This window comes from Shinella sp. 1A1, from assembly GCF_055379515.1.
This window is the reverse complement of record NZ_AP039671.1, coordinates 2215525-2326142: the sequence shown is the minus strand read 5'-3', so window position 1 is coordinate 2326142 and position 110618 is coordinate 2215525. Positions and strand designations below refer to the sequence as shown.

Genomic DNA, 110618 nt, shown 5'->3' with positions numbered 1-110618 from the left:
AGGCGCTGGGCGCGGTCGCGGGCGCGCACGGCCTCGTCCGCATTGGCCTTCGCCTCGACGAGCTGGGCCTTGATCTGCGCGAGGGCGGCGTTTGCTTTCGCCAGCGAGGCCTCGGTCTGGCTCTTCTGCAGGACGAGCGCGTCGTCGTTGAGCGTCGCCAGCGTGCCGTTCGCCTCCACGCGGTCGCCGACATCGGCGGCAAGCGTGCGGATGGAAAGGCCATCGACGAGCGGCGTCACATAGACCTCCTCCACCGCCTGGACGGTGCCGGTGGCGATCACGCGGTCGACGACGGGGCGCTTTTCAGCGGCGGTGACGACGATTGCCGGAAGATTTTGCGTCTGTTCCTGCCCGGAGGCATCGCCCGTCGACGCATCGGCGGCAAAGGCGAGGGCAGGCGCGGCCGTCATGAATGCAGCGACGGAAAAAGAGAGAACTGTCCTGTGTCCAGAAGCCATAGGCCGAACTTTCCCAAAAGCATGACTTTATGATCTTGGTCCGGGCGCTCTTCTTTTGATTATGCCGGACTTATTCCTGCCAGTATGGCGGACGCGGAACGGCTTCCGGCCTCTCCAGGTTCCAACTGCGCGGTCTATGTAATCGGCGTTTCCAGCGCTTACAAGGGGTAACGAAATGGTGCCTCATTATTTTAGGTGTTTGGCATTTCCATGGCGGCGGAAGGATGCCGGGACGATACCTCAAAACGAAACGTGCGGGGCGCAGGGCCCCGCACGTCGCAAATATCCGGCAAGTCACTGATTACTTGAGCGCTTCGTCGGTGATCTCGTGCGTCCAGGCGCCCTGCGGCTCCTTGGAGATGACCGGATCGGAGCCGCCGGCGAGCAGCGATTCGACGGTGCGCTTGTAGTCGGCCTCGTCGAGCGCGCCGTTGGAGCCGGCGGTCAGCTTGGCGACCTCGCCCATCATGAACTTCTGATGTGCCTCGGTCTGCGCACCGGTCGAGTCGTTCTCCAGAACGATCTCGGCGGCCTCGTCCGGATGCTCCTCGGCATATTTCCAGCCCTTCATGGAGGCGCGCACGAACTTGACCATCTTCTCCTTGAAGGCCGGATCCTTGAGCTTGTCCTCCAGCACGTAGAGGCCATCTTCCAGCGTCGCGACGCCCTGGTCCTCATATTTGAAGGTGACGAGGTCTTCCGGCTTGATGCCGGCATCGAGGACCTGGCCGTATTCGTTATAGGTCATGGTCGAGATGCAGGCGGCCTGCTTCTGGATCAGCGGATCGACATTGAAGCCCTGCTTGAGGACGGTCACGCCGTCCGGCCCGCCCTCGGTCGGGATCTTCAGGTGGCTCATCCAGGAGAGGAAGGGATATTCGTTGCCGAAGAACCAGACGCCGAGCGTCTTGCCCTTGAAGTCGTCCGGGCCCTTGACGCCGGATTCCTTCAGACAGGTCAGCATCATGCCCGAGGACTTGAAGGGCTGGGCGATGTTGACGAGCGGCACGCCCTTCTCGCGCGTTGCCAGCGCCGAGGGCATCCAGTCGACGATGACATCGGCGCCGCCGCCGGCGATCACCTGCGCGGGGGCGATGTCCGGGCCGCCCGGCTTGATCTCGACGTCGAGGCCCTCTTCCTCGTAGAAGCCCTTGTCTTTCGCGACATAGTAGCCGCCGAACTGGGCCTGGGTCACCCATTTGAGCTGGAGCGTCACCTTGTCGGCGGCCCCGGCCTGGAACGCGGCAAGCGAGAAGGCGCTTGCCACAAGCAGCGATGCGATCTTCGTTTTCATGTCAGTTCCCTCTTTCTTCTTGTTAAGCCTGTCCACCGCGGACAGACGGATGCCAGAACGTGACGACCCGCTCGACAAGCGCGACGATCCCGTAGAAGACGGAGCCAGCCACCGCGGCGACCGCGATTTCGGCCCAGACCATGTCGACATTCATGCGGCCCACTTCCGTGGAGATCCGGAAACCCATGCCGACGATGGGCGTTCCGAAGAACTCGGCCACGATGGCGCCGATGAGGGCCAGCGTGGAATTAATCTTGAGGGCATTGAAGATGAAGGGCCAGGCGGCCGGCAGGCGCAGTTTCACCAGCGTCTGGAACCAGTCGGCGGCATAGGTGCGCATCAGGTCGCGCTCCATGTGGCTGGTGGCGGCAAGGCCGGAAACGGTGTTCACCAGCATGGGGAAGAAGGTCATGATGACGACGACGGCGACCTTGGACTGCCAGTCGAAGCCGAACCACATGACCATGATCGGTGCGACGCCGATGACCGGCAAAGCCGACACGAAATTGCCGAGCGGCAGAAGGCCCTTCTGCAGGAAGGGCGAGCGGTCGATGAGGATGGCGACGAGGAAACCGAGGCCGCAGCCGAGTGCATAGCCGACCAGCACGGATTTCAGGAAGGTCTGGCGGAAATCCGCCCAGAGCGTCGGCACGGAGCCGATGAGCCGCGTCCAGATCATGCTCGGCGGCGGCAGCAGGACGGAGGGGACGTTGAAGCCCCGGACGATGCCTTCCCAGAGCACGAGGATGGTGGCGCCGAAGATCAGCGGCACGGCAAGGCGTGCGGCGCGGTCGGCGGCGGGGTTCAGGAATTTCCGGCGCACCAGCCATTCGTTGAACGCCCAGGCGGCGAGCCAGAAGACGACGGCGGCGATCAGGATCGATGCATTCATGCCCGTGCCCCCATGCGCTTGAGGACGAGATTGTGCGCGATGCCGACGATGATGACGAGCAGCGCCGCAACGCCCGCCGCCATGAAGAGCGCCGCCCAGATCTGCACCGTCTGGCCGTAATAGGAGCCGGCGAGGAGGCGCGCGCCGAGGCCGGCGACGGCGCCCGTCGGCAGCTCCCCGACGATGGCGCCGACCAGCGAGATCGCGACCGCCACCTTCAGCGAGGTGAAGAGATAGGGCATGGAGGCGGGCCAGCGCAGCTTCCAGAAGGTCTGCGCCGGGGAGGCGTTGTAGGTGTGCATCAGGTCGAGCTGGATCTGCTCGGGGCTGCGCAGGCCCTTCACCATGCCGACGACGATGGGGAAAAAGGACAGGTAGGTCGAGATCAGCGCCTTCGGCATCAGGCCGGAAATGCCCACCGCGTTCAGCACGACGATGATCATCGGCGCGATGGCGAGGATGGGGATCGTCTGGCTGGCGATGACCCAGGGCATCAGCGAGCGGTCCATGGCGCGGTTGTGCACGATGGCGATGGCGAGCAGGATGCCGAGCAGGGCCCCCATGGCAAAGCCGAGCAGCGTCGCCGACAGCGTGACCCAGGCATGATAGACGAGGCTGCGCTTGGAGGTGATCGCCTTGTTGACGGTGGTGTCCCAGAGCTCGGCGAAGACCTGGTGCGGCGCCGGCAGCACCGGCCGCTCCTGCGCCATGGTCTTCGGCAGCAGCTCCATGAAGCCGATCGTCCCGCCGGCCCGCGCCGCGGTGTCGCGCTCGAAGGGCGCATTGAGCACGGCGGCGAAGACATACCAGAGAGCGGTGAGGGCGATAAGGACGGTGCCTATCGGAAGCAGGCGGTCGCGAAGGAAACTTGCCTGTTCCATGGGTCAGCTCCGCGACGGGGAAGGGACGGAGGAGAACGTCATCAGGCGTGCTCCTCGTAGCTGTGTCCGGCACGCAGGCCCTCGCGAACGCGATGCGCGATCTCGAGGAATTCCGGCGTCTCACGGATGCCGAGGGGGCGGTCCTTGGGCAGCGGGGATTCGATCACGTCGGTGACGCGGCCGGGGCGGGGGCTCATGACGACGATCTTCGTCGAGAGATAGACGGCCTCGGGGATCGAGTGCGTGACAAAGCAGATGGTCTTCCGCGTCGCGGCCCAGAGTTTCAGCAGCTGTTCGTTGAGGTGGTCGCGGACGATCTCGTCGAGCGCGCCGAAGGGTTCGTCCATCAGGAGGAGATCGGCGTCGAAGGCGAGCGCACGGGCGATGGAGGCGCGCTGCTGCATACCGCCCGAAAGCTGCCAGGGGTATTTCTTGCCGAAGCCCGAAAGGTTGACGAGATCGAGGGTGCGCTCGATGCGCGCCTTCCGATCCTCCTTGGAATAGCCCATGATTTCGAGCGGCAGGGCGACGTTGTTCTCGATGGTGCGCCAGGGATAGAGCGCGGCGGCCTGGAAGACATAGCCATAGGCGCGGTGCCGCCGGGCTTCCTCCGGCGTCATGCCGTTGACGGTGATCGCGCCCGATGTCGGCTTTTCGAGATCGGCGATGACGCGCAGGAACGTCGTCTTGCCGCAGCCGGACGGGCCGATGAAGGAGACGAAATCGCCCTTCTCGACGGAAAGGTTGACGTCGGAAAGCGCCGTGACGGGGCCGTCGGCCGTCTGGAAGGTCAGGCCGAGATCTTTCGCGGAGACGACGGTATCGGACGAGGACATACGGGTCATCTTTCGGCACCTGCAAGGGCGCGGTTTTCGGCAGACTGCATGTCCGTTCCCGGCATTGCAATCGGCATTGTCTGCGGTATCACTTTAGGCACGGAATTCTCACGCTGGGATCGGTGGAGGAGGCGATGGCGGTGGAAACGACGGCCGAATGCCGGGTGGTGCGCCCGGGCGGAACCTATGACGGAAAGCAGGGGTTCAGCTATTTCGAGGGCATTGCCCGTGAGACGGTGGGCGCCTCCGGCATCTGCATGCATCTCCTGACGATCCCGCCGGGCGGGCGGGCGAAGGCGCATCTGCACGAGAGCCACGAAACCGCGATCTACGTGCTCTCCGGCGAGGCGCATACCTGGTACGGCGCGCGGCTGGAGAACCATGTGATCGTCAGGGCGGGCGAGATGTTCTACATTCCCGCCGGCGTGCCGCATCTTCCCGCCAATCTCTCCGACGCGCCGGTCTGCGCCGTCGTCGCCCGGACAGATCCCCACGAGCAGGAGAGCGTGGTGCTTCTGCCGCATCTCGATGCGCTGGTTCCCGCGTAGGCGTCTATATGCCGGATGCCCACCCGTCACTTCTTGCACCGCATCAGCGGCCCCCAGCGCGTGCCGTCGGCAAAGCCGACCGTGTAGCCGCCATGGTCCGGCGTCAGCGTCATCTCGTAGGGCGTGGCCTCGGTCGCGCCCTCTTCGTGGCATTCGGCGGATATCACCGTCGCGCCGCCCACCTTCCGGCCGGCACCCTTGAACGCGCAGTAGGAAACGGCGGTGGTCACGCCTTCCCTGTTGAGAAGGAAGAAGATGTCGCTGCCCGAGGATTCGCCGGTTTCGGAATAGAGGCAGCCTTCCTTGTCGCCATAGCTGCCGTCGACCACGGCCGCCGCCCCCGCCGGACCGGCGAGGACGATGCCGAACAGAAGAGCGGGAAGCGAACGGCCGGCGCCCATCAGACGCCGCTCGCCGGAATGCCGGTACGCTCCACCTTGCGCGGCGCGGTGATCTCCTTCCAGGTGGAGAGCGCCTTGTTGACCGCCGTGAAGGGCTCGCGCCTGACGAACTGGCCGTGGCCCTCGCGGGTCTTGACCGTGCTCTCCTCGACGGCGACGACGCCGCGCGTTAGCGTGTAGCGCGGCAGGCCGGTCACGTCCTTGCCCTCGAAGACATTGTATTCGATGGAGGATTGCTGGTTCTTCGCCGAGATGGTCTTGCTGCGCTTCGGGTCCCAGACGACGATATCGGCATCGGCGCCGACGAGGATCGCGCCCTTGCGCGGATACACGTTGAGGATCTTGGCGATATTGGTGGAGGTGACGGCCACGAACTCGTTCATGGTGAGGCGGCCGGTGTTGACGCCGTGCGTCCAGAGCATCGGCATGCGGTCTTCCAGGCCCCCGGTGCCGTTCGGGATCTTGCGGAAATCGCCGATGCCGGTGCGCTTCTGCTCGGTCGTGAAGGCGCAGTGGTCGGTCGCCACCACCTGGAGCGAGCCGCTGGCAAGGCCGGCCCAGAGCGAATCCTGGTGCTGCCTGTTGCGGAAGGGCGGGCTCATGACGCGGCGGGCGGCGTGGTCCCAGTCCTTGTCGAAATATTCGCTCTCGTCCAGCGTCAGGTGCTGGATCAGCGGCTCGCCATAGACGCGCATGCCGTTCTGTCGGGCGCGGCGGATCGCCTCGTGCGACTGTTCGCAGGAGGTGTGCACGACATAGAGCGGGGCGCCCGCCATGTCGGCGATGATGATGGCGCGGTTCGTCGCCTCGCCCTCGACGGAGGGCGGTCGGGAATAGGCATGGCCCTCCGGCCCGTTGTTGCCCTCGTCCATCAGCTTCTGCTGCATGGCGGCGACGACGTCACCGTTCTCCGCATGGACGAGCGGCAGCGCGCCGAGCGCGGCGCAGCGCTGGAACGAGGCGAACATCTCGTCGTCGTTCACCATCAGCGCGCCCTTGTAGGCCATGAAGTGCTTGAAGGTGTTGATGCCCTTTTCCTCGACGACGGTCTTCATCTCGTCGAAGACCTGCTCGCCCCACCAGGTCACGGACATGTGGAAGGAATAGTCGCAATTGGCGCGGGTCGACTTGTTGTCCCAGCGCTTCAAGGCGTCGAGCAGCGACTGGCCGGGATCGGGCAGGCAGAAATCGACCACCATGGTCGTGCCGCCGGCAAGGCCGGCCCGCGTGCCGCTCTCGAAATCGTCGGCCGAATAGGTGCCCATGAAGGGCATTTCGAGATGCACATGCGGATCGATGCCGCCCGGCATGACATAACAGCCCGCCGCATCCAGCACCTCGTCGCCGGAAAGGTCCGGCCCGATCTCGACGATCTTCCCGCCCTCGATCTTGACGTCCGCCTTGTAGGTCAGGTCGGCGGTGACAATGGTTCCGCCCTTGATGACTGTGCTCATGTTGGTCCGTTCCCTGTCTTGATTTTCGTGCACGCAACGCGTGGAACCGCCCGGCTGGCCGGGCGGCTGAGGATCACTCGGCGATGCCCGCCGTCTCGATCACCGCATGGAGCAGCACGTCCGCGCCGGCGGCGGCCCATTCCTTCGAGATGTCCTCCGCCTCGTTGTGCGAGAGGCCGCCGACGCAGGGGCACATGATCATCGTGGCGGGGGCGACCTTTGCGGCCCAGCAGGCGTCGTGGCCCGCGCCGGAGATGAGGTTCATGTGGCTGTAGCCGAGGTCCTCGGCGGCCTTGCGGACGGTGGCGACGAGGGTCGGGTCGAAGGTGACGGGGTCGAAATGGCCGACCGCCTCGACGGAGCAGCCGACGCCGAGCGCCTCGCAGATCTTCGGGGCTTCCGCCTCGATGCGGGCGCGCATGCCGTCGAGCTTCTTCTGGTCGGGCGAGCGGATATCGACGGTGAAGACGACCTTGCCGGGCAGCACGTTGCGTGAGTTCGGCGAGAAGAACACCTGGCCGACGCCGCCGACGGCGCCCGGCTGGTTCTCCATGGCGACCGTCTGCACCATTTCGAGGATGCGCGCCATGGCAAGGCCGGCATTGACGCGCATCGCCATCGGCGTCGAGCCGGTATGCGCCTCGCGGCCGGTCAGCGTGAATTCCAGCCACCACAGGCCCTGACAGTGGGTGACGACGCCGATTTCCTTCTTCTCGGCTTCGAGGATCGGTCCCTGCTCGATGTGGTATTCGAAATAGGCGTGCATTTTTCGCGCGCCGACCGCCTCGTCGCCGACCCAGCCGATGCGCTTCAGCTCGTCGCCGAAGGTCTTTCCTTCCGGGTCCTTGCGGCCATAGGCGTAGTCCTGCGTGTGCACGCCGGCGAAGACGCCGGAGGCGAGCATGGCGGGGGCGAAGCGGGCGCCTTCCTCGTTCGTCCAGTTGGTGACGACGATCGGGTGCTTCGTTTCGATGCCGAGATCGTTCAGCGAGCGCACGACCTCCAGGCCCGCGAGCACGCCGAGCACGCCGTCATACTTGCCGCCGGTCGGCTGGGTATCGAGATGCGAGCCGACATAGACGGGCAGGGCGTCCGGATCGGTGCCGGCGCGCGTCATGAACATGTTGCCCATCGTGTCGACGCCCATGGTCAGGCCCGCGTCATCGCACCATGTCTGGAAGAGGCGCCGGCCCTCGGCGTCTGAATCGGTCAGCGTCTGGCGATTGTTGCCGCCGGCGATGCCAGGGCCGATCTTCGCCATGTCCATGAGGGAATCCCACAGGCGGTCCGCGTTGACACGCATGTTCTCGCCGGGTGCGGCCATGTCGTATGCTCCCACGTCTTCGGGCTCTTTGAGGCCCCATTTTGTTCCCACCGGCCGGCAGCGCGATTGTTGTTTTTGCGCCGTCCGTTCAGAGCAGTTGCCTTTACTTGATAACTGTCTGATAATTTGACCGGTTGGTAAACATTACAGCTTCCGTTGCGGCACTCAAGCCGAAAAACCAAAAACCTTTGGTGAGCGCCAAGAAAATGGCGGCTGGTTAAACTGGTGAATTTGACGGCACTTTTCCGCGCGGCGGAGGACGCCGAGGGGGCACGATGGCACTACCGAGGGCGGCGAGGACACAGCGGCGCACGCGCATCCAGGAAGCCAAGGAAGAGCAGATACTCGAAGCGGCGCTGGAGGTCTTTTCGCTGCACGGCTTCCGCGGCGCGACGGTGGACCAGATCGCCGAGGTCGCCGGCATGTCCAAGCCGAACCTCCTCTATTATTTCCGCACCAAGGAGGCGATGCACCGGGCGCTGATCACCCGCGTCCTCGACACGTGGCTCGATCCGTTGCGCGAGTTCGACGCGGGCGGCAATCCGGTCTCGGAGATCCGCAGCTATATCCGCCGCAAGCTGGAGATGGCGCGGGATTTCCCACGTGAAAGCCGGCTCTTCGCCAACGAGATCCTGCAGGGCGCGCCCAATATCGAGGATGAGCTGAAGGGGCCGCTGAAGGCGCTGGTGGACGAGAAGGCGGAGGTCATCCGCAGCTGGGCGAAGGCCGGCAAGATCGCCAAATGCGATCCCTACCACCTCATCTTCTCCATCTGGTCGACCACGCAGCACTATGCCGACTTCGACGTGCAGGTGCGCGCAGTGCTCGGGCAGGGGCAGTCCGGCGAGGGGCGGTTCGAGGATGCGGCGCGCTTCCTCGAACAGCTTTTCGTCGCCGGGCTCAATATCAGCGAGCAGCAGATCTAGACTTCGTTTCCACCGGTTCGGCCTTCGGCTGGCCGAAGAGGCTGGCGGCGATCTGCTCGCGTTCGCGCCAGAGCGCGGGCAGGGGAAGCAGCGCGATGCACACCAGCGCGATCGTCGTCTTGGTGAGCTGCGAAAGCGCGGGCGTGCGGCCATCCGCGTAATAGACCGCATAGACGATGGCGACGTGCCAGACATAGACCTGCAGCGAATGGCGGCCGAGCAGGCGCAGGAAGCGCAGCGTGAAGACCGCCGTCACGCCGCGGGCAAGCGAGCGGACGAAGGCATTGTGATGCTTCGGGCCGGCGATCAGCAGCCAGGCGAGGCCCGTCGCGACGGCGGCGAAGTTGAGGAGGTAGACCGGGCCAAAATCGGCGCGGATCTCCATCGTCGCGAACTTGTCGAGCACGGCTTGCGGCAACAGGTCCCAGGCCGTGACGATGCGCAGCGGCAGGAAGAACAGGCAGATGGCGAGCGCGGCCTTGGGCAGCAATGTCTTCTCCGGCGAGAAGATGGCCTGCCAGTCGATCTTCTTCTGCGCGGTGAGGACGCCGATCACCATGGCGGAGAAGAAGACGATCTGCCAGCCGAGCATGTTGAAGCTGGCGCGGATGCCCTGGCCGTCGGCGCCGGTGACGAGGGCGTTCAGCGGCTCGGTGGCGAAGCGCTGCAGGCCGAGCTGCGCGGCCATCCAGGCGATCAGCGAGCCGGCGAGCACATGCGCCCACTTGCCCTGCAGGCACAGCCAGACGAGCGGCGGCGCGAAGATCATGTAGACGATATATTGCGGCAGGATATCCATGAAGGTCGGCTGGAAGAGGAAGGTGGCGATGGCCGCCAGCCGCAGCGGCACGTCGAAATTGGTGGTGCCGAGCCAGTTGTACCAGAGCCGGTAGGCATCGGGCAGGAACATCTGCACGACGAGCACCGCCATCACCGTTCCCATGGCATAGCGGTAGAGCTCGAAGGCGCGGTTGCGGATGAGCTGGCGCCCGGTGTCGTAGCCGTATTTCAGCATCTTGCGGGCATAGACCATGCCGATCAGCAGGCCCGAGAGGAAGACGAAGCCCTGCGCGTCCTCCACGAAGGCGAACTGACGGTGGTTCACCTCCATCATCCAGTAGCCGCCGACGAATATCAGGTGGTTGATGAGCATGAAGACGAGGAAATAGCCCCGCATGCCATCGATGATCTCAAATCGCTTCAAAATGCGCACTCCGTCGCTGCTCAAGGTGCGCCCCAACAGGGCGGCAACGCGCGAGGCGGCGGATCGTTCCGAAAAAAATTCAGTCGGGCAGGAAAGCCATCAGCGCGAGGCCGCAGGCCGTGACCAGCGCGCCGGCCAGCACCGGCAGGCTCGCCCAGCCATGGCCGAGCAGGCCTTCCAGCAGGATGATGAAGCTCGGCGTCAGGTAGCCGTAGCCGAGCAGCTTGGAGGCCGGCAGGCGCATCGAGGCATATTGCAGCAGCAGGAAGGTGAGGGCCGTGGTGACGACCGCGAGATAGGCGACGGCAGCGTAGACGGTGAGGGGGAGGGCCGAGAAGTCGGTCTGGACGAGGCCTTTTATGCCGGGCGGTATCAGCCAGAGCGTCGCGCCCACCGTGACCCAGAAGCCGAAGGCGACGGCATGCTCGCCCCGGTCGAAGCGGCGGATCAGCGGCACATAGAGCGCATGGCAGATGACGCCGACGAAGAAGATCATCTCGCCGGTGCCGACATCGAAGGAGAGGATCGCATCGACATTGCCGCGGAAGATCACCCAGACCGCGCCCGCGGCGGCGATGATGAGGCCAGCCAGCACGCCCGGTCTGGTGCGCTGGCCGAGCACCGGCAGCGCGAAGGCGGCGCTCAGCAGCGGCATCAGGGTGAAGACCGCGCCGGTGGCGACGGGGCTGGTGAATTCCAGCGCCATGAACATGGTCAGCATATAGGCCGCGATGAGGCCGCCGAGCAGCAGGAAGCGCCACGCCTGTTTCGGCAGGGCCGTGGGCACGCGGAAGACGCCGAAGGCGAGCACGGCCATGACGACGATGGTCAGGATATAGCGCCAGAGCATCAGCGGCTCGGCCTTCATGTAGCGGGCCGCGAGCCCGCCGAAGGAGAAGGAGCCGGCGATCAGCACGGCGAAGAGCAGCATGGCGAGATGGCCCTTCAGCTTCTCATGGCCCCTGGCGTGGGTGGAAAGGCCCGCCGGGGCCGGCATACGCTTCGTCAAGAAAATCATCCTATCGTCTGCGGCGCGGCTTGCCCGCCTCCCGCCCCGTTGCTCATAGCCTTGGGCGAGAGGATGCGCCAGAGCCCATAGGAAAGCCGCATTCCCCGCCCACAGACACGCGGCACGGCAAAGGACAGTTCATGACGGCAGCCATCGGCTTCAAGGATACCGACCGCAAGACGAGCGAGCTGCTCGAGGACATCCTCCATTCGATCCGGGGCGAGCACATCACGCTGCGCGACCTTCTCACGATGATGGGGGAAAGCGGTCTCCTTCTGCTCTGCGCCTTCCTGTCGCTGCCCTTCCTCTTTCCCGTGTCGATCCCCGGCGTCTCCACCGTCTTCGGCGCGGGCATCGTGCTGATCAGCGCGGCGATCACGCTGAACCGGCTGCCCTGGCTGCCGGAAAAGGTCGCCGACCGGCGGTTGGAAAGCGGCCGGCTGCGGCCGGTGCTCCAGCGCGGCGTGACGTTCCTGCGCCGGATCGACCGCTTCTTCAAGCCGCGCTTCGCCTCGGTGACGACGGGCGCCGTGATGAACCGGATCAACGGGCTGGCGCTGATGGGGGCGGGGCTGCTGCTGATGGCGCCGCTCGGGCTCATTCCCTTTTCCAACACGCTGCCGGGCGTCGCCATCCTGCTGCTCGCCGCCGGCATCTCGCAGCGCGACGGGCTGGTGGTGCTCGCCGGCTACGCAATGGTGGCGCTGACCATCGTCTATTTCACGGCGCTCGCCTTCCTCGCCTATAGCGCGGGGCAGAGCTTCAACATCTTCGGGTAAGGGGCATCAGGCCGGCTGCCGGTTCCAGGGCATGCGCGCCAGCAACATCGCCATGCCACACCAGCCCGTGGTGCCGGCGAAGACCAACATGATGCCGATGACGCCGGCAAGGGCGAAGGCGGCGGTCAGGCCGGAAAAGCCCAGTGCCACCAGAGCGACGATCAGGATGCCGACCGCGATCTGGACCTGCCGGAAGAGCGGGATCGCCGCCGACCGGGCACCGCCGACGACGGGCAGGCCGGCTTCCTTCCATGCGGCAATACCGCCTTCGAGATTGTAAACCGCATGGCCTGCGCCGGCCGCTTCGGCCGTCCGGCAGGCCGCTTCGCCGCGCGCGCCTTTCAGGCACTGGAAGATCATCTTGCGGTCGGCAGGTATCTGCGCGTCGGCAAGCGTGCGGCCGAGCGAAGAAAGCGGGATCGAGGCGGCGCAGGCGATGTGCTCGGCACGGAACTCGTCCGGTTCGCGCACGTCGACCAGCACGGCCTCGCCGGAGGCGAGCCACAGGGCGGCGTCTTTCGGGGACATGGATGCGGTCATGGTCAGTCCTTTGCGCAGAAGCGGGCGTAGAGCACGGCCATGATCTCCATCACGGCCGGATGGTCGATGGTGTAGAAAAGAGTGCGGTGATCGCGCCGGAAGCGCACGATCCCTTCCTCCTTCAATTTGGCGAGGTGCTGCGACATCGAGGTCTGGGCGATGCCCGTCTCCTCGATCAGCTCGGTCACGTTGCGCTCGCCATTCGCCAGCGCACACAGGATCAGGAGGCGGTGGGAACTGGCGAGTCCCTTCAGGAAATTCGCCACCGTCTCGGCCTTCGCCGGCATCTCTTCGGTAATCGTCACGGGCATCTCTTTATAATTCATATTTTTATGATATCAAGAAAATATGAAATGTAAAGCCGCAAGGAGCGAGCCATGACGAAGGACTACAAGGCGATCACAAGGGATATTTCGGTCTATATGGGCGAGCTGCGCAAGCTTGCGCCGGAAGCGATGCAGGGCTTCTCGGCGCTCGCGAAGGGCGCGGGCGCCGAAGGCGCGCTGGACAAGAAGACGAAGGAATTGATTGCGCTCGCCATTGGCGTGACGCAGCGCTGCGACGGCTGCATCGGCTTCCATGCCAAGGCGCTGCACGAGCTGGGCGCCAGCCGACAGGAGGTCGCAGAGGTGATGGTGATGTGCGTCTATATGGGGGGCGGGCCGGCACTGATGTATGCGGCCGATGCCATGCGCGCCTACGACCAGTTCGCCGGGGCCTGAGGCCCCGGCGGGTTGGCTTACTCCGCTGCCTGGCGGGCCGCCGGGTTGTTCGGATGGGTCGTCCAGTTGGCGTAGTTCGGGTCGACCGGCTTGCCGGTGCGCTGGTCGAGCGTGCCGGGTTCAAGGCCGACCATGGTGATGCAGTTCTCGACCGGGCAGACGTTGACGCAGAGATTGCAGCCGACGCACTCGTCCTCCATCACCTCGAAATGCCGGACCCCGTCGACGAACTGGGTGATCGCCTGATGCGAGGTGTCCTCGCAGGCGATGTGGCAGCGGCCGCACTTGATGCAGGCATCCTGGTCGATATGGGCTTTGGCGATGTAGTTGAGGTTGAGGTACTGCCAGTCCGTAACGTTCGGCACGGCGCGGCCGCAGATGTCGTCGAGGCTGCGGTGGCCCTTGGCGTCCATCCAGTCGGAAAGGCCTGAGATCATCTCTTGGACGATCTTGAAGCCGTAGGTCATGGCTGCCGTGCAGACCTGCACGTTGCCTGCGCCGAGCGCCAGGAACTCGGCGGCGTCGCGCCAGGTCGTCACGCCGCCGATGCCGGAGATCGGCAGGCCGTAGGTTTCCGGGTCGCGGGCGATCTCGGCCACCATGTTGAGCGCGATGGGCTTGACCGCCGGGCCGCAATAGCCGCCATGCGTGCCCTTGCCGCCGACCGTCGGGTTCGGGGCGAAGCTGTCGAGGTCGACGGAGACGATGGAGTTGATCGTGTTGATCAGCGACACGGCGTCGGTGCCGCCGGCCTTGGCCGCGCGGGCGGGCTTGCGGATATCGGTGATGTTGGGCGTCAGCTTGGTGATGACGGGCATGCGCGTGTACTGCTTGCACCAGCGCACGACCATCTCGATATATTCCGGCACCTGCCCGACCGCCGCGCCCATGCCGCGCTCGGACATGCCGTGCGGACAGCCGAAGTTGAGCTCGATGCCGTCGGCGCCGGTCTCTTCGACGAGGGGGAGGATCGCCTTCCAGCTCTCCTCCTCGCAGGGCACCATGATCGAGGCGACCAGCGCCCGGTCCGGCCAGTTCATCTTGACCTGCTTCATCTCGATCAGGTTCGTGTAGAGATCGCGGTCGGTGATGAGCTCGATATTGTTGAGGCCGAGGAGACGGCGGTCGGCGCCCCAGATCGCACCGTAGCGCGGGCCGTTGACGTTGACGACCGGCGGGCCTTCCTCGCCGAGCGTCTTCCAGACCACGCCGCCCCAGCCCGCCTTGAAGGCGCGCTCGACATTGTAGGCCTTGTCGGTCGGCGGCGCGGAGGCCAGCCAGAATGGGTTGGGCGACTTGATGCCGACGAAGTTGTTGCGAAGATCAGCCATGTCTCATCTCCCTCAAGCGACGGCAACGGAAGGCTGCGCGCCGGCAGCCAGCATGCGGTTGATCGAATCGGCCGCGTCGCGCCCTTGCGCGACAGAGGTGACCGTCAGGTCCTCGCCGGCCTTCACGCAGTCGCCGCCGGCCCAGACATTGGGAACGGAGGTGCGGCCTTCGGCATCGACGGCGACGCGGTTGCCAGCCATGGCGAGCAGGCCGAGACCTGCCGCCTCGAAGGTCTGGCCGATGGCCTTGAAGATCTGGTCGGCGGCGAGCGCCCCGGTCTCGCCGGTGCCGACGAGCCTGCCGTCGCGCATCTCGGTATATTCCACCTCGATGCCGGCGACATGGCCGTCGCGGGCGATGACGCGCTTCGGCTGGAGCCAGTGGCGGATCATCACGCCCTTGGAGGCGGCGAGGTCCTGCTCGAAGGGCGAAGCGTTCATGTGTTCCTTGCCGCGGCGGTAGCAGATCGTCACCTCTTCCGCGCCGAGGAGCTTTGCCTGCACGGCGGCGTCGATGGCCGTCATGCCGCCGCCGATGACGACGACGCGCCGGCCGACCGGCACGCTCGCCTTGTCTTCGGCCTGCCGCAGCTCGGCGATGAAATCGACGGCATCCACGACGCCGGGCAGGGTCTCGCCTTCCGCGCCGAGCGCGTTGACGCCGGCAAGGCCCATGCCGAGGAAGACGGCGTCGAAATTGGCGGTGAGGTCGGCAAGCGTGAAGTCACGGCCGAGCTTCAGGCCGTTCTTCACCTCGATGCCGCCGATGGCAAGCACGTAGTCGACCTCGCGCCGGGCGAAATCGTCGACGGCCTTGTAGGTGGCGATGCCGTATTCGTTGAGGCCGCCGGCCTTCTCGCGCGCCTCGAAAATCACGACGTCATGACCGTTCATGGCGAGGCGGTGGGCGCAGGCAAGGCCCGCCGGCCCGGCGCCGACGACGGCCACGGCCTTGCCCGTGTGGGCCGCGCGCTCGTAGAAATGCTGGTTCTCCGTCATCGCGACGTCGGTCGCGTAGCGCTGGAGACGGCCGATCTCGACGGGGCGATGCTCGGCGGTGTTGCGCACGCAGGCCTGCTCGCAGAGCGTCTCGGTGGGACAGACGCGGGCGCACATGCCGCCGAGGATGTTCTGGTCAAAGATGGTCTTCGCCGAGCCGATGGGATTGCCCGTCGAGATCTGGCGGATGAACAGCGGAATGTCGATGGAGGTGGGACAGGCCGTCATGCACGGCGCGTCGTAGCAGAAGTAGCAGCGGTCGGCTGCGACCAGCGCCTCATGGTCGTCGAGGCGCGGGTGGAGGTCGGAAAAGTTCGTCTCGTATTCGGCCGGCGCAAGACGCCCCCGATGAATCCCAGATTGCGTCGTTCCCATAGTTATCTCCCATTCGAGTGGGCTTTTTGAATAGAAGAACGGTAACCCAGCTTTATTTTTTTATCAAACGGTAAAACTTCAAAAGAAATGCTGGTTTTTCAATGGTTGCAGCGAAAATAAACATGAGTAATCCGGTTATCTTTTTGCGGCGTCAATAAAGCCGTGCGGCCTTGCCTGTCTTTCCTGCGCCATCACGCGGCGTTTGACAGGCCGGGGGAAAAGATGCAGCAAATCTTATGAAACGAACGGGGTAGACGATGGCGAAGCGGACGGAAACAGCCGGGCGGCTGGACGATGCGGCAAGGGCCGGCTGGCTCTACTATGTCGCCGGCCGCACGCAGGACGAGATCGCCTCGGCCATGGGCATTTCCCGCCAGTCGGCGCAACGCCTCGTGTCGCTTGCCGTCGCCGAGCGGCTGATCAAGGTGCGCCTCGACCATCCCATCGCCGAATGCCTGGAGCTGGGCGAAGCGCTCAAGCGGAAATTCGGCCTCGTGCATGTCGATATCGTGCCGAGCGATCCGGGTTCCACCTCCACGACGATCGGCATCGCCGAGGCGGGGGCGGCGGAGATCGAGCGCTGGCTGAAGAAGAGCGAGCCCATCGTGCTCGCCGTCGGTACGGGGCGCACGCTGAAAGCGGCGATCGACCAGCTTCCGGCGATGGAGTGCCCGCAGCACCGTATCCTGTCTCTCACCGGCAATATCGGGCCGGACGGCTCGGCCGCCTATTACAACGTCATCTTCTCCATGGCCGACGCGGTGAAGGCCCGGCACTATCCGATGCCGCTGCCCGTCCTCGTCTCCTCGACGGAGGAGCGCGATCTCCTGCACCGGCAGAGCCTCGTGCAGTCGACGCTTCAGCTCGGCCGCGAGGCGGATGTCGCCTTCGTCGGCATCGGCGAGCTCGGCGCCGACGCGCCGCTCTGCCTCGACGGCTTCCTCGATCCGGAAGAGATGGCGCGGCTGATGGAGGAGGGCGCGGCCGGGGAGATCTGCGGCTGGATGTTCGACAGCAACGGCAGGCTGCTCGACGGCAGCATCAACGAGCGCGTCGCCTCCGTGCCGCTGCCGCCGCGCGAGACGACCACGGTCATCGGCCTTGCCAAGGGCAAGCGCAAGTATGCCGCCCTTCTCGCCGCCCTCAGGGGCCGCATGATCAATGGCGTGATCACCGACGAAGCGACGGCGCGCGACCTGCTTTCGGCCTGACGGCGTTTTCGCCCGGCAGAAATTTTCCATGAGATTCAAGGCATGGCTGCGTGCATTGTGCATTGCAGCAACGAATGGTCGTTGACTTCCTGCGGCATTGTGTGAGTAATTGCCCATGAGCGAAGCAAATGCTCATAACCCTTCTGGGAGGAAGATGATGAATTTGAGAACCCTTCTGCTGGGCACCTGCTCGGCTGCTCTTCTTGCCGGTTTCGCCAATGCCGAAACCCTCACGATCGCTACCGTCAACAACGGCGACATGATCCGCATGCAGGGGCTGACGGAAGACTTCACCACCAAGAATCCGGACATTCAGCTCGAGTGGGTGACGCTCGAGGAAAACGTGCTGCGCGAGCGCGTCACGACCGACATCGCGACGAAGGGCGGCCAGTACGACATCGTCACGATCGGCAACTACGAAGTTCCGATCTGGGCGAAGCAGGGCTGGCTGGTCGCGCTCGACGGCCTCGGCGACGACTACGACGTCGACGACCTCCTGCCGGCGATCCGCGGCGGCCTTTCCGTCGACGGCAAGCTCTATGCCGCGCCGTTCTATGGCGAATCCGCCATGATCATGTACCGCAAGGACCTGTTCGAGAAGGCCGGCCTCAAGATGCCCGATTCCCCGACCTGGGAATTCATCGGCGATGCCGCCCGCAAGATCACCGACCGCAGCGCCGACATCAACGGCATCTGCCTTCGCGGCAAGGCGGGCTGGGGCGAGAACATGGCGTTCCTCTCCGCGCTCAACAACTCCTTCGGCGGTCGCTGGTTCGACGAGAAGTGGCAGCCGCAGTTCGACCAGCCGGAGTGGAAGGCCTCCCTCCAGTTCTATGTCGACCTGATGAAGGATGCCGGCCCGCAGGGCGCTTCGTCCAACGGCTTCAACGAGAACCTGACGCTCTTCCAGCAGGGCAAGTGCGGCATGTGGATCGATGCGACGGTCGCCGCTTCCTTCGTTTCCAACCCGAAGGACTCGACGGTCGCCGACAAGGTCGGCTACGCGATCTTCCCGGATACGGGCAACGGCAACCATGGCCATTGGCTGTGGTCGTGGAACCTCGCCATTCCGGCAAGCTCGACCAAGGCGGAAGCCGCGCAGAAGTTCATCGCCTGGGCGACCGGCAAGGGTTACACCGAGCTCGTCGCCAGCAAGGAAGGCTGGGCGAACGTTCCTCCGGGCACGCGCACCTCGCTCTACAAGAACGCCGAATACGAGAAGGCAGCGCCCTTCGCGGCTCCGACCCTTGCGGCGATGGATGCGGCGGACATCACCAAGCCCTCGGTCAAGCCGGTGCCCTATACGGGTGGCCAGTTCGTCGCGATCCCGGAATTCCAGGGTCTCGGCACGACGGTCGGCCAGCTCTTCTCGGCCGTGCTCGCAGGCCAGTCCTCCGTGGACGACGCGCTGGCACAGGCCCAGACGACGGCCGTGCGCGAAATGACCCGCGCCGGCTACATCAAGTAAGCCTCCTCCCCAAGGACGGGCTGCCCGGAATGCGTTCCGGGCAGCCGAGGACGCGGGGTTTCGTGCTTGGCGTTTGCCCCTCATCCCCCTGCCGGGACCTTCTCCCCGCAGGCGGGGAGAAGGAGGAAAACGGCGCGCCCATCGTTCCTCTCCCCGCCTGCGGGGAGAGGATGCCGGCAGGCAGGTGAGGGGCCGCTGGCGGCATATATGATCTGACAGCATCGGCCGGCCGCACCGGCCCTCGGGAGGAAATCATGGCGACGGAAAATACGCGCGGGCTTGCGCGGCTGATGTTGGCGCCCTCTGTGGGCTTGCTTCTGATCTGGATGATCGTGCCGCTGGCGATGACGCTGTGGTTCTCGTTCCAGAACTACAACCTGCTGAATCCGGCGAATGTCAGCTGGACGGGGCTCTTCAACTACCAGTTCTTCTATACCGATCCGGCCTTCTTCCAGTCGATCTGGAACACGCTGATGATCGTCGGCGGGGTGCTGCTCATCACCGTGGTCGGCGGGATCGCCATCGCACTGCTGCTCGACCAGCCCGTCTGGGGGCAGGGGATCGTGCGCATCATGATCATCTCGCCCTTCTTCGTCATGCCGCCGGTGGCGGCGCTCGTCTGGAAGAACATGATCATGCATCCGGGCTACGGGGTGCTTGCGGATATCAACCGCGCCTTCGGCTTCCAGCCTATCGACTGGTTTGCCCAGTTCCCGCTGCTCTCCATCATCATCATCGTCGCCTGGCAATGGCTGCCGTTTGCGACGCTCATCCTGCTGACCGCCCTGCAGTCGCTCGACGGCGAGCAGAAGGAAGCGGCCGAGATGGACGGCGCGGGCTTCGTGTCGCGCTTCATCTACCTGACGCTGCCGCATCTCGCGCGCGCCATCACGGTCGTCATCCTCATCCAGACGATCTTCCTGCTCGGCGTCTATGCGGAAATCCTCGTCACCACCAATGGCGGGCCGGGCTATGCCTCGACGAACCTCGCCTTCCTGATCTACCGCACCGCGCTTCTCGGCTACGACGTGGGCGGCGCTTCCGCCGGCGGCATCATCGCCGTCATCCTCGCCAATATCGTCGCCATCTTCCTGATGCGCGCCGTCGGCAAGAACCTGGACAAGTAGGGAGAGAAGCCATGGCAAGAGCCGTTTCGACCCGCCACAAGGTTGTGGCCACGATCGCCGCCTGGATCGTCGCGCTGATCATCTTCTTCCCGATCCTCTATACCGTCATCACCTCGCTGAAGACGGAGCCGGAGGCGATCAAGGGCTTCAGCCTCATCCCGTCCTTCACGCTGGAAAGCTACGTGACGGTGCAGACCCAGCGCGACTATCTCAAGCCCTTCATGAACTCGGTGGTCATCTCCGTCGGTTCCACGCTGCTGGCGCTGATCGTCGCCATCCCCGCCGCCTGGTCGATGGCCTTCGCGCCGACGCGCCGGACCAAGGACATCCTGATGTGGATGCTCTCGACCAAGATGATGCCGGCCGTCGCCGTCCTGGTGCCGATCTACCTGATCTTCCGCGACACGGGCCTTCTCGACACGCGCTTCGGCCTCACCGTCATGCTGACGCTGATCAACCTGCCGATCGTCGTGTGGATGCTCTACACCTACTTCCGCGAGATCCCCGGGGAGATCCTGGAGGCGGCCCGCATGGACGGGGCGACGCTCTGGGGCGAGATCGTGCATGTGCTGACGCCGATGGCGGTGCCGGGCATCGCCTCGACGCTGCTGCTCAACATCATCCTCGCCTGGAACGAATCCTTCTGGACGATCCGCCTGACGACGACCAACGCCGCGCCGCTCACGGCCTTCATCGCCTCGTTCTCAAGTCCGCAAGGGTTGTTCTGGGCGAAGCTTTCGGCCGCCTCGACGCTCGCCATCGCTCCCATCCTGATCATGGGATGGTTCAGCCAGAAACAGCTTGTCCGCGGCCTGACCTTCGGCGCCGTGAAGTAAGGGGAGGGAACTCATGGGCAAGATTATCCTGAAGAAAGTCAACAAGTCCTTCGGCGCCACGCAGGTCATTCCGGGCATCGACCTCACCATCGAGGACGGCGAGTTCGTGGTCTTCGTCGGCCCGTCGGGCTGCGGCAAGTCCACGCTCTTGCGCCTCATCGCGGGACTGGAGGACACGACGAGCGGCGCAATCGAGATCGACGGCAAGGACGTCACCGCCGCCGCCCCCGCCAAGCGCGGGCTCGCCATGGTGTTCCAGTCCTATGCGCTCTATCCGCATATGAGCGTCGCCAAGAACATCGCCTTCCCGCTGAAAATGGCGAAAATGGATCAGGCGGCGATCGACAGGAAGGTGACGGAAGCAGCCCGCGTGCTGAACCTCACCAACTACCTGGAGCGGCGGCCGGGTCAACTTTCCGGCGGTCAGCGCCAGCGCGTGGCCATCGGCCGCGCCATCGTGCGCGAACCGTCGGCCTTTTTATTCGACGAGCCGCTGTCCAACCTCGACGCGGCGCTGCGCGGTACGATGCGGCTCGAAATCAGCGAGCTTCATCACCAGCTCAAGACCACGATGATCTACGTCACCCACGACCAGGTGGAGGCCATGACCATGGCCGACAAGATCGTGGTGCTGAATGCCGGCAATATCGAGCAGGTCGGCTCGCCGCTCGATCTCTACAACAAGCCGGACAACCTCTTCGTCGCCGGCTTCATCGGCTCCCCGCGCATGAACTTCGTCACGGGCGAGGCGGCAAGGCCCTGGAACGCGCCGACCGCCGGCATCCGTCCGGAGCACCTGAAGCTCTCCAAGGAGAGCGGTACCTGGAAGGGTGTCGTCGGCGTCGCCGAGCATCTCGGCTCGGATACGTTCCTGCATGTCAATGTCGACGGCGTCGGCACGATGACGGTGCGCGCGGACGGCGGCTTCCCCGTCACCCATGGCGACACCGTCTACCTGACGCCGGACGAGACCCGCATCCACCGCTTCGACGACAAGGGAATGGCGATCCGATGAACAGACTGGAAGGCAAGAGCGCGCTGATCACCGGGTCGGCGCGGGGTATCGGCCGCGCCTTCGCGGAGGCCTATGTCCGGGAGGGCGCGCGCGTCGCCATCGCGGACATCAATATCGAGCGGGCCGAGGCGACCGCGAAGGAGATCGGCCCCGCGGCCTATGCGATCCAGATGGACGTGACGTGGCAGGAGTCCATCGACGCGGCCATCGGGACCTGCGTGAAGGAGGCCGGCGGGCTCGACATCCTCGTCAACAACGCCGCCCTCTTCGATCTCGCGCCGATCGTCGAGATCACGCGGGAGAGCTACGACAGGCTGTTCTCGATCAATGTCGCCGGCACGCTCTTCACAATGCAGGCGGCGGCGAAACAGATGATCGCGCAGGGCCGCGGCGGCAAGATCGTCAACATGGCGAGCCAGGCCGGCCGGCGCGGCGAGGCGCTCGTCGCCATCTACTGCGCCACCAAGGCGGCGGTCATCAGCCTGACCCAGTCGGCCGGGCTGAACCTCATCAGGCACGGCATCAATGTCAACGCCATCGCCCCCGGCGTGGTCGACGGCGAGCACTGGGACGGCGTCGACGCGCTCTTTGCGAAATACGAGAACCGGCCGCTCGGCGAGAAGAAGCGCCTCGTCGGCGCCGAAGTGCCCTTCGGCCGCATGGGAACGGCGGACGACCTCACCGGCATGGCGATCTTCCTCGCTTCGCAGGAGAGCAACTACGTCGTCGCCCAGACCTACAATGTCGACGGCGGCAACTGGATGAGCTGAGCCCGCGCCGAACGCGGGCCCGGCAAGAGAGATGACCGGACAGACCGGAAGGAATGGACCATGACCACGAAACTGTCGCTCGCCAATCTCAAGGAAATCGCCAGGACGGCAAGCGTGCCCGCCTATGAGCGCGGCAGCCTTGCGGCCGGCATCGTCCATTTCGGCGTCGGCAATTTCCACCGGGCGCATCAGGCGGTCTATCTCGACGACCTATTCAATCTCGGCCTCGACCATGACTGGGCGATCATCGGCGCGGGCGTCCTGCCCTCCGATGCGGCGATGCGCGACAAGCTCGCGGGCCAGGATTTCCTGACGACCGTGGTCGAGCAGGACAACAACCGCTCCGGCGCGCGTGTCACCGGCGCGATGATCGGCTACCTCGCCCCCGGCAATGCCACGGCGACCATCGCTCAGCTCTCGGACCCGGCGATCCGCATCGTCTCGCTGACTATCACCGAGGGCGGCTATTTCATCGATCCGGCCTCCGGCGTCTTCGACCCCACCCATCCGGCGATTGCCGCCGACGCTGCCAATCCCGGCGATCCGAAGACCGTCTTCGGCCTCATCCTTGCAGGGCTCAAGGCGCGCCGGGAGAAGGGCATTGCGCCCTACACCGTCATGTCCTGCGACAACATTCCCGGCAATGGCGAGGTCACGCACGCCGCCGTCTCCGGCCTCGCCCGCCTTTCCGATCCGGCGCTCGCCGACTGGATCGACGCCAATGTCGCCTTCCCGAACGGCATGGTGGACCGCATCACGCCCGCCACCGGGCCGCGCGAGATCGGCATCGCGGCCGACGACTACGGCATCGACGATGCCTGGCCGGTCTTCTGCGAGGAATTCAAGCAATGGGTGCTGGAGGATCATTTCCCGCAAGGCCGCCCGGCGCTGGAGAAGGCCGGCGTCCAGTTCGTGCCGGATGTCGCGCCCTACGAGCACATGAAGATCCGTATCCTCAATGGCGGCCATGCGGCCATCGCCTATCCGGCGGCGCTGCTCGACATCCATTTCGTGCATGAGGCAATGGAGGATGCGGATATCCGCGCGTTCCTCGCCAAGCTGGAGCGGGACGAGATCATCCCCGTCATCCCGCCCGTGCCGGATACCGACCTCAACGACTATTATGCGCTCATCGAGCGGCGTTTCTCCAATCCGAAGATCGCCGATACGATCCCGCGCCTTGCGCAGGACGGGTCCAACCGCCAGCCGAAGTTCATCCTGCCGTCCACCGCCGACCGGCTGTCGCGCGGCGAGGACGTCGTCGGCCTCTCGCTGGTCTCGGCGCTCTGGTGCCATTATCTCGCCGGCACGGCCGACAGCGGCAAGGATATCGTCTTCAACGATCCCAATATCGACCGCATCCGCGCCGCCGCGACGGCCGCCAGGGACGAGCCGCTCGCCTTCCTCGACATGAAGGACATCTTCGGCGCCGTCGGCACGTCGGAGCTCTTCCGCCGGCGCTTTGCCGATGCGCTCCGCTCTCTTCAGAAAGAAGGAACGCGTGCGACGCTGAAGCGCTATCTGGAAGGCCGTCTCGCAAAGTGAGGAGATCGGCAATCGGGGCTTTTCATCGCGCGGGGCAGACAGTACCAACGGGGGCCTGAAAACGGAACGGAACACCATGGCCGCCAAAGCGACAGAACTGGTCATCTTCGATTGCGACGGGGTGCTCGTCGACAGCGAACCCATCTCGATCACCGTTCTGGTCGAAGCGCTCGCCGCCGCGGGCGTCGCGATGAGCGAGGCGGAGGCGCACGAACGCTTTCTCGGCCGCAGCCTCAAGAGCATGTCGGAAATCCTGCATGACGAATACGGCCTTGCGGTAGACGCGGCCTTCCTCGAGGCCATGCGCAAGGTGCTCTACGAGCGCTTCCGTTCGGAACTCCAGCCGATACCCGGCGTCGCCGAGACCGTCGATGCGCTCGGCGTCGCCCATTGCGTGGCCTCGTCCAGCCAGCCGGAGCGCATCCGACTGTCGCTTTCCGTGACCGGTCTCCTCGACCGCTTCGAGCCGAACATCTTCAGCGCCAGCATGGTCACCCACGGCAAGCCGGCGCCGGATCTCTTCCTGCATGCCAGCGCCGAGATGGGTGTGGACCCCGCGCGCTGCGTGGTGGTGGAGGACAGCCCCGCCGGCATCATGGCCGCCAAGGCCGCCGGCATGCGGGTCGTCGCCTTCACCGGCGGCTCCCATGCGCGCACGCCCCGTCATCGCGACGCCCTGCTCGACCTTCGCCCCGACGCGCTGTTTGACGACATGCGGGAATTGTTACAGTTTGTCCGCGAGGAAGAGGACGTCGGGAAAGAGCATTGATGCGCGATCTGATCGTTGCGGTGGACATCGGCACGGGCAGTGCCCGCGCCGGTGTGTTCGACCGGAGCGGTGCGCTGCTCGGGCGTTCCGAGCATCCGATCGCCATGCGCCGCCCGGCGGCCGACCATGCCGAACACGATTCTGAGGATATCTGGCGCGCCGTCTGCGGCGCGGTCCGGGGCGCCTGCGCGGCGGCGGATGCGCGCCCGTCGCGGGTCGCCGCGCTCGGCGTGGATGCGACCTGCTCGCTGGTCGTCCGCGACGGGGCGGGAAAGCCGCTCGCCGTTTCCGGCGATGACGCGCGCTGGGATACGATCGTCTGGCTCGACCACCGGGCGCTGGAGGAGGCCGATGCCTGCACGGCGACGGCGCATCCGGTGCTTGATCATTCCGGGCGCGTGATGTCGCCGGAAATGGAAATGCCGAAGCTCATGTGGCTGAAGCGCCACCGGCCGGAGCAATGGGCGAGGGCCGGCTATTTCTTCGATCTCGCCGATTTCGTCACCTGGCGGGCGACGGGCTCGAATGCCCGCTCACGCTGCACGATGACGGCCAAGTGGAACTACCTTTCCCATGCGGAAGAGCCCTGGAGCGAGGATTTCCTCGCCGCGATCGGGCTTGAGGACGTGCGCGAGCGCGGGTCGCTGCCGCAAACGACCCTGCCCGTCGGGCAGGCGGTCGGGCGGCTCGCCGCCGGGGCGGCGGAAGACCTCGGGCTGGACACGGACTGCGTGGTCGCGAGCGGCCTCATCGATGCCTATGCCGGCGCCTTCGGCGTGCTCGGCCCGTTTGCCGGCGCGCCGGAAAAGCTGGAGCGGCAGCTTGCGCTGATCGGCGGGACGTCGAGCTGCATCGTCGCCTTCGCGCGGGAAAAGAAATTCGGCTACGGCATGTGGGGACCCTATTACGAGGCGGTCCTTCCGGGCCTCTGGCTGCTGGAGGGCGGCCAGTCGGCGGCGGGCGCGCTGCTCGATTACATCGTCGGCACGCACAGCGCCGGCGGCGAGCCCACGGCGGCAACGCATGCCCGGATCGTCGAGCGTATCGGAGAACTGCGGGCCGAAGAGGGCGAGGCCTTTGCAGAGCGGCTGCATGTCCTGCCCGATTTTCACGGCAACCGCTCGCCGCTCGCCGATCCCCATGCCCTCGGCGTGATCAGCGGGCTGGCGCTCGATGCCTCCTTCGACGGGCTCTGCCGGCTCTACTGGCGGACCTCGGTCGCCATCGCGCTCGGCATCCGCCATATCCTCGAAAAGCTTGCCGACGGCGGCTATCCGCTCGATACGCTCCATGTCGCGGGCGGCCATGTGCGCAATCCGCTGCTGATGGAACTCTACCGGGACGTGACCGGCTGCCGCCTCGTCGTGCCGCAGACGCAGGATGCGGTGCTGCTCGGCACGGCGATGGCCGCGGCGGTTGCCGGCGGCCTCTATCCGGACCTGCCGGCGGCGGGCTCCGGCATGTATCCGGGTGGGCGGGAATACCTGCCGGATACGACCCGAAAGGCCCGCTACGACCGGGATTTCCGGCGCTTCCTGGCGCTCTATCGCCATCGCGCCGAGCTCGACGCGATCGACTGAAAAAATCTCGAAAAATTTGCAACCGGGCGGAACCAAATCGTGCGTCGCGTGTTTCTAGGTCGTCACCGGTCTGCGCATATCCCCCAAATGCGAGGCCCTCGACCGGTGAACGACCACGACACCGTGTCCCCCTCCGGTCCGTGGATACTCAAGCAGCCAGTGCCTCCCCGGCGCTGGCTGTTTTCTCTTTGGGGCCTGCCCATGTCCGTACGGTCGTCATGGCAAAAAGGCGGCGGTGGGCGTGCCGTCCCACCGCCGCCAGCCGCGCCGCCGCTGCGGCTATCCGGGAGCGAGATCAGGCCGCTGCGCGGGTCTGCGGCGTAAAGAGGAGAGCCTGGTTGATCAGCACCTTCACCTGTTCGGGATTGAAGGGCTTGGAGACGAGGAAGGCCGGTTCGGGCCGCTCGCCGGTCAGGAGCTTCTCCGGGTAGGCGGTGATGAAGATCACCGGGATATCCGTGCGCGAGAGGATGGTGTTGACGGCGTCGATGCCGGAGGAACCGTCGGCCAGCTTCACGTCGGCGAGCACGAGGCCGGGGCGGCTGTCGCTCCACAGCGTCTCGGCCTCGGCCTGGGTGCGGGCGATGCCGGTCACGCGGTGGCCCATGCCGGCGACCATATGGGCAAGGTCGAGCGCGATCAGCGGCTCGTCCTCGATGATCATGATGCCCGTTTCCGCCTGCGCGGCGATTTCCGCGAAGGCGGCGTCGAGGAGGTCGCGGATGTCCGAGGCGTCCGCCTCGAGGATATCGGCGGTTTTTTCGACCGAGAAGCCCTCGACGGTCGCGAGCAGCAGGGCCTGCCGGCCGAGCGGCGGCACGCCGGAAAGATCGAAGGGCGCCTCCTTGCCCGGTGCGATGGCGCCGGCGGCCCGACTCATGGAAACCGGCAGCGATGCGATGATGCGGCTGAGGAGCCCGAAGAGCCTTGCCTTGTCGTCTCCGCCTTCCGGCATGGTCGAGGGATCGATGAGGATGGTTTCCAGAGTGGCGGCCACATAGGCATCGCCGGAAGACTGGGTGCCCGTAAGGGCGCGGGCGTAGCGGCGAAGCGCCGGAAGATGAGGTCCGATGCGGTCGGAAATCGGCATATTCTGTCCCCTGTTCTCGAATTGCTGCACTGGCAGTTGACGGTTTGAACGCGGCAATCAAATTTAGGTTCCGGGGAAGGGAACTTTTTTCGCCTGGCGGCATTTTCACGCCGAAATCTTCACCGGGGCGTGGAGCGTCAAAGATGAAAGTGGCCAAGAGTGAATAGTGTTGAAAAGCAGACGAGGGCGGGGACGTCCTCCAGAAAACCCGACGATCCGAACGGGCAGATCGCGATGAAGCTTCGCGCCTTCTACCATTCGGTTCAAGATGAGGCGCTTCCCCAGAGGTTCCTGGATCTTCTCGAAAAATTGGATGCTGTCGAAAACAGCGTGCAAAGGGCCGAGTGAGGAAGCAATGGACAGGGACCAGACCAATTTCAAACGAGAACTGCTGGCCGTTCTGCCGAGCCTGCGTGCCTTCGCCATTTCGCTGATCGGCCGCCACGACCAGGCGGACGATCTCGTGCAGGACACGATCATGAAAGCCTGGGCGAAGCAGGAACAGTTCGAGATGGGCACGAACATGAAGGCCTGGCTCTTCACAATCCTGCGCAACGAACTCTACAGCAAGCTGCGCAAGCGCGGTCGTGAGGTGCAGGATTCCGACGGCATCTTCACCGAAAACCTCGCCCAGCACCCCTCCCAGTACGGCTCGCTGGACATGCAGGATTTCAAGAAGGCGCTGGAAAAGCTGCCGGACGAACAGCGCGAGGCCATCATCCTCGTCGGCGCTTCGGGCTTTTCCTACGAGGAGGCGGCGGAGATCTGCGGCTGCGCCCTCGGCACGATCAAGAGCCGGGTCAACCGTGCCCGCCAGCGTCTGCAGGAGCTTCTGCAGGTCAGCGGCGAAAGCGACTATGGTCCGGACGCCGTGTCCGCGCCGATCACCTCTCGTGCATTCGCATCCTGATGGCAAAAGCCGCCCGTCATCGTGGCGGGCGGCGGAAAGATTGAGGGGGAACGGCGAAAATACATCCATTTGCTCGCATGGCGGGTGAAATCGGACGTGGAATCGCCTACCAAAGGGCATGAAGGACAACGTTCAGCCATTGCCGACCGGTGTAGCTGCGGTTCTCGGCGCGCCGGAACGGCTTGCGGCGCTGCAAGCCGCCATGCCGGTCTTTCTTGGCCCCGATCCCGATTTCGACGACATCGCCGGCCTGGCCGCCGGTCTTGCCGACACTCCCATGGCCTTCGTCACCATTCTCGGCCAGACGGACCAATGGTTCCTGGCGCGCCGCGGCACGCCGGAAATCCGCTTTCCCTCCCAGGAGACCTTTTGCGCACGGATGCTGGCGGAGAAGGGGGCGCCGCCGCTCATGGTGGCCGATGCATCCAGGGATTCCCGCTTTTCCGGCCTGCCGAGCGTCAGCGGCGAGGCGCATGTCCGCTTCTATGCGGGCGCGCCGATCGTGATGGACGGCCAGCCCATCGGCACGGTCGCCGTCGCCGACAGGAAGGCCCGCACGGCTGCTGCCGACACCCTTCTGCCGCAGCTCGCAAGGCTCGCCTCGCTCGCCGGCGTCCTGATCCGTCAGAAGGAAGAGGCGCGGCGGCGCATGCTGGCCGCCGAGGTCCTGTCGCGTGACGAGAAGCGCCATGCGCTGGCGCTCGACGCCGCCAATGTGGCGAGCTGGATGTGGGACCTCTCGACGGGCATCGTGTCGGGTAACGAGACCTTCCACCGCATGCTGGGCTTCCGTTCGACGCGGCCGATGAGCGCGCGCACCTTCTTCGGTGCGGTCCACCCCGCCGACCGCAAGACGACCATCGACCGCCTGCGCAATGCGCTCGCCACCGGCAAGGAATATGACGGCCTGTTCCGTGCGTCCAAGTCGGGCCGCTGGCTGCTCGGCCGCGGCCGGGTGCATGAATGGGACGCGGAGGGCAAGCCGACCCTCTTCCTCGGCATCAATGTCGACGTCACCGACGGGCAGCTCGCCTCCGAGCGCACGCGGCTCCTGCTGCGCGAATTGAACCATCGCGTCAAGAACACGCTTGCCATGCTGCAGTCGCTCGCCCGCCAGACCCTGCGCCAGACGAGCGATCCGGTGGAGTTCATGGATGCCTTCGCCGGCCGCCTGCAATCGCTTTCCGAGGCGCATGGGCTGCTCAGCGATCACGAATGGGGCGTCATCCACCTCAAGATGCTGCTGCAGAAGCAGATCATGCCCTATGCGCTCGATTACGAGAGCCAGGTCGAGATCCACAAGGACGAGGTGGAGCTGGGGCCGGACGAGGCCGTCGGCCTCGGCCTCGTGCTGCACGAGCTTGCCACCAATGCCCGCAAATACGGGGCGCTCTCGGTCGCCACCGGCAAGGTGGTGATCACGGCGCGCATCGTCAACGAAGAGGGCCGCCGCGTGCTCAACATGACCTGGCACGAGGTCGGCGGGCCGCCGGTCAATCCGAACGGGCGGCGTGGCTTCGGCTCCGTGCTGATCGAGCGCAGCCTCGACAAGATCCTCGGCAGCAGCGTGCATGTCGAATATCTGCCGAAGGGCGTTACCGCCGTCGTGCGGATGCCGCTGTAAGCTTCAAGGAAACGGACGTCCTTGTGCGCCCGTTCGGGCGCACGGCTCTCTTTTCGAGCAAATCCCAGGATTGTCAGTCGTCGCGGCGCGATTTCGGCGCGAGCAGGAAGCCGAGGGCAAGCGCCACGGCTGTCGCGGCGAAGGGCTTTTGCGTGGCGACGGTGGCGGCCGCGGCCATCAGGTCGCGGCGCGCGGCAAGCTGCTGCCGGCGGATGCGGCGCAGTTCCCGCTCCCGCCTGTTGCGGGCGGCGACGACGACGAGCACGATGATGGCCAGCAGGAGGAAGCCGCCGGCAAGGCCGAAGAGGGCCGGCGCCGTGCCGTAGCGCTCGGCCAGCAGCACCGCGCCGCCGACGACGGCCAGCACATAGGCGGTGACGAGCAGCACGCCGGCGACCAGGCCGCCGATCGCGTTGCGCCGGGCGCTGTCGACCGTTTCCTCCACCCGGTCCGTGACGCGGGTGACGAGATTTTGCACGAGAATGGCCCCCAGTGACAGCATGCCTTGTGTGCTCCGCGGAAGTGAGGGGACGCCGGGGCGTCCCGGGATCGTGAAGGGATGGATCAGCGCCGCAGGAGCGCGGCCAGAAGGAAGCCGGCGGCGGCGGCAACGCCGAGCGTCGTCAGCGGATGTTCCTTGACGGCCTTGCGGGCCATGCGGCCGGAATCCTGGTAGCGGGACTGGAGTTCGGAGAGGATGTCCTCGCCGGCGGCGATCATGTCGCGGAAGTCGCCTTCCGCGCGGTCCTTCAGGCCGTGCGCGGCGTCGCTCATCTCGGCCTTGGCCGCCCGGGCCCTCTTGCGGATGTTTCCCGCCCCCTTCGAGGCGTCGGTGGCGAGCAGGCGGGCGAGCGAGGCGATTTCCTCGCGCAGTTCCGTGATCTGGTCCTCGACGGCCTGGGCTTCGTCCTTGAGCCCGTTTTTGAGGGTCTTGCTGCGGGATGAAAACATTCCGGTGGCCATGCCGTTTCTCCTTTGCGGTCGCCCGCTTGCACGCGGGCCGAACTGCGCTCCACCCCCTTGGCGGAACGGTCTTCCGGGGCAGAAAACGTGCAATGTCGCAAAAGGTTCCCTGGAACTGCTCCAGGACGCTGGAACGTCAGGCCGAAGCGGTGTGGGGCAGCACGAAGGGCACGCCCGCTTCGGGCACGCCGTTGATGCGCATGCGGCAGCCGAAGACGGCTTCCATCGCATCGTCCGTCATGACATCGGCCGGGCGTCCCGCCCGCTCGATGCGGCCGGCCTTCATCATCACCATGTGGTCGGCGAACATGGCGGTGAGGTTGAGGTCGTGCATGACGGCGATCACCCCGCCGCCGTTTTCGCAATAGCGGCGGGCGAGCTGCATGATGGTGAGCTGGTGGCGGATGTCGAGCGCCGAGACCGGCTCGTCGAGCATCAGGAAGCAGGGCTCGCCGTCGAGGATTGGCTCCCAGATCTGGGAGAGCACGCGGGCAAGCTGCACGCGCTGCTGCTCGCCGCCGGAAAGCTCCTGATAGAGCCGCCCGGCAAAGCCCGAGAGGTCGACGGCGCGAAGCGCCTCGGCGGTGATGGCGTCGATGCGGTCGGCATGGCGGTTCGGGCCGACGGTCAGGCCGAGGCGGACGATCTCGCGCACGGTGAAGGGAAAGGCGATGGTCGCCGCCTGCGGCAGCACCGCGCGCTTGATGGCGAGCTGCCAGGGTTCGAGCGCGCGGATGTCGTGGCCGTTGAGGGTGATGTCGCCCTTGCTCGAAAGCTCGCCCGCGACGGCCTTCAGCATCGTCGTCTTGCCCGAGCCGTTGGGGCCGACGATCGCGGTCAGCTCGCCAGCCTTCGCCTGCAGCGATACGCCTTGGACGATGGTCTTGCCGGACAGGCTGACCGTGAGGTTCCTTGCAGCGATCATTTCCGTCCTACCAGCCGTTCCGCGTGCGGTCGCGCAGCAGCACCCAGAGGAAGAAGGGCGCGCCGGCCAGCGCCGTGATGATGCCGATGGGCAGCTCCGCGGGGGCGACGATGGTGCGCGCCAGCATGTCCGCCCCGAGCATCAGCACGCCGCCGAGCAGCGCGGAGGCCGGCAGCAGGTAGCGATGGTCCGGGCCGATGACGATGCGCAGCAGGTGCGGCACCACGATGCCGACGAAGCCGATGCCGCCGCTGACGGCGACCGAGGCGCCGACGGCGCCCGCCACGGCCACGACCGCGGTGTATTTCAGCCGCTGCACCTTCACGCCCATGTGGAAGGCGGCGGCCTCGCCGAGGGTGATGGCGTTGAGCCCGCGCGACAGGAAGGGCACGACGAGGAGAGCGATCAAGATGATCGGGCCGGCGGCGAGAAGCTTCGTCCAGGTCATGCCCGAGAGCGAGCCGAGGCTCCAGAAGGTGACGTCGCGAAGCTGCTTGTCGTCGGCCATGTAGATGAGGATGCCGGTGACGGCGCCGGCAAGGGCCGCGATGGCGATGCCGGCGAGCAGCATGGTGGCGACGGAGGTCTGCCCGCCGCGCGTGGCGATCTGGTAGAGCAGCAGCGTCGTCAGAAGCCCGCCGAGGAAGGCGGCAAGCGGCAGCGCATAGGCGCCGAGCGCCAGCATGAGGCCAGCCGGCAGGCTGCCGCCGAGCACGATCATCAACACCGCGCCGAGCGCCGAGCCCGAGGAGATGCCGACGAGGCCGGGATCGGCGAGCGGGTTGCGGAAGAGGCCCTGCATGACGGCCCCCGACATGGCGAGCGCTGCGCCGATCAGGAAGCCGAGCAGGGCGCGCGGCATGCGGATGTCGAAGACGATGATGCGGTCCCGCATGCTGAGCGCGGTGTCTTCCGCGCCGGTGAGGAGCGCGCCGATGACATTGACCGCGGATGCGTCCGATGCGCCGGTGGCGATGGACAGTGCGATCGCGGCGACCGACAGGATGACGAGGAGACAGAGGGTGAGGCGGGCGATCGCGGTGCGGTCGCCGGCCGCCTGCCCGCCGGCGGCGCGCATCAGGAAGGACCTGCGTGCGACCGGGCCGCGCATGGCGTCATTGAGAGACATTACCGGGCTTGCCGTAGAGTTCTTTGTTGAGGTCGCTGACGGCCGAGGCGGTGCGCGGGCCGAAGCCGAGCAGGTGCAGGCTGTTCATGCGCAGGACCGTCTTGTTCTTGCCGGCCGGCGTCACGGCGATGGCGGGATGGGCGAGCACTTCCTCGTCCGTGCTGCCGGCGCCCGGGCGCGTCATGACCATGACGACGTCGGGCTTGGCGTTGATGACCGCCTCGTCGGTGAGCGGCTTGTAGCCGTCGAAGGTGCCTTCGGTGGCGTTGATCGCGCCGGCAAGGCCGATGATGCCGTCGGCGGCCGTGTGGTTGCCGGCGGCCATGATGCGGCCGTTCTGGAAGCTCAGGATGAAGAGCACGCGCTTGCGCTCGCTTTCCGGCCGCTTGGCGGCATCGGCGATGGCGCCGTCGAGTTCGGCGCCGACCTTCTCTTCCAGCGCCTTCGCCTTTTCCGGCACGCCGAGGAAATTGCCGACGACATCGATCTTCCTGAGGATCGCGGCGCGGTCATAGCCTTCCGGCACGGTTTCGAAGGGAATGCCGGCGCTCTTCAGCACGGCTAGCGCATCGGCCGGACCGCTGCCCTCCACCGCGAGGATCGCGGTGGGATTGACGGCGATGACGCCTTCCGGCGAGAGGGCGCGCATATAGCCGACATCCGGCAGCTTCAGCGCCTCCTCGGGATACATGCTGGTGGAATCGCGCGCGACGATCCGCTCGCCTTCGCCGAGCGCATAGACGATTTCGGTCACCGCGCCGCCGATCGTCACCAGCTTCGACGTATCGACCTTCTGCATGTCCTGCGCGGCCGCCTTGCGGACGAAGCCGCCGTCGACGGGCAGGGTGAGGGTCGCCAGCAGCGGGGCGGAAAGCGCGAAGACGGTGAGGGCCACTTCCCACGGGCGGGCGCGGCGCAGATCGAAGCTCTTGCTCATGATCGTAATCCTTGGGTCGTGGTCCCTGATGGTGCTCGTCTTCAGGCGGCGGCGCTGTCGGGGCGCGGCAGGCCGTCGAGGATCTCGCGCCAGTCGGCGCGCTCGCTCATGCCTTCCTTCCGCTTGCCGAAGAACTGGACGATCATCTCGCCGCTCGCGTCATAGGCTTCGAGCGAGGTGACGTGGCCGTCGCTGGTCGGCTTGCGGACGACCCAGCACTCGACGATGTGGTCGGTGCGCAGGTGCATGTGGAAGGTGGGATCCATCACGTTGAGCCAGGGACCCATCGGCTGGATGTTCTTCACCGGGCCGGTGTGGATCTGGATCGTGCCGTGATTGCCGGCGAAGCACATGATCTCGGCGTCGCGCTCGGCCGAGGCGCGCAGCAGTTCGCTGACGGCATCGGCGCGCACCTGGCGGGCGAAATCCTCGCCGACGCTGCGCACGGCGTCCTGACGGGCGATCTTCAGCTTGCGCAGCATGCCGAAGAACTGGTGCGTATCCGTCATGGCGCTCCAGTTCTCGCGCAGTGCCGCCACATCGACCGGGCCGGTCTCGACGGTCTTCGCCGAGACGACTTCGACGAATTCCTGCGACTGGTCCTCCAGGCGGAAGTCGGCGACGATGGCCTCGTAGGCTTCGAGGTTGGAGGCCGGGCGAAGGTGGACCTTGTGCACGGCGTCGCCAGCCTTGTCGAAGAACTGCAGGCTGCGGCGGACCTGCTCGCCGTCGGTCTTCGTCACGGCGAAGCCATGGGCCCAGGTGCCGGGGAAGATGCGAAGGTCGATATTCTCGCCGAGCACGATCGAGGCGTGCTTGCCGGTGGTGACCTTCTCGAACACGCCGATCTTCTCGTGCACGACGCTCTCGTTGCGGGTCAGCGCCATGATCTCGCCGAGGGCTTCGGCACGCTCGAGGAAGCGATTGGCGCTGCCGTCGATGCGGATCGCGGTGAGCCCGACCTCGGCCGCGACGAGCGCAGCCTCCGAAATACCGAGCTGGGCGGCGATGTCACGCTCGCGCATCTTGGGGTTTTCCGCACGGAAGGCGCGGATTTCGGCGGGTGTCGGTCGGGTCGTGTCGGTCATGGTCGCGGCCTTCATTCAAATGTTCATGGCCATTTCCTGCCACTCCCGCTGGTCCGTTTTTCTCGGCGGAACAGGGAGTTGCGGGGGAATTTGGCGTTTACTATCTTGACTTGCTTACTCATATTTATCTATAGGCGCAATACAGGACTGGCAAACTCATGTTAATTTTGTGAGACGCCGGAACCGACGTCCGGACCGAAAACACGAACAGGCAAGCCATGATCGTACGCACCCTTCTTCTCTCGTCGATGCTCGCAGCCGCCGCCGTCTCCGGCGCGGCCGCACAGGAAGCCGCGCCCAAGGGGCTGGATGTCGAGCTCAATGCGCTTGCCGCCTCGCAGAAGGGCTGCCTCTTCACCTTCGTCGCGGCGAACGGCTTTCAGCAGAACGTTTCGAAGGTCTCCTTCGAATTCGTGATCTTCAACGACAAGGGCACGGTCGAGCGGCTGGCGCTGCTCGATTTCCGCGACCTGCCGGCCGGCAAGTCGAAGGTGCGCCAGTTCGACGTGCCGGGCATCAAGTGCGAAGGGGTGAAGAACCTGCTGATCAACGATGCGCCGGTCTGCGAAGGCGAGGGGCTCGACAAGGCCCGCTGCATGGACGGCATCGTCACGCGCAGCAAGGTTTCGGCCGGTCTCGAAGGTTGAGTTGAGTGGCGGCCCGCATGAGGCGGGATCGCGATGAATGGAACGGTGGATAAGACGATGGCTGGAAGCAAGTGGCTCTGGATCGGTGCGGGGGTGTTTTCTCTGCTGGCCCATGCCGGGGCGGCCGCGATCCTCACCATGACGCCGGCGGCGCCGGAAGACGAGGCGCTGATCGCCGGCGGCGTCGTCGCGGAAGTGGCCATGCTCGGCAACGGCGCCTTCGAGGCGGTCGAGTCTGGCAATCCCGAAGAGGCGATCACGCCGGAAGCGATCCAGCCCGATATCACCGAGCCGCAACCGCAGGAGGTTGCGGAAATCAAGCCCACCGAGATCCAGCCCGAGACGACCGAGATCGCGCCCGTCGATCCGGTGGTGTCGGAGCCGGTGCAGGAGCTGATCGTTCCCTCCGCCGAGGTGGAGATCGCCGCGATCCCGATCCCGGAAATCAAGCCCGAGGTCGAGCCGGAACGGGAGATCAAGCCGGTTCCCGAGGTGAAGAAGCAAGAGCCGGTCAAGAAGGTCGAGCGCAAGAAGCCGAAGCAGAAGGTCGTCCGCAAGGCCGGCGAGAAGGGCACGGCGAAGGCGAATGCCACGAAGGGCGAGGTGGATGGCTCGGCCGACGTGAAGACCGCCTCCGTCGGCGGCCAGAAGAAGGGCAATTCGTCCACGGCCGGCAATGCCGCCGTCAGCAATTATCCGGGCAAGGTCCGCAACAAGATCAACCGCGCCAAGCGGCGCGCGCCGGGCGGCGAGAGCGGCAGCGTCGTGGTAAGCTTCGTCGTCGGCTCGGGCGGGCAGGCGAGCGGCATCCGCGTCGCGCGCAGCTCCGGCAGCGCGGCGCTCGACAGGGCGGCGGTCGATTCGGTGCAGCGCGCCGCGCCTTTCGCCAAGATTCCCGAGGCCGCGGGGCGCGCGTCCTGGGCATTCAACGTGCCGATCGTTTTCAACTGAGGCGATCTTTCCCGCTGCCTTCCGGTCGGCGGGATTTTTTTGTCGGAAAATATGACTTTAATAGTCATGTTTATACTTTACTATGAAAATCAAGTTTTGTAGGTTGACCCGGAACTGAGGCTCCGCCCACGCGGAGTGCCAAAGGGGATGCTGCATGAATACGATGACTGCGGGCCGCATGGAGTCGGTCCTGAAGGCAATGATCGCCGAGCGGGACCGGCGCATCGCCGATCTGGAGCGCCAGCTTGCCGCGCTCCGCAAGCAGATGGCCGAAGGCTCGCAGGAGGGAGCGGCCGCCGCGCCGGCCGCCCCGCGGATGGAGGTACGGGCGCCGCAGGCGCAGGCCCCCCGCAGCGTAGAAGTCACCAAAGTGAAGCGCCGGACCGGCGAAGCGGAGAGGAAGGCGATGCGCGAGAAAAGGCAACAGCAGCAGGCCCGCCAGCGGCAGGACAATGACGAGAAGGCCGACAAGGCTGGCCTCGAGGGCCGCAGCTTCCTCTATGTCGGCGGCCGCGACTGCCAGGTGGCGCATCTGCGCCAGATCGCCAGCTCCTACGGCGCAAACCTCATCCATCACGACGGCGGTCTTCGCGAGGCGGTGTCCCGCATCGACAACGTGCTGCCCTCCGTGGACTGCGTCTTCTGCCCCATCGACTGTATCAGCCATGATGCCTGCATCCGCGTGAAAACGGGCTGCAAGAAGTGGGAGAAGGCCTTCGTGCCGCTGCGCAACGGCAGCAAGTCCTCCTTCGAGCGGGCCCTGCAGAGCATGAGCCAGGGAGACAGTACCCAGTGAATGACGAAAGACCCGAGGCCTTCGCGATGATCGGCCTACACAAGCTGGCCGCCCAGAACGGCGACGGCCTCGTACCGGAGCTCTATGCCCTCCTGACGCGCCGCGCTTGCCTGCTGGACAGCGCCAATGTCGTGGAATTTCCCGTGAACGACGCTCGCCCGCCGGCGCGACGGGCAGCTTTCGAGGACGACACCGCCCTCGATGCGCGCAACGACAATGTCGTCGCGTTCTCCTCGCTGCGTCGCGCGCCCTCCGGGCGCTGACGTCAGGCTTGATTCTTAGAGCATTTCCGCTTTTCTTCGAATCGCGAAAACGCTCTAACTCTTTATTTTAACGCAATTCCGGACGCAAAACCGCTTCACACTTTTGCTGGAATTGCTCTAGGCAGGAACGCGCCGAGCGCGACTGCCAGCCATCCCGCCATCATCACGACGCCGCCGGTCGGCGCGGACATGGGGAAAAGCCCGTGTCCCGCCGAATGGCGGAAGACGAGGTCGCCGGCAAAGAGCGCCGTGCCGAGGGCCAGCAGCAGCGCGGCCAGCGGCGCGGTCCGCACCATTGGCCAGGCCGCGTGGAGCGCGACCAGCGCCGGGGCATGGGCAAGGCACATGGCGGAAGCGCCGGCCATCAGGCGCGGATCGCTGCCATGTGAGGCGGCCGCCGCTGTTGCGACGCCGGCAAGGCCCATCAGGCCGGCGACGAGAAGGCTTGCCGAGCGGAGCGAAAAGGACATGGATGACTCCCGGGACTATTCCTGGTTCTGCATATGGTGGGCAAGCCGGGTGACCGGCTCGAGGATGATCGTCCGCAGGCCCTCGCCGGGCACCGTCTCTTCCAGCGCGCGCACGAAGCAGAGCAGCCATTCGTCCCGTTCGGCCGGGCCGATCGGCGCGACGAAATGGCGGCGGCGCAGCATGGGGTGGCCGCGCTTCTGCGTATAGAGCGGCGGGCCGCCGAGCCAGCCGGTCAGGTATTCGTAGAGCTTTTCCTCGCTGCCGGTGAGGTCCGGCGGATGGATGGCGCGGCAGCGGGCCGCTTCCGGCAGGGTGTCCATCAGCGCGTAGAAGCGGCGCGTCAGGGCGCGCACGCCCGCCTCGCCGCCCACCGCCTGGTAGAGGGTGATCGTCTCGCCCTGCCGTTCCTGCTCTTGCGTCGCGTCGGTCATGGTTCTTCCCGTTGCCTTGGGTCTTAGCGCCGCCGCATCCGCCGCGCAATCCCGGCCGCAGAGCTGCGGCAATGCGCCCGGCAGCGCCGCCTCGGGCGGATTGACAAGAAACCGTCTAGACGGTATGTTTTATCATGAGCAAAGCCCACCATCGCAAAAAGCATCCCGAGGCCGTCCGCCAGCAATTGCTGGAAGTCGCGGCGAAGCTGTCGCTGGAGAAGGGGCCGGCGAGCGTGACGCTCGATGCCGTTTCCCAGGCGGCCGGGGTCAGCAAGGGCGGCCTGCTGCACCATTTCCCCAACAAACTGTCGCTGCTCGACGGCCTGTTCGACGACCTGACGGAAAAGTTCGACCGGGCGCTTGCCGAGCGCATGCGCGACGATCCTGAGCCGAAGGGCCGCTTCACGCGGGCCTATGCGGCGATCTGGTTCCTGCCGGAGGGCCTTTCCGACGGCGAGCAATGGAAGGTGCTCACCGTCGCGCTCATCTCCGAGCCGCACCTGCGCGAGCGCTGGCGACAATGGGTCGACCGGCACCTCGCGGAAAATGTCGGCACGGATTCGACGCTCGACGCCATGCTCGTCCGCTATGCGGTGGACGGGCTTTGGCTGGCCGACCTGCTCGGGGCGCCCGTCATGGATGCCGCACCGCGCGCGGCCATGCTGGAGCGCCTGATGGCCCTGTCGCGCACCTGACCGTCTTTTGCAATCCGCGCCGGAAGGCGCCCGTTGGCGCGGCCTGCGCCGGAGACCTCACATGAACATCACCGCCGTCTATGCCGTCCTGGTGGCCGCCATCGTCTTCGAGGTGCTCGGCACCTCCGCCATGCAGGCCGCGCAGCACTTCTCCCGCCTCGGGCCGACCCTCGTCATGGTGGTCTGCTATGCCGTGGCATTCTACTTCCTCTCGTGGAGCCTGCGCTACGTTCCGGTCGGCATCGCCTATGCGATCTGGAGCGGCCTCGGCATCGTGCTGATCTCGCTCGTCGGCTACTTCGCCTTCGGCCAGAAGCTCGACTTTGCCGCCATTGCCGGCCTCGGCCTGATCATTGCCGGCGTTCTTGTGCTGAACCTTTTCTCCAAATCGACATTCCACTGAAAGGGAGCCGGAATGTTGAGAGGACCCCGCTTGCCAAGACGCGGGACTGCCTCTATCGGTTTCGACGAATTGAAAGCGGTTTCAATTCCCGGCCTTGAAGGAATGGCACATGGCGATACGCACCATCGTATGGGGTGAAAACATCCACGAGCAGACGAACGAAATCGTCCGCTCGATCTATCCGAACGGCATGCACAACACGATCGCCGAGGCGCTGAACAGGGATCCCGCGATCCGCGCCACGACGGCGACGCTGCAGGAGCCGGAACACGGGCTCACCGAGGCCCGCCTTGCCGAGACGGACGTCCTCGTCTGGTGGGGCCACAAGGATCACGGCGCGGTCGACGATGCGGTGGTAGAGCGCGTGGCGCGGCGCGTGTGGGCGGGCATGGGCCTCCTCGTGCTGCATTCCGGCCATTTCTCCAAGATCTTCAAGCGCCTGATGGGCACGCCCTGCGCGCTGAAATGGCGCGAGGCGGGCGAGCGCGAGCGGGTCTGGGTGATCAATCCCCGCCACCCCATCGCCGAAGGGCTCGGCGAGAATTTCGTGCTTGAGAACGAGGAGATGTATGGCGAGCAGTTCTCCGTGCCGGAGCCGCTGGAGACCGTCTTCATCTCGTGGTTTGCGGGCGGCGAGGTTTTCCGCTCGGGTCTCACCTGGCGCCGCGGCGCCGGCAACATCTTCTATTTCCGCCCGGGCCACGAGACCTACCCGACCTATCACGACGCCACGGTCCAGAAGGTCCTGGTCAACGGCGTGAAATGGGCCTTCAACCCGCAGGGCACCTATGCGGCGATCCACGATGCGCCCAACGTGCCGGTCGACAAGGCCCTGGAGCCGATCGAGGAGCGCGGTCCGAAACTGCATGAGGCCGGCGAAGCCGGTTACCGCTGAGGCGAACGATGCGTCTTCTCGTTGTTGGAACAGGCGGCATGGCCAATACCCATGCCAGATATTTTGCCGCGATAGACGGCGTCGAGCTGGTCGGCGCGGTCGATGTCGACCCCTCGCGGGCCAAGGCCTTCGCCGACCAGCATGGCATCGCGAATGTCTTCACCTCGCTGGAGGACGCCATCGCCTGGAATGGCTTCGACGCGGCGACCAATGTCACGCCCGACCGTGCGCACCATCCGACGACGCTGGCGCTGCTGGCGGCGGGCAAGCATGTGATGTGCGAGAAGCCGCTGGCGGAAAACTACGCCAAGGCCGACGAGATGGCCCGCGCCGCCGAGGCCTCCGGCCTCGTGACCATGGTGAACCTCACCTATCGCAACGTGGCGCCGCTGCAGAAGGCGCGCGCGATGGTGCTGGCGGGCGAAATCGGCCGCGTGCGCCATGTCGAGGCGTCCTACCTGCAAAGCTGGCTCGTCTCGAAGGCCTGGGGCAACTGGGCCACGGAAAGCCAGTGGCTCTGGCGCCTTTCCACCCGGCACGGCTCGAACGGCGTGCTGGGCGATGTCGGCATCCACATCCTCGATTTCGCCAGCTACGGCGCGGCGAGCGATGTGGACCACGTCTTCGCGCGGCTGAAGGCTTTCGACAAGGCGCCGGACAACCGGATCGGCGAATACGACCTTGACGCCAATGACAGCTTCACGATGACGGTGGATTTCGACAACGGCGCGCTCGGCGTCATCCATGCCAGCCGCTGGGCGACCGGCCATCTCAACGAGTTGCGCCTGCGCATGCATGGCGACAAGGGTGCCCTCGAGGTCATCCATTCGACCGAGGGATCGAAGCTGCGCGGCTGCCTCGGCGAGGATGTCGAGCAGGCCGTCTGGCGGGAGATCGACGCCGGCACGGTGCCGACCAATTACGAGCGCTTCGCCGCGGCCGTCGCGGCGGGCGAAAGGATCGAGCCGGGCTTCCGTCATGCCGCCGAGCTCCAGAAGGTGCTCGATCTTGCCATCGAAACCGAGAAGGGGCGCTGCGAGCTGGCGGTCTGACCTTAACTCCGGACCGGGCCTGTCGAGCCGCGGATGACGAACTCGACCGGCCAGACCTCCTGAAGCGCTTCCGGCGCTTCCCCCTGCAAAAGCCGCAAGGCCATGTCGCCGATCCGCTCGCCCGCCGCGCGGATCGGCGACTGCGTCGTGGTGACGGCCGGAACGAGATTGTCGGGGCTGAGGTAAAGAAAGACGTCGTCATGGGCGATGAGCGAGACATCCTCGCCCACGGCAAGCCCCGCGATGCGGATCGCCCGCATCGCGCCGAGCGCCGACATCATCGACCCCGCGATGACCGCCGTCGGCGGGGCGGGGAGGGCGAGGAAGCCCTGCATGAGCCGGAAGCCGGTCTCGTCGGTGAATTCGCCGTGGCCGGTCAGCGCCGGATCCACTGCTATGCCTTCTGCCGCGAGCGTCCTGCGGTAACCTTCGTCCCGGTCGCGGGCATAGGTGCTGGCCGTGTCGCCGTTGATGAGGGCGATGCGGCGATGGCCGAGCGCGGCAAGATGCTTCGTCGCGGCGGCGATGGCCCCGAAATTGTCGATGTCGAGGAAAGCGAAGGGCTTTTCCGCCTCGCTCCGCCCATGCACGATGAAGGGCAGGCCGAGCGCCTGCAACAGCGCGATGCGCTCGTCGGTGCAGGCGGGCGTATGGACGATCACGGCGTCCACCCGCTTGCTCGCCGCGAGCCGGCGATAGGCGGCCGCCTCGTCCTGCGCGCTCTCGACGGTCGAGACGAGGATGTCGATGCCTTCCTGCTGCAGGCGCGTCGAAAGACCGCCCATGAACTCGCTGGAATGGGGCCCGAAGCGCCCGCCGCCCTGGAAGACAATGCCGATGGCGCCGGCCCGGCCGGTCGCCAGCCGCTGGGCGATGCTGTTCGGGCGGTAGCCCAGCCGCTCCGCGGCCTCCAGCACGCGCGCACGCGTCTCCGCCTTCACCTCCGGATAGCCGCTCATCGCCCGGCTCACCGTCGTCTGGGAGAGGCCGATGCGCGCGGCAAATTCCTTGAGGTTCATTCTCTTCCCCTCGAAAGCAGTCTTTCGATTGCGGCCTTTATGAACTCTCCCGCCCATCGCCGCAAGCAAGGGCAGGGGCGTGGCTGTCCGCTTCCGGTAAAGCCGTTCGCGCGAAGGCATCATTCAGGTTGCAGAATCCCGCTTGATAAATGTTAACGACACGTTAAGGTCCGGATTTGAACGACATGGTTGTGGCGGAGGCGAATTTCGCTTCTGCTAATATGTCGATGGGGTGAGGGCCGGAGGGAACGCGGCCGTTCATCCGGGCCTTTCGGGCAGGGACGGCTTCGAGGGCTATTCGCGACGATTTGGGGGAAGATCATGCAGGCGGGCAGCGTGTTGCCGGCCGCGATGGGTCCGTCTGTTCGATCGGACCTGCAGCCGGAAAATCTCGACGCGAGGGCAGGTGGGCGGTCACGCGAAGCCTTGGCAGGGCAGGGCCGGCCGGGCGCGCCGCTCGTCTATAGCCGGAGCGAGACCGGCCGGCGGCCCGCCTATTTCCGCGTGCTGGAGCGAGTGTTCGGCGCGCGGCGGGCGCGGCTTCGCAGCCTCCTTTTCGCGCGGGCGCCGGTGCTTTTCCTCATGGTGGAGGAGGTGTTCCTTCTTTATGTGCTGGTCGGGCTTTTCCGTGCCCTGCTGGGACGGCGGACCGTGGGGCTCCTGCTCAAGCCGGGGCCGCTCGCCGTTTCGCCCCGCTGGGGAAACCGCTGGCGGCGCGCGGTGCTGCAAAGGCTGAAGCGCTGCCGCGCGGTGCGCACGCTCTCCATCGTGCCCTTCAGCGTCCTTCCGCCCGCCGTCGCCATTGCCGATGGCTATATCTACGATTTCCAGCTCTGGGACCTGAGCGAAGAGGAGCGCAAGGCGGTGAACGCGCTGCGTGCCGAGCGCCGGCCGGGCGACCGCCTTGTGCTGACGGCCATCGGCAGCCAGTGCGGCCGGAAAGGTTTTGACCTCTTCGCCGATATCTATGCCCGGTCCGCGCGGCTGCGGGCGTGCTACCAGTTCATCGCCTGCGGCAAGGTTGCCGTGGCCGACGCCGAGCATGCCGAGGTCCTGCGCGAGGGCGGCGGCGTCACGGTCGACCGGTTCATCTCCGATGCCGAGCTGCTGGGCGCCTATGCGGCGAGCGATGCGATCTGGTGCTTCTACCCGAGGACGGGCGATCAGGCCTTCGGCATTCTCGGGCGGGCGGCGCAGCTCGGCCTTCCGGTGGTGGTGCGCGAGGGCTCGCTCGCCCATCGCCTGTGCGCCATTGAGGACGTGCCGCATCTTGCCGCCCCGATGGAGGGGCTTTCCGTCCGTCTTGCCGGCCCGCTGCCGCCGCGGGACGAGCTGCGCGGCCGTCATGCGGCCGAGCGCTTTGCTATGGAAAGCGAGGCGACACTGCGCGCCGCCCTCGGCCTTGCCGCAACGCACCCGGTTATGGAGGCATAGCCCTCAGGCGAGCCGCTTGCCGTCCTCGCCGATCACCTTCTCGCCATCCTCCTTGGCGAAAGGCCCCTTGTGCGTGTCGGGAAGGATATCCAGCACGGCTTCCGACGGCCGGCAGAGCCGCGTTCCGAGCGGCGTCATCACGAAGGGGCGGTTGATGAGGATCGGCTCGGCCACCATGTGGTCGAGCAGCTCATCGTCCGACAGCGCGGGATCGGCAAGGCCGAGGGCGGCGTAGGATGCTTCCTTCTCGCGAATGGCAGCGCGCACCGCAAGGCCGGCGGTGGCGATCAGGGCCCGCAGTTCCTCCCGGGTCGGCGGTGCGGCGAGATAGTCCACGATCCTCGGCTCGATGCCGGCATTGCGGATTAGGGCCAGCGTGTTGCGCGAGGTGCCGCATCGCGGATTGTGATAGATGATCGCTTCCATGGCCGGCCTTTTGAAGAGGTGTCCGGCAAGGGATACGCGATCTCGGCGCAGCGTCAAGCCGTAAGGCGAGGCGACGCCGTCCCCACCCTTTCGCAGCCGGCGTTCAGCGCCCTGTCAGCCGCAAGGCTTTTTCTGTCGCCCAAATCGGCAGGAAAGGCGATCATGAAGCGGTTCTTGAAATGGACAGGGCTTGCGTCCGGCGCGGCGGGCCTCGGGCTCGGCCTCTATCTCGTGGCAATACAGCTGACAGGAAATTTCGCCGCCGTCGTGCCGGGGGAAGCCTACCGCTCCAACCAGCCCACGCCAGCCGATCTCGCGACCTATGCCGAGCGCTACAAGATCCGCACCGTCATCAATCTGAGAGGCCGGGATGAAAACGCCGCCTGGTACAAAAACGAAGCCGCCGCCGCGAAACAGCTCGGCCTTACCCTGATAGATTTCCCCCTGAGATCCAGCCAGCGCCTCGATGCAAAGACGGCGGACGAACTTGTCACGATCCTGCGCGATGCGCCGCGTCCCATCCTCATCCATTGCCACTCGGGCGCCGACCGAACAGGCCTCGCCTCCGTCGTCTATCTCGCCCGCATAGCGCATGCGGATGAGGAAACCGCGGAACGCCAGCTCTCCATCCGCTACGGCCATTTCGGCGTGCCCTTCTTCTCCCCCACCTATGCCATGGACGAAAGCTGGGAGGATATGGAAGCTGCGGAGCGTTCGGCCAGCTGAGCGCCCTCACTGTAGGGCATGGGCTCGGAAAAATGCGAGGTAGGAGATCAGGCCGTAGTCATTGAATAATGCAAGTCCCCGGCCAATCGCTGCATTGGCGGCCGGCGCAGTTCGCGAGAGACAAGCCAACGATCAGGATACAGGTGATGGTGATGATCTTCCTCAACGGATGGTCCCCTTACGGCTGGTGATGCGTGCGGCATTCAGCCATTCCATGGCATCGGCGGCAACCTGCCATCCTTCGAAAAATCCACAAAGTACCGACATTACTTGCATTCGCAGCTATCGAGCATGATAGGGGGAACGGCCACGCACGTCGTTCCCGTTGTTCCTGCGACCCTGGCAAATACCGAAAGCAGATCTTCGGCATTGGTCGCCGATGCAGGTGGGAAGCCCTCTGAGGGGTGCTCTCAACCAGCGGCCTTTCGGCTGATTTTTTCCTCACCGATCACTGAATATCCACGCAGTCAAAAGCTCCCGTGCGGCAGCAAGAAACCAAAGATTAACCATAATATCCGATGGTCTGCGCATGGCGGCGTCCTAGTGGCTGTTCATCTCGAACGGTGCCGCTCGGCGTCACGTCTGAGCGGCGAATTGCGGTAGGGAGCTCTCCACGCATTCGTAAGTGACGAAAGAATGCCGGATGGCGAAACCTATTAATTTAGCGGGCTCCGCAGAGCGCCGAACATATTTTTTACTGACGACGGCGCTTGTTACGCTTGTCTCCATGATGGCTGGCATACGGCCGGTATGCGCCCAGTCAGTCACCGGAAACGGCGTGACCTCCTCTGGCGGCCCTGGCGGCATCGTGTCGCCAAACTGGACAGTGGCCGGCGACCTTGACGTTGGCGCTTCCGGCCCCACCCCCGGCTTCCTGAAAATCGAGAATGGCGGCACTGTCACCAACAACAACGGTGTTGTCGGCAACGGTGCTTCCGATCAGGGCGAGGTCACCGTCTCCGGTCGTGACGGGACTGGAAACGCCTCGACCTGGACCAACAATGGCGATCTTACGATCGGCCAAGACGGCAAAGGCATGCTCTCCGTCATCAATGGCGGCGTTGTAAACAGCGCGTGGAGCTATATCGGTGCCGGGGCCAACGGCCAGGGCGACGTCACGATTTCGGGCAGCGATGTCGATGGCAATGCCTCGATATGGACCATTACCGGGCAGTTTTACATCGGCGAAAGCGGAGCGGGCACCCTCAACATTTCAGATGGAGGAACGGTAAGCAGCTCGGTGACCACGATCGGTAACAGCAGCGGCGGCGTAGGTACCGTCACTGTTTCCGGTCATGACGGCAATGGAAACGTGTCGACCTGGAACAATGCCAACCAGCTTCATATCGGCGACGGCGGCGTAGGAACGTTGAACATTCTGAACGGGGGCGTGGTGAACAGCGGGCAGGGCCTGATAGGGTCCAACGCCGGCGCCAATTCAGTCACCGTCTCCGGCCATGATGGCAACGGCCACGCGTCAACCTGGAATGCCGCCAACAACATCTATGTCGGGTATTATGGCAATGGGGCGCTCTTTGTTGACGATGGCGCGCAGGTCGCGACAAGTGCGACCGGCGGCGGCGCTGCTTCCATTTATGTCGGCCACGGGGCTGGCAGTACCGGTTCGGTAGTCGTTTCGAGCAGCAACGGCGCCCTGTCCAGCTTGAGCGCGTCCGATCGCATCGAGTTGGGGTACGGCGGCACTGGTGAGATGACTGTCAGCAAGGGCGGCTTCGTCAGTGCCGGCAGCGCCGTCTATCTCGCCAACAGTGCTACAGGCAGCGCGACACTTCATCTCGATGGTGACCCCAGCGGCCGCGGCATTCTTGAAACCGGCGCGGTGATCAAGGGCTCCGGCTCCAGCGCCGTGCTGGACCTCGATGGCGGCATCCTGCGCGCCAATCGGGATCAGGCCAATTTCCTCAACGGGTTCTCATCGGTGGCGGTGGCAGCCGGAGGCGCCTGGTTCGACACGAATGGCTACGACATTGCCATCGGCACGGATTTCTCCGGCTCCTCGAGCTTCGACAAGTTTGGCCTTGGACAACTGACGCTGACTGGCGACAGCTCCGGCTTTTATGGTGACTCGACCGTCTCGGCGGGCACATTGGCGGTCAATGGTATTCTGGGCGGCAACATGCTGGTCGATACATCCGGCCGGCTGGCGGGCACAGGGCATGTTGGACCCGTCGTGAATACCGGGGTCGTCGCCCCAGGTTACGGCGGGATGATGGGCACGCTCACCATTGACGGCGACTATACCAGCAATGGCGGTCGTCTCGAAATTGCAGCCGTTCTCGGTGACGACAGTTCCCAGACCAGCCTCCTCGTCGTCGATGGTTCGACCTCCGGGCTCACGCTGATCAATGTCATCAATCAGGGCGGCCTTGGCGCACAGACGGTGGAAGGCATTAAGATCGTCGATGTCGCCGGAGCGTCCAACGGCAGCTTCGTGCTCGACGGCAACTATCTGTTCGAGGGCGATCCGTCGGTAATCGCGGGCGCCTACGCCTATCGCCTCTACCAAGGCGGGGTATCCGACCCGACGGACGGCGACTGGTATTTGCGCTCCGTGCTTGTCAACACGCCCCTATATCAGCCCGGCGTGCCAATCTACGAAGCCTACGGTGCCAATCTACAATCGATCAACACCTTGCCGACCCTCCAGCAACGCGTGGGAAGCCGCTTCCAGCTGGCTGGCGTCGATAGTGACGGTAGCGGCTTCTGGGGCAGGATGGAAGGCACATACGGCCGCTTCGATGATGCTCGGATATCGACGACAGGTATGGATCACCGCATCGATACCTGGAAGATACAGCTCGGAGCGGATGGTTTGCTTGCTGAAGACCACAATGGTGGAAGTCTGATCGCGGGCATCAACCTGAGCTATGGCGAGGCCAACAGCCGGATAAAATCCGTTTTTGGCAACGGAGCGCTGAAATCCGAAGGCTATGGTATCGGCGCGACGCTGACATGGTATGACGGTGCCGGCTTCTATGCAGATGCCCAGGCTCAAATAGGCCGCTATGGCAGCGACCTCAGATCAGAGCTTCTCGGCATTCTTGCCAATAACAACGGTGGCCAGGCTGAAGCATTCAGTGTGGAGGTCGGCAAGAGGCTGTCGATCGATGAAAATCTTGGCATCACACCGCAATTCCAGATGATCTATTCGAATGTCCGGTTTGATCGTTTTGTCGACCCGGCAGGCGCTGTCGTGACGGCGGACGGCAACGACAGTCTGATGACACGCTGGGGGTTGGCTTTTGATTACCAGAGCACCTGGGAGGGCAGGAACAGCCGAGCCTATGGCATAGCCAACCTCAGCTACGAGTGGCTGGACGGGACGCAGGCCTCGGTTGCGGGCACAGCCATCCGACACGCCAGCGAACGCCTCACGGGTGAAATCGGCCTTGGTGCGAGCATGGATTGGCAGAGCAATATCGCTCTCTACGGCGAAGTGCTGGCAGGTACTCCGATAAGCAGCTTTGGCAAAAGCTATGCCCTAAAAGGCAATCTTGGTCTTCGGATGCAATTCTGATTGGGGCCGTAGCACAACAGCCGACGGTTCTGACTTTTGTTCAAGAATGGCGCACCCGACAGGATTCGAACCTGTGACCTTTGGAATCGGAATCCAACACTCTATCCAACTGAGCTACGGGTGCATCCAAGGCGATGACTCGCCTGTCCGATGAGAGGGTTCTTAACCCAGGTGGGGGCGGGCTTCAATGCGGAAATTGCGGAAATGGCAAACTGTCATAGGTTTGCCCGGGATGAAATGAAAGGCCGCCCCTTGGGGCGGCCTTTCTGGTAGGGGATCAGGCGGTCTGCATGGCGCCGGGGCCGGGGATGGCTTTTTCGGGGACCTTGCCGAGGATGATCATGCCGAGCACCTCGTCCTTGGTGACGTCCTCGGTGCGGGCGTGGCCCACCACCTGGCCGTTCTTCATCACCGAGACGCGGTCGGCGAGGTCGAAGACGTCGTGGATGTCGTGGCTGATCAGGAAGATGCCGATGCCTTCCTTCTTGAGCTGCTTGATCAGCTCGCCGACCTGCGCCGTTTCCTGGGGGCCGAGTGCCGCCGTCGGTTCGTCCATGATGAGGATGCGGGCGTTGAAGAGGATGGCCCTTGCGATCGCCACCGACTGCCGCTGGCCGCCGGAAAGCGCCTTCACCGGCTCCTTGAAGCGCTGGAAGTTGGGGTTGAGGCGGCCCATCACCTCGCGGGTCTTGGCCTCCATCGCCACGTCGTCGAGCGTGCCCCAGGGGGTGCGCAGCTCGCGGCCGAGATAGAGGTTGGCGGCGGCGTCGACATTGTCGGCGACGGCCAGCGTCTGGTAGATCGTCTCGATGCCGTATTTCTTGGCGTCGCGCGGGTTGGCGATGTCGGCGGGCTCGCCGTTGATCAGGATCTCGCCGCTGTCGCGCCGGTAGGCGCCAGAAAGGATCTTGATCAGCGTCGACTTGCCGGCGCCGTTGTGGCCGAGCAGGGCGACGACCTCGCCGGGATAGAGATCGACCGAGGCGTTGTCCACGGCATGGATGCCGCCGAAGGAGATGGAGATGTTCTTCATCTCCACGAGGGGCGTACGGGTGTCCGTCATTGGGTGGGCTCCTCTTACTTGGCGCGGGCGCGGTAGATCGTGTCGAGCCAGACGGCGACCACGAGGACCACACCGACAACGATGCGCTGGAACGGGGTGTCGATGCCGACCAGCACCATGCCCGATTGCAGTGATTGCATGACGAGAGCGCCGAGCATGGCGCCCGCGATGGTGCCCATGCCGCCGCCGAGCGAGGTGCCGCCGATGACGGCGGCCGCGATGGTGTAGAGCTCGTCGAGCTCGCCCTGCGCATTGGTCGCGGCGTTGAGGCGGGCGGTCGAGATGGCGGCGGCGATGGCGCAGAGCATGCCCATCAGCGCGAAGATCTTGACCGTGACCCAGCGCGTCTTGATGCCGGCGAGCTCGGCGGCTTCCTGGTTGCCGCCGATGGCGAAGACATAGCGGCCGAAGCGCAGGCGTGTCGAGATGAAGGTCATGACGATGCCGACGACGATGGCGATCAACACGGGAATGGCGATGCCGTGCGGGATGAAGAGGCCGCCGTCCGGCCAGGCGATGCCGTTGGCATCGGCATATCTGCGGGCGATGGCGACGGGCCAGGGATAGCTGTTGACGACCCCAACGGCGCCGAGCACCAGCGCGCAGCCGATGGCGACGAGGAAATATTCGGCCCACATGGGGCGCAGCGGAAAGCCGAAGCGCTTGCGCTGCTTGCGGGAGTTGGCGATCGTCGCGACGATGGCGACGCAGGCGAGGGCGCCGACGATCCAGCTCGCCGTCGCGCCGATCGAGCCCTCGGTGCCGCCGCCCATCAGGCGGAAGGTGGCGTCCATCGGGGCGACGGTGCGCCCGCTCGTGACGAACCAGGTAGCGCCGCGCCAGACGAGCAGGCCGCCGAGCGTGACGATGAAGGATGGCACGTTCATGAAGGCGATGATCGAGCCTTGCAGCGCGCCGATGGCGGCGCCGAGCAGAAGGCCGGCGAGCAGCGTGACGATCCAGGTGGCCGGATGGTTGAAGCCGAGAAGCTGCGGCAGCAGTTCGGCCTGCAGCACGCCCATGATCATGCCGACGAAGCCGAGGATCGAGCCGACGGAAAGGTCGATGTTGCGCGTGACGATGACCAGCACCATGCCGGTCGCCATCACCGCGACGGAGGCGGTCTGGACGGAGAGGTTCCAGAGGTTTCGCGGCGTCAGGAAGAGGCCGCCGGACAGGAAGTTGAAGCCGATCCAGATGATCAGCAGCGCGCCGACCATGCCGAGCAGGCGCGTGTCGATCTCGGTCGCGCGGAAGAAGCGCTTTACCGGATTCTCGCTTGCCGAGCGCGCACGGTTGGCATGTGCGGTATTCGTGATGTCGGCCATGGTCTTGCCGTCCCCCTCACTTCTGTTGAACGTTCGTTTCGGGCGCGCAGTTCGGGTGCTGCTTCTTGAAAGGATGGATCCGCGTCATCCTCCGCCCGCTGCCCATCTTGCGCAAGCGCCGCAACGATGTCGTTGCGGCGCCTGGCGATGGTCAGGTCGTTACCGGATGATCGGGCTCAGTCGCAGGCCGCGACCGAACCGGCCTTCACGCCCTGGCAGGCCGCATCCTTGGAGATCCAGCCGGCGTCGATGACGACGTTCAGGTTGTCCTTGGTGACGGGCAGGGGAGCGAGGAAGACGGACTTCATCTCGACGCCCTTCGGGCCGCCGTTGAAGGTGGTGACGCCTTCGATCTCGTCCATGGTCTTGCCGCCGGCGAGCTCGGCGGCGATTTCCGCGGCGCGCTTGCCGAGTTCACGCGAGTCCTTCCAGACCGAGACGGTCTGCGTGCCGAGCGCGACGCGGTTGAGCGCGGCGTGGTCGGCGTCCTGGCCGGAGACCGGAACGGAGCCGGCAAGGCCCTGGGCTGCAAGCGCCGCGATCGCGCCGCCGGCGGTGCCGTCGTTCGAGGCGACGACCGCGTCGACCTTGTTGTCGTTCGCCGTCAGGAACTGCTCCATGTTCTTCTGGGCATTTTCCGGCTTCCAGCCGTCGGTATAGGCTTCGCCGACATTCTTGATCTTGCCGGCGTCGATCGCTTCCTTCAGCACTTCCTGCTGGCCAGCGAAGAGGAAGTCGGCGTTCGGGTCGGCCGAGTTGCCCTTGATGAAGACATAGTTGCCTTCCGGCTTCACCTTGAACACTTCGCGGGCCTGCATGCGGCCGACTTCCTTGTTGTCGAAGGTGATGTAGAAGGCGGCCGGGTTTTCGATCAGGCGGTCGTAGCCGACGACCGGGATGCCTTCCGCCGCGGCCTTCTCGATGGCCGGGCCGATGGCGTCCGAATCCTGCGCCAGGACGATGATGGCGTTGGCGCCCTGTGCGATCAGCGATTCGATGTCGGTGAGCTGCTTGGCGGCGGACGACTGGGCGTCAGCGGAAATGTACTTGTCGCCGGAAGCCTCGAGCGCTGTCTTGATGGCGGCTTCGTCGGTTTTCCAGCGCTCTTCCTGGAAGTTGGACCAGGAGACGCCGACGACGAGGTCCTTGGCGTGAACGGCGGAATGCATGGAAACGATGATGGCAGCCCCTGCCATCAGCTTCAAAACGGATTTCATCTTATCTCCTCCCAAGTGAACACCGGCCGCCTGGACGAATCCCGTCCTTTCAACGACCGGCCACGATAACACTGTCTCGATAACCCCTCCCGACACGCCGGGACTTTTTTCTCGACAGTCGAGAAAATAAATGTCAGATGTTTCGAAGGCTGTCAACAAGGCTTTGACGGCTCTTGAACGGCGGCGTGACAGGTGCTTTGGAGGGGCATGTGTTGCATCTCATGAAAGCGGGCGGAAACAGGCGATGCTGGTGAAGTCGAGCACGGAGCTTGTGCGTCAGCAGAACAGTGCGCTCGTGCTCGCCTCCCTGCGCCGGCATGGGCCGCTCGCCCATACCGATATTTCCCAGCATACCGGTCTTGCCTCGGCGACCGTCTCGGCTATCACGGCGGAGCTTGAAAAGGCCGATGTGCTGGAGCGGCGCGAGCAGCAGGCGACCGCAATGCGCGGGCGGCCTCGCGTCATCTTCGGCCAGCGGCGCGCGGCCGGCTATCTCATCGCGGTGCGCATTTCCTCCGACGTCGTGCAATATTCGCTGGCTGACTATGGCGGCACGCTGATCGACCGGTTCGAGGAAGCGCGTAACCATGCGGACAGCTCGACGGAGCCCTTTGCGGCAGCCTTCGTGGCGGCGCTGGAGAAGCTTGCGAGCCGGTCGCGGATCGCGCGGGAAGACGTGCTCGTCGTTTCGATCAGCAGCAAGGGGCTCGTCGATCCGGCGCTTGCGCGGCTCGTCTGGTCGCCGATCTTCGGTTCGCGGCAGGTGGATTTCGCCGCGCTGCTCCAGCCGCACTGGCGGGCGAAGATCCTGCTCAGCAACGAGACGCTGCTCGTCGCGCATGCCATGGCGCTACGCATGGAGCGGGCCGGCATGGAAAACCTGCATTCCGTCGCTGCGCTGTCGCTCGGCCACAGCATCGGCCTCGGCATCGCGCGGTTCGACCGCTCCGGCGAACTGTCGGTGACCGCGCCGAATTTCGGGCACATGCTGAATTCGTCGGACGGCAAGCTGTGCCGCTGCGGCTCGCAGGGATGCATCGAGGCTTCCGCCGGCTTCTACGGCATCCTGCGCACGGCCTTCGAGGTGCCGCCGGATACGATTCCCGCCAAGTTCGTGCCGCTGGCCGAGATGGACAAGATCGCGCTTCGGGCCCGGCAGGGGCATCGCATGTCGGAATATGCCTTCCGCCAGGCCGGCCTTGCGCTGGGGCAGGGGCTGTCGCGCATGGTCAGCCTCCACGAGAGTATGCCCATCGCCATCACCGGCCCCGGCACGCGCTATTTCGATCTCATGCGGCGTGGCCTCGAGGAGGGGCTGGCGCAGTCGCAGCAAGTCCGCCTCTTCGGCGCGCCGCCGATCACCGTCGTGCCGGAGGAGGCGACGCTGGTGCTGGAGGGCCATCTCGACCGGGCATTGGCGGAGATGGATCACGATATCATCGCGGCCCGGACGAGCGGGGATTAAGGGCGCGCCCGCCGGACGCAAAAAGACCGGGCGATGGAACCGCCCGGTCAGGTGTCCTGGGAGTCGTCTTCCGTCAGGCGACGGAGATCTGGCGCTTTTCTTCCACCGACTTCACGGCTGCATCGGCCAACGCGAGGGCGGCGAGGCCGTCGGCGCCGGAGGGCGAGATGGCGGCGCCCTTCTCGATGGCGGCGATGAAGGCCGCGATCTCGTTGGCATAGGCCTCGGTGTAGCGGGTCATGAAGAAATCGTGCAGCGGCGGGCGGGTGTAGCCATCGCCATTGGCGATCTCGATGGAGACCGGGCGCTGGTTCTCGGCGGAGACGACGCCCTTGGAGCCGTGCACCTCGATGCGCTGGTCGTAGCCGTAGGTGGCGCGGCGGGAGTTGGAGATGATCGCCTGCTTGCCGGACTTCGTCTGCAGGATGACGGAGACGCTGTCATAGTCGCCGGCCTTGCCGATTTCCGGATCGACCAGCACGGCAGCCGTTGCCGAGACCGAGGCGACCTCTTCGCCCAGCAGGAAGCGGGCCATGTCGAAGTCGTGGATGGTCATGTCGCGGAAGATGCCGCCGGAGCGCTTGATATAGTCGACCGGCGGGGCGCCGGGGTCGCGCGAGGTGATCGTCACCATCTCGACATCGCCGATCTTGCCGTCGTCGATGGCCTTGCGGACGGCCATGAAATGCGGGTCGAAGCGGCGGTTGAAGCCGACCATCAGCTTGCCCTTGGTCTCGTCCACGACCTTCATGCAGGCGCGGACGCGATCGACGTCGAGGTCGATCGGCTTTTCGCAGAAGATGGCCTTGCCGGCGCGGGAGAAGCGCTCGATGAGATCGGCATGGGTGTCGGTCGGCGTGCAGATCACGACGGCGTCGATGTCCTTGGCGGCTTCGATCGCCTCGATGGTGCGGACCTCGCAGCCATACTGCTTGGCGATGGCGTCGGCAGCGGCGGGAAAGGCATCGGCGACGGCGACGAGCACGGCATCGGGATTGCCGGTCACGGCCTTGGCGTGGACCTTGCCGATACGGCCTGCGCCGAGAAGACCAAATCTCACAGTCATCTTCATTCTCTCTGGTGTACTGCCGGCCGCGCCGGCGGGGAGGGACGGGGCGATGCGCTCGCCCCGCGAAGGCGCCCCGCGGCCGGGGCCGCGGAGATTGGGATCAGACCTTGCGCTTCTTCTGGCGGTAGACGTCGACGACGACGGCGGCCACGATGATCACGCCCTTGACGATCTCCTGGTAGAAAGCATCGACGCGCAGGAAGGTAAAGCCCGATGTCATGACGCCGAGGATGACGGTGCCGATGACCGTGCCGGTGATGCGGCCGACGCCGCCGGCAAGCGAAGTACCGCCGATGACAGTCGCGGCGATGGCGTCGAGTTCGTACATCACGCCCATGCCGGCCTGCGCGGTCTGGGCTCTTGCCGCGGTGACGACGCCGGCAAGACCGGCAAGCGCCCCGGCGATGGCATAGACCTTCACCAGATGGGATTCGACGTTGATACCGGAGACGCGGGCGGCCTGCACGTTCGCGCCGATGGCATAGGTGAACTTGCCGTAGCGGGTGTAGCGCAGCGCGATGTGGAAGATCACCGCGACGACGAGGAAGATCACGACGGGCCAGATGCCGGTGCCGATGAAGTTGAACTGCTCGGTGAGGCCGGAGACCGGCTGGCCCTTGGTGTACCACTTGGAAATGCCGCGGGCGGACACCATCATGCCGAGTGTGGCGATGAAGGGCGGGATCTTGGTCTTGGCGATGAGCTGGCCGTTGACGATGCCGGCCAGCAGGCCGACGCCGATGCCGACGGCAACCGGCACGATGACCGGAAGGTCGGTCAGCGAGGGATAGAGCGCGCGCGGCCATGTCGAGGCCTGGGCGAGCGAGGCGGTGAACATCGCCGTCATGCCGACCACCGAGCCGGACGACAGGTCGATGCCGCCCGTGATGATGACCTGCGTCACCCCGACGGCGATGATGCCGATGACCGAGACCTGCAGGATGATGATCGTCAGGCGCTGCGAGTTCATCAGGAAGCTCTGGCCGACGAAGATCCAGCCGAGGATCTCGTAGACCAGCGCGATGCCGACGAGGACGAGAAAGATGTTGAGTTCCGGCGGCAGCCGGCGGGCAGATTTCTGCGCGGCGACCTGGGCCTGTGCTGCGGAATTCGTGCTCATGATTACCTCCCTTGCGGCCGCTCGGCGGCCCTGAACTTATTGGGCCGCCAGTTCCATCACCCTGACCTGCGTCGCCTCGGCGCGGTCGAGGATGCCGGTGACGCGGCCCTCGTGCATGACCATGACGCGGTCGCTCATGCCGAGCACTTCCGGCATTTCCGACGAGATCATGACGACGGCGACGCCGTCGCGAGCGAGTTCCGTGACGAAGCGGTGGATTTCCGCCTTCGCGCCGACATCGATGCCGCGCGTCGGCTCGTCGAGGATGAGGATGCGCGGATTGGTGAGCAGCCAGCGGCCGATCAGCACCTTCTGCTGGTTGCCGCCCGAAAGGTTCTCGATCCTTTCGGAAAGGTTCGGCGTCTTGACGCGCAGCTTCCGGCTCATCTCCTCGCAGACCTTGCTCAGCGCGCCTTCCTGAACGAAGCCGTTCTTGACGAACTTGTCCTGCAGCACGGCGATCTGCATGTTTTCCAGGATATCGAGGATCAGGAGACAGCCGGTGTCCTTGCGGTCTTCCGTCAGGAACGCCATGCGGTGGCGGATCGCCGTGTTCGGGCTGTCGATCGCGACTTCCTTGCCATTGATCGAGATCGTGCCGGAGGTGGCGGGCGTCACGCCGAAGATCGTCTCTGCGACATTCGAGCGGCCCGAGCCGACGAGGCCGGCAAGGCCGAGGATTTCACCGGCGCGCACGTCGAAGGAAACGTCGTGGAAGACGCCCTTGAGGGTGAGGTTCTTCACCGACAGGACGACGTCGCCGATCGGCACTTCCTCCTTCGGGAACATCTGGGTGATCTCGCGGCCGACCATCATGCGGATGATGTCGTCGCGCGTCACGTCGGTCGAGGCGTGGGTGCCGATATACTTGCCGTCGCGGAACACCGAGAATTCGTCGGCGATCTCGAACAGCTCGTTCATCTTGTGGGTGATGTAGACGATGCCGATGCCCTGCGAGCGCAGGTCGCGGATGATGGTGAAGAGATGCTCCACCTCGCGTTCCGTCAGGGCCGAGGTCGGCTCGTCCATGATGAGGACGTCGCTCTCGTAGGAGACGGCTTTCGCGATCTCGACCATCTGGCGGTTGGCGACGGAGAGGTCGCGCACCTGCGTTTCCGGGTCCATCGCGATGTTGAGGCGCTTGAAGAGCTCGGCCGTCTTGCGATGCATCTCGCCGTGATCGACGAAGCCGAAGCGGTTCTTCGGCTCGCGGCGGATCCAGATGTTCTCGGCGACCGTCATGAAGGGCATCAGGTTCAGTTCCTGATGGATCATGGCGATGCCGTTCTCCAGCGCGTCGAGCGGCGATGCGAGCCGGATCTTCTGGCCCTTCAGCAGCACCTCGCCCTGGTCGGGCGTGTAGATACCGGCGAGGATCTTCATCAGGGTGGACTTGCCGGCTCCGTTCTCGCCCATCAGGGCATGCACGGTGCCGCGCTTCAGCTTGAACTGGACATCGTCGAGCGCGACGACGCCGGGGAATTCCTTGCGGATGCCTTCCGCGGACAGAAGATAGTCTGCATTCGGAATGGCGCCGCTTGCACGAACCGCGGCCATGGTGGTCGGACTGACCATCGTGTTCCTCCCTCCCGGAGCACCTGAAACGGGTCGGACGCGCGCACGCAGGCGTGCGCGCGTCCATGGCAGTCTAATCGGTTTTCGTTTGCCGGCGAGCCGGTCAGTTCTTCGCCTGGAAGTCGGCGATGTTCGCCGGGGTCACCAGCTGGAAGGGGATATAGACCTTGGTATCCACCTTCTCGCCCTTGGCGAGCTTCAGCGCGGCGTCGACCGAGCCCTTGCCCTGGCCGGCGGCATCCTGGAACACGGTGGCGTCGAGGTCGCCGGCAGCCATGGCGGCGAGCGCGTCCTGCGTGGCGTCGACACCGGCGACGACGACGCTGTCCATCGAGCGGCCGGCGGCCTTCAGGGCCTGGATCGCGCCGATGGCCATTTCGTCATTGTTGGAGATGACGGCATCGAATTCCACGCCGGCGGAGAGCCAGTTGGTCATCAGGTCCGAGCCCTGCGTGCGCGACCAGTTGGCGGTCTGCTCCTCGACGATCTCGAGGCCCTTGCATTCGTCGGTGGCGATGACGTCCTTGACGTCCTGCGTGCGCATGCGGGCGGCCTGGTTGGAAAGCTCGCCCATCATGACGACGACCTTGCCCTTGCCGTTCAGCAGGCGGCAGACTTCCTTGGTTTCCAGCGTGCCGGATTCCTGCTCGTTGGAGGCGACGAAGGCCTGCTTTTCCGGCAGTTCGTTGATGTTGGCCGGCTCGCGGTTGACATAGACCAGCGGAATGCCGGCATCGGCGGCGGCCTTGGAGAGTGCGGCGGTCGCGTCGGTATCGACCGGGTTCACGATGATGGCGCTGACGCCCGAGGCGATGAAGTTCTGGACCTGGCTCTGCTGCTTGGCGACGTCGTTCTGGGCGTCCTCGATCTGCAGTTCGACGCCGTCAAGCGTCTTGGCATAGTCGGACATGCCGTTGCGCAGGACGGTCAGGAAGTTGTCGTCGAACAGCGCCATGGAAACGCCGATCGTTTCGGCATGGGCGGCCGTGGACATCATGACGGCGAGCGCCGAACCAAGAATGAATTTTTTCATGTTGTTCTCCTCCTCAACATGGTGTCCGGCGGCACCACAGATCAACCGGATGACCGCCCTTGCGGGACGGCTCGCCCCTTGCTCCTCCCGGGATGCAAAAGGCCAAAACAGAATAAACAAACCGCGAATTCCGTATTGCGGAATGTTTATTCCATTTTCTGCCCGGGACGTCAAGCCCGTTCCATTTTTGCGATAAGGCAAGGCCCGGGTCCTGGGGAAAATGCCGGCGGCAGGGGCCACCGGCATGAGGCTTTTCAGATATTTGCGCGTAGGAAAGCGACGCTTTCGGCAACGGCGGCCTTCGGGTCCACGACGTCGTGAACGGAAGGCGAGAAGGGCTCGAAGGAGAGCGGCCCGGCATAGCCGGCGGCCAGCAGAGCCTTGATCTGGCCGGCATTGTCGAGGCGATCCTTCGGGCCGACGAGGACGCGGTGGCCGTCGCGCATGTCGGAAACGGAGACCGCAGGGTCCTCGACGCCGGAAATGTGCACGAGGCCGGTGAGGCCGGCGAAGAGATCGGGCTCGCCGGCAAGGTGGTGGTGGAACGTGTCGTGCACCAGGCGGAACGTCGCTTCGCCGCCGACGGCGCGGATCGCCTCGGCCGCCTCGCGCTTGGAGCGCAGCGAGCAGATCTCGAAGCCGAGCGGCTCGACGAGGCCGACGATGCCGGCGGCGTCGAGCAGGGGCTTCAGGGCCGTCAGCGCTGTGCGCAGGTTTTCCTGCCGCTCGCCGTCGGCTTGGCCGGTGCCGTCGTTCTTCGGCACGAGCACCAGCGCGCGGGCGCCGCAGGCGCTGGCATAGTCGATGAGGTCCTTCGCCTCGGCGGCGCGGGCGGGCGTCCATTCGTTGAAGCGCTGAAGCGCGTTGATCGAGATGATCGTGACGCCGTGGCGCTCGGCGAGGGCCTTCACCTCGGCCGGCGTCGTGCCGTCGAGGATGGCGTTGCCGTCGAGGTCGTTGCGAATCTCCACCGCCTTCATGCCGAGGGAGACGGCAAGGGCGAAGAAGGCGTCCAGCTTGAGGCCGGGGGCCGTCATGTGGTTGAGGGCGAAATCAAGGGGCGGCATGGAATGGGTGTCCTCCGGTCTTCGAGGTCGCCGACAGGGCGGCCTCGCATGCACGCATGAGGATCGGGACGCACTTGACGGGCGTCAAAGCCCAAGGCGCGGCGAGCGCCTTCATCGCTGAGAGATTTGGCCGAGGGCGTGATGGAAAACCATCATCCCAGCTCAGATATTTTCCGGCAGGAGGATGTCGAAGGGCAGGAAGGTCTGCCCCGGAACGGCGTTTCCGCCCTTCTCGATGGCCGTGACCATCAGCGAGACGAGCTCGCGGCAGAGGGCCGGTAGCGGGGTGTTGATCGCCATGGTGACGACGTCGTCGGCAAGGCCGGCCTTCGATTCGGGCGTCAGCTCGTTGACGATGAGCTGGATCCGTCCGGCGTAACCTTCCTCGCGGATCGCCGAGATCGCGCCCTCCATGCCGCCGCCGGCGACATAGAGGCCGACGAGGTCGGGGTGCTGGGCGAGAAGGTTCGCCGTCGCCTCGTGGGTGATCTCGCTGGTATCGAGATTGACCAGCGTGTCCAGCACCTCGAAATCCTGGCCCTTCTCGCGGAAGAAGGAGCGGAAGCCCATCTCGCGCAGCTCGTGGCCGTGGAAGCGGTGGCTGCCGACGAAGATCGCCACCTTGCCCGGCCGTTTCGCGCCCCTGGCGATCATCCAGGCCGCCGTGCGCCCGACCTTCATGTTGTTGAGGCCGATATAGCCCTGCCGCACGTCCATGGCGAAGTCGGAGAGCAGGCAGAACAGCGGAAGGCCGCGGTCTTTCAGTTCCTCCACCATGGCGGTCGTCGCCGGATAGTCCGGCGCGACGACGGCGAGCGCCTGGTTGCGCGCGGAAAGCTGGCGCAGCATCTCCGTCATCGCCGCCGGGGTCTGCGCGTTGATGAAGTCGACCTGCGGGACGATGCGGGCGGTCGTGCAGGCATTGCAGGCGATTTCGATCTCGCGGGCGAAGTTCTGGTAGAAGGCCTGGCTCGGGCGCTGCAGGCTGAAGCCGAGCCGGTATTGCGGCAGGTCCTCGAAGACGCGCTGCCGGATGAGGCCGATGGCATGGTAGCCGATCGCATTGGCCGCCTCGTAGACCCGGCGCGCCGTCTCCTCGCGGACCTTGTGGCGGCCGTTGAGCACCCGGTCGACCGTCGCGACGCTGACGCCGGCGGCCCGGGCGAGATCCGAGATGGTGGGTCTCGATGCCATTTTCCCCTCCCTGAAATCTTTCCATCAAGGACGAATGATAGCGGATGATGGAATTTGATGCATTCTATCATGGCAGGATTGAGAGACGCAAGGAGCGGCGCTATCGTTCGATCACTGGAGAGGCGTGGAGCGGAAACGCCCCCTCAAGGAGGAGACGAGCGATGAAGCCGACGAAGCGGGACTACAGCCTTCTTGGCCGCGATGCCGAGGCCGCCGTTGCCAACGGTCTGGCCGCGGCCGAATGGTACCACACCGAAATCCCCCGCAAGGAGATGAAGGCGCTGATGCAGCGCAGCGATGCCCCGGCGATCCGCGACACCGCGATCTGGCTCGGCTGTCTCGTCGTTTCGGGCGGGCTGGGCGCATGGTTCTGGGGAACCTGGGCCTGCGTGCCGTTCTTCCTCGTCTATGGCGTGCTCTACGGCTCGGCCTCCGACAGCCGCTGGCACGAATGCGGCCACGGCACGGCCTTCAAGACGATGTGGATGAACAATGCGGTCTACCAGATCGCCTGCTTCATGATCATGCGCAACCCGGTGACCTGGCGCTGGAGCCATACGCGCCACCATACGGATACGGTGATCGTCGGTCGCGACCCGGAAATCGCCGTCATGCGCCCGCCGGATCTTGCGCGCCTCGTGCTGAACTTCTTCGGCCTGCTCGATGCCTGGTATGCCGTCATCGACATGCTGCGCAATGCGGCAGGCAGGATGAGCGCCGCCGAAAAGACCTTCATCCCCGAATCCGAGCAGCCGAAGGCGATCCGCATCGCCCGCATCTGGCTTGCGATCTATGTCGCCACCATCGCCGCCTGCTTTGCCTTCGGCTCGATCCTGCCGGCCATGCTGATCGGCCTGCCGCGGCTCTACGGCGCCTGGCACCATGTGCTGACGGGCCTGCTGCAGCACGGCGGCCTTGCCGACAATGTCATCGACCACCGGCTCAACAGCCGCACGGTCTACATGAACCCGGTCAGCCGCTTCATCTACTGGAACATGAACTACCATGTGGAGCATCACATGTTCCCGATGGTGCCCTACCATGCGCTGCCGAGGCTGCACGCCATGATCAGGCACGACCTGCCGGAACCGAACCCGTCGATGTGGCACGGCTACAGGGAGATGATCCCGGCCTTCCTGCGCCAGCTTCGCAACGAGGACTACTTCCTGAAGCGCGAGCTGCCGCCGACGGCGCGGCCCTACAAGGAAGAATTCCACGCGGAACCCGCCATCGCGGCCGCCGAATAACCAACAGTCACTGGAGGAGAGACCATGAGCGACACCTGGATCGAGGTCTGCGCGGCGGACGAGATCGACGAGGAGGACGTCATCCGCTTCGACCATGCGGGCCGGACCTTCGCGATCTACCGCAGCCCGGAAGACACCTATCACGCGACGGACGGGCTCTGCACGCACGAGAAGATCCACCTCGCCGACGGCCTCGTGATGGACCACGTCATCGAATGTCCCAAGCACAACGGCCGCTTCAATTACAAGAGCGGCGAGGCGCTGGGCGCGCCGGTCTGCATCGACCTCAAGACCTATCCGGTCAAGGTCGAGGGCGGCACCGTCTTTATCGGTCTCTAGCAGCGGTTTTGCGTCCGGAATTGCGTAAAAACAAAGAGATAGAGGATATCGCCATGATGAGCTTCGTCATCGTCGGTGCCGGCGAATGCGGCGCACGCGCCGCCTTCGCGCTGCGCGAAAAGGGCTTCGACGGCGCGATCACCCTGATCGGCAGCGAAACCCATCTGCCTTATGAGCGCCCGCCGCTCTCCAAGGAGGCGCTGGTCGCGGGCGCCGCCCCGAAGCTTGTCGCGCAGGCGGAACGCTATGTCGAGGCCGGCATCGACCTTCTGCTCGGCCGCACGGTGTCCAAGATCGACCGCACCGCACGGCACGTCGTGCTGGGGGACGGCACCGTCGTTCCCTATGACAGGCTGCTGCTTGCCACTGGCGCGCGCCCGCGCGCCCTGCCGGGCACGAACCACGGCGGCCGCATCGCGGCGCTGCGCAGCCATGACGATGCGGCCCGCATCCGCACGCATCTGGTGGAGGGCAGCCACGTCGCCATTCTCGGCGGCGGCTTCATCGGGCTGGAGCTTGCCGCGAGCGCCCGCAAGCTCGGCGCCTCGGTCACGCTGGTCGAGGGCCTGCCGCGCGTGCTGACGCGGGGCGTGCCGCCAGAGATCGCCGAGATCGTCGCCAACCGGCACATGGCCGAAGGCGTGGAGATCCTCTGCGGCGCGAAGGTCACGGGGATCGAGGACCTGCCGGGCGAGGTGCGTATCGCGCTGGAGGATGGCCGCGTCGTTTCGGCAAGCCTCCTCGTTGTCGGCATCGGCGCGGTGCCGAACACGGAATTGGCGGAGGCCTCCGGCCTCGCTGTCGACAACGGCATTGCCGTCGACGGCCATCTGCGCACCTCCGATCCCGACATTTTTGCTGCGGGAGACTGCACGTCTTATCCGCTTCCCCTTTACGGTGATCGCCGCATCCGCCTCGAATCCTGGCGCAACGCGCAGGAGCAGGGTCAGCTTGCCGCCGCCAACATGCTGGGCGGCGCGGAGGTCCATTCGGCCGTGCCGTGGTTCTGGTCGGACCAGTACGACATGACGCTCCAGATCGCCGGCCTTGCCGACGGGACGGTGACGACGGTGCGGCGCGAGATGGGCGAGGGGGCTTTCATCCTCTTCCATCTCGACGGCGAGGGCCGGCTGATCGCGGCGAGCGGCATCGGGCCGGGCAATGCGGTCGCCCGCGACATCCGCCTTGCTGAAATGCTGATCGCCGCCCGCATCCATCCCGACCCGGCGGAGCTCGCCGCGCCGGAAACCAAGCTCAAGAAACTGCTCGCCGCCTGAGGAGACCACCCCGTGAAGACCAAGAGACCGACCGTCGCCGACCTCCAGGCCATGAAGGGCAAGCGCCAGCTCACCATGCTGCGCGTCGTGACGCTGGAGGAGGCGGAGGCCGCCGAGCAGGCGGGCATCGACCTCGTCTCCGTGCCGCCCGCCCTGCTGGGCCCGGCCTTCCGCGAGGCCGCGCCGACGGTCTTTGCCTTTCCGGGCCTCGAATATGGCGACTTCGTCACCGCCGACGATTACCTACGCGGCGCCTTCCAGGCGATGAAGGCGGGCGGCGATGCCGTCTATTGCGCGGCCGGCCTTTCGACCGTGCGGCGGTTGCGCGAGGAGGGCATCCCGGTCTGCGGCCATGTCGGCCTCATCCCCTCCAAGGCGACGTGGACGGGCGGTTTCCGCGCCGTCGGCAAGACGGCGGAGAGCGCACTGGAGATCTTCCGGCAGGTCAAGGCGCTGGAGGAGGCGGGGGCCTTCGCGGCCGAGATCGAGGTCGTGCCGGGCGAGGTCGCCGCCGCGATCAGCGCGAAGACGTCGCTCGTCATGCTCTCCATGGGCGCGGGCACCGGCTGCGACGCGCAATATCTCTTCGCCGAGGACGTGCTCGGCCAGAACCGCGGCCACTATCCGCGCCATGCCAAGGTCTACCGCAACTTCGCCGCCGAATACGACCGGCTGCAGCAGGAGCGCATCGCCGCCTTCCGCGAATATGCCGACGACGTGCGCTCCGGCGCCTATCCTGAGAAGGGCCATCTCGTCGGCATCGAGGCGGCGGAGCTTGCCGCCTTCCTCGAACGGCTGGATGGTTGAAAGCCGGTTTCCTCGCGGCTGAAAACCGCCTATGTACACGGGCAAAGGCGTGAGGAGACGTTCATGAAATTCATCGATCCCGACCATCCGTTCTACCGTCCGCTCTGGCGGCGGCTGCTTCTGGTCGGGGTCTGCGCCGCATGGACCGGCGTGGAATTCTACAATGGCGAGCAGACCTGGGGCACGGTCTTCCTCATCGTGACCGCCTATGCCTTCGCCAACCTCATCCTCTTCTTCAAGCCCTCCGATCCGGCCGCCAAGCCGCCGGCCGAGGGCGGCGAAACGAAGAACGAAGGCTAGAGGCCGAGGCTCTTTTCCACATTGATCCGCCGGATCGTCTCGTCGATCAGCATGTTGGCGATCTTCATGCGGAGCGTCGCATTGGCGCGAAGCTCGGCCGGCGCACGGTCGGGGTGGTTTTCGCGCGCGAAGCTGCGGCGGCGCGCGGCGAGGTCGTCGATGCTCTCGCGGCCGGTAAGGGCAAGGTCTTCCGCGACCGCCTCCGGCGTGATGCGCAGGAGATGCTCCGGCACGGGGGCGGGTTCTTCCGGCGGACTTTCCGGCTCCGGCTCCGACTCCGGCGGGGCAGGCTCCTCGTAGAGGTCGAGATAGGCGGCGGCGGCCTGCGAGCCGGACATGAAGGCACCCGTCGCGCCGAGGCCGGCAAAGCCGGACGTCAGCCCACGGACAGGGCCGGGGCCTTGTTCTTCCGCTATCTCCTCTTCCGCCTCGCGCGCCTCGGCGCGCAGCCGCTCCAGCACGGATTCGAAAACGGTCATGCCGAACATGGTCTCTCCGATCGATCAGTCCGGCGAAAGCATCCGGCTGCGTTGCAGGATGAGATCATAGAGCAGTTTGGCGCTCGGCGGGAGCGCCCGGCCTTTGACGGAGATGAGGCTGTAGGGCTTGATGTCGATCTCGAAATCCGTGTCGAGGATCCTGATCTCGCCGGCCTGCGCGCCGACATCGGCGACGAAGTCGGCCATGTCGCGGGCTACCGGCGCAATGGCGTTGGAGCCGCAGACGATGGCGGTGGTAAGCAGGATGGACGAAGTGTTGACCACGGTGGAGGGAAGCGGCACGCCGGCGGCGAGGAACAGCTCCTCGATGCGCCGCCGCAGCAGCGTGCCCGAGGGCTGGAACACCCAGTCGTAATGCGGCAGGTCGGCAAGGCCGACGACCGGCTTGTCCGCAAGGGGGTGTCCCTTGCGGACGATGAGACAGGCTTTCTCGATGCCGATCTCCGTGACGTTGAAGAGGCGCGGATTGAGGTCGTCCGGCACGCGGGCGATGATGAAATCCTGCTGGGCGGCCAGCAGCTCGCGGGCGAGCACGTTGCTGGTCTCCACGCGCACATTCACCTCGATGCCGGGATAGGCGGCGCTGACCTGCTGGATCGCCGGCACGGCAAGGCTGATGGCCGGCGCCGTCACGGAGCCGAGGAAGACCGAGCCGCCCGTGCCGGATTTCAGCGCCGAAAGCTCGCGGTCGACCTCGCGCAGTTCGAGCAGGATGGTGCGGGCGCGGCGCGCGAAGGCCCGGCCGAAGGCGGTGAGGGCGACGCCCCGCGAGACGCGCTCGCAGAGCTGCGCCTTGAGGATCATCTCCATTTCCGTCAGCATGCGGGAGGCGGCGGGCTGCGAGATGTTGAGCGCATCGGCCGCCGCGCTCACCTGCTTGTGCTCCTCGATGGCGACGATCATGCGCAGGTGGCTGAGCTTCAGGCCGCTGCGCAGCAGCGCCACGCCCTGCAGGTTGTCGAAGCTCTCGCCGGCAAAAAACTGATCCTCGCTCTCGCCGTGCAAACGCATGGTTTCTCCGATCGGTAAAAAGTAATATATTTCGCTCACTGCATATCAAATTTGATATCGATTTAGAAGCTCATTGCATTTGACAGTTATGGCAATTCGGTAGACCTTGCGCCAATGTGCGCTGGGGTCCTTGGGAGTGGGGATCGGCGGGCTCTTGCCCGGCCGTTTCCAGGCGTCGCCTGAATGCGACCCCGCCGCGCATGGAACAATGCCTGGCTGCAATTACGGCCAGTGCGCACAAGGGAGAGACCTTTCAATGAAAATGATCACTTCGCTTCTCGCCGCCGCTGCCATCAGCGTTGCGTCGTTCGTGGCGCCGTCCTTCGCCCAGGACAAGGGCATGGTCGGCATCTCCATGCCCACCAAGACCTCGACCCGCTGGATCTCGGACGGCGAGACGATGGAAAAGCTGTTCAAGGAAGCCGGCTACACGCCGGACCTGCAGTTCGCCGACGACGACATTCCGAACCAGCTCGCCCAGATCGAGAACATGGTCACCAAGGGCGCCAAGGTCCTCGTCATCGGCGCCATCGACGGCACGACGCTTTCCGACATCCTGCAGAAGGCTGCCGATGCCGGCGTCAAGGTCATCGCCTATGACCGCCTGATCCGCGATTCGGGCAATGTCGACTACTACGCCACCTTCGACAACTTCCAGGTCGGCGTCCTGCAGGCCACCAGCCTCGTCGACGGCCTGAAGGCGAAGTTCCCGGACACCAAGCCGTGGAACGTCGAGCTCTTCGGCGGTTCGCCGGACGACAACAACGCCTTCTTCTTCTATGACGGCGCGATGTCGGTCATCCAGCCGCTCGTCGACAAGGGCGACATCGTCATCAAGTCGGGCCAGACCGGCATGGAAACCGTCGGCACGCTGCGCTGGGACGGTGCGGTCGCACAGGCCCGCATGGAGAACCTGCTCTCCTCGACCTACACCGATGGCCGCGTCGATGGCGTTCTTTCGCCCTATGACGGTCTTTCCATCGGCATCATCTCGGCCCTGAAGGGCGTCGGCTACGGCTCGGGCGACCAGCCGATGGCCATCGTCACCGGCCAGGACGCCGAACTTCCCTCCGTCAAGTCGATCCTCGCCGACGAGCAGTACTCGACGATCTTCAAGGACACGCGCGAACTCGCCAAGGTTACCGTCGGCATGGTCAACGCGATCCTGGAAGGCAAGGAGCCGGAAGTGAACGACACCAAGACCTATGACAACGGCGTCAAGGTCGTTCCGTCCTATCTGCTGAAGCCGGTCGCCGTCGACAAGTCCAATGCCGAGAAGATCCTCGTCACGGACTCGGCCTACTACACGGCCGACCAGCTCAAGAACTGATCGCTTCCTACATTCTCCGGGGTTCGCGCGTTTCGCGCGAACCCTCTTTTATCCGGATCGCAGAGCGAATAGGCTCGCTTTCGCCGCCGCGAGGTGGCGAACGGCCGCTGGAAACTGGTAAATGAGCAAGACCCTTCTGGAAATGCGTGGCATCACGAAGACGTTCCCGGGCGTGAAAGCGCTCGACAACGTCAACCTGAAGGTCCGCGAAGGCGAAATCCATGCCCTCGTGGGCGAGAATGGCGCCGGCAAGTCCACCCTCATGAAAGTGTTGAGCGGCGTCTATCCCGCCGGCTCCTACGAGGGCGAAATCCATTTCGACGGCGAGGTTCGCCGCTTCTCCACGATCTCCGACAGCGAGCATCTGGGCATCATCATCATCCACCAGGAGCTGGCGCTGGTGCCGCTCCTGTCGATCGCGGAAAACATCTTCCTCGGCAACGAGGTCGCGACCAACGGCATCATCGACTGGAAGCAGGCGTTCCGCCGCACGCAGGAACTGCTCGACAAGGTCGGCCTCAGGGAGCCGCCGGGCACGCTGATCACCGATATCGGCGTCGGCAAGCAGCAACTCGTCGAGATCGCCAAGGCGCTGTCGAAGAAGGTGCGCCTGCTCATTCTCGACGAGCCGACGGCCTCGCTCAACGAGAAGGACTCCGACGCGCTCCTCAAGCTGCTCATGGAATTCCGCACGCAGGGCCTCACCTCGATCATCATCTCGCACAAGCTGAACGAGATCAAAAAGGTCGCCGACCAGATCACCATCCTGCGCGACGGCGGCACGGTGGAAACGCTGGACTGCCACAACGAGGACATTTCGGAAGACCGCATCATCAAGGGCATGGTCGGCCGCGAGATGGAAGACCGCTACCCGCCGCGCGAGCCGAAGATCGGCGAGACGCTGCTGGAGGTGAAGAACTGGAACGTCTTCCACCAGCACCATCGCGACCGGCAGTTCCTGCACGACGTGAGCTTCACGGTGCGCGCCGGCGAGGTGGTCGGCATTGCCGGCCTCATGGGGGCAGGGCGCACCGAAACGGCGATGAGCCTCTTCGGCAGGAGCTGGGGCCACAAGATCACCGGCGACGTCGCCATGCGCGGCAAGGCCGTGGATGTGAGCACGATCCCGAAGGCCATCGACGCCGGCCTTGCCTATGTCACGGAAGACCGCAAGCAGCTCGGCCTCGTGCTGATCGACAACATCATGCACAACACGACGCTCGCCAACCTCAAGGGCGTTTCCAAGGGGACGGTGATCGATACGCACCAGGAGGCCAAGGTCGCCTCCGGCTATCGCCAGAAGCTGCGCATCCGCTCGCATTCGATCTATCAGGAAGCAGTCAACCTTTCGGGCGGCAACCAGCAGAAGGTGGTGCTGTCGAAATGGCTCTTCACCGATCCTGACGTGCTGATCCTCGACGAGCCGACGCGCGGCATCGATGTCGGTGCGAAGTTCGAAATCTATACCATCATCAACCAGCTTGCCGCCGAGGGCAAGGGCATCCTGATGATCTCGTCGGAGATGCCGGAACTGCTCGGGACCTGCGATCGCATCTATGTCATGAACGAAGGACGCATCGTGGCCGAGCTTTCCAAGGCGGAAGCAAGCCAGGAATCCATCATGCGCGCCATCATGCGCTCCGGGGAGAAACACTAATGGCCACCGACACCGCGACCCAGAGAACCCAGCCTTCGGTGGGGGACTATCTCAGGAAGAACATCCGCGAATACGGCCTGCTCGTCGCGCTGGTCGTGATCATGATCTTCTTCCAGGTCATCACCAACGGCGTACTCTTCCGCCCGGTCAACATCACCAACCTGGTGCTGCAGAACTCGTTCATCGTCATCATGGCGCTGGGCATGCTGCTGATCATCGTGGCGGGGCATATCGACCTGTCGGTCGGCTCCATCGTCGCCTTCATCGGCGCCATATCGGCGATCATGCTGGTGAAATGGGGGCTGCCGGCCATCGTCGTCGTGCCGCTTTGCATCCTCGTCGGCGCGGTCATGGGCGCGGCGCAGGGCTATTGGGTCGCCTATCAGAAGATCCCGTCCTTCATCGTGACGCTGGCCGGCATGCTCGTCTTCCGCGGCATGACCTATGTCGTGCTCGGCGGCCGCCCGGTCGGCCCGTTCCCGAAGGAGTTCCAGATCCTCTCCACGGGCTTCGTGCCGGACTTCCTGTCGATCACCGATCCGGCGACTAGCCTCGTCAAGAACTATGTCGCGCTCATCGCGGTGCTGGCGCTCGTCGCCTATGCCGTCTATGCGGGCCTGCGCGAGCGGCGCATGAACGCCCTGCACGAGACGGAGAACGAGCCCTTCGCCTTCTTCGCGATCCAGATGCTCGTCATCGGGGCCGTGGCGATCTTCCTCGGCTTCCAGCTCTCGACCTATCGCGGCCTGCCGAACGTGCTGGTCGTCATGGGCCTCCTGATTGCGCTCTATACGTTCGTGACGACGCGCACGACGATCGGCCGGCGCATCTATGCGATGGGCGGCAACGAGAAGGCGGCCAAGCTCTCCGGCATCAATACCGAACGGCTGACCTTCTACACCTTCGTCAACATGGGCGCGCTCGCCGCGCTGGCCGGCATGATCATCGCGGCCCGCCTCAATTCGGCGACGCCGAAGGCCGGCGTCGGCTTCGAGCTCGACGTCATCGCGGCCTGCTTCATCGGCGGCGCCTCGGCCTCGGGCGGCGTCGGCAAGATCACCGGCGCGGTGATCGGCGCCTTCATCATGGGTGTGATGAACAACGGCATGTCGATCATGGGCATCGGCATCGACTACCAGCAGCTCATCAAGGGCCTGGTGCTGCTCGCCGCCGTGTTCTTCGACGTCTACAACAAGAACAAGGGCTGACCGGGAAACCGGCCAGCCGCCCCATCGCAAGCTTATTTGACCGGCCGCCGGCGCGGCCAGAGCGGGGACGTTCGTCCGCCGCGCGTGCGGAGCGCGGCGTGCTGCCGGCTTCAGGAAGGAAACGAAGATGCTTATATCGCAGGTTGGAAATGCCGATGGCTCGATCACCGTGGTCGTGCGCGAGGAGGGCGGCAAGGGCCGCGCGGTGAAGGGCGCGGCGAGCGTGCATGCGCTGGCCATGGAAGCTGCCAATGGCGGCAAGTCGCTGAAGGCCGTCATCGACGCCAAGGGCCTCGGTGAGGAGGTCGATCTCGAAGCGGCCTATGCCGAAGGCCGGCTGCTGCCGCCGATCACCCATCCCGACGCCGCGCATCTCCACCTGACCGGCACGGGCCTTACCCATCTCGGCTCCGCCGCCACGCGCGATTCCATGCACAAGAAGACGGCGGAAGCCGCCGAGGAGACGCTGACGGACTCGATGAAGATGTTCCGCATGGGCCTCGAGAACGGCAAGCCGAAGGCCGGCGAAAAGGGCGTGCAGCCCGAATGGTTCTACAAGGGCAACGGCACGCAGGCCATTGCCCCCGGCGCGGCGCTTACCTCGCCCTCCTTCGCGCTCGACGGCGGCGAGGAGCCGGAAATGGCCGGCATCTACGTCATTGCCGCGGACGGTTCGCCCTTCCGCATCGGTTTTGCCGTGTCGAACGAATTCTCCGACCATGTGACGGAGCGGATCAACTATCTCTACCTCGCCCATTCCAAGCTGCGGCAGGCGAGCTTCGGCCCGGAAATCCGCGTCGGCGCGGCGCCGGACGATATCCGCGGCTTCTCGCGCATCCTGCGCGGCGGCAAGGTGCTGTGGGAAAAGCCGTTCGTGTCTGGCGAGGCGAACATGTCGCATACTTTCGCCAATCTCGAATACCATCATTTCAAGTATGGCCTGTTCCGTTCGCCGGGCGACGTGCATGTGCACATGTTCGGCACGGCGACGCTGTCCTTCGGCGACGGCATCCGCACGGAAGAGGGCGACGTGTTCGAGATCGGCGCGGAAGGCTTCGGCCTGCCGCTGCGTAATCCGCTGGCGGTCGCCGCGGAAGAAGAAATCGTCATTCGCCAATTGTAATTCCGGTCGCGGCCCGGTTTTATCGGGCCGCATCATGACAGACAGGAGGCTTGTCGAGCCCATGACCATCCATCAGAACCTGATTGCCGGCGAATGGGTCGGCTCCGAGGCGATCAAGAACGTCAATCCGTCCAATACCGACGACGTGGTCGGCGAATATGCCCGCGCCTCCGCCGACGATACGAAGGCGGCGATCGCCGCCGCCAAGGCGGCCTTCCCGGCCTGGTCGCGCTCCGGCATCCTGGAGCGCCACGCGATCCTGAGGAAGACCGCCGACGAGATCATCGCCCGCAAGGACGAGCTCGGCCGGCTGCTCTCGCGCGAGGAGGGCAAGACGCTGGCCGAGGGCATCGGCGAGACGGTGCGTGCCGGCCAGATCTTCGATTTCTTCGCGGGCGAGTGCCTTCGCCTTGCCGGTGAGACGTTGCCGTCCGTTCGCCCGAATATCGGCGTCGAGATCACCCGCGAGCCGGTCGGTGTCGTCGGCATCATCACGCCGTGGAACTTCCCCATCGCCATTCCCGCCTGGAAGATCGCGCCGGCGCTCTGCTACGGCAACACGGTCGTCTTCAAGCCGGCCGAGCTGGTGCCGGGCTGCTCCTGGGCCATCGTCGACATCCTCGTGCGCGCCGGCCTGCCGAAGGGCGTGCTCAACCTCGTCATGGGCAAGGGCTCCGTCGTCGGCCAGACGATGCTCGACAGCCCCGACGTCCACGCCATCACCTTCACCGGCTCCACCGGCACGGGCAAGCGCGTCGCTAGCGCTTCCGTCGAGCATAACCGCAAGTACCAGCTCGAAATGGGCGGCAAGAACCCCTTCGTCGTGCTCGACGATGCGGACCTTTCCGTTGCGGTGGAAGCCGCCGTCAATTCGGCCTTCTTCTCCACCGGCCAGCGCTGCACGGCCTCCTCGCGCGTCATCGTGACGGAAGGCATCCATGACCGCTTCGTCGCGGCCGTCGGCGAGCGGCTGAAGAGCGTGGTGGTGGACGATGCGCTGAAGGCCGGCACCCATATCGGCCCGGTCGTCGACCAGAGCCAGCTGAAGCAGGACACCGACTATATCGAGATCGGTCAAAAGGAAGGCGCGAAGCTCGCCTTCGGCGGCGAACTCCTCAAGCGGGACACGCCCGGCTTCTATCTTTCCCCCGCGCTCTTCACCGAGGCGACGAACGACATGCGCATCTCGCGCGAGGAGATCTTCGGCCCGGTCGCCGCGGTCATCCGCGTCAAGGACTACGAGGAAGCGCTGGCCGTCGCCAACGATACCCCGTTCGGCCTTTCCTCGGGCATCGCGACGACGAGCCTCAAGCACGCCACCCACTTCAAGCGCAATGCCGAGGCCGGCATGGTCATGGTCAACCTGCCGACGGCGGGCGTCGATTTCCATGTGCCTTTCGGCGGCCGCAAGGGCTCGTCCTACGGCTCGCGCGAGCAGGGCAAATACGCCAACGAGTTCTACACGACCGTGAAGACGGCCTATACGCTCGCCTGAGCCGTCGGACGATCGTCGTTTTTCCCCGGGCGCGGTCTTCGGATCGCGCCCGAACTGTTTCGATACGATACCCTGCGAAACTCTTCATTTGCCTTGATGAAGGCCTGCTGCCGCGATGCGGGAACAATCGGCAAACGCTCAACCTTCCGTTTCGAGATGCCGGCCCAATCCCGGGCCGGGCGCTGATTGGAGGTTCCCATGTTCACAGCATCATCACGTGCAATGTCGTTCCCCAAGCTGTCGATCGCGCTTGCCGCGATGGTTCTTGCGGCGCCGCTCGACGGGCTCGCGCAGGACGGGAGGGGGAGAGGCCTTGGGGTCGGCGTCAGCGTCGGCGGCATAAGTGCCGGCCTCGGCGCCTCCCTCGGCGGCAGCAAGGGATTGGCGAGCGCGAATGTCGGCGCAAGCGTCGGCGGGTCGAAAGGTGTCAATGCCGGCGTCAATGCTTCGGTGGGTGGTTCCCGCGGCTTGGTCGATGCCACGACGACCGCATCCGTCGGCGGCCGCGGCGGCGTGAACGCCCGCACGACGGCGACGGTTGGCGGAACGAAAGGTCTGGTCGACGCGAATGTCCGCGCCGGGGTCGGCACGCTCGGGGCGAAGGTCGATGCGAACGTCCTCGGCGGCAGCCTGCTCGATGCGAATATCGGCATCGGCACGGGCGGCAGCCTGACCCCGGGCGACCGGAGCGTCATGCGCGAATTCGCGCGAATGCCCGAGAGCGAACGCATGCAACTCGTCAAGCGTTGCCGCGGCGTCACCAGCGGCGGCTACGACGCGGCGCTGGTCAAGCTCTGCCGCCTGCTCCAGACGGCATCCCGCTAGAGTTTGTCAGGAAAAGTGGAACCCGGTTTTCCCGACAAGACAAACTCCAAGCCGAAAGGAGGCGGTGGCCATGCGGCCGCCGCCTCAGCTCTGGCTTTGCGACTGGCTCTGGCTTGCCACCGGCGCCACGGTGATGGAAACGTCCATCGTTTCCGTCGCCTTGCCGAGGACCATGCCGGAAACCGGGGCGGCGTCCTTGTAGTCGAGGCCCGTCGAAAGGCGGACATAGCGCGCGTCTGGGCAGACCTTGTTCGCCGCGTCGAAGCCCACCCAGCCGAGGCCCGGCAGATGCACCTCCGCCCAGGCGTGGCTTGCCGTCTGGTCGGGCTCGTCCATCAGGAGATAGCCGGAGACGTAGCGTGCCGGAAGCCCGAGATGGCGGGCCGCCGAGAGGAAGATGTGGGCGTGATCCTGGCAGACGCCCTGCTTCTTTTCCAGCGCCTGCTCGGCCGTGGTGTCCGGCGCGGTCTCGCCGGGCCTGTAGGCGACGGCCTCGTGCAGCATCGCCATCAGGTCGTGCATGCGCGCCAGTTCGTTCTCGCCGCTCGAGGCCCTGGCCATGTCGCGGATCAGCTTGCCGGGCCGGGTGAGCGGCGTTTCGCGCAGATAGAGCCAGAGCGGCACGAAGCCCTGATGCGGGCCGAAGACGCCCGCGCGGTCCTCGGTCTCCACCTCGCCCTCGGCGACGATGCGGATCATCACCTGTTCGGCATTGGTGCTGACGAGATCGACATGGTTGCCGAAATGGTCGGTATAGCCCGCCTCGACATGGGCGCCGTCGACGGTGGTCTTCCATTCGCGCACGATCTGGCCCGGCTGGCTCTTCGGCGTCAGCCGCAGGCGCTGCAGGGAATATTGTACCGGATCGTCGTAGCGGTATTCGGTCGTATGGCTGATCTTCAGTCGCATCCGCGTCCCCAGCCCTAGCGATAGAAACGGTAGGCCTCGGAGATTTCCTCTCCGAGGCGGTTGTTGTGCACGATGAATTCCTCGATGAATTCGTGCAGGCCCTGTTCCATGATGTCGTCCATGCTGCGGCTTCTCAGCAGCATGAGCGTCGAGGATGCCGTCTCGTGCGCCGCATGGTTCTCGCCGTAGAGCTTGGCCAGATAGCCGAGATTGCTGACGATCTTGTCATAGTTATAGGCGAGCGAGCGCGGCATGCGGTCGTTGAGGATCAGGTAGTCGGCGATATTGGCGGGTGAATAGTCCCCGTCATAGACCCAGCTATAGGAGCGATGCGCCGAGACGGAGCGCAGGATCGATTCCCACTGCTTGTTGTCGAGCGAGGAGCCGACCTTGGCGATGGCCGGCAACAGCACGTAGTATTTGACGTCGAGAATGCGCGCCGTGTTGTCGGCGCGTTCGATGAAGGCGCCGATGCGCGAGAAGTTGTAGATGTCGTCGCGCAGCATCGTGCCGTGGAAGGCGCCGCGGATGAGGCCGGTGCTGCGCTTGATCGTGTCGATGATCGACGGCATGTCGGCCGGCTTGGCGCGCTTGGCGAGAACCTGCTTCAGCTCGATCCAGCACTCGTTGGTCGCTTCCCAGGTCTCGCGGGTCAGCGCCGTGCGCACCATGCGGGCATTGTTGCGCGCCGCCTCGATGCAGGACATCACGCTCGACGGGTTCGTCCGGTCGCGCAGCAGGTAGTCGATGGCGTCGGCGCTCGTCAGCTTGTCGTGCGCGGCGTCGAAATCCTCGCGCACCCCGGCGCTTTGCAGGACGCCGTCCCAGTCCTCGTCGGAGGAGCCGGAGCGCGTCAGCGCCATGCGCAGGCCCGCGTCTATGAGGCGGGCGATGTTCTCGCCCCGCTCGATATAGCGGAACATCCAGTAGAGGCCGTTTGCAGTTCTTCCCAGCATCGGCTCAGTCCTCCAGAACCCAGGTGTCCTTCGTGCCGCCGCCCTGGCTGGAATTGACCACCAGCGAGCCTTCCTTCAGCGCCACGCGGGTCAACCCGCCGGGAATGATCTGCACCTTGTCGGAAACGAGCACATAGGGCCGAAGGTCGACATGCCGGGGCGCGATGCCCTTGTTGACGAGGATCGGGACCGTGGAGAGGGAGAGCGTCGGCTGGGCGATGTAGTTCGCCGGCCGGGCCTTCAGTTTCTCGGCGAAGGCCGCGCATTCCTTCTTCGTGGCGGTCGGGCCGACGAGCATGCCGTAGCCGCCCGAGCCGTGCACCTCCTTGACGACGAGTTCGCTGAGGTGCTCCAGCACGTATTTCAGGCTGTCTTCCTCCGAGCAGCGCCAGGTCGGCACGTTCTCCAGGATCGCCTTGCGGCCCGTATAGAACTCGACGATCTCGGGCATGTAGGAATAGATCGCCTTGTCGTCGGAAATACCGGTGCCCGGGGCGTTGGCGATGGTGATGTTGCCGGCCTTGTAGACGTCCATGATGCCGGGGATGCCGAGCGCGGAATCCGGACGGAAAGTCATGGGATCGAGGAAGTCGTCGTCGACGCGGCGGTAGAGGACGTCGATGGCCTCGTAGCCGCGGGTGGTGCGCATCTTCACCTTGCCGTCGACGACGCGCAGGTCCGAGCCCTCCACCAGCTCCACGCCCATCATGTCGGCGAGGAAGGCGTGCTCGTAATAGGCGGAGTTGAAGATGCCGGGCGTCAGCACCGCGACACGCGGCTTGCCGGAACAGCCGGGCGGGGCGAGGGAAGCAAGGCTCTGGCGCAGCAGTTTCGGATAGTCCTCGACCGGGCGCACCTTGTTGAGGTGGAACAGCTCCGGGAACATCTGCATCATGGTTTCCCGGTTCTCCAGCATGTAGCTGACGCCGGACGGGGTGCGGGCATTGTCCTCCAGCACGTAGAACTGGTCCTCGCCGGTGCGCACGATGTCGGTGCCGACGATATGGGTATAGACGCCGCCCGGCGGCTTGAAGCCGATCATCTGCGGCAGGAACGCCTCGTTGCGCTCGATCAGCTCGCGCGGGATGCGGCCCGCCTTGATGATCTCCTGCTTGTGGTAGATGTCGTCGAGGAAGGCGTTGAGGGCGATGACCCGCTGCTCGATGCCCTGGGCGAGCTTGCGCCATTCCCGGCCGGAGATGATGCGCGGTATGATGTCGAAGGGGATGAGCTTTTCGGAACTGTCGGCGTGCCCGTAGACCGCGAAGGTGATGCCGGTTTTTCGGAAGAGGTTCTCGGCGTCCCTCGATTTGGCGATCAGGCGGGCCCGATCCTGTGCTTCGTACCATTCATGGTAGTTCTGGTATGGCTGCCGCGCACCGGAGTCCGCGTTCATCATTTCATCAAATGCCAAAGGCGTGTTCCCCATTTTTTGTCATTTGAGTACAACATTCCCGGCAATGCAAGAACCATGCTCAATTAGCGATCAAGAATTCTCATACCGCTTTGAGGCGTATAAAACCGGCCATCGCGACGGTTTCTACCGGTAAGCCGTCCGGTGAAGCGCATCCGGGGGATCCATGCCTGCCGAAAACATGGGCAGGTGCCGAAAGACTGTTCGCTCCGCTTTTCCCTGAACCTAAGCATCAAGGAAATTCCTTTGACCATCACCGGCGCGATGCCTATCGCTCGCGCACCGATTGTCCCCTTCGCGGAAAGCCCATGTCCCTCGACCGCCTGGCTCCGGCCATCTTCGTCCTGCTCTGGTCCACCGGCTGGGTCGTCGCCAAGTTCGGCGCCATCGTCTCCGAGCCGCTGACCTTCCTCAGCATCCGCTATGTGACGGCAGCCGTCCTGTTTACCGTACTCTGTCTCGTTTCGGGGGCCGCATGGCCGCGCGACATGCGCACCGTCCTGCACGCCATCGTCTCGGGCGCCTTCCTGCACGGCATCTATCTCGGCACGGTCTGGTGGGCGATCGGCCAGGGCGTGCCGGCGGCGCTCTCCTCGATCATCGCCGCCCTCCAGCCGCTGATGACGGCGCTGGCGGCGCCCTTCTTCATCGGGGAAAGGCTGGGCACGATGCAGAAGCTCGGAATCTGTCTCGGTTTTCTCGGGGTGCTGATCGCCGTCCTGCCGAAGTTCTTCGGCCAAAGCGCGGCGGAGATCCCGGCCTTCGCCATCGTCGTCAACATGCTGGGCATGGCGGCCGTCACCTATGGCACGATCTACCAGAAGCAGCACCTGCATACCGGTGACATCCGCACCATCGCGACGCTGCAATATGTCGGCGCGCTGATCGTCACCGTCCCCTTCGCGCTCGCCCTGGAAAACCTGCATGTCGATTTCGGCTTGGCCTTCGTCGCGCTGCTCGCCTGGTCGGTGCTCGGCATTTCCGTGGGGGCGATCCTGCTGCTGCTCTATCTGCTGCGCCGCGGCCAGGTCTCCCGTGCCGCCTCGCTCATCTACCTCGTCCCGCCCATCGCCGCCCTGCAGGCCGCCGCCGTCTTCGGCGAGGAGCTGACGGTTCCGATGATCCTCGGGACGGCCATCGTGGTGGTGGGGGTCTATCTCACGAACCGCAAGGACGTCGCGCCGGCGGAGTGAGAGGGCGGTTCCCGCAACCTTCCCCACAAACAAAAACGGCGGGCTGAAGCCCGCCGTTTCCGCATTCGATACCGTGACCGGCTCACGCCTGTTCGCGGCGCTGGCCTTCCGGGCGGCGCGGCTTGCCGCTGCGCTGCGGGCGGCCGGGCTGGCCGTTGCCGCCGTGGTTGCGGTTCTGGCGGTCACCCTGCTTCTGGGCCGGGCGGCCGTGCTGCGGGCGCTTGGCGCCAGCGGGGGCACCGGCTTCCGCCTGCGCGCCGTCACCGAAGGGCTGGCGTGCCGGGCGGTTCGCGGCGCGGCCGTTGCCGTTGCCCGAGCGCTGGCCGCCGCCGCGGCTGTTGCGGCCCTTGCGGGACTTGCCGCCGGGGCCTGCCGTGCTGACTTCGGCCGGGGCCTCGCCGCTGGCGACGGCGATCTTGATGCCCATCAGCCGCTCGATATCGCGCAGGAGATGCGCCTCGTCCGGAGCGCAGAAGGCGATGGCGATGCCGTCGCGGCCGTTGCGGGCCGTGCGGCCGATGCGGTGGACGTAGGCGTCCGGCACTTCCGGCAGGTCGTAGTTGTAGACATGGGTGACACCCGGAATGTCGATGCCGCGGGCGGCGACGTCGGTGGCGACCAGCACGCGGATCTCGCCGTCACGGAAGGCCTTGAGGGCGCGCTCGCGCTGGCCCTGGCTCTTGTTGCCGTGGATCGAGGCAGCCTTGAAGCCGACATGGTCGAGATGCTTCATCAGCTTTTCCGCGCCGTGCTTGGTGCGCGAGAAGACGAGCGACAGGCCGTCCGGATTGTCGGTGAGCGTCTGCTTGAGGATCTGCGTCTTCTGGTCCTTGCCGGGCACGAAGTGCACGTACTGCTCCACCTTGTCGGCGGCCTTGCCGGGCGGGGTGACCTCGACCTTCTTCGGGTTCGACAGATATTCGCCGGCAAGCTCGGCGATCAGCTTGGGCATGGTGGCCGAGAAGAGCAGCGTCTGGCGGTTCTTCGGCACCATTTTGGAGATCTTGCGCAAGTCGTGGATGAAGCCGAGGTCGAGCATCTGGTCGGCCTCGTCGAGCACGAGGTAGCGGGCCTGCGTTAGCGTCACGGACTTGCGGGCGACGAGGTCGAGCAGGCGGCCGGGCGTGGCGACGAGGATGTCGGTGCCGCGGTTCAGCATTTCCGACTGCTTGTTGATGGAAGCGCCGCCGACGACGGTGACGACGCGCAGCGGCGTCTTCTTGACGAAGTCACGCAGGTTGTCGGCGATCTGGTTCACCAGTTCGCGGGTCGGAGCAAGGATGAGGGCGCGGATGTTGCGCGGGTCGGGACGGCGGGCGTCAGCGAGAAGCTTCTCGATCATCGGCAGGCCGAAGGCGGCCGTCTTGCCGGTGCCGGTCTGGGCGAGACCGATGAGGTCCGAGCCTTCGAGGACCAGCGGAATGGCCTTTTCCTGGATCGGGGTCGCCTTTTCGAAGCCGAGCGCGGAGAGGGTGGCGACGATGGTCTTCGAGAGACCGAGGTCGTGGAAAGTTGTCAAAGCAATACCTTTCGGGGCGCCAGGCGACTTTCCGAATCCGGTTCCGGGCGCAATGCGCCATGTCTTGCGGAACCGCCTCGGGCCGGAACGCACCATGCGATCCGGTTTCGTCTGGCGTCAAGAACCCCGCGTGAATTGGGAACTTGTGGGTTGGATTTGCGTCTGCGCAGTCTTCCGCCGCTATCCGGCGGACCATTCTCCTGCGCTTCTCCTTCTCGCGTCCCGTGCTCGGGAAATCGCTGGGCTCGCTCACGCGGCGGCCGAAGGGCGACGCTCGGGGTCTCATGTCGTTGTTTCGCGGTGAAAAGTCAAGCGCTACTTTCGCATGTGCGAAATGCCGGACGCGCGTTCCTCGCCCGAACCGGCATACCCGGCGGCGGGAATACTTGCCCGTCGCGGATGGCGGAACATGCCCGCGCGCGTTGCGTTGGACCAATACGCATCCTGCCACAATCCTGTCGGATGCTCCCTCGCGCAGTACCATCTGCGTTTCCGTGAACCTTGCTAGGGGAGTGAGAAATGACCGCTACGACCTGGATCCTCGCCGCAGACGGCAATCAGGCCCGCCTGCTCAAGGGCGTGAACCTGCTGAAGGAGGGCCAGCAGAGCCCGGAGCAGGAGGTCTTTCGCTGGGAACCGAAGAAGGCTCAGGACATCATGGCCGACAAGCCGGGCCGCAGCCATTCCTCGGTCGGCCCCGGCCGGTCCTCCATGGAATATTCGAGCGACCCGGTGCGCGAGGAGCAGCAGAAATTCACCGCCGAGATCGCCGGGCGGATCGACGACTATGCCGCCGAAGGCGCGTTCGACCGGCTCGTGCTCTGCGCCGCGCCGCAGACGCTCGGCGACCTGCGCGGCAGGCTTTCCGACAAGGCGCGCGCGCTGACGGTCGTGGAGATCGACAAGAACTTCTCCAACCTGCCGACGGAAAAGCTGATCGCCAGCGTCCGCTCGATCATGTTCGAGACCTGACGGAAACCGGGACGCCCCGGCAATTCCGGCAACGAAGGGTTAACCATCCGTTCAAGGATTGGTGATACTCCCCGGGAGGTATGAATCCCTCCTTCCGTGCCGCTTCGGGGAGTTCTTGGCGTGGCTGAATCTCAAGACGAATTGCTGGTGGCGGCCTGTGCGCGCGTTCGCGCGCACCCGCATCCCGCATATGTCAAGAGCAGCGAACTGCGCTATCTCGCGGTGAACGACGCCTATGCCCGCCTTTTCGGCCGTCTGCCGGAGGAGATGATCGGCCTTCGCACCGATGAGATCGGCGATGCGCCGGGACATGACGACCGCGACGACCCGGAACGGCGCTGCCTGATCTTCGGCAATCCCGAGCGTGCCCGCTATATCCACCCCTTCGGCGACGGCAGCTTCGACATCGCGCTGAAGCGCGAGCGGCTTTCGGCGGCGCTCTCCATTCTCGTCGGGCTGTTTACGCCGTCCGCCGACGTGCTGGCGGCGGCGATCCGCTGCGCCGCGAATGCCAATGGAGAAGCCGAGCGTGCGCCGGCGCGTGCCGGCGAGCATGTCGAGGGCGCGCTCGATGCGATGGGAGCGGGCGTTGCGGTCTTCTCCCCCGACAACCGCCTCGGTTACGCCAACAGCAGCATGCGGGAATTCTACCGGACGCTGGTCGGCGACAGTGCGGACGGTGCCGTCAGCCTCGCGACCCTCACCGAGGCGTTGCACGACGTCGAGGTCGGGCAGGCGGAGGCGGCCGAGCGCGAGCGCTGGATCGCGGCGCGGCTTGCCGCCTATGACTTGCCGCTTCACGAATCCGTCGCACGTCTTTCCGGCGGCTGGATCCGCCTCGTTACGCAGCGCCGGCCGGATGGCATGCTCGTCGCGCTGCGCCTCGACGTCACCGCGCTCAAGGAAAACGAAGGCCGGCTTCGGCAGCATTCGCAGGAGATCAGTCTCTACCGCGCGCTGCTCGACGAGCTGCCGGTCGCAAGCTTCATGCGCGACGAGAACCAGCGCATGATCTTCGCAAACCGCGCCTATGTCGAAATGACGGGGCGCCAGCCGGAAGAGCTGCTCGGTCTCAGCACGCTCGACATGTATCCCGAGCAGGGCGAGGAGTTCCACCGGCAGAACCAGTTCGTGCTCGATACCGGCGAGTTGGTCGAAAGCGAGATCGAATATATCCGCGCCGACGGCACGGTCCTGCCGACGATCTCGCGCCTCTACCGGGTCACGACGCTCGACGACAAGAACTACCTGATCGGCTCGATTACCGACACGACGGTGCTGAAGAAGCGCGAGGACCAGCTCATCGAGGCCCAGCGCCAGGCGGAAGCGGCGCGGGTCGATCTGGAAAGCATCGTGGAATCCATTCCCGTCGGCATCGTCGTGGTCGATGCGACCGATGTCGTGGAACTGGTGAACGGCGCGTTCGAAGAACTGTGGGACGGCGCGCTGCCGATGATGCGGGGGCGGCCGCTCGGCGATCTCCTGCTGTTCCAGAAGGCGCAGGGCGGGATTTGCGATGACGAGGGTCCCTCTGCCGAGGGCTACGGAGCGTGCCTTGCGGATATGCGCGCGGGCGAGACACCCGTTCGGGAAGTCACCTACGCCAACGGGCGAACGGTGATCGAGGCCGGCTGTGCGATTTCCGGCGGCCGATGCCTGCTGACCTATATCGACATTACCGAGCGGCGCGAGCGCGAGCGCGAAGTGCTGGAAGCCCGCAGCGCGCTGGAGGAGACCGGCAGCCTGCTCAAGGACGCGGTCTCCTCGATGAGCCAGGGCCTGCTCGTCGTCGAGGACGGTAAGGTGGTGCTGTCCAACGAGACGCTCTCCCGCATGGTCGCCGTGCCGGAGCGCCTGCTGCAGCCGGGCACGCCGGTCGCCGACCTGCTGGACGATTGCATCGAGCGCGGCGCGACCGGGTCCGTCGACGAACGGCATGTCGAGGCGCACGAATTCGGCGCGATCTTCTTTTCCGGCGAGCCGGTATCGCTGATCATGTATAGCGGACGCGGGCGATGGCTGCGCCTCGACGTGACGCCGACGGATCGCGGCCGTTTCGTCATGGTCTTCTCCGACATCACAGACCTCAAGAGCCGCGAGGAAGAGCTGCGCCGGCTCGTCATGCGCGCCGAGCTTGCCGACAAGGCCAAGTCCGAATTCCTCGCCAATATGAGCCATGAGATCCGCACGCCCATGAACGGCGTGCTCGGCATGGCGGAGCTGCTTGCCAAGTCGAATCTCGACACGCGCCAGAAGACCTTCATCGACATCATGGTGAAGTCCGGTAACGCGCTCCTGACGATCATCAACGACATCCTCGACTTCTCCCGGATCGACGCCGGCCAGATGACGCTGCGCGACGTCGCCTTCAATCCGGTGGAGGCGATCGAGGACGTGGCGACGCTCCTTTCGGCCAAGGCGGCGGAGAAGGATGTCGAGCTCGTCGTGCGCGGCGCGGCCAACATGCCGGCGGCGGTGATGGGCGATGCCGGGCGCTTCCGGCAGATCGTCACCAATCTCGTCGGCAATGCCGTCAAGTTCACCGACCGCGGCCATGTGCTCATCGATCTTTCCTCGCAGACCACGGAAAGCGGCGTGGAGATCGTCGTTCGCGTCGAGGATACCGGCGCGGGCATTCCGACGGAGAAGATGGAATCGATCTTCGAGAAGTTCTCGCAGGTCGATGCCTCCTCGACCCGGCGGCACGAGGGCACGGGCCTCGGCCTTGCCATCACGGACGGGCTGACGCGGCTTTTCGGCGGTACGCTGGACGTGGTGAGCGAGGTCGGGCGGGGTTCCGTCTTCACGGTGCGCCTGCCGATGGCGCTTGCCGTTTCCGCATTGCCCGCCCGGATCACGCCGGCAAAGGCGCCCGACGGGCGCATCCTCGTCGTCGATGCCCACGCGCTTTCCCGCAAGGCGGCCTATGACATGCTGCTCGACTGGGGATACGACGCCACGGCGGTCGCTTCCGAGGTCGAGGCGCTGGCGGTGCTCGCGGCGGCCTCGGACATGGGTGTGGCGGTGGACGCGATCCTTTTAGACTATCAGCCGGAGCGCTCGCCCGGCTTCGTGCGGGCGCTGCGCGAAAGCGCGCCGACGGCGGATATCGCCGTAATCGTCCTGACCTCGATGAACCTCTCCGCCGAGGACCAGCTCCTCTCCTCGCAGCAGGTCGAGGCCCATCTGATGAAGCCCGTTCGCGCCGATCTTCTGCGCGAGACGGTCTTCGAGGTGCTGCGCGCGGCGCGGGCGAAAACGGTGCCTACCGCCGCAGCAGGCAAGGTGCTGCCGCTGCGCCCGCAGGTCGCCCCGCAGGCCGCGCCGGCTGGGGAGGGGGCGCTGGACGTGCTGGTGGCCGAGGACAACGAGGTCAACCAGATCCTCTTCACCCAGATGCTGCTCGCTTCCGGTCTTCGCTTCCGGCTGGTCGAGAACGGCGAGGAGGCGGTGGAGGTCTTCCGCGCCAGCCGGCCCGGCATGATCCTGATGGACATTTCCATGCCGGTGATGAATGGCCTGCAGGCGAGCCGAGCGATCCGCGAGCTCGAAAGCGGCACCGGCCATCGCGTGCCCATCGTCGCCGTCACCGCCCATGTGCTCGACGGCGACCGCGAGGACTGCCTTGCCGCCGGCATGGACGACTATCTGACCAAGCCGATCAGCGTCGAGAAGCTGGATGAAAAGCTCGACCGCTGGCTGAAGCGCGGCATCGCGCCTGCAGCCAAGGGCACGCTGCACTGATCTTCAGGCGGCCGGCCTTTCCCCGCAGAGCATTTCGCGCTTTCCCGCAAAACCCGGCCGGCGTTCCACGGTAAAGCCCGCGGCGGCGAGATTGCGCCGCACGAAGCCGGCGGCGGCATAGGTGCCGAAGCGCCCGCCCGGAGCCGTCAGCCGGAAGACCTCCGCCATCAGCTCCGCCGACCACATGTCCGGATTGCGCGACGGCGCGAAACCGTCGAGATACCAGGCGTCGTAGGGGATTTTCTCCTCCGAAAGGCTGTCGAGCGCCGCGCCGCAGACGACGGTGAGGCGCATGCGGGGGTCGAGCTCGATCTCGACGCGGCCCTCGGCGGCGTCGGGCCATTTTTCGGTGAGGATCGCGCGTTCCCGTTCGATTTCCGGCCAGTGCGAAAGGGCGCGTTCGATATCGGCGCGGGCCATCGGAAAGCGCTCGAAGGAGGTGAAGTGCAGGCTTGCGCCTTCCGGCGCGGTCTCGCACCATTGCCGCCATGTCTCGCACAGGTTGAGGCCGGTGCCGAAGCCGAGTTCGGCGATGCGGAACGGCTCCCGGCGCTGCCAGCGCCGGGGCAGGTCGTTGCCGGCAAGGAAGACATGGCCGCATTCCAGCCGCCCGTCGCTGCGGCAATAAAAGTGATCGTCAAAGGCACGGGAATAGGGCATATCGCCCTCGTGCCAGTCGAGGACCGCATCGGTCCCGGTCGTGTTCTCAGGATTATGGTCAGCCATGGCGAATGCCGATAGTCGCGTGAAGGCCGCCGGTCAACCGGGCGTGGACCTCCTCGTCGTCGGCGGCGGGGTGATGGGCCTGTGGACCGCCCTTCTGGCCGCCCGCGAAGGGCTCTCGGTTTCGCTCATAGAGAAGAGGCGGATCGGCGCGGGGGCGAGCGGCGGCGTGCTCGGCGCGCTGATGGCGCACCTGCCCGACAGGTGGAATGCCAAGAAGGCCTTCCAGTTCGATGCGCTCGTCTCGCTGGAGGGAGAGATCGCGGCCCTCGAGGCCGAGACCGGGCTTTCCACCGGCTATCGCCGCTCCGGCCGTCTCATGCCGCTGCTGAAGCTGCACAATCGCGAGCGTGCCCTCGGCCATGCGCAGGATGCGCTTTCCGTCTGGCGTACGCCCGACCGATCCTTCGCCTTCGAAGTGCTGGATGCGGCGCCGGTTTCCGGATGGCCGTCGGGGGAGGCGATGCCCTACGGCGTCGTGCACGACCGCCTTGCCGGGCGCGTCGCGCCGCGCCTCCTGCTCGCCGCCCTCAAGATCGCGCTCGGCCGCATGGCGAATGTGACCATCCGCGAGGGAACCGGCCTTGCGGCGCTCGATCCGGCGGCCGGCCGGGCGCATCTCGACGACGGGGCCAGCCTTGCCTTCGGCACCTGCGTGCTGGCGGCCGGCGTGCAGACCTTCGATCTCCTGACGCCGCTCGGCCCGAAGCTCGCCAGGCCGGCCGGCAGCGCGGTGAAGGGGCAGGCGGCGTTGCTGAAGGCAGATCTCGATCCGGCGCTGCCGGTGATCTTCGCCGACGGCCTCTATATCGTTCCGCATGAGGACGGGCTGGTCGCCATCGGCAGCACCAGCGAGAACGCGTTCGCCGATCCTCACCGCACGGATGACCTGCTCGACACGCTGATCGAACGAGCCCGGGCGATGGCGCCGGTCCTTGCCGACGCGCCGGTCGTGGAGCGCTGGGCGGGGCTTCGGCCGCGGGCGGTGGGGCCGGACCCGATGGTCGGGCGGCACCCGGATCACCGCAATGTCAGCCTCATGGCGGGCGGCTTCAAGGTGAGCTTCGGCATCGCGCACAGGCTCGCCCGCGCGGTGCTGAACGAAATCGAGGGCGGCACGCTCGACGTGCCGCCCTCGTTCACCGTCCCGGCACACTTCGACGAAGCCGGGCGGGTATAGACCGTTTTACATCCAGTAGGGCGGAACGCCGTAATAGTCGTGGATGACCTTGCCGTTGCGGCGGTTCCAGTCATATTCGGCATCGCTCTCGTAATGCGGGGCGTTTTCGACCTGTTCCTTGGTCAGGTCGACGCGGTAGCCGCCGAGGCCCTCGTCATAGCTGAGCTTGGCCCAGGGCAGGGGGTAATGATCCTGGCCGATGCCGAGGAACCCGCCGAAGCTGAGGACGGCATAGGAGACGTGGCCGCTCCGCTTGTCGAGGATCAGGCGTTCCACCGAGCCGATATGCTTGCCGTCGGCGCCGTAGACGCTCGTGCCCTCGACCTTGTCGCTGGCGATGAGATCCTGGGTTTCGCGAATATTTGCATCCTGCATGGCCATAAGTGTTTCTCCTTGGTTGTCATGGACAGGAAACGGGCCAAGGCGGTAATGGTTCCTCTTCATGGGGTTATGCACCAGATTCAATTCGACTTTCCGCCGTCCGGTGCTACGGTAGGCCCAATTTCGAGGTGAGCGAATGACCGACAAGACCTATGCGCGCGACCTGATCGGCTACGGCCGCAACCCGCCGCAGGTGCGCTGGCCGGGCGATGCGAATATCGCCGTGCAGTTCGTGGTGAACTACGAGGAGGGCGGCGAGAGCTGCATCCTCGACGGCGACCCGTCCTCGGAATGCCTGCTGTCGGAAATCGTCGGCGCGCAGCCCTGGCAGGGGCAGCGCAACCTCAACATGGAATCGATCTACGAATACGGCTCGCGCGCCGGCTTCTGGCGCCTGCACCGGCTCTTCACCAGCCGTAACGTCACCACGACCGTCTACGGCGTGACGCTTGCCATGGCGCGCAATCCGGAAGCCGTCGCGGCCATGAAGGAAGCCGGCTGGGAGATCGCCAGCCACGGCTATCGCTGGCTGGAATACAAGGACTTCTCCGAGGAGCAGGAGCGCGAGCACATCCGCGAGGCCGTGCGCCTGCACAAGGAGCTGACCGGCTCGCATCCGCTCGGCATGTACCAGGGCAAGCCGTCGTCCAACACGCTGCGGCTGGTGATGGAGGAGGGCGGCTTCGTCTATTCCTCCGATTCCTACGCCGATGACCTGCCCTACTGGGTGCCGGGCGTCGACGGCGAGCCCTTCCTCATCATTCCCTACACGCTCGAAACGAACGACATGCGTTTCGCGACGCCGCAGGGCTTCAATGCCGGCGACCAGTTCTTCAACTACCTGAAGGACGCTTTCGACGTGCTCTACCAGGAGGGCCAGGATGGCAGCCCGAAGATGTTGAACATCGGCCTGCACTGCCGCCTTGTCGGCCGTCCGGGCCGCGTCGCGGCGCTCGCCCGCTTCGTCGACTACGTGCTCGGCCACGAGAAGGTCTGGATCCCGCGCCGCATCGACATCGCGCGCCACTGGATCGAGCATCACCATCCGTCGAAGGGCAAGGGCGTATGATCGACCACGCCGATTTCCTCGACCGGTTCGGCGGCGTCTTCGAGCACTCGCCCTTCATCGCCGAGCGGGCGCTCGATGCCGACGCGGTGTCCCTGCCGCTGACCGCCGGGGGTGTGCATGCCGCGCTGACCGCTGCCTTCCGCAAGGCGAGCCATGCCGAACAGCTTGGCGTGCTCCAGGCCCACCCGGACCTTGCCGGCAAGCTGGCGATTGCCGGCGGGCTCACCGAGGACAGCCGCAAGGAACAGGCCGGCGCCGGCCTCGACCGGCTGAGCCCGGCCGAGCATGCCCGCTTTACCGAGCTCAACACGGCCTATACGGAAAAATTCGGCTTCCCCTTCATCATCGCGGTGAAGGGGCTGACGAAGGACGATATCCTCGCCGCCTTCGAGGCCCGCATCGGCAACACCGCCGATGTGGAATTCGAGACCGCGAAGACCCAGGTGGAGCGCATCGCGCTCCTGAGATTGACTGCTCTGCTCCCCGGAGATTGAAAATGCCCGACGACCCACGACCGCCCTTCCTCTCCCCGGGAGGGCTGTCCGATGGCTGAGATACTGACGATCCGCCCGCTGACCCCTGAAGCCTTCGCCCCCTTCGGCACGGTGATCGAGGCCGATCCCGCCGCCATGCGCCATATCAACGGCGGCAACACCGAGCGCTACCATGCGCTCGCCGAGGCCGAAGCCGTCGGCGAGGATGCGAAGGTCATCATCAACATCTTCCGCGGCAGCCCGCGGAGCTTCCCCTATGCCGTCGACATGATGGAGCGCCATCCCTTCGGCAGCCAGAGCTTCTCGCCGATCGACGACCGGCCCTGGCTGGTGATCGTGGCGGAGGACGAGGGCGGCAGGCCGGGCCGGCCGCAGGTGTTCCGCGCCGGCGGACGGCAGGGCGTGAATTACTGCCGCAACGTCTGGCACCACCCGCTGATGACGGTCGGCGCGACCAGCGACTTCATCGTCGTCGACCGCCTCGGCGGCGGCGTCAATCTGGAAGAATACTTCTTCGATACGCCGTTCATCATCGAACAGCCTTGATCGCTTGCGGGGCAGGGCCATCGCATAGGGGTGGACGGCGCCGCACCTTTCCTTCTCCCCTCGGGGAGAAGGTGGCCCGAAGGATCGGATGAGGGGATGCACGGCTGAAGACTGCCGTTCTTCCCTCCTCCGGCGCTCCCCTCATCCGCCTGCCGGCACCTTCTCCCCGAGGGGAGAAGGGAACCTGCGGCGCTGCCCTGCCTGTCGGCAATAGCCGCGAATTGCGGGGCCACCGGCCGCTCTTCTCAAAGCACCGCCTTCATCGGCCTGCCGGCCACATAGGTCTCGCGCACGGCGCGGTCGTCGCCTAGGGTCTGGAGCAGGAAGAGCTCGTCGGTGAGCGAGCGCACCACTTCCATCTTCAGCGCCATGGCCGGCGTCGCGGCGGCATCGAGCACCACGAAATCGGCGTCGGTGCCGGCCTCCAGCGTGCCGATGCGGTCCGCCAGCGAGAGCGCTTCGGCATTGCCGAGCGTCATGTGATAGAAGCTCTCGTAGGGGTTCAGCCGCTCGCCGAGCAATTGCTGGATCTTGTAGGCCTCGTCCATCGTCTTCAGCATGGAATAGCTCGTGCCGCCGCCGACATCGGTGGCGAGCCCGATGCGCACCGGCTTTTCCCGCCGCGACAGGCTCTTCAGCGGGAAGAGGCCGGAGCCGAGGAAGAGGTTGGAGGTCGGGCAATGCACCGCCACCGCGCCCGCCTCGCTCATCGCATCCGCTTCGCGCTCGGAGAGATGGATGCAGTGGCCGAACAGGCTTTTCGGCCCGAGCAGGCCATATTTCGCATAGACATCCGTATAGTCGATGGCGTCCGGGTAGAGTTCGCCGGTGAAGCGGATCTCGTCGTGGTTCTCCGAAAGATGCGTCTGGATATGCAGGTCGGGGAACTCGCGGGCGAGCGCGGCGGTCATTTCCATCTGCGCCGGCGTCGAGGTGATGGCGAAGCGCGGGGTGATGGCGACGTGGTTGCGGCCCTTGCCGTGCCATTCGGCAATTACCGCGCGGGTCTCGTCATAGCCCATCTCGGGCGTGTCGAGCAGGCCCTGCGGAGCGTTGCGGTCCATCATCACCTTGCCGCCGATCATGCGCATGCCGCGCTTCAGCGCCTCGGCGAAATAGGCGTCGGCCGAGGCCTTGTGCACGGAGCAGTAGGCGACGGCCGTCGTCGTGCCGTGGCGGATCATCTCGTCGTAGAAATGGCGGGCGATGCGGGCGGCGTGCTCGCTCTCGACGAAGCGGCATTCCTCCGGGAAGGTGTAGGTGTTCAGCCATTCCAGCAGGTTCGCGGCATAGGAGCCGATCACCTGCATCTGCGGGAAATGCAGGTGGGTGTCGATGAGCCCCGGCAGGATGAGATGGGGGCGGTGGTCGATCTCCTCGGCATCCCCGGCGGCTTCGGCGCTGACGGCGGCATAGGGGCCGGAGGCGAGGATCCTGCCATCGGCGACCAGCAGGCCGCCGTCCTCCTCGTAGCGGTAGCTTGCGGCATCGTCGATGGCTTGCGGGCGGCGGAGGAAGGAGAGCAGGCGTCCGCGGATCAGGGTCTGGGTCATGGCGGTCGGCTTCCTTCTGCGGCTGGTTCGAACGGGATGGTGAGGGCGTGTCTCATCTGTTGCCATATTGTGCAAGCTTTGCGGGCGAAGAAAGGGCGGGTGCCGGTTTTCCGCCCGCGCGAAGGCTGTCCGCGCGGGCGATCTTCATGCATCCGTGGATTGCTATGCGGCGGCCGCGAGGCTTCTGCGCCTGAGCGACAGCGCGATCACGAAGCCCGACGCCGCCGCGATGCCGCCGACGAGGAAGACGCTGTCATAGCCGGCATGGTCGGCGAGCAGCCCGGCAAAGGGGCCGGTCAGGCCATAGGCCGCATCCTGGAACGCCGAGAAGCCGCCGAGCGCCGTGCCGCGCAGATGGGGTGGCACGCGATGCACGACCTCCCGCCCGAGCGAGGGAAAGATCATCGAGCAGCCGATGCCGGTGAGGAATGCGCCGACGAGGGCGAGCGTGGGGTCGTTCGCGCTCCAGATGAGCATCTGGCCGACGGCCTCGACGGCGAGCGAGCCGATCGCCACCGGCAGCCCGCCGATGCGGTCCGGCAGGTGGCCGAAGAAGATGCGCATCAGCACGAAGCCGCTGCCGAAGGCCGTGAGGCCGAGGCCGGCATGGCTCCAGTGCTGGTCGCGGAAATAGAGGGCGAAGAACGCGCCGATGGCGGCAAAGCCGATGCCCTGCAGGCAGATGATCGTGCCGTGCAGCCAGATGCGGCTGATCACGCTGCGGAACGAGGGTCTTTCCTGTTCGGGATGGGGCGCGACGGCCGGGATGCGCCAGATGGCCAGCAGGCCGAGCGCCGGCAGGAGGGCGCTGATCGTCATCGCCCCGGCAAAGCCGACCGACTGGAGCAGCGCGAGGCCGAGCGGCCCGCCGATGGCGAGCGCGCCGTACATCGCCGCGCCGACCATCGCCAGCACGCGGCCCGAATTGGCCGGGCCGACGATGCCGACGCCCCAGGCGATGACGCCGACGGCGACGAGGCTTTCGCCGAGGCCGAGAAGCAGGCGGCCGGCGAGGAGAATGGCGAAGGCGGCGAGGGGCTGGCCGGGCAAGAGGCCGGCGGCGAGCGAAGCCAGCGCGCCCGCGATGTAGAAGACAAGGCCGCGCGCGACGGCGGTCTTGGCGCCGCGGCCATCGGCAAGCCGGCCGGCATGGGCGCGCGTCAGGATCGTGGACAGGAAGGCGCTGCCGACGCCGAGCCCGGCCCAGACATTGCCGAGGCCAAGCGAGCCCGTGACGAAGACGGGGACGATGGGCAGCGAGATCGCGACGCAGAGATAGGAGACGAGCAGGATGGCCGTCAGCAACAGAAGTCGGCCCGGCGGGGCCGTGCGCATGAATTGGGGAGCCATGGTTTCCTCCAGGCTTTCCCTCGTCCGACGGCGCATGAAAAACGCACTCCGACCGGCGAGGGTCGTTGTGCGTTGCTTGACGTTAGACGCTTACGGCCAGAACACTGGCGTAAGGACGCAATAGATTTTCCCGCGCACCAAGTCAACGGCTTGCGGCAGCAAAGACCGATGGCGGCCTATGCCTCCGGCGGCATGGTCGCGAGGATCCACTCGCGGAAAGCCCTGATCTTCGGGATGTTGCGGCGGTTTTCCGGGTAGGCGAGCCAATAGTCCCGCCCGTCGTTGCAGGTCAGTTCGAAGGGCTGGAAGAGCTGGCCGGCGGCGACCTCCATGCGGAAATGGCCGGGATTGAGGACGGCGACGCCCTGGCCGGCCATGGCGATCTGCGCGTCGATGGTCTGCGTGCCGAGCTCGTTGGGCGGGAAGCGTTCGAGATCGGGATTGTCGACGCCGGCGGCGGCAAACCAGGTGCGCCACCAGATGTCGCGCGCGCTGATGATCGGCAGTTTCAGGAGGTCGGCCGGCTCCTTCACGCCGCCGATGGTCTCGGCGAGCGCCGGGCTCAGCATGGGCGTGAAGTTCATGCGCATGACGCGATGGCTGGCGAGGCCGGGCCAGTCGCCCTTGCCCCAGCGGATCGCGACATCCGCCTCCTCCTTGGCGAAATCGATCACGTCCTGCGAGGTGGTGAGGCGGACGGCGATGTTCGGATGCCTGAGCTGGAAATCGCCGACGGTGCGGCTCAGCCATTGCAGGGCGAAGGTGGGCGTGGAGTGGATGCAGAGCTTCTGCTCCGTCGCGCCGCGCAGGTCCGCGACGGCCTCGGCGAGCTTGCCGAGCCCCTCGGCCACCTTCGGCGCGAGGCGCTCGCCCGCCTCGCTGAGGATGACCTGCCGGGGCTGGCGCAGGAACAGCGGCTCGCCCAGCGTCTCCTCCAGCAGCTTGATCTGGTAGCTGACGGCCGTCTGCGTCATGCCCAGCTCGTCGCCGGCGCGGGTGAAGCTCGCATGCCGGGCTGCCGCGTCGAAGACGCGCAGCGCATTGAGCGGGAAGTTGCGGGACATCTTCAAGGCCAAGTTCTCTTCATGCATGCAGACGAAGCTTCGATTGGAGTTCCATCATCTTTCAGCGCACCCTGCAAGCAATGGATGGAATTCACGAGGTTTTCCCATGACATGCATCGCCGACCCGGTACAGGCGGGCGCCCTGCAATTCCGCAAGCCCGGCCTCTGGCATAAGCTCTCCATCGCCTTGCGCCCGGGCGCGAGGAAGCGCCGCCCGCGGCTCGATCCGCGGGAACTGTCCGATCACATCAAGCGCGATCTCGGTTTTCTCGACGGGCGCAGCGGCCGCTAAGCCGTCTCGCCCCGCCATGCGGCGAAGGCGAGCAGCACCTCGGCCGCCGTCATCGCGGCGATGACCTCCGGGCGCTTGTCGTCGACCGCCGTTCCGCCGATGGGCAGGACGAGCCGGTCGGCCACGGCGCGGTCGAGACCTTCCTCCTCCAGATAGTGGAGGAAGCTGCCGCGCTTCGATTTCGAGCCGACCATGCCGATATAGGCAAGGTCCGTGCGGGCCAGCGCCTCGCGGCCGATCAGGAAGTCGAGCGCATGGTCGTGGGTGACGATGACCACCGCCGAGCCCGGCGGGATGTCGGCGACGAGCGATTCCGGCATGGCGTCCAGCCGGTGGTGCACCTCGGAGGTGAGCTGGTCGAGTTCGCTCTCGCGCGCCTCGACGACGAAGACCTTGAGGGGCAGGAGCGTCAGCGCTTCGGCGAGCGCCCGGCCGACATGGCCGGCGCCGAACACCCAGACCTGGGGCTTCCGCCGTTCCTCTTCCTTCAGTCTTGCATCGAGGGCCTTGCGGGCCGCCTCGTCGGCGACGGTGAAGGTCAGTTCGACGCGGCCGCCGCAACACTGGCCGATATCCGGGCCGAGGGGAATGTCGAGGCTCGCCTCGCCGCCGGCGCCTGCCAGGAGCTTGCGGGCATTCTCGATTGCCACATATTCGAGCTGGCCGCCGCCGACCGTGCCGTGGATCTCGGTCGGCGCGACCAGCATGAAGGTGCCCTTGTCGCGCGGGGCGGAGCCTTTCGTTGCACTGACCTCGACGACGACGACGCGGTGCTCGCGGGCGAGAAAGCCCTCGAGGCTATCCTGTAGAAAGTTCATTTCGTCCTTCTTGCGCGCCCCGTCACCGGGGCGCCTTCTTATTGGGCGGTCCAGCCGCCGTCGACGGATATATGGGTGCCGTTGATCGACTTTGCCGCATCCGAGGCGAGGAACAGCGCGATGGCCGCCACCTCGTCGGTGCCGACGAATTCCTTGGTCGGCTGGAATTTCAGCATCACGTCGGTCTTCACCTCGGCCTCGCTGATGCCGCGGGCCTTGGCCGTATCGGGGATCTGCTTTTCGACGAGCGGCGTCAGCACGTAGCCGGGGCAGATGGCGTTGGCGGTGATGCCGTTCTCGGCGACTTCCAGCGCGACGGTCTTGGTGAGGCCCATGACGCCGTGCTTGGCCGCGACATAGGCGGCCTTGAAGGGCGAGGCGACGAGGCCGTGCGCGGAGGCGACGTTGACGATGCGGCCCCAGCCCTTGCGCTTCATGTGCGGCACGGCGCAGCGGATGGTGTGGAAGGAACTGGAGAGGTTGATCGCGATGATCTGGTCCCATTTCTCGACCGGGAAATCCTCGATCTTCTCGACATGCTGGATGCCGGCATTGTTGACGAGGATGTCGACGCCGTCGAATTCCTCCACCGCCGTCTCGATGAGGTCGGAGATCTCGTGCGGCTTGGTCATGTCGGCGGGATGGTAGATGACGCGGCCCTTGCCGAGGCCGTCGAGCTTTACCCGGATGGCCTCGATCTCGTCCGCTGCGCCGAAGCCGTTGATGACGACATTGGCGCCGGTTTCGGCAAAGGCGGCGGCGATGGCAAGGCCGATGCCGCTGGTGGAGCCGGTGATGACGACGCTCTTCATGACTATCTCCCGATATGCTGCGTTGCGGCAGCCTACGCCTAAAACTCAAGCGATGACAATTGCGTTTTCCGCGCGGTACAGTCCCGCTGAGGGCAAAGCGCGATTTGCGTTTTATTTTCCTTTGACATTCGTTTTTGTATCGTATTGAAGATTCCGAAGGGCCTGGGAGCGGCCCTTCACCGGGAGGGAAGCATGGGCGGATATGTTCTCGCGATCGACCAAGGCACGACATCGAGCCGGGCGATCGTCTTCGACGGCAACCAGAAGGTCGTCGGCTCCGGCCAGAAGGAATTCACGCAGATCTTTCCGCAGTCCGGCTGGGTCGAGCACGATCCCGAGGAAATCTGGGAAAGCGTCGTCTGGTCGGTGAAGGCGGCGCTGAAGAAGGCCGGCGTCAAGGCCTCCGACATTTCCGCCATCGGCATCACCAACCAGCGCGAGACGGTCGTCGTCTGGGAGCGCGAGAGCGGCAGGCCGATCCACAACGCCATCGTCTGGCAGGACCGCCGCACCGCCTCCTATTGCGAGAAGCTGAAAAAGCAGGACCTCGAAAAGACCTTCACCAAGAAGACGGGCCTGCTGCTCGATCCCTATTTCTCCGGCACCAAGCTCTCCTGGATGCTGTCCAACGTGAAGGGCGCGCGGGCGCGGGGCGCCAAAGGCGACCTCTGCTTCGGCACCATCGACACGTTCCTCATCTGGCGGCTGACGGGCGGCAAGTCCCATGTCACCGACGCCACCAATGCCAGCCGCACGCTGATGTACAACATCGCGTCGAACGAATGGGACGACGAGCTGCTGGAGATCCTCCGCGTGCCGAAGGCCATGCTGCCGGAGGTGCTGGACTGCGCGGCCGATTTCGGCATGACGGAGAAAAGCCTGTTCGGCGCGGAAATCCCGATCCTCGGCGTTGCCGGCGACCAGCAGGCGGCGACCATCGGCCAGGCCTGCTTCGAGCCGGGCATGATGAAATCCACCTACGGCACCGGCTGCTTCGCGCTGCTCAATACCGGGCCGGACATGGTGCGCTCGAAGAACCGCCTGCTCACCACCATCGCCTACCGCCTCGACGGCGAGACGACCTATGCGCTGGAGGGTTCGATCTTCATCGCGGGCGCGGCCGTGCAATGGCTGCGCGACGGGCTGAAGGTCATCAAGGCCGCGCCCGATACCGGCGACCTTGCCGCCAAGGCCGACCCGACGCAGAACGTCTATCTCGTGCCCGCCTTCACCGGCCTCGGCGCGCCGCACTGGGACCCGGAGGCGCGCGCGGCGATCTACGGCATGACGCGCAACACCGGCCCGGCGGAATTCGCCCGCGCGGCGCTGGAAGCCGTCTGCTACCAGACGCGCGACCTGCTCGACGCCATGCACAAGGACTGGAAGGCGAACGGCAAGGAAACCGTGCTACGCGTCGACGGCGGCATGGTCGCCTCCGACTGGACCATGCAGCGCCTTTCCGACATCCTCGACGCGCCCGTCGACCGCCCGACCATCCTTGAAACGACGGCCCTCGGCGCGGCATGGCTCGCCGGCCAGCGCGCGGGCGTATGGCCGGACCGGAAGGGCTTCGCCAAGTCCTGGGCGCGCGACACGCGCTTCACGCCCAAGATGGACGAGAAGACGCGCGCGGTGAAGATCAGGGGCTGGAAGGATGCGGTGCGGCGGACGCTGAGCGCGTAATTCGCATCACCGGCCCTTCTAGGCTTGGCGGCCGGATGCTATGCACCGGCCATGCAATCATCCCCTAACGTTGTTGCCGGCCGATCCTGCGGCACCTGCACGCTCTGCTGCCGGCTGCCCGACATCGATGCCCTCGACAAGCCTGCCAATGCATGGTGCCGGCATTGCGTCGCGGGCGAGGGGTGCTCGATCTATGCGGATCGGCCATCGGTCTGCCGGGATTTCCTCTGTCTGTGGATGACTGACGAAGGGCTCGCGGAAGCGTGGGAGCCGTCGCGCTCGCACATGATGGTCTACCGGCAGGGGCCGCAGGTTACAGTTCTGGTCGATCCCGTCCACCCTGATATCTGGCGGCGCGAGCCGTACCATTCGCAATTGCTGGACTGGGCGCGCGAAGCCGAAGCGATGGGCGGCTACGTCATCGTGTTCCGGCAGGACGACGTGTTCAAGATCTGAGCGGGCGGCACTTCCTGCCGAAAATCAAAAATATTCCGGTGCGCCCTGTCGGCTGAGGCGTTACTCCTGCGTCTATCAACCACGGGAGTTCACCATGCTGTATGCCGTTCTTTGTTACGATGCCGAAAGCGAAGTCTGCGCCTGGTCGAAGGAGCTGGACGACAAGGTCATGGCCGATCTCGGCGCCGTCAACCAGCGCTATGCCGAGGCCGGCAAGCTCGGGCCCGTCGCGCGGCTGATGCCGACGACGGCGGCCGTCACCGTGCGCAAGGGCCCGACGGACAATATCGTCATGGACGGTCCGTTCGCCGAGACCAAGGAGCAGTTCCTCGGCTTCTTCGTGCTTGAGGCGGAAACGCTGGAGGAGGCGATCCAGTTCGCCCGCGAGCTCTCCGCCGCCAATCCGGCGAACGGGACCTATGAGATCCGGCCGTTGCAGTTCTTCAATCCGGGAGTGCCCATAACATGACGGACCTTGCCTGGATCGACCTGGCGCTCACCTCGGCGCGGCCGCAGGCCATGGGGGCGCTGCTGCGCTACTTCCGTGACCTCGACATGGCGGAGGAGGCCTTTCAGGAAGCCTGCCTTCGCGCGCTGAGGACATGGCCCGACAAGGGCCCGCCGCGCGATCCGGCCGCATGGCTCATCTTCGTCGGCCGCAACAGCGGCATCGACCAGGTGAGGAAGCGCGCGAAAACCCAGCCGCTGCCGCCCGAGGAGGTGCTGTCCGACCTTGAGGACACCGAAAGCGACCTTGCCGACCGGCTGGACGGCGCGCATTACCGCGACGACATTCTGCGCCTGCTCTTCGTCTGCTGCCATCCGGAACTGCCGGCGACACAGCAGATCGCGCTGGCGCTGCGCATCGTCTCAGGGCTTTCGGTCAGGCAGATCGCACGGGCCTTCCTCGTCTCGGAAGCGGCGATGGAGCAGCGCATCACCCGCGCCAAGGCCAAGGTCGGCGCGGCCGGCATTCCCTTCGAGACGCCCGATGCCGTGGCGCGGGCCGAACGGCTCGGCCTCGTCGCGGCGATGATCTATCTCGTCTTCAACGAGGGTTATTCGGCCGGTGTGCCGGAGAAGGCGGATACGCCCTTCTGCACGGAGGCGATCCGGCTCGCCCGGCTGCTGCTCAAGCTCTTTCCGGCGGAGCCGGAGATCATGGGGCTGACGGCGCTGCTGCTCATCCAGCATTCCCGGCTCGACGCCCGCTTCGACGCGGACGGGCAGATCGTGCTGCTGGAGGATCAGGATCGTTCGCTCTGGGATCGCGCGCTCATCGACGAGGCGCTGGTGCTGATCGACAAGGCGCTGCGCCACCGCGCGCCCGGCCCCTTCCAGATACAGGCGGCCATCGCCGCGCTGCATGCCCGCGCCGCGACGGCGGCGGAGACGGACTGGGTGGAGATCGACCTTCTCTACCAGACGCTGGAGCGCCTCCAGCCCTCGCCAGTGGTGCGGCTCAACCGTGCCGTCGCGGTCTCAAAGCGCGACGGGCCGGAGGCGGCGCTGGCGCTGATCGAGCCGCTGGCGGAAAAGCTCGACGGCTATTTCTATTTCCATGGCCTGCGTGGCGGGCTCCTCAAGCAGCTCGGCCGCTATGCGGAGGCGCATCAGGCCTTCGACCGCGCCATCGCGCTCGCCACCACCTCGGCCGAGGCGGCCCATATCCGCCAGCATCTCGACAGCATGCAGCGCGAGGCGGCGGACGGCGCGGTGCTTCCCGCGCCGTGAACACACTGTTTCCCCCGACGCCTCTTCCAACCTCCGCCTGAGCGCCATATCTGAGGGAAAATCCTCTCATATGGAACATCCCATGGAACTTGGCCTCTATACTTTCGCCGATGTCGATCCCAATGCCCCCGACAAGGGGCGGGAAGGGGAGCGGCGGCTGAAGAACCTGCTGGAAGAGATCGAGCTTGCCGATCAGGTGGGGCTCGATGTCTTCGGGCTCGGCGAGCATCACCGGCCGGATTATGCCGCCTCTGCGCCGGCCGTTATCCTGGCCGCGGCGGCGGCGCGCACCAAGACCATCCGTCTTTCGAGCGCGGTGACGGTGCTGTCGTCGGACGATCCGGTGCGCGTTTTCCAGCAGTTCTCGACGGTCGATCTTCTGTCGGGCGGCCGGGCGGAGATCATGGCGGGGCGCGGCTCCTTCATCGAATCCTTCCCGCTCTTTGGCTATGCGCTCGACGACTACGACCAGCTCTTCGAGGAAAAGCTCGACCTGCTGCTCGCCCTCAACGAAAGCGAGAAGGTCTCGTGGAACGGCGTCATGCGTCCGCCGCTTTCGGGCATCGGCGTCTATCCGCGGCCCCTCCATGGCCGGCTGCCGGTCTGGATCGCCGTCGGCGGCACGCCGCAGTCGGTGGCGCGGGCAGGGGCCTATGGCCTGCCGCTGGCGCTCGCCATCATCGGCGGCACGCCGGCGCGCTATGCGCCGCTCTTCGATCTCTACCGCGAGGCCGCGCGGCGGGCGGGACAGGACGAGGCGAAGCTGAAGACCAGCATCAACGTGCACGGCTTCATCGCCGATACGACGGCGGAAGCGGCCGACACCTTCTACGGGCCGCAGGCCGAGGTTATGAACCGCATCGGCCGCGAGCGCGGCTGGGGGCCGACGAGCCGGGCGCAGTTCGACCAGTCGACCGGGCCGGACGGCCATCTCTTCCTCGGCGATCCGGAAACAGTCGCGCGGAAGATCGTCGCCCACCACAGGATCTTCCGCAACGACCGTTTCCTGCTCCAGATGGCCATCGGCCTGATGCCACACGAGCGCATCCTGCGCGGGATCGAGCTCTACGGCACCAAGGTCGCGCCGCTGGTGCGCGAGATGCTGGCGGACGAGCCCAGGGCGGAAATGGCCCCTTCCGCCTGACAGCGCGGCGCGGACGTGCTAGGACGCCCCGCGAAAGAGAGATGCGATGACCCTTGGAAACGATGAAGACCTCAACGGCCTGAAGGCGATCGGCCGGATCTGCGCGAACGTGCTGCAGCACATGTCGACCGCCGTCCGGCCCGGCATGACGACGGCCGAGCTCGACCTGATCGGCCGGCGCATGCTGGAGGCGACGGGCGCCCGTTCGGCGCCGGAAAGCTGCTACAATTTTCCGGGTGCGACCTGCATTTCCGTCAACGAAGAAGTGGCGCACGGCATTCCGGGCGAGCGGGTGATCAGGGAAGGCGACCTCGTCAATATCGACGTTTCCGCCGAGCTCGACGGCTATTTCGCCGATACGGGCGCATCCTTCACGGTCGGCCGCTCGGTGCCGGCGGTGGAGCGGCTTTGCCGCGACGGCAAGCGGGCGCTCTGGGTCGGTCTCAAGGAAGTCAAGGCCGGCAAGCCGCTGGCCGAGGTCGGCAATGCCATCGGCGCCTTCGCGCGCAAGAACCGCTATACGCTGATCGCCAATCTCGCCAGCCACGGCGTCGGCCGCTCGCTGCACGAGGAGCCGACGGAAATCGCCACCTGGCCGGACCCGCAGGAAAAGCGCCGCATGACGGAAGGCCTCGTCTTCACGGTCGAGCCGTTCCTCTCGCTCGGGGCGAACTGGGCCGAAGGCGGCGACAAGGACGAATGGACGCTCTACAGCGAGCCGAGCGCGCCGACGGTGCAGTTCGAGCACACGGTCGTCGCCACGCGCAACGGCCCGCTGGTGGTGACGCTGCCGGGCTGAGAGCCTTCACCCGCGCTGATCCGACGATCAATAAATGTCGTTTGCCGTGGCCATGTTGCAGTGCAATGGTCCCGCCATGATGCAACGCACAGCCGCTTCTTCGCGCGTGACCCTGCGCGCCGCCATTGCCGGCGCGCTCGCCATGGCGGTGGCCATGGGGCTCGGCCGCTTCTTCTATACGCCGGTCCTGCCGGGCATGATGGCGGGGCTCGGCCTCAATGCCGCCGATGCCGGCATCATCGCGGCGGCGAATTTCGCCGGATACCTGATCGGCGCGGTGCTGGCCGCCTATGGCTGGGCCGCCGGCCGGGAGCGGTCTCTGGCAATCGGCGCTCTCGCCGCGACCGTCCTGCTGCTTTTGGCCATGGGGCTTTTCTCCGGTGTCGCGGCACTGTCCGTCATCCGTTTCCTCGCGGGTCTCGCCAGCGCCTTCGCCATGATCTTCACATCGGGTATCGTGCTGTCCATCGGGCTCGTTCATGGCGATCCGCGCGTGCAGATGGCGCATTTTTCCGGCGTCGGCAGCGGTATCGCGGTCTCGGCCGTGCTCGTCTACCTTCTCTCCTTCATCGACTTTTCCGCGCTCCCGGCATGGCGGGCGGACTGGCTTTTCGGCGCGCTGCTCGCCGCCGCCGGCCTTGCCGCCGTCATGGCGCTGCTGCCACGGCCGGAAGGCGGCGCGTCGGCCGTGCGCGAGCCGCCGATTGTCTGGACGCGGCCGCTCGTGGCACTGACGCTGAGCTACGGTCTCTTCGGCATCGGCTATGTGGTGACCGCCACGTTCATCGTCGCCATCGCGCGGGAAGGGGCGGAGAGCCCGCTGCTCGAATGCCTCACATGGCTCGTCACCGGCGGTGCGGCGGCGTTGTCGCTCATCGCCTGGAAACCCGTCGAGCGTCGCAGCGGCGTCGCCATGGCCTACCTGCTCGCGATCCTCGTGGAAACGGTCGGCGTCGCGGCGACGGTCCTGCTGCCCTTTCCGTGGTCGGCGCTGGTCGGGGGCGTTCTTCTCGGCCTCACCTTCATCGTCATCACTGCCTATGGCCTGCAGCTCGGGCGGGTTCTCGCCAGCCGGAGCCCGCGCCAGGTTCTCGCCCTGATGACGGCAGCGTTCGGCGTCGGGCAGATCATCGGCCCGCTCGGGGCCGGGTTCCTCGCCGCGCGCACGGGAAGCTACGCCCTGCCGAGCCTTGCGGCGGCCGGCATCCTGCTCCTTGCCGCGGCCATCACCGTGCTCGGCGGCGCGCTTTCCATTAAATCTCGGTAATGCCCCGGGGCACCAATTGTTGTGCTGCGCAAACTCCTTTAGGTTCTGCGCATCTTCGGCGTGCTTCGCGTCGCCCGGCCTACGAGAAACGAAAGCTATTCCTTTGTTCGTCTCCTTCTTCCCCTATCCCAGATTGTTCTTCCCGTCCGTCGTCCTCTGGTCGGCCCTCGCCATGATTATCTGGTATGCCGGGGGAGGCGATCTCGGCGCCTATATCGGATTGCCGCCGTTGAAGCCGGGCGAGGAAGCGGTCGTCGGGGTCTCCGTCTTCTGGTCGGCGCCCTTCCTCTGGTTCTACATCTATTATGCGGTGATGGTCGGGCTGTTCGCGGCCTTCTGGTTCGCCTATCGCCCGCATCAATGGCAGCTCTGGTCCGTGCTCGGCTCGGCGCTGATCATCTTCAACACCTATTTCTCGGTGCAGGTAAGCGTCGCCATCAATGCGTGGTACGGGCCGTTCTACGACATGATCCAGCGCGGCCTCGCGCGCACCGAGCCGATCCCGACGGAAACCGAGATCTATGTCGGCATGATCGGCTTTGCGGGCATCGCCTTCGTTGCCATCACCGTCGGCACGCTGAACCTGTTCTTCGTCAGCCACTACGTCTTCCGCTGGCGCACGGCGATGAACGATTTCTACATGTCCCACTGGGACAAGCTGCGCCATATCGAGGGCGCCTCGCAGCGTGTGCAGGACGACACGATGCGCTTCTCGCGCACCGTCGAAGGGCTCGGCGTCAGCCTCGTTTCCTCGATCATGACGCTCGTCGCCTTCCTTCCGGTGCTGTTCAAGTTCTCCAGCACGGTGACGGTGCTGCCTTTCGTCGGCGAGGTTCCGCATGCCCTCGTCTGGGCGGCGATCTGCTGGTCGCTGTTCGGCACGGTGTTCCTGGCCGCCGTCGGCATCAAGCTGCCGGGCCTGGAATTCCGCAACCAGCGCGTCGAGGCGGCCTACCGCAAGGAGCTGGTCTATGGCGAGGACCATGCCGACCGGGCGCAGCCGCCGACGGTGGCCGAGCTCTTCGCCAATGTGCGGAAGAACTATTTCCGCCTCTATTTCCACTATCTCTATTTCAACGTCGCCCGCATCTTCTACCTGCAGGCCGACAATCTCTTCGGCACCTTCGTTCTGGTGCCCTCCATCGTCGCCGGCAAGCTGACGCTCGGCGTGATGAGCCAGATCCAGAACGTGTTCGGGCAAGTGCGCGAGTCGTTCCAGTATCTCGTCAATTCCTGGACGACGATCGTCGAGCTTCTGTCGATCTACAAGCGCCTCAAGGCCTTCGAGGCGGCGATCGACGACCAGCCGCTGCCCGATATCGACGAGCGCTACCTGAAAAGGGCGGCCGTCGAAGGCGAGCTTGCGGCCAACGAACCGTAAGGATTGCGATCAGAGGGCGGCTCCGGCCGCCTTCTTCTCTTTCGCTAGGATGTCCAGCGCGCCGGCATAGCTGACGCAGGCGACATCCGCCTTGCCGCAGGTCTCCGTCAGGAAGCGGTCGAGCGCGCGCCAGTAGGCGCCCGCATTCATCTCGACGAAATGGAAGCCGAGCTGCAGCGGAATGCGTTCGCCGTCATATTGCTTGGCGAAGGCGTCGCGATAGGCCTTCAGCGTGCTTTCCTCGAAGGCGGCGCTCTTTTCCGGGTTCTCCTTGCCCTTGGAATGGCGGACATAGAGATTGTAGTCCATGGCGATGACGGGACGCTGGGATGCGCCTTCCGGAACGAGCGGCAGGCCGAAGCGGGCGATGTCGCCGCTAGCCACGGGCATGGCCGGCCCCTTGGTGACGAGGCTTGCATCATAGGCAAAGCCGTCAGCCTCCAGCGCCTTCACAAGGCCGCTTCCGGCCGAAAGATAGGGCGCGCGAAAACCCTTGATGTCCTCTTCGGCAAAGCGCTTCCAGTCTGCCGGCTCGCGCTCGCCGACGCCGGCATTCTGCCAGGCGTTCTTCAGCGACTCCCGGAAGAAGGCGAACTCGGCCTTCCAGTCCTCCGCGCTCCACTTGCCGCCGTCGAAATGGCCGCAGGCATGGCTGCCGATGTCGTGGCCTTCCAGCCTGGCGAGCCAGATCTCGCCGAGCCGGAGGATCGTATCCTCCCGGTCCGGCGCGAAGCCGACATTCGAGCGGCCGCGCTTTTCGTGCGGCGCCTGGTATTTGGCGCGCTCGGCCTTCGGGAAAAGGAAGGTGCAGGAGAGGAAATAGGTGAAATGCGCGCCGGTGCGCTTGGCCATGGCGCGGCTCTTTTCCCAGAGCAGGTTGTCGTGCGCGCCGTCGAAGGAGACGATGACGAGCTGCTTGCGCTTTGCGGTCTCCACCGCCTCGTCCCCCGCGAGCGCCGGCCCGGCGGCGAGCGCCACGGCGAGGGGAAGAAGGAGGGAACGAGGCGAAAACAAGGAGGACATGGCTACCCGCGACAATTTGCAAAGGGTCTCTCATCGATTCCGAATGCGGCAATCCTTTGATCGGGCTGGAATTGTCGCCGCGCGACGGATATTCCAATGGTGACGGCCATCCGCCGATTTTTCTTCAAGGGGCATTTTCATGACGTTGCTCATCATCGGTCTCGTTCTCTTCATCGCCACCCATCTCCTGCGCCCCGTCGCGCCGGGGCTGCGCAATGCCGGCATCGCCGCGCTCGGCAAGCCGGGCTGGATGGCGCTGCACGGCATCGTGTCGCTGGCGAGCCTCGCCCTCATCGTCTACGGCTTCATCGACGCGCGCGAGAACGGCGGCGAGATGCTGTATTTCCCGCCCGCCTTCATGGCGCATATCACGCTGACGCTGATGGCCATCGCCGCGATCTGTCTCGTGGCGGGCTTCCTGCCGCCCGGCCATATCCGCACGAAACTGAAGTTCCCGATCCTCGTCGCCATCAAGATCTGGGCCTTGGCGCATCTGCTGGCGAACGGCGAGAGCTATTCCGTGCTGCTCTTCGTGACGATCCTCGCCTGGGCGGTCATCCTGCGCATCACGCTCAAGAAGCGCATCGCGGCGGGGGAAACCAAGCTGCCGGTCTTCGTCTCGGCGAAATACGATGTCATCGCCGTCGTTGTCGGGCTCGCCCTCTATGCCGTGATCGTCCTCAAGCTTCACGAATGGCTGATCGGCGTCGCCCCGCTGCCGTGATCCGTTGCCTATCCCGGGCCTATCCCGGGGGCTTTTCGCGCCTGCCCCCTTACAACGTCGTGAAAATCGGGTAGAAGGCGCTAACTTTAAACGTTGGTTGGCGCCGGGCAGGACATGGTAAATCAGGACGACAGCTTTATCCGCGAGGTGAACGAGGAATTGCGCTCCGATCAGATGCGTCTGGTCTGGAAGCGTTTCGGCCGCATCCTCATCGGCGCGGCCGTTCTCGTCGTGCTCGGCACGATCGGCAAGGTGGGCTACGAATACTGGCGCGACCGCGAGGCTTCCGCTTCCGGCGACGAGTTCCTCGCCGCCCTGACGCTCGCCCGCGACGGCAAGAAGGACGAGGCGCTGGCCGCGCTCGGCGCGCTCGAGAAGGACGGCTTCGGCTCCTATCCGGTGCTTGCCCGCATGCGCTCGGCCTCGCTGCTGGCGGAAACCGACGCCAAGGGCGCCATCGATGCCTTCACGGCGATCTCCAAGGACGGCTCGGTGCCGCAGGCGCTGCGCGATGCGGCCCGCCTTCGCGCCGCCTATCTCCTCGTCGATACCGGCACCTACGATCAGGTCTCGGCCGAGGCCGAGCAGCTTGCGACGCCGCAGGGCGCGCTGCGCCATTCCGCCCGCGAGGTCCTCGGCCTTTCGGCCTACAAGCATGAGGACTATGCGCGCGCCAAGGAATGGTTCGACGCCATAATCAACGACAGCGAAAGCCCGCGCAATGTCGCCAACCGCGCGCAGATGCTGCTTGACCTGATCACGGCAAGCGGCAAGCTGTCCTCCTGAGCCGGCATCTGCCGGCCGCTACAACGGAACACGTTCATGAGCTTCACCGTCGCCATTGTCGGACGCCCCAATGTCGGCAAGTCCACCCTGTTCAACAGGCTCGTGGGCAAGAAGCTCGCGCTCGTCGACGATACGCCCGGCGTCACCCGTGACCGCCGGCCGGGCGACGCCCGCCTCATCGATCTGAAATTCCGCATCATCGACACGGCCGGCCTCGAGGAGGCCGCGCCCGAGACGTTGCAGGGCCGCATGCGCGCCCAGACGGAAGCCGCCATCGAGGAGGCCGATCTCTCGCTCTTCGTGGTCGACGCCAAGATGGGCCTCACCCCGGTCGACCAGACGCTGGCCGAGATGCTGCGCCGCAAGGGCAAGCCCGTCGTGCTCGTCGCCAACAAGTCGGAAGCCCGCGGCTCCGACGGCGGCTTTTACGATGCCTTCACGCTCGGCCTCGGCGAGCCGACGCCGATCTCCGCCGAACACGGGCAGGGCATGCTCGACCTTCGCGACGCCATCGTCGCCGCCATCGGCGAGGAACGCGCCTATCCCGAAGAAGACGAGGCCGAGACCAATATCGACGTGCGGGCCGAGATGGCCGAGGGCGCGGAAGCGGACGAGGATTTCGAGCCGGAATACGACGAGACGAAGCCGCTGCGCGTCGCCATCGTCGGCCGCCCCAATGCCGGCAAGTCCACGCTGATCAACCGCTTCCTCGGAGAGGACCGGCTCTTGACCGGCCCGGAAGCCGGCATCACGCGCGATTCCATTTCCGTCGAATGGGACTGGAAGGGCCGCACGATCAAGATGTTCGACACGGCCGGCATGCGGCGCAAGGCGAAGGTGCAGGAGAAGCTGGAGAAGCTTTCCGTCGCCGACGGCCTGCGCGCCATCCGCTTCGCCGAGACCGTGGTCATCGTCTTCGATTCCACCATTCCCTTCGAGAAGCAGGACCTGCAGATCGTCGATCTCGTGCTGCGCGAGGGCCGCGCCGCCGTGCTCGCCTTCAACAAGTGGGACCTGATCGACGACCCGCAGGCCGTGCTCGCGGAGCTGCGCGAGAAGACCGACCGGCTGCTGCCGCAGGCGCGCGGCATCCGCGCCGTGCCGGTCTCCGGCCAGACGGGCAGGGGCCTCGACAAGCTGATGCAGGCCGTCATCGACACGGACCGCACCTGGAACCGCCGCATCTCCACCGCCAAGCTGAACCGCTGGCTGGACGCGGTGCAGACGCAGCATCCGCCGCCGGCCGTTTCCGGCCGCCGCCTCAAGCTGAAATACATGACGCAGGTGAAGGCCCGCCCGCCGGGCTTCATGGTGTCCTGCACGCGCCCCGACGCGCTGCCGGAATCCTATATCCGCTACCTCACCAACGGCCTGCGCAACGACTTCAACCTGCCGGGCGTGCCGATCCGCATCCATTTCCGGGCGTCGGACAATCCCTATGCCGGCAAGGCGAAGAAGAAGCGCTGACGGGCTGATTGCCGGTCAGCCTTGCGGCAGCTTGTCCTTTACGACCAGCGCGCCGTGATGCTGGATGACGGCGGCGGCGACGTCCGCCGCAAAGCGCGCGGCCTCCTGCGGCGCCGCGCCTGCCGCGAGGCGGGCGAGGAAGGCGCCGTTGAAGCTGTCGCCGGCGCTCGTCGTATCGACGATCTTCTCGACGCTCGCCGACGGGACATGGCTGCGCTTCCCGCCGAAGACCAGCGTCGCACCCTCGCCACCGTCCTTCACCACCTGTTCCGCGACGCCGAGCGCGGCGTAGCGGGCGATGGTCGCCTCCAGCGAGGCGTCGCCGAAATGGGTCGTCTCGTCGTCGAGGCTCGGCATGACGAGCGTCGCGGCGCGGGCGCCCTCGGTGACCGTCGCGCGCATCCGGTCCATGTCGTCCCACAGGCGCGGGCGGATATTGGGATCGAAGACGACGCGCTTGCCGACGGCCTTGGCGCGGCGCAGCTCGGAAAGCAGGGTCTCCACATCCTCCGCCGGCAGGATCGCCAGCGTGATGCCGGAGAAGACGATGATGTCGGAAGCCTCGATGGCGGCGCGCAGCCGGTCGCCGTCGCGGGCAAGCAGCTTTGCGGCGGAGGCGGAGCGCCAGTAGGAGAAGCTGCGCTCGCCGTCCTTGAGGTGGATCATGTAGAGGCCCGGCGAGCGGCCGGCGATGCGCGCGACATGGGCGGTGCCGACGCCGTGGCCTTCCATGAAGGCCAGCATCTCGTCGGAAATCGTGTCGGTGCCGACGGCGGAGAAATAGTCGACGCTCCAGTCGGACGGCAGGTATTGCCGGGCGTAATAGGCGGTGTTGAACGTGTCGCCGGCAAAGCTCTTGCGCATCAGGCCACCCTCGGCCTGCATCAGTTCCACCATGCATTCGCCGATCGCCAGCAGCCGTCCCGCCATATCCGTTCTCTCCGGTCAATTGCGCCGGAAAGAGGAAATACTGTCAAAGAGTTGGCGGGGCAAGACGATGCCCGCGCTTTCCGCCTGCCGCTGCCGTTCCATGCGGCGAAGGCCGGGGATGTGCACGCCGAATTCGCCGGAAAGGCGCTCCACCTGCCCGGCGAGCCGGGCCGGGAAATCGTCGGCGAAGAGTTGCGGCGAGAGGGCAAGGACGAAGAGGCCGATGCCGGGCGTCGCCTCGCCCGCCTGGAAATCCGGTGCGTCGAGCGACCAGTTGGCGCCCGTGAGGCCCGCCGCCAGCACCTCCACCATGAGGGCGATATTGGCTCCCCTGGTGCCGCCATAGGCCAGCAGCGCGCCCTGCATGGCCGCGAATGGGTCCCGGGTCGGCTCACCCTCCTGATCGAGCGCCCAGCCGTCGGGGATGGCTTCGCCCCGCGCCGCCGCCTCGCGGATATCGACGAAAGCCGCCATGCTGGAGGCCTGGTCGATCAGGAGCAGGCGACCGTCCTCCAAGGGAGCGGCGAAGGCGAGCGGATTGGTGCAGTAGACCGGCTGGCGGCTGCCCGCGCCGGCCATCAGCGCCGGGCCGTTGGTGGCGGCGAGTGCGACGAGGCCCTCTTCGGCGAGCCGGGCGGCATACCAGCCGAGTTCGCCGGTCGTATAGCTGTTGTGCAGGGAAAAGACGGCGATGCCGAAGGTCCTCGCCTTGGCCACCAGCTCCTCATGGGCAAGTGAAAAACCGTGCTGCGCCACGCCGCCCATGGCGTTGCATTTCATGATTGCGGGTACCGGCGAGGTGATGAGCGGTTCGGCCCGTCCGGCGATCCTGCCGTCGACGAGGCTCCTGAGATAGTCCGTCAGGTGCAGGAAGCCGACCGTGCGCTTGCCGGCCATTTCCGCGTCCAGCGTGGCGCGGGCGAGCGCCGCCGCTGCCGCCTCCGCCATGCCGACGCGCATCAGCGCCGTGCGGGCGAGGTCCATTGCTTCCGTCGGGGAAAGGGTGACGTCATCGGTCATACGGCAACCTTCTCTATGGAATTTGCCGATATCATCCAGACCGGCCCGCCTTTCGTCAACCGTCGAAAAATCCGGCCTCCGCCCGTTTACGCTGCACGGGACGCGCGTTACATCTTGCCCGAAGCAACAGGAACCGGAGCAAGAACGCATGACGAAGCCCCGCAAGAAGGCCGACGACTGGTGGCGCGGCGCGGTCATCTACCAGGTCTATCCCCGCTCGTTCCAGGACACGACCGGCGATGGCATGGGCGACCTCAGGGGCATCACCAGGCGGCTCGGGCACATCGCCTCGCTCGGCGTCGACGCCATCTGGCTTTCGCCCTTCTTCAAGTCGCCGATGGCGGACATGGGCTATGACGTTTCGGATTATTGCGACGTCGATCCGATGTTCGGCACGCTGGCGGATTTCGACGCGATGCTGGCCGAGGCCCATCGCCTCGGCATGAAGGTCGTCATCGACCAGGTGATCTCGCATACGTCCGACCAGCATCCCTGGTTTGTCGAGAGCCGGTCCAGCCGGTCGAACCCGAAGGCGGACTGGTATGTCTGGGCCGATCCGAAGCCCGACGGCACGGCGCCCAACAACTGGCTGTCGATCTTCGGCGGGCCGGGCTGGGAATGGGACGGCGTGCGCAAGCAATATTACATGCACAACTTCCTGACCTCGCAGCCGGACCTCAACTTCCACAACAAGGCCGTACAGGATGCGCTGCTGTCGACGGTGCGCTTCTGGCTCGACCGCGGCGTGGACGGCTTCCGTCTCGACACGGTGAACTTCTATTTCCACGACAGGAAGCTGCGAGACAATCCGCCCCACGAGCCGAACCCGGACGAGATCGGCCTCGATGCGCCGGACGTGAACCCCTACGGCATGCAGACGCATCGCTACGACAAGACGCAGCCGGAGAATGTCGATTTCCTCAAGCGCTTCCGCGCGCTACTCGACGAATACGAGGGGCGCATGACGGTGGGCGAGGTCGGCGACGGCGCGCGCTCGCTGAAGACCGTCGCCGAGTATACGAGCGGCGGCGACAAGCTGAACATGTGCTACACGTTCGACCTGCTCGGGCCGGATTTCACGGCCGACCATATCCGCAAATGCGTGCAGAGCTTCCAGCGGGCGGTGGAGGACGGCTGGGTCTGCTGGGCCTTCTCCAACCACGATGTCGACCGCCATGTCAGCCGCTTCATCCACGCGCCGGAAGAGCGCGAGCGCGTCGCCAAGCTGGCGATCACCCTGCTTTCGACGCTGCGCGGC

General features: G+C 65.5%; 109 protein-coding genes and 1 tRNA gene (2 of these 110 only partly in view). 59 read left to right on the top strand and 51 right to left on the bottom strand.

Going from position 1 to position 110618, the window contains the following annotated elements; translation table 11 throughout:
• The 5 genes from ACZ48C_RS11515 to ACZ48C_RS11495 all read right to left on the bottom strand — a co-directional run.
• Window positions 1–410, bottom strand: the beginning of a protein-coding gene (locus tag ACZ48C_RS11515; protein ID WP_464781183.1) for an efflux RND transporter periplasmic adaptor subunit. The gene continues 751 nt to the left of window position 1, outside the view; the window shows 410 of its 1161 coding nt (coding positions 1–410); the start codon lies at window positions 408–410; its stop codon lies beyond the left edge, outside the window.
• Between the two features lie 349 nt (window positions 411–759).
• A complete protein-coding gene (locus ACZ48C_RS11510) occupies window positions 760–1752 on the bottom strand; it encodes an ABC transporter substrate-binding protein (RefSeq protein ID WP_318909766.1) in 993 nt (330 codons plus the stop codon).
• Window positions 1753–1774: 22 nt separating this feature from the next.
• Window positions 1775–2644: an ABC transporter permease gene (locus ACZ48C_RS11505; protein ID WP_464781182.1), complete on the bottom strand. Its 870-nt coding sequence runs from the start codon at window positions 2642–2644 to the stop codon at window positions 1775–1777.
• Complete coding sequence (locus tag ACZ48C_RS11500; RefSeq protein ID WP_464781181.1) at window positions 2641–3525, bottom strand: ABC transporter permease; 885 nt, start codon at window positions 3523–3525, stop codon at window positions 2641–2643. Before ACZ48C_RS11500 ends, ACZ48C_RS11505 begins: the two co-directional genes overlap by 4 nt.
• A gap of 41 nt (window positions 3526–3566) precedes the next feature.
• The gene (locus ACZ48C_RS11495) at window positions 3567–4361 is read right to left on the bottom strand and encodes an ABC transporter ATP-binding protein (protein ID WP_424547281.1); all 795 of its coding nucleotides are present in this window, start codon (window positions 4359–4361) and stop codon (window positions 3567–3569) included.
• A gap of 134 nt (window positions 4362–4495) precedes the next feature.
• Between ACZ48C_RS11495 and ACZ48C_RS11490 the strand changes: the two genes are divergently transcribed.
• Window positions 4496–4909 (top strand): cupin domain-containing protein, encoded by a 414-nt coding sequence (locus ACZ48C_RS11490; RefSeq protein ID WP_454632121.1) that lies wholly within the window; start codon window positions 4496–4498, stop codon window positions 4907–4909.
• A gap of 26 nt (window positions 4910–4935) precedes the next feature.
• On the opposite strand, the gene ACZ48C_RS11485 is transcribed toward ACZ48C_RS11490, so the two are convergent.
• The 3 genes from ACZ48C_RS11485 to ACZ48C_RS11475 form a co-directional block, all read right to left on the bottom strand.
• Window positions 4936–5310 carry a hypothetical protein gene (locus tag ACZ48C_RS11485; RefSeq protein ID WP_464781180.1) on the bottom strand — a complete coding sequence of 125 codons (375 nt, stop codon included), beginning with the start codon at window positions 5308–5310 and terminating at the stop codon, window positions 4936–4938.
• Window positions 5310–6764, bottom strand: a complete 1455-nt coding sequence (gene hydA, locus ACZ48C_RS11480; protein ID WP_464781179.1) for a dihydropyrimidinase — start codon at window positions 6762–6764, stop codon at window positions 5310–5312. The genes ACZ48C_RS11485 and hydA overlap by 1 nt, the downstream gene beginning before the upstream one ends.
• A 73-nt stretch (window positions 6765–6837) precedes the next feature.
• Window positions 6838–8088: a Zn-dependent hydrolase gene (locus tag ACZ48C_RS11475; RefSeq protein WP_464781178.1), complete on the bottom strand. Its 1251-nt coding sequence runs from the start codon at window positions 8086–8088 to the stop codon at window positions 6838–6840.
• 275 nt (window positions 8089–8363) lie between these two features.
• Here ACZ48C_RS11475 and ACZ48C_RS11470 point away from each other — a divergent pair, with 275 nt between their 5' ends.
• Window positions 8364–9014, top strand: a complete 651-nt coding sequence (locus tag ACZ48C_RS11470; protein ID WP_119256849.1) for a TetR family transcriptional regulator C-terminal domain-containing protein — start codon at window positions 8364–8366, stop codon at window positions 9012–9014.
• On the opposite strand, the gene ACZ48C_RS11465 is transcribed toward ACZ48C_RS11470, so the two are convergent.
• Together ACZ48C_RS11465 and ACZ48C_RS11460 are read right to left on the bottom strand one after the other, a co-directional pair.
• Window positions 8995–10218 (bottom strand): OpgC family protein, encoded by a 1224-nt coding sequence (locus ACZ48C_RS11465; protein ID WP_464781177.1) that lies wholly within the window; start codon window positions 10216–10218, stop codon window positions 8995–8997. The genes ACZ48C_RS11470 and ACZ48C_RS11465 overlap by 20 nt on opposite strands.
• Window positions 10219–10297: 79 nt before the next feature.
• Window positions 10298–11227 carry a DMT family transporter gene (locus ACZ48C_RS11460; RefSeq protein WP_464781176.1) on the bottom strand — a complete coding sequence of 310 codons (930 nt, stop codon included), beginning with the start codon at window positions 11225–11227 and terminating at the stop codon, window positions 10298–10300.
• 140 nt (window positions 11228–11367) lie between these two features.
• Between ACZ48C_RS11460 and ACZ48C_RS11455 the strand changes: the two genes are divergently transcribed.
• Window positions 11368–12006, top strand: a complete 639-nt coding sequence (locus tag ACZ48C_RS11455; RefSeq protein ID WP_424547262.1) for an exopolysaccharide biosynthesis protein — start codon at window positions 11368–11370, stop codon at window positions 12004–12006.
• A gap of 6 nt (window positions 12007–12012) precedes the next feature.
• Here the strand turns inward: ACZ48C_RS11455 and ACZ48C_RS11450 are convergent, their stop codons facing one another.
• Window positions 12013–12546, bottom strand: coding sequence for a rhodanese-like domain-containing protein (locus tag ACZ48C_RS11450; protein ID WP_464781175.1), 534 nt, complete (start codon window positions 12544–12546; stop codon window positions 12013–12015).
• A 2-nt stretch (window positions 12547–12548) separates the two neighbouring features.
• Window positions 12549–12851 (bottom strand): ArsR/SmtB family transcription factor, encoded by a 303-nt coding sequence (locus tag ACZ48C_RS11445; RefSeq protein ID WP_464781174.1) that lies wholly within the window; start codon window positions 12849–12851, stop codon window positions 12549–12551.
• Window positions 12852–12923: 72 nt separating this feature from the next.
• Here ACZ48C_RS11445 and ACZ48C_RS11440 point away from each other — a divergent pair, with 72 nt between their 5' ends.
• Window positions 12924–13268 (top strand): carboxymuconolactone decarboxylase family protein, encoded by a 345-nt coding sequence (locus ACZ48C_RS11440; protein WP_464781173.1) that lies wholly within the window; start codon window positions 12924–12926, stop codon window positions 13266–13268.
• A gap of 17 nt (window positions 13269–13285) precedes the next feature.
• On the opposite strand, the gene preA is transcribed toward ACZ48C_RS11440, so the two are convergent.
• Window positions 13286–14599, bottom strand: coding sequence for an NAD-dependent dihydropyrimidine dehydrogenase subunit PreA (preA, locus tag ACZ48C_RS11435; protein WP_464781172.1), 1314 nt, complete (start codon window positions 14597–14599; stop codon window positions 13286–13288).
• A 12-nt stretch (window positions 14600–14611) separates the two neighbouring features.
• A complete protein-coding gene (locus ACZ48C_RS11430; RefSeq protein ID WP_464781171.1) occupies window positions 14612–15973 on the bottom strand; it encodes an NAD(P)-dependent oxidoreductase in 1362 nt (453 codons plus the stop codon).
• Between the two features lie 257 nt (window positions 15974–16230).
• Between ACZ48C_RS11430 and ACZ48C_RS11425 the strand changes: the two genes are divergently transcribed.
• The 9 genes from ACZ48C_RS11425 (at window position 16231) to ACZ48C_RS11385 (ending at window position 26294) form a co-directional block, all read left to right on the top strand.
• A complete protein-coding gene (locus ACZ48C_RS11425) occupies window positions 16231–17184 on the top strand; it encodes a sugar-binding transcriptional regulator (RefSeq protein WP_119256857.1) in 954 nt (317 codons plus the stop codon).
• A gap of 157 nt (window positions 17185–17341) precedes the next feature.
• Window positions 17342–18652, top strand: a complete 1311-nt coding sequence (locus ACZ48C_RS11420) for an ABC transporter substrate-binding protein (RefSeq protein WP_119256858.1) — start codon at window positions 17342–17344, stop codon at window positions 18650–18652.
• A 254-nt stretch (window positions 18653–18906) separates the two neighbouring features.
• Entirely contained in the window at window positions 18907–19779 is an 873-nt protein-coding gene (locus ACZ48C_RS11415; protein WP_119256859.1) for a carbohydrate ABC transporter permease, read from the top strand.
• An 11-nt stretch (window positions 19780–19790) separates the two neighbouring features.
• Window positions 19791–20615, top strand: a complete 825-nt coding sequence (locus ACZ48C_RS11410; protein WP_119256860.1) for a carbohydrate ABC transporter permease — start codon at window positions 19791–19793, stop codon at window positions 20613–20615.
• A gap of 13 nt (window positions 20616–20628) precedes the next feature.
• The gene (locus ACZ48C_RS11405) at window positions 20629–21630 is read left to right on the top strand and encodes an ABC transporter ATP-binding protein (protein ID WP_119256861.1); all 1002 of its coding nucleotides are present in this window, start codon (window positions 20629–20631) and stop codon (window positions 21628–21630) included.
• Window positions 21627–22400, top strand: coding sequence for an L-iditol 2-dehydrogenase (locus tag ACZ48C_RS11400; protein ID WP_464781170.1), 774 nt, complete (start codon window positions 21627–21629; stop codon window positions 22398–22400). The genes ACZ48C_RS11405 and ACZ48C_RS11400 overlap by 4 nt, the downstream gene beginning before the upstream one ends.
• Window positions 22401–22460: 60 nt before the next feature.
• Window positions 22461–23945 (top strand): mannitol dehydrogenase family protein, encoded by a 1485-nt coding sequence (locus tag ACZ48C_RS11395; protein ID WP_464781169.1) that lies wholly within the window; start codon window positions 22461–22463, stop codon window positions 23943–23945.
• Window positions 23946–24021: 76 nt separating this feature from the next.
• Complete coding sequence (locus tag ACZ48C_RS11390) at window positions 24022–24714, top strand: HAD family hydrolase (RefSeq protein ID WP_464781168.1); 693 nt, start codon at window positions 24022–24024, stop codon at window positions 24712–24714.
• A complete protein-coding gene (locus tag ACZ48C_RS11385) occupies window positions 24714–26294 on the top strand; it encodes an FGGY-family carbohydrate kinase (RefSeq protein WP_464781167.1) in 1581 nt (526 codons plus the stop codon). The genes ACZ48C_RS11390 and ACZ48C_RS11385 overlap by 1 nt, the downstream gene beginning before the upstream one ends.
• Before the next feature lie 295 nt (window positions 26295–26589).
• Here the strand turns inward: ACZ48C_RS11385 and ACZ48C_RS11380 are convergent, their stop codons facing one another.
• Complete coding sequence (locus ACZ48C_RS11380; protein ID WP_119256866.1) at window positions 26590–27384, bottom strand: response regulator; 795 nt, start codon at window positions 27382–27384, stop codon at window positions 26590–26592.
• Window positions 27385–27618: 234 nt separating this feature from the next.
• Between ACZ48C_RS11380 and ACZ48C_RS11375 the strand changes: the two genes are divergently transcribed.
• From ACZ48C_RS11375 to ACZ48C_RS11365, 3 genes are all read left to right on the top strand, one after another.
• Window positions 27619–27732 (top strand): NepR family anti-sigma factor, encoded by a 114-nt coding sequence (locus tag ACZ48C_RS11375; protein ID WP_162911410.1) that lies wholly within the window; start codon window positions 27619–27621, stop codon window positions 27730–27732.
• Between the two features lie 7 nt (window positions 27733–27739).
• Complete coding sequence (locus tag ACZ48C_RS11370; protein WP_119256868.1) at window positions 27740–28294, top strand: RNA polymerase sigma factor; 555 nt, start codon at window positions 27740–27742, stop codon at window positions 28292–28294.
• A gap of 118 nt (window positions 28295–28412) precedes the next feature.
• Window positions 28413–29918, top strand: coding sequence for an HWE histidine kinase domain-containing protein (locus tag ACZ48C_RS11365; protein WP_464781166.1), 1506 nt, complete (start codon window positions 28413–28415; stop codon window positions 29916–29918).
• A 73-nt stretch (window positions 29919–29991) separates the two neighbouring features.
• On the opposite strand, the gene ACZ48C_RS11360 is transcribed toward ACZ48C_RS11365, so the two are convergent.
• The 6 genes from ACZ48C_RS11360 to ACZ48C_RS11335 all read right to left on the bottom strand — a co-directional run bounded on the left by ACZ48C_RS11360 (window position 29992) and on the right by ACZ48C_RS11335 (window position 34960).
• Window positions 29992–30420, bottom strand: coding sequence for a hypothetical protein (locus ACZ48C_RS11360; protein WP_464781165.1), 429 nt, complete (start codon window positions 30418–30420; stop codon window positions 29992–29994).
• Between the two features lie 62 nt (window positions 30421–30482).
• Window positions 30483–30881, bottom strand: a complete 399-nt coding sequence (locus ACZ48C_RS11355) for a glycine zipper domain-containing protein (protein WP_424547249.1) — start codon at window positions 30879–30881, stop codon at window positions 30483–30485.
• Between the two features lie 136 nt (window positions 30882–31017).
• On the bottom strand, window positions 31018–31806 hold the full coding sequence (locus ACZ48C_RS11350; RefSeq protein WP_464781164.1) for a heme ABC transporter ATP-binding protein: 789 nt from the start codon (window positions 31804–31806) through the stop codon (window positions 31018–31020).
• A 7-nt stretch (window positions 31807–31813) separates the two neighbouring features.
• Entirely contained in the window at window positions 31814–32935 is a 1122-nt protein-coding gene (locus ACZ48C_RS11345; protein WP_464781163.1) for a FecCD family ABC transporter permease, read from the bottom strand.
• Window positions 32922–33872 (bottom strand): heme/hemin ABC transporter substrate-binding protein, encoded by a 951-nt coding sequence (locus tag ACZ48C_RS11340; protein ID WP_464781162.1) that lies wholly within the window; start codon window positions 33870–33872, stop codon window positions 32922–32924. Before ACZ48C_RS11340 ends, ACZ48C_RS11345 begins: the two co-directional genes overlap by 14 nt.
• 41 nt (window positions 33873–33913) lie before the next feature.
• The gene (locus tag ACZ48C_RS11335) at window positions 33914–34960 is read right to left on the bottom strand and encodes a hemin-degrading factor (protein ID WP_454632159.1); all 1047 of its coding nucleotides are present in this window, start codon (window positions 34958–34960) and stop codon (window positions 33914–33916) included.
• 218 nt (window positions 34961–35178) lie between these two features.
• Here ACZ48C_RS11335 and ACZ48C_RS11330 point away from each other — a divergent pair, with 218 nt between their 5' ends.
• The 4 genes from ACZ48C_RS11330 (at window position 35179) to ACZ48C_RS11315 (ending at window position 37617) form a co-directional block, all read left to right on the top strand.
• Entirely contained in the window at window positions 35179–35607 is a 429-nt protein-coding gene (locus ACZ48C_RS11330; RefSeq protein WP_119256875.1) for a hypothetical protein, read from the top strand.
• Window positions 35608–35664: 57 nt separating this feature from the next.
• On the top strand, window positions 35665–36558 hold the full coding sequence (locus ACZ48C_RS11325; RefSeq protein ID WP_464781161.1) for a TonB family protein: 894 nt from the start codon (window positions 35665–35667) through the stop codon (window positions 36556–36558).
• A gap of 406 nt (window positions 36559–36964) precedes the next feature.
• On the top strand, window positions 36965–37354 hold the full coding sequence (locus ACZ48C_RS11320; protein ID WP_119257166.1) for a DUF2325 domain-containing protein: 390 nt from the start codon (window positions 36965–36967) through the stop codon (window positions 37352–37354).
• Window positions 37351–37617 carry a hypothetical protein gene (locus tag ACZ48C_RS11315; protein ID WP_119256877.1) on the top strand — a complete coding sequence of 89 codons (267 nt, stop codon included), beginning with the start codon at window positions 37351–37353 and terminating at the stop codon, window positions 37615–37617. The genes ACZ48C_RS11320 and ACZ48C_RS11315 overlap by 4 nt, the downstream gene beginning before the upstream one ends.
• A gap of 95 nt (window positions 37618–37712) precedes the next feature.
• On the opposite strand, the gene ACZ48C_RS11310 is transcribed toward ACZ48C_RS11315, so the two are convergent.
• A complete protein-coding gene (locus ACZ48C_RS11310) occupies window positions 37713–38087 on the bottom strand; it encodes a DUF423 domain-containing protein (protein WP_119256878.1) in 375 nt (124 codons plus the stop codon).
• Between the two features lie 15 nt (window positions 38088–38102).
• On the bottom strand, window positions 38103–38519 hold the full coding sequence (locus ACZ48C_RS11305; protein WP_464781160.1) for a group II truncated hemoglobin: 417 nt from the start codon (window positions 38517–38519) through the stop codon (window positions 38103–38105).
• A gap of 134 nt (window positions 38520–38653) precedes the next feature.
• Here ACZ48C_RS11305 and ACZ48C_RS11300 point away from each other — a divergent pair, with 134 nt between their 5' ends.
• The 4 genes from ACZ48C_RS11300 (at window position 38654) to ACZ48C_RS11285 (ending at window position 41564) form a co-directional block, all read left to right on the top strand.
• A complete protein-coding gene (locus ACZ48C_RS11300; RefSeq protein WP_119256880.1) occupies window positions 38654–39214 on the top strand; it encodes a TetR/AcrR family transcriptional regulator in 561 nt (186 codons plus the stop codon).
• A gap of 61 nt (window positions 39215–39275) precedes the next feature.
• Window positions 39276–39617 (top strand): DMT family transporter, encoded by a 342-nt coding sequence (locus ACZ48C_RS11295; protein WP_119256881.1) that lies wholly within the window; start codon window positions 39276–39278, stop codon window positions 39615–39617.
• Between the two features lie 109 nt (window positions 39618–39726).
• Window positions 39727–40512 (top strand): ThuA domain-containing protein, encoded by a 786-nt coding sequence (locus ACZ48C_RS11290; RefSeq protein ID WP_464781159.1) that lies wholly within the window; start codon window positions 39727–39729, stop codon window positions 40510–40512.
• 8 nt (window positions 40513–40520) lie between these two features.
• The gene (locus ACZ48C_RS11285) at window positions 40521–41564 is read left to right on the top strand and encodes a Gfo/Idh/MocA family protein (RefSeq protein WP_119256882.1); all 1044 of its coding nucleotides are present in this window, start codon (window positions 40521–40523) and stop codon (window positions 41562–41564) included.
• Between the two features lie 2 nt (window positions 41565–41566).
• On the opposite strand, the gene ACZ48C_RS11280 is transcribed toward ACZ48C_RS11285, so the two are convergent.
• Window positions 41567–42583 carry a LacI family DNA-binding transcriptional regulator gene (locus tag ACZ48C_RS11280; protein WP_464781158.1) on the bottom strand — a complete coding sequence of 339 codons (1017 nt, stop codon included), beginning with the start codon at window positions 42581–42583 and terminating at the stop codon, window positions 41567–41569.
• 321 nt (window positions 42584–42904) lie between these two features.
• Here ACZ48C_RS11280 and ACZ48C_RS11275 point away from each other — a divergent pair, with 321 nt between their 5' ends.
• Window positions 42905–44017: a hypothetical protein gene (locus ACZ48C_RS11275; RefSeq protein WP_464781157.1), complete on the top strand. Its 1113-nt coding sequence runs from the start codon at window positions 42905–42907 to the stop codon at window positions 44015–44017.
• Window positions 44018–44020: 3 nt separating this feature from the next.
• Here the strand turns inward: ACZ48C_RS11275 and arsC are convergent, their stop codons facing one another.
• On the bottom strand, window positions 44021–44443 hold the full coding sequence (arsC, locus tag ACZ48C_RS11270; RefSeq protein WP_464781156.1) for an arsenate reductase (glutaredoxin): 423 nt from the start codon (window positions 44441–44443) through the stop codon (window positions 44021–44023).
• A 162-nt stretch (window positions 44444–44605) separates the two neighbouring features.
• On the opposite strand from arsC, the gene ACZ48C_RS11265 reads away from it, so the two are divergent.
• Window positions 44606–45169 (top strand): dual specificity protein phosphatase family protein, encoded by a 564-nt coding sequence (locus ACZ48C_RS11265; RefSeq protein WP_464781155.1) that lies wholly within the window; start codon window positions 44606–44608, stop codon window positions 45167–45169.
• A gap of 643 nt (window positions 45170–45812) precedes the next feature.
• Window positions 45813–48707, top strand: coding sequence for an autotransporter family protein (locus tag ACZ48C_RS11260; RefSeq protein WP_464781154.1), 2895 nt, complete (start codon window positions 45813–45815; stop codon window positions 48705–48707).
• Between the two features lie 47 nt (window positions 48708–48754).
• Here ACZ48C_RS11260 and ACZ48C_RS11255 read toward each other — a convergent pair.
• The 4 genes from ACZ48C_RS11255 to xylF all read right to left on the bottom strand — a co-directional run bounded on the left by ACZ48C_RS11255 (window position 48755) and on the right by xylF (window position 52315).
• A tRNA-Arg gene (locus tag ACZ48C_RS11255) sits at window positions 48755–48831 on the bottom strand.
• A gap of 153 nt (window positions 48832–48984) precedes the next feature.
• Complete coding sequence (locus tag ACZ48C_RS11250) at window positions 48985–49770, bottom strand: ATP-binding cassette domain-containing protein (protein ID WP_160787496.1); 786 nt, start codon at window positions 49768–49770, stop codon at window positions 48985–48987.
• 14 nt (window positions 49771–49784) lie between these two features.
• Entirely contained in the window at window positions 49785–51098 is a 1314-nt protein-coding gene (locus ACZ48C_RS11245) for a sugar ABC transporter permease (RefSeq protein ID WP_203319654.1), read from the bottom strand.
• Between the two features lie 176 nt (window positions 51099–51274).
• Window positions 51275–52315, bottom strand: coding sequence for a D-xylose ABC transporter substrate-binding protein (gene xylF, locus ACZ48C_RS11240; protein WP_318909719.1), 1041 nt, complete (start codon window positions 52313–52315; stop codon window positions 51275–51277).
• A 244-nt stretch (window positions 52316–52559) separates the two neighbouring features.
• Here xylF and ACZ48C_RS11235 point away from each other — a divergent pair, with 244 nt between their 5' ends.
• On the top strand, window positions 52560–53780 hold the full coding sequence (locus tag ACZ48C_RS11235; RefSeq protein WP_464781153.1) for an ROK family transcriptional regulator: 1221 nt from the start codon (window positions 52560–52562) through the stop codon (window positions 53778–53780).
• Window positions 53781–53853: 73 nt separating this feature from the next.
• On the opposite strand, the gene iolG is transcribed toward ACZ48C_RS11235, so the two are convergent.
• The 6 genes from iolG to ACZ48C_RS11205 form a co-directional block, all read right to left on the bottom strand.
• Window positions 53854–54846: an inositol 2-dehydrogenase gene (iolG, locus tag ACZ48C_RS11230; RefSeq protein ID WP_464781152.1), complete on the bottom strand. Its 993-nt coding sequence runs from the start codon at window positions 54844–54846 to the stop codon at window positions 53854–53856.
• Window positions 54847–54949: 103 nt separating this feature from the next.
• Window positions 54950–55969 (bottom strand): ABC transporter permease, encoded by a 1020-nt coding sequence (locus ACZ48C_RS11225; RefSeq protein WP_119256903.1) that lies wholly within the window; start codon window positions 55967–55969, stop codon window positions 54950–54952.
• Between the two features lie 36 nt (window positions 55970–56005).
• Window positions 56006–57544, bottom strand: a complete 1539-nt coding sequence (locus tag ACZ48C_RS11220) for a sugar ABC transporter ATP-binding protein (protein ID WP_464781151.1) — start codon at window positions 57542–57544, stop codon at window positions 56006–56008.
• Window positions 57545–57647: 103 nt separating this feature from the next.
• Window positions 57648–58577, bottom strand: coding sequence for a sugar ABC transporter substrate-binding protein (locus ACZ48C_RS11215; protein WP_119256905.1), 930 nt, complete (start codon window positions 58575–58577; stop codon window positions 57648–57650).
• Between the two features lie 254 nt (window positions 58578–58831).
• Window positions 58832–59644: a TIM barrel protein gene (locus ACZ48C_RS11210; RefSeq protein WP_464781150.1), complete on the bottom strand. Its 813-nt coding sequence runs from the start codon at window positions 59642–59644 to the stop codon at window positions 58832–58834.
• Between the two features lie 162 nt (window positions 59645–59806).
• Window positions 59807–60838 carry a LacI family DNA-binding transcriptional regulator gene (locus tag ACZ48C_RS11205; RefSeq protein WP_464781149.1) on the bottom strand — a complete coding sequence of 344 codons (1032 nt, stop codon included), beginning with the start codon at window positions 60836–60838 and terminating at the stop codon, window positions 59807–59809.
• Window positions 60839–60999: 161 nt separating this feature from the next.
• Between ACZ48C_RS11205 and ACZ48C_RS11200 the strand changes: the two genes are divergently transcribed.
• The 5 genes from ACZ48C_RS11200 to ACZ48C_RS11180 all read left to right on the top strand — a co-directional run bounded on the left by ACZ48C_RS11200 (window position 61000) and on the right by ACZ48C_RS11180 (window position 64808).
• Window positions 61000–62085, top strand: coding sequence for a fatty acid desaturase family protein (locus ACZ48C_RS11200; protein ID WP_464781148.1), 1086 nt, complete (start codon window positions 61000–61002; stop codon window positions 62083–62085).
• A 24-nt stretch (window positions 62086–62109) separates the two neighbouring features.
• Window positions 62110–62424: a MocE family 2Fe-2S type ferredoxin gene (locus tag ACZ48C_RS11195; protein ID WP_119256909.1), complete on the top strand. Its 315-nt coding sequence runs from the start codon at window positions 62110–62112 to the stop codon at window positions 62422–62424.
• 53 nt (window positions 62425–62477) lie between these two features.
• On the top strand, window positions 62478–63701 hold the full coding sequence (locus tag ACZ48C_RS11190) for an NAD(P)/FAD-dependent oxidoreductase (protein ID WP_464781147.1): 1224 nt from the start codon (window positions 62478–62480) through the stop codon (window positions 63699–63701).
• Between the two features lie 12 nt (window positions 63702–63713).
• Window positions 63714–64508, top strand: a complete 795-nt coding sequence (locus ACZ48C_RS11185; protein ID WP_464781146.1) for a 3-methyl-2-oxobutanoate hydroxymethyltransferase — start codon at window positions 63714–63716, stop codon at window positions 64506–64508.
• A 63-nt stretch (window positions 64509–64571) separates the two neighbouring features.
• Complete coding sequence (locus tag ACZ48C_RS11180; protein WP_318909709.1) at window positions 64572–64808, top strand: hypothetical protein; 237 nt, start codon at window positions 64572–64574, stop codon at window positions 64806–64808.
• Here the strand turns inward: ACZ48C_RS11180 and ACZ48C_RS11175 are convergent.
• Both ACZ48C_RS11175 and ACZ48C_RS11170 read right to left on the bottom strand, forming a co-directional pair.
• Window positions 64805–65287 (bottom strand): hypothetical protein, encoded by a 483-nt coding sequence (locus tag ACZ48C_RS11175; protein WP_464781145.1) that lies wholly within the window; start codon window positions 65285–65287, stop codon window positions 64805–64807. The two genes, ACZ48C_RS11180 and ACZ48C_RS11175, sit on opposite strands and share 4 nt — an antisense overlap.
• A 24-nt stretch (window positions 65288–65311) precedes the next feature.
• Window positions 65312–66319 (bottom strand): LysR family transcriptional regulator, encoded by a 1008-nt coding sequence (locus ACZ48C_RS11170; RefSeq protein ID WP_318909707.1) that lies wholly within the window; start codon window positions 66317–66319, stop codon window positions 65312–65314.
• A 256-nt stretch (window positions 66320–66575) separates the two neighbouring features.
• On the opposite strand from ACZ48C_RS11170, the gene chvE reads away from it, so the two are divergent.
• The 6 genes from chvE to ACZ48C_RS11140 all read left to right on the top strand — a co-directional run bounded on the left by chvE (window position 66576) and on the right by ACZ48C_RS11140 (window position 73957).
• The gene (chvE, locus tag ACZ48C_RS11165; RefSeq protein WP_119256915.1) at window positions 66576–67649 is read left to right on the top strand and encodes a multiple monosaccharide ABC transporter substrate-binding protein; all 1074 of its coding nucleotides are present in this window, start codon (window positions 66576–66578) and stop codon (window positions 67647–67649) included.
• Between the two features lie 121 nt (window positions 67650–67770).
• Window positions 67771–69306, top strand: coding sequence for a multiple monosaccharide ABC transporter ATP-binding protein (gene mmsA, locus ACZ48C_RS11160; RefSeq protein ID WP_464781144.1), 1536 nt, complete (start codon window positions 67771–67773; stop codon window positions 69304–69306).
• Window positions 69306–70514, top strand: a complete 1209-nt coding sequence (gene mmsB, locus ACZ48C_RS11155) for a multiple monosaccharide ABC transporter permease (RefSeq protein ID WP_464781143.1) — start codon at window positions 69306–69308, stop codon at window positions 70512–70514. The genes mmsA and mmsB overlap by 1 nt, the downstream gene beginning before the upstream one ends.
• A gap of 127 nt (window positions 70515–70641) precedes the next feature.
• Entirely contained in the window at window positions 70642–71637 is a 996-nt protein-coding gene (araD1, locus tag ACZ48C_RS11150; protein ID WP_424547221.1) for an AraD1 family protein, read from the top strand.
• A gap of 61 nt (window positions 71638–71698) precedes the next feature.
• Window positions 71699–73132 (top strand): aldehyde dehydrogenase family protein, encoded by a 1434-nt coding sequence (locus ACZ48C_RS11145; protein WP_464781142.1) that lies wholly within the window; start codon window positions 71699–71701, stop codon window positions 73130–73132.
• A gap of 198 nt (window positions 73133–73330) precedes the next feature.
• The gene (locus ACZ48C_RS11140; protein WP_464781141.1) at window positions 73331–73957 is read left to right on the top strand and encodes a hypothetical protein; all 627 of its coding nucleotides are present in this window, start codon (window positions 73331–73333) and stop codon (window positions 73955–73957) included.
• A gap of 84 nt (window positions 73958–74041) precedes the next feature.
• Here ACZ48C_RS11140 and ACZ48C_RS11135 read toward each other — a convergent pair whose 3' ends face one another.
• From ACZ48C_RS11135 to ACZ48C_RS11125, 3 genes are read right to left on the bottom strand one after another with little or no spacing between them, the layout of a single operon-like run.
• Window positions 74042–74866 carry a transglutaminase family protein gene (locus ACZ48C_RS11135; protein ID WP_464781140.1) on the bottom strand — a complete coding sequence of 275 codons (825 nt, stop codon included), beginning with the start codon at window positions 74864–74866 and terminating at the stop codon, window positions 74042–74044.
• Window positions 74867–74880: 14 nt separating this feature from the next.
• Window positions 74881–75822, bottom strand: coding sequence for an alpha-E domain-containing protein (locus ACZ48C_RS11130; protein WP_119256922.1), 942 nt, complete (start codon window positions 75820–75822; stop codon window positions 74881–74883).
• 4 nt (window positions 75823–75826) lie between these two features.
• Window positions 75827–77221, bottom strand: coding sequence for a circularly permuted type 2 ATP-grasp protein (locus ACZ48C_RS11125; protein WP_205536208.1), 1395 nt, complete (start codon window positions 77219–77221; stop codon window positions 75827–75829).
• Window positions 77222–77544: 323 nt separating this feature from the next.
• On the opposite strand from ACZ48C_RS11125, the gene ACZ48C_RS11120 reads away from it, so the two are divergent.
• Window positions 77545–78429: a DMT family transporter gene (locus ACZ48C_RS11120; RefSeq protein WP_464781139.1), complete on the top strand. Its 885-nt coding sequence runs from the start codon at window positions 77545–77547 to the stop codon at window positions 78427–78429.
• Window positions 78430–78511: 82 nt separating this feature from the next.
• Here the strand turns inward: ACZ48C_RS11120 and ACZ48C_RS11115 are convergent, their stop codons facing one another.
• A complete protein-coding gene (locus ACZ48C_RS11115) occupies window positions 78512–79948 on the bottom strand; it encodes a DEAD/DEAH box helicase (RefSeq protein WP_119256925.1) in 1437 nt (478 codons plus the stop codon).
• Between the two features lie 519 nt (window positions 79949–80467).
• On the opposite strand from ACZ48C_RS11115, the gene ACZ48C_RS11110 reads away from it, so the two are divergent.
• Entirely contained in the window at window positions 80468–80920 is a 453-nt protein-coding gene (locus ACZ48C_RS11110; protein WP_119256926.1) for a host attachment protein, read from the top strand.
• A 120-nt stretch (window positions 80921–81040) separates the two neighbouring features.
• Entirely contained in the window at window positions 81041–84664 is a 3624-nt protein-coding gene (locus ACZ48C_RS11105; RefSeq protein WP_464781138.1) for a PAS-domain containing protein, read from the top strand.
• 3 nt (window positions 84665–84667) lie between these two features.
• Here the strand turns inward: ACZ48C_RS11105 and mnmC2 are convergent, their stop codons facing one another.
• Window positions 84668–85390: a tRNA (5-methylaminomethyl-2-thiouridine)(34)-methyltransferase MnmC2 gene (gene mnmC2, locus ACZ48C_RS11100; protein ID WP_464781137.1), complete on the bottom strand. Its 723-nt coding sequence runs from the start codon at window positions 85388–85390 to the stop codon at window positions 84668–84670.
• Between mnmC2 and ACZ48C_RS11095 the strand changes: the two genes are divergently transcribed.
• The gene (locus tag ACZ48C_RS11095) at window positions 85389–86567 is read left to right on the top strand and encodes an NAD(P)/FAD-dependent oxidoreductase (RefSeq protein ID WP_464781136.1); all 1179 of its coding nucleotides are present in this window, start codon (window positions 85389–85391) and stop codon (window positions 86565–86567) included. The two genes, mnmC2 and ACZ48C_RS11095, sit on opposite strands and share 2 nt — an antisense overlap.
• Before the next feature lie 6 nt (window positions 86568–86573).
• Here ACZ48C_RS11095 and ACZ48C_RS11090 read toward each other — a convergent pair whose 3' ends face one another.
• The gene (locus ACZ48C_RS11090; RefSeq protein WP_119256930.1) at window positions 86574–86948 is read right to left on the bottom strand and encodes a PRC-barrel domain-containing protein; all 375 of its coding nucleotides are present in this window, start codon (window positions 86946–86948) and stop codon (window positions 86574–86576) included.
• 136 nt (window positions 86949–87084) lie between these two features.
• Here ACZ48C_RS11090 and puuE point away from each other — a divergent pair, with 136 nt between their 5' ends.
• Genes puuE through ACZ48C_RS11075 form a run of 3 tightly spaced genes read left to right on the top strand, consistent with a single transcriptional unit; the run spans window position 87085 to window position 89057 of the window.
• Window positions 87085–88017: an allantoinase PuuE gene (puuE, locus tag ACZ48C_RS11085; protein WP_464781135.1), complete on the top strand. Its 933-nt coding sequence runs from the start codon at window positions 87085–87087 to the stop codon at window positions 88015–88017.
• Window positions 88014–88511 carry a 2-oxo-4-hydroxy-4-carboxy-5-ureidoimidazoline decarboxylase gene (uraD, locus tag ACZ48C_RS11080; protein WP_464781134.1) on the top strand — a complete coding sequence of 166 codons (498 nt, stop codon included), beginning with the start codon at window positions 88014–88016 and terminating at the stop codon, window positions 88509–88511. The genes puuE and uraD overlap by 4 nt, the downstream gene beginning before the upstream one ends.
• A 51-nt stretch (window positions 88512–88562) precedes the next feature.
• Window positions 88563–89057 carry an ureidoglycolate lyase gene (locus ACZ48C_RS11075; RefSeq protein ID WP_464781133.1) on the top strand — a complete coding sequence of 165 codons (495 nt, stop codon included), beginning with the start codon at window positions 88563–88565 and terminating at the stop codon, window positions 89055–89057.
• Between the two features lie 245 nt (window positions 89058–89302).
• Here the strand turns inward: ACZ48C_RS11075 and guaD are convergent, their stop codons facing one another.
• The 3 genes from guaD to ACZ48C_RS11060 all read right to left on the bottom strand — a co-directional run bounded on the left by guaD (window position 89303) and on the right by ACZ48C_RS11060 (window position 93051).
• Entirely contained in the window at window positions 89303–90610 is a 1308-nt protein-coding gene (gene guaD / locus ACZ48C_RS11070; RefSeq protein ID WP_464781132.1) for a guanine deaminase, read from the bottom strand.
• A gap of 162 nt (window positions 90611–90772) precedes the next feature.
• Window positions 90773–91960 (bottom strand): arabinose transporter, encoded by a 1188-nt coding sequence (locus tag ACZ48C_RS11065; RefSeq protein ID WP_464781131.1) that lies wholly within the window; start codon window positions 91958–91960, stop codon window positions 90773–90775.
• Window positions 91961–92136: 176 nt separating this feature from the next.
• A complete protein-coding gene (locus ACZ48C_RS11060) occupies window positions 92137–93051 on the bottom strand; it encodes a LysR substrate-binding domain-containing protein (RefSeq protein WP_464781130.1) in 915 nt (304 codons plus the stop codon).
• A gap of 79 nt (window positions 93052–93130) precedes the next feature.
• Between ACZ48C_RS11060 and ACZ48C_RS11055 the strand changes: the two genes are divergently transcribed.
• On the top strand, window positions 93131–93316 hold the full coding sequence (locus ACZ48C_RS11055) for a hypothetical protein (RefSeq protein ID WP_415213031.1): 186 nt from the start codon (window positions 93131–93133) through the stop codon (window positions 93314–93316).
• Here ACZ48C_RS11055 and xdhC read toward each other — a convergent pair.
• Both xdhC and ACZ48C_RS11045 read right to left on the bottom strand, forming a co-directional pair.
• Window positions 93313–94134 carry a xanthine dehydrogenase accessory protein XdhC gene (gene xdhC / locus ACZ48C_RS11050; RefSeq protein ID WP_464781129.1) on the bottom strand — a complete coding sequence of 274 codons (822 nt, stop codon included), beginning with the start codon at window positions 94132–94134 and terminating at the stop codon, window positions 93313–93315. The two genes, ACZ48C_RS11055 and xdhC, sit on opposite strands and share 4 nt — an antisense overlap.
• A gap of 38 nt (window positions 94135–94172) precedes the next feature.
• Entirely contained in the window at window positions 94173–94946 is a 774-nt protein-coding gene (locus ACZ48C_RS11045) for a 3-hydroxybutyrate dehydrogenase (protein WP_464781128.1), read from the bottom strand.
• 192 nt (window positions 94947–95138) lie between these two features.
• On the opposite strand from ACZ48C_RS11045, the gene glpK reads away from it, so the two are divergent.
• The 8 genes from glpK to bacA all read left to right on the top strand — a co-directional run bounded on the left by glpK (window position 95139) and on the right by bacA (window position 103410).
• Window positions 95139–96629 (top strand): glycerol kinase GlpK, encoded by a 1491-nt coding sequence (gene glpK, locus ACZ48C_RS11040; protein WP_464781127.1) that lies wholly within the window; start codon window positions 95139–95141, stop codon window positions 96627–96629.
• A 51-nt stretch (window positions 96630–96680) separates the two neighbouring features.
• Complete coding sequence (locus tag ACZ48C_RS11035) at window positions 96681–97085, top strand: hypothetical protein (protein WP_464781126.1); 405 nt, start codon at window positions 96681–96683, stop codon at window positions 97083–97085.
• A gap of 94 nt (window positions 97086–97179) precedes the next feature.
• Window positions 97180–97554 carry a YciI family protein gene (locus ACZ48C_RS11030; RefSeq protein WP_424546641.1) on the top strand — a complete coding sequence of 125 codons (375 nt, stop codon included), beginning with the start codon at window positions 97180–97182 and terminating at the stop codon, window positions 97552–97554.
• Window positions 97551–98819 carry an RNA polymerase sigma factor gene (locus tag ACZ48C_RS11025; RefSeq protein WP_464781125.1) on the top strand — a complete coding sequence of 423 codons (1269 nt, stop codon included), beginning with the start codon at window positions 97551–97553 and terminating at the stop codon, window positions 98817–98819. The genes ACZ48C_RS11030 and ACZ48C_RS11025 overlap by 4 nt, the downstream gene beginning before the upstream one ends.
• An 82-nt stretch (window positions 98820–98901) precedes the next feature.
• Window positions 98902–99963, top strand: a complete 1062-nt coding sequence (locus tag ACZ48C_RS11020) for an LLM class flavin-dependent oxidoreductase (RefSeq protein ID WP_464781124.1) — start codon at window positions 98902–98904, stop codon at window positions 99961–99963.
• A 46-nt stretch (window positions 99964–100009) separates the two neighbouring features.
• The gene (gene map, locus ACZ48C_RS11015; RefSeq protein ID WP_464781123.1) at window positions 100010–100762 is read left to right on the top strand and encodes a type I methionyl aminopeptidase; all 753 of its coding nucleotides are present in this window, start codon (window positions 100010–100012) and stop codon (window positions 100760–100762) included.
• Between the two features lie 76 nt (window positions 100763–100838).
• Window positions 100839–102029 (top strand): YbfB/YjiJ family MFS transporter, encoded by a 1191-nt coding sequence (locus ACZ48C_RS11010; RefSeq protein WP_464781122.1) that lies wholly within the window; start codon window positions 100839–100841, stop codon window positions 102027–102029.
• A gap of 103 nt (window positions 102030–102132) precedes the next feature.
• Complete coding sequence (bacA, locus tag ACZ48C_RS11005) at window positions 102133–103410, top strand: bacteroid development protein BacA (protein WP_119256946.1); 1278 nt, start codon at window positions 102133–102135, stop codon at window positions 103408–103410.
• Window positions 103411–103419: 9 nt separating this feature from the next.
• On the opposite strand, the gene ACZ48C_RS11000 is transcribed toward bacA, so the two are convergent.
• Entirely contained in the window at window positions 103420–104433 is a 1014-nt protein-coding gene (locus tag ACZ48C_RS11000; protein WP_464781121.1) for a polysaccharide deacetylase family protein, read from the bottom strand.
• A gap of 139 nt (window positions 104434–104572) precedes the next feature.
• Here ACZ48C_RS11000 and ACZ48C_RS10995 point away from each other — a divergent pair, with 139 nt between their 5' ends.
• From ACZ48C_RS10995 to der, 3 genes are all read left to right on the top strand, one after another.
• Window positions 104573–105157 (top strand): NnrU family protein, encoded by a 585-nt coding sequence (locus ACZ48C_RS10995; RefSeq protein ID WP_318909681.1) that lies wholly within the window; start codon window positions 104573–104575, stop codon window positions 105155–105157.
• A 114-nt stretch (window positions 105158–105271) separates the two neighbouring features.
• Window positions 105272–105943 carry a tetratricopeptide repeat protein gene (locus ACZ48C_RS10990; RefSeq protein ID WP_119257171.1) on the top strand — a complete coding sequence of 224 codons (672 nt, stop codon included), beginning with the start codon at window positions 105272–105274 and terminating at the stop codon, window positions 105941–105943.
• 36 nt (window positions 105944–105979) lie between these two features.
• Window positions 105980–107410: a ribosome biogenesis GTPase Der gene (gene der, locus ACZ48C_RS10985; protein WP_454634956.1), complete on the top strand. Its 1431-nt coding sequence runs from the start codon at window positions 105980–105982 to the stop codon at window positions 107408–107410.
• A gap of 15 nt (window positions 107411–107425) precedes the next feature.
• On the opposite strand, the gene ACZ48C_RS10980 is transcribed toward der, so the two are convergent.
• Entirely contained in the window at window positions 107426–108340 is a 915-nt protein-coding gene (locus ACZ48C_RS10980) for a sugar kinase (protein ID WP_464781120.1), read from the bottom strand.
• A gap of 15 nt (window positions 108341–108355) precedes the next feature.
• Complete coding sequence (locus ACZ48C_RS10975; RefSeq protein ID WP_464781119.1) at window positions 108356–109360, bottom strand: Ldh family oxidoreductase; 1005 nt, start codon at window positions 109358–109360, stop codon at window positions 108356–108358.
• 148 nt (window positions 109361–109508) lie between these two features.
• Here ACZ48C_RS10975 and bglA point away from each other — a divergent pair, with 148 nt between their 5' ends.
• Window positions 109509–110618, top strand: the 5' portion of a protein-coding gene (gene bglA / locus ACZ48C_RS10970) for a beta-galactosidase BglA (protein WP_119256953.1). It continues 534 nt past the right edge of the window; the window shows 1110 of its 1644 coding nt (coding positions 1–1110); its start codon is at window positions 109509–109511; the stop codon falls past the right edge of the window.

Excerpts from the sequence above, each read along its gene's own strand:
- ACZ48C_RS11365 (WP_464781166.1), top strand. The coding sequence starts at position 28,413 with ATGAAGGACAACGTTCAGCCATTGCCGACCGGTGTAGCTGCGGTTCTC.
- ACZ48C_RS11195 (WP_119256909.1), top strand. The coding sequence starts at position 62,110 with ATGAGCGACACCTGGATCGAGGTCTGCGCGGCGGACGAGATCGACGAG.
- map (WP_464781123.1), top strand. The coding sequence starts at position 100,010 with ATGACCCTTGGAAACGATGAAGACCTCAACGGCCTGAAGGCGATCGGC.
- ACZ48C_RS11495 (WP_424547281.1), bottom strand. The coding sequence starts at position 4,361 with ATGTCCTCGTCCGATACCGTCGTCTCCGCGAAAGATCTCGGCCTGACC.
- ACZ48C_RS11350 (WP_464781164.1), bottom strand. The coding sequence starts at position 31,806 with ATGATCGCTGCAAGGAACCTCACGGTCAGCCTGTCCGGCAAGACCATC.
- ACZ48C_RS11120 (WP_464781139.1), top strand. The coding sequence starts at position 77,545 with ATGTCCCTCGACCGCCTGGCTCCGGCCATCTTCGTCCTGCTCTGGTCC.
- ACZ48C_RS11060 (WP_464781130.1), bottom strand. The coding sequence starts at position 93,051 with ATGCATGAAGAGAACTTGGCCTTGAAGATGTCCCGCAACTTCCCGCTC.
- ACZ48C_RS11065 (WP_464781131.1), bottom strand. The coding sequence starts at position 91,960 with ATGGCTCCCCAATTCATGCGCACGGCCCCGCCGGGCCGACTTCTGTTG.
- iolG (WP_464781152.1), bottom strand. The coding sequence starts at position 54,846 with ATGACTGTGAGATTTGGTCTTCTCGGCGCAGGCCGTATCGGCAAGGTC.
- ACZ48C_RS11405 (WP_119256861.1), top strand. The coding sequence starts at position 20,629 with ATGGGCAAGATTATCCTGAAGAAAGTCAACAAGTCCTTCGGCGCCACG.
- ACZ48C_RS11250 (WP_160787496.1), bottom strand. The coding sequence starts at position 49,770 with ATGACGGACACCCGTACGCCCCTCGTGGAGATGAAGAACATCTCCATC.
- ACZ48C_RS11285 (WP_119256882.1), top strand. The coding sequence starts at position 40,521 with ATGCGTCTTCTCGTTGTTGGAACAGGCGGCATGGCCAATACCCATGCC.
- ACZ48C_RS11510 (WP_318909766.1), bottom strand. The coding sequence starts at position 1,752 with ATGAAAACGAAGATCGCATCGCTGCTTGTGGCAAGCGCCTTCTCGCTT.
- ACZ48C_RS11225 (WP_119256903.1), bottom strand. The coding sequence starts at position 55,969 with ATGAGCACGAATTCCGCAGCACAGGCCCAGGTCGCCGCGCAGAAATCT.
- ACZ48C_RS11125 (WP_205536208.1), bottom strand. The coding sequence starts at position 77,221 with ATGATGAACGCGGACTCCGGTGCGCGGCAGCCATACCAGAACTACCAT.
- ACZ48C_RS11260 (WP_464781154.1), top strand. The coding sequence starts at position 45,813 with ATGGCGAAACCTATTAATTTAGCGGGCTCCGCAGAGCGCCGAACATAT.
- ACZ48C_RS11130 (WP_119256922.1), bottom strand. The coding sequence starts at position 75,822 with ATGCTGGGAAGAACTGCAAACGGCCTCTACTGGATGTTCCGCTATATC.
- ACZ48C_RS11090 (WP_119256930.1), bottom strand. The coding sequence starts at position 86,948 with ATGGCCATGCAGGATGCAAATATTCGCGAAACCCAGGATCTCATCGCC.
- ACZ48C_RS11095 (WP_464781136.1), top strand. The coding sequence starts at position 85,389 with ATGGCGAATGCCGATAGTCGCGTGAAGGCCGCCGGTCAACCGGGCGTG.
- ACZ48C_RS11370 (WP_119256868.1), top strand. The coding sequence starts at position 27,740 with ATGGACAGGGACCAGACCAATTTCAAACGAGAACTGCTGGCCGTTCTG.
- ACZ48C_RS11390 (WP_464781168.1), top strand. The coding sequence starts at position 24,022 with ATGGCCGCCAAAGCGACAGAACTGGTCATCTTCGATTGCGACGGGGTG.
- ACZ48C_RS11380 (WP_119256866.1), bottom strand. The coding sequence starts at position 27,384 with ATGCCGATTTCCGACCGCATCGGACCTCATCTTCCGGCGCTTCGCCGC.
- ACZ48C_RS11410 (WP_119256860.1), top strand. The coding sequence starts at position 19,791 with ATGGCAAGAGCCGTTTCGACCCGCCACAAGGTTGTGGCCACGATCGCC.
- ACZ48C_RS11420 (WP_119256858.1), top strand. The coding sequence starts at position 17,342 with ATGAATTTGAGAACCCTTCTGCTGGGCACCTGCTCGGCTGCTCTTCTT.
- glpK (WP_464781127.1), top strand. The coding sequence starts at position 95,139 with ATGGGCGGATATGTTCTCGCGATCGACCAAGGCACGACATCGAGCCGG.
- mmsA (WP_464781144.1), top strand. The coding sequence starts at position 67,771 with ATGAGCAAGACCCTTCTGGAAATGCGTGGCATCACGAAGACGTTCCCG.
- ACZ48C_RS11340 (WP_464781162.1), bottom strand. The coding sequence starts at position 33,872 with ATGAGCAAGAGCTTCGATCTGCGCCGCGCCCGCCCGTGGGAAGTGGCC.
- arsC (WP_464781156.1), bottom strand. The coding sequence starts at position 44,443 with ATGGAAGCGATCATCTATCACAATCCGCGATGCGGCACCTCGCGCAAC.
- ACZ48C_RS11190 (WP_464781147.1), top strand. The coding sequence starts at position 62,478 with ATGATGAGCTTCGTCATCGTCGGTGCCGGCGAATGCGGCGCACGCGCC.
- uraD (WP_464781134.1), top strand. The coding sequence starts at position 88,014 with ATGATCGACCACGCCGATTTCCTCGACCGGTTCGGCGGCGTCTTCGAG.
- ACZ48C_RS11175 (WP_464781145.1), bottom strand. The coding sequence starts at position 65,287 with ATGACCGTTTTCGAATCCGTGCTGGAGCGGCTGCGCGCCGAGGCGCGC.
- ACZ48C_RS10980 (WP_464781120.1), bottom strand. The coding sequence starts at position 108,340 with ATGGCGGGACGGCTGCTGGCGATCGGCGAATGCATGGTGGAACTGATG.
- ACZ48C_RS11075 (WP_464781133.1), top strand. The coding sequence starts at position 88,563 with ATGGCTGAGATACTGACGATCCGCCCGCTGACCCCTGAAGCCTTCGCC.
- ACZ48C_RS11325 (WP_464781161.1), top strand. The coding sequence starts at position 35,665 with ATGGCTGGAAGCAAGTGGCTCTGGATCGGTGCGGGGGTGTTTTCTCTG.
- ACZ48C_RS11345 (WP_464781163.1), bottom strand. The coding sequence starts at position 32,935 with ATGTCTCTCAATGACGCCATGCGCGGCCCGGTCGCACGCAGGTCCTTC.
- ACZ48C_RS11035 (WP_464781126.1), top strand. The coding sequence starts at position 96,681 with ATGCAATCATCCCCTAACGTTGTTGCCGGCCGATCCTGCGGCACCTGC.
- ACZ48C_RS11215 (WP_119256905.1), bottom strand. The coding sequence starts at position 58,577 with ATGAAAAAATTCATTCTTGGTTCGGCGCTCGCCGTCATGATGTCCACG.
- ACZ48C_RS11245 (WP_203319654.1), bottom strand. The coding sequence starts at position 51,098 with ATGGCCGACATCACGAATACCGCACATGCCAACCGTGCGCGCTCGGCA.
- ACZ48C_RS11305 (WP_464781160.1), bottom strand. The coding sequence starts at position 38,519 with ATGACCGACGCGACGCAAGAGCAGGAACGGCAGGGCGAGACGATCACC.
- ACZ48C_RS11505 (WP_464781182.1), bottom strand. The coding sequence starts at position 2,644 with ATGAATGCATCGATCCTGATCGCCGCCGTCGTCTTCTGGCTCGCCGCC.
- xylF (WP_318909719.1), bottom strand. The coding sequence starts at position 52,315 with ATGAAATCCGTTTTGAAGCTGATGGCAGGGGCTGCCATCATCGTTTCC.
- ACZ48C_RS11320 (WP_119257166.1), top strand. The coding sequence starts at position 36,965 with ATGCGCGAGAAAAGGCAACAGCAGCAGGCCCGCCAGCGGCAGGACAAT.
- hydA (WP_464781179.1), bottom strand. The coding sequence starts at position 6,764 with ATGAGCACAGTCATCAAGGGCGGAACCATTGTCACCGCCGACCTGACC.
- ACZ48C_RS11220 (WP_464781151.1), bottom strand. The coding sequence starts at position 57,544 with ATGGTCAGTCCGACCACCATGGCCGCGGTTCGTGCAAGCGGCGCCATT.
- ACZ48C_RS11280 (WP_464781158.1), bottom strand. The coding sequence starts at position 42,583 with ATGAACCTCAAGGAATTTGCCGCGCGCATCGGCCTCTCCCAGACGACG.
- ACZ48C_RS11170 (WP_318909707.1), bottom strand. The coding sequence starts at position 66,319 with ATGCGTTTGCACGGCGAGAGCGAGGATCAGTTTTTTGCCGGCGAGAGC.
- ACZ48C_RS11360 (WP_464781165.1), bottom strand. The coding sequence starts at position 30,420 with ATGCTGTCACTGGGGGCCATTCTCGTGCAAAATCTCGTCACCCGCGTC.
- ACZ48C_RS11140 (WP_464781141.1), top strand. The coding sequence starts at position 73,331 with ATGTTCACAGCATCATCACGTGCAATGTCGTTCCCCAAGCTGTCGATC.
- ACZ48C_RS11455 (WP_424547262.1), top strand. The coding sequence starts at position 11,368 with ATGACGGCAGCCATCGGCTTCAAGGATACCGACCGCAAGACGAGCGAG.
- ACZ48C_RS11450 (WP_464781175.1), bottom strand. The coding sequence starts at position 12,546 with ATGACCGCATCCATGTCCCCGAAAGACGCCGCCCTGTGGCTCGCCTCC.
- puuE (WP_464781135.1), top strand. The coding sequence starts at position 87,085 with ATGACCGACAAGACCTATGCGCGCGACCTGATCGGCTACGGCCGCAAC.
- ACZ48C_RS11235 (WP_464781153.1), top strand. The coding sequence starts at position 52,560 with ATGCTGGTGAAGTCGAGCACGGAGCTTGTGCGTCAGCAGAACAGTGCG.
- ACZ48C_RS11025 (WP_464781125.1), top strand. The coding sequence starts at position 97,551 with ATGACGGACCTTGCCTGGATCGACCTGGCGCTCACCTCGGCGCGGCCG.
- guaD (WP_464781132.1), bottom strand. The coding sequence starts at position 90,610 with ATGACCCAGACCCTGATCCGCGGACGCCTGCTCTCCTTCCTCCGCCGC.
- chvE (WP_119256915.1), top strand. The coding sequence starts at position 66,576 with ATGAAAATGATCACTTCGCTTCTCGCCGCCGCTGCCATCAGCGTTGCG.
- ACZ48C_RS11375 (WP_162911410.1), top strand. The coding sequence starts at position 27,619 with ATGAAGCTTCGCGCCTTCTACCATTCGGTTCAAGATGAGGCGCTTCCC.
- ACZ48C_RS11010 (WP_464781122.1), top strand. The coding sequence starts at position 100,839 with ATGATGCAACGCACAGCCGCTTCTTCGCGCGTGACCCTGCGCGCCGCC.
- ACZ48C_RS11180 (WP_318909709.1), top strand. The coding sequence starts at position 64,572 with ATGAAATTCATCGATCCCGACCATCCGTTCTACCGTCCGCTCTGGCGG.
- ACZ48C_RS11440 (WP_464781173.1), top strand. The coding sequence starts at position 12,924 with ATGACGAAGGACTACAAGGCGATCACAAGGGATATTTCGGTCTATATG.
- ACZ48C_RS11475 (WP_464781178.1), bottom strand. The coding sequence starts at position 8,088 with ATGGCCGCACCCGGCGAGAACATGCGTGTCAACGCGGACCGCCTGTGG.
- ACZ48C_RS11490 (WP_454632121.1), top strand. The coding sequence starts at position 4,496 with ATGGCGGTGGAAACGACGGCCGAATGCCGGGTGGTGCGCCCGGGCGGA.
- ACZ48C_RS11470 (WP_119256849.1), top strand. The coding sequence starts at position 8,364 with ATGGCACTACCGAGGGCGGCGAGGACACAGCGGCGCACGCGCATCCAG.
- ACZ48C_RS11385 (WP_464781167.1), top strand. The coding sequence starts at position 24,714 with ATGCGCGATCTGATCGTTGCGGTGGACATCGGCACGGGCAGTGCCCGC.
- ACZ48C_RS11500 (WP_464781181.1), bottom strand. The coding sequence starts at position 3,525 with ATGGAACAGGCAAGTTTCCTTCGCGACCGCCTGCTTCCGATAGGCACC.
- ACZ48C_RS11395 (WP_464781169.1), top strand. The coding sequence starts at position 22,461 with ATGACCACGAAACTGTCGCTCGCCAATCTCAAGGAAATCGCCAGGACG.
- ACZ48C_RS11045 (WP_464781128.1), bottom strand. The coding sequence starts at position 94,946 with ATGAAGAGCGTCGTCATCACCGGCTCCACCAGCGGCATCGGCCTTGCC.
- ACZ48C_RS11295 (WP_119256881.1), top strand. The coding sequence starts at position 39,276 with ATGAACATCACCGCCGTCTATGCCGTCCTGGTGGCCGCCATCGTCTTC.
- ACZ48C_RS11310 (WP_119256878.1), bottom strand. The coding sequence starts at position 38,087 with ATGTCCTTTTCGCTCCGCTCGGCAAGCCTTCTCGTCGCCGGCCTGATG.
- ACZ48C_RS11265 (WP_464781155.1), top strand. The coding sequence starts at position 44,606 with ATGAAGCGGTTCTTGAAATGGACAGGGCTTGCGTCCGGCGCGGCGGGC.
- ACZ48C_RS11430 (WP_464781171.1), bottom strand. The coding sequence starts at position 15,973 with ATGGGAACGACGCAATCTGGGATTCATCGGGGGCGTCTTGCGCCGGCC.
- ACZ48C_RS11400 (WP_464781170.1), top strand. The coding sequence starts at position 21,627 with ATGAACAGACTGGAAGGCAAGAGCGCGCTGATCACCGGGTCGGCGCGG.
- ACZ48C_RS11205 (WP_464781149.1), bottom strand. The coding sequence starts at position 60,838 with ATGGCATCGAGACCCACCATCTCGGATCTCGCCCGGGCCGCCGGCGTC.
- preA (WP_464781172.1), bottom strand. The coding sequence starts at position 14,599 with ATGGCTGATCTTCGCAACAACTTCGTCGGCATCAAGTCGCCCAACCCA.
- ACZ48C_RS11135 (WP_464781140.1), bottom strand. The coding sequence starts at position 74,866 with ATGCGACTGAAGATCAGCCATACGACCGAATACCGCTACGACGATCCG.
- ACZ48C_RS11275 (WP_464781157.1), top strand. The coding sequence starts at position 42,905 with ATGCAGGCGGGCAGCGTGTTGCCGGCCGCGATGGGTCCGTCTGTTCGA.
- ACZ48C_RS10990 (WP_119257171.1), top strand. The coding sequence starts at position 105,272 with ATGGTAAATCAGGACGACAGCTTTATCCGCGAGGTGAACGAGGAATTG.
- ACZ48C_RS11415 (WP_119256859.1), top strand. The coding sequence starts at position 18,907 with ATGGCGACGGAAAATACGCGCGGGCTTGCGCGGCTGATGTTGGCGCCC.
- ACZ48C_RS11300 (WP_119256880.1), top strand. The coding sequence starts at position 38,654 with ATGAGCAAAGCCCACCATCGCAAAAAGCATCCCGAGGCCGTCCGCCAG.
- xdhC (WP_464781129.1), bottom strand. The coding sequence starts at position 94,134 with ATGAACTTTCTACAGGATAGCCTCGAGGGCTTTCTCGCCCGCGAGCAC.
- ACZ48C_RS11030 (WP_424546641.1), top strand. The coding sequence starts at position 97,180 with ATGCTGTATGCCGTTCTTTGTTACGATGCCGAAAGCGAAGTCTGCGCC.
- ACZ48C_RS11355 (WP_424547249.1), bottom strand. The coding sequence starts at position 30,881 with ATGGCCACCGGAATGTTTTCATCCCGCAGCAAGACCCTCAAAAACGGG.
- ACZ48C_RS11335 (WP_454632159.1), bottom strand. The coding sequence starts at position 34,960 with ATGACCGACACGACCCGACCGACACCCGCCGAAATCCGCGCCTTCCGT.
- ACZ48C_RS11425 (WP_119256857.1), top strand. The coding sequence starts at position 16,231 with ATGGCGAAGCGGACGGAAACAGCCGGGCGGCTGGACGATGCGGCAAGG.
- ACZ48C_RS11000 (WP_464781121.1), bottom strand. The coding sequence starts at position 104,433 with ATGTCCTCCTTGTTTTCGCCTCGTTCCCTCCTTCTTCCCCTCGCCGTG.
- ACZ48C_RS11330 (WP_119256875.1), top strand. The coding sequence starts at position 35,179 with ATGATCGTACGCACCCTTCTTCTCTCGTCGATGCTCGCAGCCGCCGCC.
- ACZ48C_RS10995 (WP_318909681.1), top strand. The coding sequence starts at position 104,573 with ATGACGTTGCTCATCATCGGTCTCGTTCTCTTCATCGCCACCCATCTC.
- ACZ48C_RS10975 (WP_464781119.1), bottom strand. The coding sequence starts at position 109,360 with ATGACCGATGACGTCACCCTTTCCCCGACGGAAGCAATGGACCTCGCC.
- ACZ48C_RS11290 (WP_464781159.1), top strand. The coding sequence starts at position 39,727 with ATGGCGATACGCACCATCGTATGGGGTGAAAACATCCACGAGCAGACG.
- ACZ48C_RS11145 (WP_464781142.1), top strand. The coding sequence starts at position 71,699 with ATGACCATCCATCAGAACCTGATTGCCGGCGAATGGGTCGGCTCCGAG.
- ACZ48C_RS11485 (WP_464781180.1), bottom strand. The coding sequence starts at position 5,310 with ATGGGCGCCGGCCGTTCGCTTCCCGCTCTTCTGTTCGGCATCGTCCTC.
- ACZ48C_RS11200 (WP_464781148.1), top strand. The coding sequence starts at position 61,000 with ATGAAGCCGACGAAGCGGGACTACAGCCTTCTTGGCCGCGATGCCGAG.
- ACZ48C_RS11020 (WP_464781124.1), top strand. The coding sequence starts at position 98,902 with ATGGAACTTGGCCTCTATACTTTCGCCGATGTCGATCCCAATGCCCCC.
- ACZ48C_RS11110 (WP_119256926.1), top strand. The coding sequence starts at position 80,468 with ATGACCGCTACGACCTGGATCCTCGCCGCAGACGGCAATCAGGCCCGC.
- mnmC2 (WP_464781137.1), bottom strand. The coding sequence starts at position 85,390 with ATGGCTGACCATAATCCTGAGAACACGACCGGGACCGATGCGGTCCTC.
- ACZ48C_RS11210 (WP_464781150.1), bottom strand. The coding sequence starts at position 59,644 with ATGCCGCCCCTTGATTTCGCCCTCAACCACATGACGGCCCCCGGCCTC.
- ACZ48C_RS11055 (WP_415213031.1), top strand. The coding sequence starts at position 93,131 with ATGACATGCATCGCCGACCCGGTACAGGCGGGCGCCCTGCAATTCCGC.
- araD1 (WP_424547221.1), top strand. The coding sequence starts at position 70,642 with ATGCTTATATCGCAGGTTGGAAATGCCGATGGCTCGATCACCGTGGTC.
- der (WP_454634956.1), top strand. The coding sequence starts at position 105,980 with ATGAGCTTCACCGTCGCCATTGTCGGACGCCCCAATGTCGGCAAGTCC.
- mmsB (WP_464781143.1), top strand. The coding sequence starts at position 69,306 with ATGGCCACCGACACCGCGACCCAGAGAACCCAGCCTTCGGTGGGGGAC.